General features: G+C 61.2%; 95 protein-coding genes and 9 pseudogenes (2 of these 104 cut by a window edge). 56 read left to right on the forward strand and 48 right to left on the reverse strand.

Annotation, left to right across the window (positions count from 1 at the left end; genetic code table 11):
• Nucleotides 1–688, reverse strand: the 5' portion of a protein-coding gene (locus AB3X95_RS15220) for a winged helix-turn-helix domain-containing tetratricopeptide repeat protein (RefSeq protein WP_368621742.1). The gene continues 1,124 nt to the left of window position 1, outside the view; 688 of the gene's 1,812 nt are visible here — the first part of the coding sequence; the start codon lies at nt 686–688; its stop codon lies beyond the left edge, outside the window.
• A 670-nt stretch (nt 689–1,358) separates the two neighbouring features.
• Between AB3X95_RS15220 and AB3X95_RS15225 the strand changes: the two genes are divergently transcribed.
• Genes AB3X95_RS15225 through AB3X95_RS15235 form a run of 3 tightly spaced genes read left to right on the forward strand, consistent with a single transcriptional unit; the run spans nt 1,359 to nt 5,249 of the window.
• The gene (locus tag AB3X95_RS15225; protein ID WP_368621743.1) at nt 1,359–4,157 is read left to right on the forward strand and encodes a PAS domain S-box protein; all 2,799 of its coding nucleotides are present in this window, start codon (nt 1,359–1,361) and stop codon (nt 4,155–4,157) included.
• Nucleotides 4,157–4,528, forward strand: coding sequence for a response regulator (locus AB3X95_RS15230; protein ID WP_368621826.1), 372 nt, complete (start codon nt 4,157–4,159; stop codon nt 4,526–4,528). Before AB3X95_RS15225 ends, AB3X95_RS15230 begins: the two co-directional genes overlap by 1 nt.
• A gap of 31 nt (nt 4,529–4,559) precedes the next feature.
• Nucleotides 4,560–5,249, forward strand: a complete 690-nt coding sequence (locus AB3X95_RS15235; protein WP_176120360.1) for a response regulator transcription factor — start codon at nt 4,560–4,562, stop codon at nt 5,247–5,249.
• Between the two features lie 249 nt (nt 5,250–5,498).
• Here AB3X95_RS15235 and AB3X95_RS15240 read toward each other — a convergent pair whose 3' ends face one another.
• Nucleotides 5,499–5,987 (reverse strand): hypothetical protein, encoded by a 489-nt coding sequence (locus AB3X95_RS15240; RefSeq protein ID WP_309235090.1) that lies wholly within the window; start codon nt 5,985–5,987, stop codon nt 5,499–5,501.
• Nucleotides 5,988–6,527: 540 nt separating this feature from the next.
• Here AB3X95_RS15240 and cyoA point away from each other — a divergent pair.
• From cyoA to cyoE, 5 genes are read left to right on the forward strand one after another with little or no spacing between them, the layout of a single operon-like run.
• A complete protein-coding gene (cyoA, locus tag AB3X95_RS15245; RefSeq protein ID WP_368621744.1) occupies nt 6,528–7,433 on the forward strand; it encodes a ubiquinol oxidase subunit II in 906 nt (301 codons plus the stop codon).
• A gap of 7 nt (nt 7,434–7,440) precedes the next feature.
• Entirely contained in the window at nt 7,441–9,438 is a 1,998-nt protein-coding gene (gene cyoB, locus AB3X95_RS15250; protein WP_368621827.1) for a cytochrome o ubiquinol oxidase subunit I, read from the forward strand.
• A complete protein-coding gene (cyoC, locus tag AB3X95_RS15255) occupies nt 9,416–10,036 on the forward strand; it encodes a cytochrome o ubiquinol oxidase subunit III (RefSeq protein ID WP_176120363.1) in 621 nt (206 codons plus the stop codon). Before cyoB ends, cyoC begins: the two co-directional genes overlap by 23 nt.
• Nucleotides 10,037–10,038: 2 nt before the next feature.
• The gene (cyoD, locus tag AB3X95_RS15260; RefSeq protein ID WP_176120364.1) at nt 10,039–10,371 is read left to right on the forward strand and encodes a cytochrome o ubiquinol oxidase subunit IV; all 333 of its coding nucleotides are present in this window, start codon (nt 10,039–10,041) and stop codon (nt 10,369–10,371) included.
• Nucleotides 10,372–10,407: 36 nt separating this feature from the next.
• Nucleotides 10,408–11,304: a heme o synthase gene (gene cyoE, locus AB3X95_RS15265; protein ID WP_368621745.1), complete on the forward strand. Its 897-nt coding sequence runs from the start codon at nt 10,408–10,410 to the stop codon at nt 11,302–11,304.
• Here the strand turns inward: cyoE and AB3X95_RS15270 are convergent.
• The 13 genes and pseudogenes from AB3X95_RS15270 to AB3X95_RS15330 form a co-directional block, all read right to left on the reverse strand.
• Nucleotides 11,301–11,918 (reverse strand): SCO family protein, encoded by a 618-nt coding sequence (locus AB3X95_RS15270; protein WP_368621746.1) that lies wholly within the window; start codon nt 11,916–11,918, stop codon nt 11,301–11,303. The genes cyoE and AB3X95_RS15270 overlap by 4 nt on opposite strands.
• An 85-nt stretch (nt 11,919–12,003) precedes the next feature.
• Entirely contained in the window at nt 12,004–12,579 is a 576-nt protein-coding gene (locus tag AB3X95_RS15275; protein WP_368621747.1) for a DUF6436 domain-containing protein, read from the reverse strand.
• 190 nt (nt 12,580–12,769) lie between these two features.
• A complete protein-coding gene (locus AB3X95_RS15280) occupies nt 12,770–13,078 on the reverse strand; it encodes a hypothetical protein (RefSeq protein ID WP_176120367.1) in 309 nt (102 codons plus the stop codon).
• Between the two features lie 78 nt (nt 13,079–13,156).
• A complete protein-coding gene (locus AB3X95_RS15285; protein WP_255215146.1) occupies nt 13,157–13,285 on the reverse strand; it encodes a hypothetical protein in 129 nt (42 codons plus the stop codon).
• Nucleotides 13,286–13,827: 542 nt separating this feature from the next.
• Nucleotides 13,828–14,025: a hypothetical protein gene (locus AB3X95_RS15290; protein ID WP_176120368.1), complete on the reverse strand. Its 198-nt coding sequence runs from the start codon at nt 14,023–14,025 to the stop codon at nt 13,828–13,830.
• A gap of 399 nt (nt 14,026–14,424) precedes the next feature.
• Nucleotides 14,425–14,532 carry a hypothetical protein gene (locus tag AB3X95_RS15295; protein ID WP_309240610.1) on the reverse strand — a complete coding sequence of 36 codons (108 nt, stop codon included), beginning with the start codon at nt 14,530–14,532 and terminating at the stop codon, nt 14,425–14,427.
• A gap of 403 nt (nt 14,533–14,935) precedes the next feature.
• On the reverse strand, nt 14,936–15,736 hold the full coding sequence (locus AB3X95_RS15300; protein WP_368621748.1) for an SDR family NAD(P)-dependent oxidoreductase: 801 nt from the start codon (nt 15,734–15,736) through the stop codon (nt 14,936–14,938).
• 220 nt (nt 15,737–15,956) lie between these two features.
• A complete protein-coding gene (locus AB3X95_RS15305) occupies nt 15,957–17,513 on the reverse strand; it encodes a DHA2 family efflux MFS transporter permease subunit (protein WP_368621749.1) in 1,557 nt (518 codons plus the stop codon).
• A 77-nt stretch (nt 17,514–17,590) separates the two neighbouring features.
• Nucleotides 17,591–18,751 carry an HlyD family efflux transporter periplasmic adaptor subunit gene (locus tag AB3X95_RS15310; RefSeq protein ID WP_176120371.1) on the reverse strand — a complete coding sequence of 387 codons (1,161 nt, stop codon included), beginning with the start codon at nt 18,749–18,751 and terminating at the stop codon, nt 17,591–17,593.
• 64 nt (nt 18,752–18,815) lie between these two features.
• Nucleotides 18,816–20,336 (reverse strand): efflux transporter outer membrane subunit, encoded by a 1,521-nt coding sequence (locus AB3X95_RS15315; protein WP_368621750.1) that lies wholly within the window; start codon nt 20,334–20,336, stop codon nt 18,816–18,818.
• A gap of 117 nt (nt 20,337–20,453) precedes the next feature.
• Nucleotides 20,454–20,888: a MarR family winged helix-turn-helix transcriptional regulator gene (locus AB3X95_RS15320; protein ID WP_176368102.1), complete on the reverse strand. Its 435-nt coding sequence runs from the start codon at nt 20,886–20,888 to the stop codon at nt 20,454–20,456.
• Nucleotides 20,889–20,923: 35 nt separating this feature from the next.
• Nucleotides 20,924–21,109, reverse strand: a pseudogene (locus AB3X95_RS15325) (cytochrome c); the annotation flags it as partial.
• Nucleotides 21,024–21,388: pseudogene (locus AB3X95_RS15330) on the reverse strand ((2Fe-2S)-binding protein). The pseudogenes AB3X95_RS15325 and AB3X95_RS15330, both read right to left, overlap by 86 nt.
• A 636-nt stretch (nt 21,389–22,024) precedes the next feature.
• Here AB3X95_RS15330 and AB3X95_RS15335 point away from each other — a divergent pair.
• The 3 genes and pseudogenes from AB3X95_RS15335 to AB3X95_RS15345 all read left to right on the forward strand — a co-directional run.
• Nucleotides 22,025–22,255: pseudogene (locus AB3X95_RS15335) on the forward strand (IS110 family transposase); the annotation flags it as partial.
• 219 nt (nt 22,256–22,474) lie between these two features.
• A complete protein-coding gene (locus tag AB3X95_RS15340; RefSeq protein WP_368621751.1) occupies nt 22,475–22,813 on the forward strand; it encodes a glutathione binding-like protein in 339 nt (112 codons plus the stop codon).
• Nucleotides 22,814–22,821: 8 nt separating this feature from the next.
• On the forward strand, nt 22,822–23,460 hold the full coding sequence (locus AB3X95_RS15345) for a glutathione S-transferase family protein (RefSeq protein WP_368621752.1): 639 nt from the start codon (nt 22,822–22,824) through the stop codon (nt 23,458–23,460).
• Nucleotides 23,461–23,781: 321 nt separating this feature from the next.
• Here AB3X95_RS15345 and AB3X95_RS15350 read toward each other — a convergent pair whose 3' ends face one another.
• Both AB3X95_RS15350 and AB3X95_RS15355 read right to left on the reverse strand, forming a co-directional pair.
• Nucleotides 23,782–24,081 (reverse strand): hypothetical protein, encoded by a 300-nt coding sequence (locus tag AB3X95_RS15350; RefSeq protein WP_368621753.1) that lies wholly within the window; start codon nt 24,079–24,081, stop codon nt 23,782–23,784.
• A 55-nt stretch (nt 24,082–24,136) separates the two neighbouring features.
• Nucleotides 24,137–25,372, reverse strand: coding sequence for a lactonase family protein (locus AB3X95_RS15355; protein WP_176368103.1), 1,236 nt, complete (start codon nt 25,370–25,372; stop codon nt 24,137–24,139).
• 319 nt (nt 25,373–25,691) lie between these two features.
• On the opposite strand from AB3X95_RS15355, the gene AB3X95_RS15360 reads away from it, so the two are divergent.
• The 7 genes and pseudogenes from AB3X95_RS15360 to AB3X95_RS15390 all read left to right on the forward strand — a co-directional run bounded on the left by AB3X95_RS15360 (nt 25,692) and on the right by AB3X95_RS15390 (nt 33,347).
• Nucleotides 25,692–26,207, forward strand: coding sequence for a sugar dehydrogenase complex small subunit (locus tag AB3X95_RS15360; RefSeq protein WP_309235091.1), 516 nt, complete (start codon nt 25,692–25,694; stop codon nt 26,205–26,207).
• A gap of 2 nt (nt 26,208–26,209) precedes the next feature.
• Nucleotides 26,210–27,820, forward strand: a complete 1,611-nt coding sequence (locus AB3X95_RS15365) for a GMC family oxidoreductase (protein WP_368621754.1) — start codon at nt 26,210–26,212, stop codon at nt 27,818–27,820.
• Between the two features lies 1 nt (nt 27,821).
• Nucleotides 27,822–29,111: a cytochrome c gene (locus AB3X95_RS15370; RefSeq protein WP_176120378.1), complete on the forward strand. Its 1,290-nt coding sequence runs from the start codon at nt 27,822–27,824 to the stop codon at nt 29,109–29,111.
• Between the two features lie 66 nt (nt 29,112–29,177).
• Nucleotides 29,178–29,480, forward strand: a complete 303-nt coding sequence (locus tag AB3X95_RS15375) for a DUF4148 domain-containing protein (RefSeq protein ID WP_255215149.1) — start codon at nt 29,178–29,180, stop codon at nt 29,478–29,480.
• Between the two features lie 599 nt (nt 29,481–30,079).
• Nucleotides 30,080–31,555 carry a group II intron reverse transcriptase/maturase gene (ltrA, locus tag AB3X95_RS15380; RefSeq protein ID WP_368621828.1) on the forward strand — a complete coding sequence of 492 codons (1,476 nt, stop codon included), beginning with the start codon at nt 30,080–30,082 and terminating at the stop codon, nt 31,553–31,555.
• A gap of 198 nt (nt 31,556–31,753) precedes the next feature.
• Nucleotides 31,754–32,104: pseudogene (locus AB3X95_RS15385) on the forward strand (IS30 family transposase); the annotation flags it as partial.
• Between the two features lie 256 nt (nt 32,105–32,360).
• On the forward strand, nt 32,361–33,347 hold the full coding sequence (locus AB3X95_RS15390; protein WP_176120379.1) for a GlxA family transcriptional regulator: 987 nt from the start codon (nt 32,361–32,363) through the stop codon (nt 33,345–33,347).
• Between the two features lie 86 nt (nt 33,348–33,433).
• Here the strand turns inward: AB3X95_RS15390 and AB3X95_RS15395 are convergent, their stop codons facing one another.
• Nucleotides 33,434–33,892 (reverse strand): MarR family winged helix-turn-helix transcriptional regulator, encoded by a 459-nt coding sequence (locus tag AB3X95_RS15395; protein ID WP_368621755.1) that lies wholly within the window; start codon nt 33,890–33,892, stop codon nt 33,434–33,436.
• Between the two features lie 143 nt (nt 33,893–34,035).
• Here AB3X95_RS15395 and AB3X95_RS15400 point away from each other — a divergent pair, with 143 nt between their 5' ends.
• Together AB3X95_RS15400 and AB3X95_RS15405 are read left to right on the forward strand one after the other, a co-directional pair.
• The gene (locus tag AB3X95_RS15400) at nt 34,036–35,376 is read left to right on the forward strand and encodes an MATE family efflux transporter (RefSeq protein WP_368621829.1); all 1,341 of its coding nucleotides are present in this window, start codon (nt 34,036–34,038) and stop codon (nt 35,374–35,376) included.
• 680 nt (nt 35,377–36,056) lie between these two features.
• Complete coding sequence (locus AB3X95_RS15405; protein ID WP_368621830.1) at nt 36,057–37,076, forward strand: IS110 family transposase; 1,020 nt, start codon at nt 36,057–36,059, stop codon at nt 37,074–37,076.
• A gap of 626 nt (nt 37,077–37,702) precedes the next feature.
• On the opposite strand, the gene AB3X95_RS15410 is transcribed toward AB3X95_RS15405, so the two are convergent.
• The 6 genes from AB3X95_RS15410 to AB3X95_RS15435 form a co-directional block, all read right to left on the reverse strand.
• Entirely contained in the window at nt 37,703–38,779 is a 1,077-nt protein-coding gene (locus AB3X95_RS15410; protein ID WP_368621756.1) for a porin, read from the reverse strand.
• Between the two features lie 88 nt (nt 38,780–38,867).
• A complete protein-coding gene (locus AB3X95_RS15415; protein ID WP_368621757.1) occupies nt 38,868–40,028 on the reverse strand; it encodes a branched-chain amino acid ABC transporter permease in 1,161 nt (386 codons plus the stop codon).
• A 183-nt stretch (nt 40,029–40,211) separates the two neighbouring features.
• Complete coding sequence (locus AB3X95_RS15420; RefSeq protein ID WP_368621758.1) at nt 40,212–41,162, reverse strand: branched-chain amino acid ABC transporter permease; 951 nt, start codon at nt 41,160–41,162, stop codon at nt 40,212–40,214.
• Between the two features lie 61 nt (nt 41,163–41,223).
• Nucleotides 41,224–42,363 carry an ABC transporter substrate-binding protein gene (locus AB3X95_RS15425; protein WP_368621759.1) on the reverse strand — a complete coding sequence of 380 codons (1,140 nt, stop codon included), beginning with the start codon at nt 42,361–42,363 and terminating at the stop codon, nt 41,224–41,226.
• A 154-nt stretch (nt 42,364–42,517) separates the two neighbouring features.
• On the reverse strand, nt 42,518–43,291 hold the full coding sequence (locus tag AB3X95_RS15430; protein ID WP_176368112.1) for an ABC transporter ATP-binding protein: 774 nt from the start codon (nt 43,289–43,291) through the stop codon (nt 42,518–42,520).
• 19 nt (nt 43,292–43,310) lie between these two features.
• Nucleotides 43,311–44,114 carry an ABC transporter ATP-binding protein gene (locus AB3X95_RS15435; protein WP_368621760.1) on the reverse strand — a complete coding sequence of 268 codons (804 nt, stop codon included), beginning with the start codon at nt 44,112–44,114 and terminating at the stop codon, nt 43,311–43,313.
• Between the two features lie 331 nt (nt 44,115–44,445).
• Here AB3X95_RS15435 and AB3X95_RS15440 point away from each other — a divergent pair, with 331 nt between their 5' ends.
• The 4 genes from AB3X95_RS15440 to AB3X95_RS15455 all read left to right on the forward strand — a co-directional run bounded on the left by AB3X95_RS15440 (nt 44,446) and on the right by AB3X95_RS15455 (nt 49,095).
• Nucleotides 44,446–45,144, forward strand: coding sequence for a TetR/AcrR family transcriptional regulator (locus AB3X95_RS15440; protein WP_176120388.1), 699 nt, complete (start codon nt 44,446–44,448; stop codon nt 45,142–45,144).
• Nucleotides 45,145–45,463: 319 nt separating this feature from the next.
• Nucleotides 45,464–45,934, forward strand: coding sequence for a MaoC family dehydratase (locus tag AB3X95_RS15445; protein WP_368621761.1), 471 nt, complete (start codon nt 45,464–45,466; stop codon nt 45,932–45,934).
• A gap of 67 nt (nt 45,935–46,001) precedes the next feature.
• Nucleotides 46,002–47,138, forward strand: a complete 1,137-nt coding sequence (locus AB3X95_RS15450) for an acetyl-CoA C-acyltransferase (RefSeq protein WP_368621762.1) — start codon at nt 46,002–46,004, stop codon at nt 47,136–47,138.
• Nucleotides 47,139–47,211: 73 nt separating this feature from the next.
• Nucleotides 47,212–49,095 carry an AMP-binding protein gene (locus AB3X95_RS15455; protein ID WP_368621763.1) on the forward strand — a complete coding sequence of 628 codons (1,884 nt, stop codon included), beginning with the start codon at nt 47,212–47,214 and terminating at the stop codon, nt 49,093–49,095.
• A 141-nt stretch (nt 49,096–49,236) separates the two neighbouring features.
• Here AB3X95_RS15455 and AB3X95_RS15460 read toward each other — a convergent pair whose 3' ends face one another.
• Nucleotides 49,237–50,112, reverse strand: coding sequence for an SDR family oxidoreductase (locus AB3X95_RS15460; RefSeq protein WP_368621764.1), 876 nt, complete (start codon nt 50,110–50,112; stop codon nt 49,237–49,239).
• 270 nt (nt 50,113–50,382) lie between these two features.
• On the opposite strand from AB3X95_RS15460, the gene AB3X95_RS15465 reads away from it, so the two are divergent.
• Genes AB3X95_RS15465 through AB3X95_RS15480 form a run of 4 tightly spaced genes read left to right on the forward strand, consistent with a single transcriptional unit; the run spans nt 50,383 to nt 54,257 of the window.
• The gene (locus tag AB3X95_RS15465) at nt 50,383–51,315 is read left to right on the forward strand and encodes an NAD(P)H-binding protein (RefSeq protein WP_368621765.1); all 933 of its coding nucleotides are present in this window, start codon (nt 50,383–50,385) and stop codon (nt 51,313–51,315) included.
• A gap of 5 nt (nt 51,316–51,320) precedes the next feature.
• Nucleotides 51,321–52,463, forward strand: coding sequence for a Re/Si-specific NAD(P)(+) transhydrogenase subunit alpha (locus AB3X95_RS15470; RefSeq protein ID WP_368621831.1), 1,143 nt, complete (start codon nt 51,321–51,323; stop codon nt 52,461–52,463).
• A 10-nt stretch (nt 52,464–52,473) separates the two neighbouring features.
• Nucleotides 52,474–52,794: an NAD(P) transhydrogenase subunit alpha gene (locus AB3X95_RS15475; protein WP_176368117.1), complete on the forward strand. Its 321-nt coding sequence runs from the start codon at nt 52,474–52,476 to the stop codon at nt 52,792–52,794.
• Between the two features lie 14 nt (nt 52,795–52,808).
• Nucleotides 52,809–54,257, forward strand: a complete 1,449-nt coding sequence (locus AB3X95_RS15480; RefSeq protein WP_368621832.1) for an NAD(P)(+) transhydrogenase (Re/Si-specific) subunit beta — start codon at nt 52,809–52,811, stop codon at nt 54,255–54,257.
• Between the two features lie 183 nt (nt 54,258–54,440).
• Here AB3X95_RS15480 and AB3X95_RS15485 read toward each other — a convergent pair whose 3' ends face one another.
• Both AB3X95_RS15485 and AB3X95_RS15490 read right to left on the reverse strand, forming a co-directional pair.
• Nucleotides 54,441–55,661, reverse strand: coding sequence for a CaiB/BaiF CoA transferase family protein (locus AB3X95_RS15485; RefSeq protein ID WP_368621766.1), 1,221 nt, complete (start codon nt 55,659–55,661; stop codon nt 54,441–54,443).
• A gap of 52 nt (nt 55,662–55,713) precedes the next feature.
• On the reverse strand, nt 55,714–57,519 hold the full coding sequence (locus AB3X95_RS15490) for an acyl-CoA dehydrogenase C-terminal domain-containing protein (RefSeq protein WP_368621767.1): 1,806 nt from the start codon (nt 57,517–57,519) through the stop codon (nt 55,714–55,716).
• A 187-nt stretch (nt 57,520–57,706) separates the two neighbouring features.
• Between AB3X95_RS15490 and AB3X95_RS15495 the strand changes: the two genes are divergently transcribed.
• From AB3X95_RS15495 to AB3X95_RS15515, 5 genes are all read left to right on the forward strand, one after another.
• The gene (locus tag AB3X95_RS15495; RefSeq protein WP_368621768.1) at nt 57,707–58,879 is read left to right on the forward strand and encodes an iron-containing alcohol dehydrogenase; all 1,173 of its coding nucleotides are present in this window, start codon (nt 57,707–57,709) and stop codon (nt 58,877–58,879) included.
• Between the two features lie 91 nt (nt 58,880–58,970).
• Nucleotides 58,971–59,879: an NAD(P)H-binding protein gene (locus AB3X95_RS15500; RefSeq protein WP_368621769.1), complete on the forward strand. Its 909-nt coding sequence runs from the start codon at nt 58,971–58,973 to the stop codon at nt 59,877–59,879.
• Nucleotides 59,880–59,964: 85 nt separating this feature from the next.
• Nucleotides 59,965–62,094 (forward strand): 3-hydroxyacyl-CoA dehydrogenase NAD-binding domain-containing protein, encoded by a 2,130-nt coding sequence (locus AB3X95_RS15505; RefSeq protein ID WP_368621770.1) that lies wholly within the window; start codon nt 59,965–59,967, stop codon nt 62,092–62,094.
• Nucleotides 62,087–62,884 (forward strand): oxepin-CoA hydrolase, alternative type, encoded by a 798-nt coding sequence (locus AB3X95_RS15510; protein WP_368621771.1) that lies wholly within the window; start codon nt 62,087–62,089, stop codon nt 62,882–62,884. The genes AB3X95_RS15505 and AB3X95_RS15510 overlap by 8 nt, the downstream gene beginning before the upstream one ends.
• A 196-nt stretch (nt 62,885–63,080) precedes the next feature.
• Nucleotides 63,081–63,920, forward strand: a complete 840-nt coding sequence (locus AB3X95_RS15515) for a hypothetical protein (protein ID WP_368621772.1) — start codon at nt 63,081–63,083, stop codon at nt 63,918–63,920.
• A gap of 83 nt (nt 63,921–64,003) precedes the next feature.
• Here the strand turns inward: AB3X95_RS15515 and AB3X95_RS15520 are convergent, their stop codons facing one another.
• Nucleotides 64,004–65,479 carry a mechanosensitive ion channel family protein gene (locus AB3X95_RS15520; protein ID WP_368621773.1) on the reverse strand — a complete coding sequence of 492 codons (1,476 nt, stop codon included), beginning with the start codon at nt 65,477–65,479 and terminating at the stop codon, nt 64,004–64,006.
• Between the two features lie 771 nt (nt 65,480–66,250).
• Here AB3X95_RS15520 and AB3X95_RS15525 point away from each other — a divergent pair.
• The 3 genes from AB3X95_RS15525 to AB3X95_RS15535 all read left to right on the forward strand — a co-directional run bounded on the left by AB3X95_RS15525 (nt 66,251) and on the right by AB3X95_RS15535 (nt 69,454).
• Entirely contained in the window at nt 66,251–67,183 is a 933-nt protein-coding gene (locus tag AB3X95_RS15525) for a hypothetical protein (RefSeq protein ID WP_176368126.1), read from the forward strand.
• A gap of 218 nt (nt 67,184–67,401) precedes the next feature.
• The gene (locus tag AB3X95_RS15530) at nt 67,402–68,199 is read left to right on the forward strand and encodes a 3-hydroxybutyrate dehydrogenase (RefSeq protein WP_176120403.1); all 798 of its coding nucleotides are present in this window, start codon (nt 67,402–67,404) and stop codon (nt 68,197–68,199) included.
• A gap of 19 nt (nt 68,200–68,218) precedes the next feature.
• Complete coding sequence (locus AB3X95_RS15535; protein ID WP_368621774.1) at nt 68,219–69,454, forward strand: DUF3734 domain-containing protein; 1,236 nt, start codon at nt 68,219–68,221, stop codon at nt 69,452–69,454.
• 375 nt (nt 69,455–69,829) lie between these two features.
• On the opposite strand, the pseudogene AB3X95_RS15540 reads toward AB3X95_RS15535, so the two are convergent.
• From AB3X95_RS15540 to AB3X95_RS15565, 6 genes and pseudogenes are all read right to left on the reverse strand, one after another.
• A pseudogene (locus AB3X95_RS15540) lies at nt 69,830–70,036 on the reverse strand (DJ-1/PfpI family protein); the annotation flags it as partial.
• A 168-nt stretch (nt 70,037–70,204) separates the two neighbouring features.
• Nucleotides 70,205–70,978 (reverse strand): enoyl-CoA hydratase, encoded by a 774-nt coding sequence (locus AB3X95_RS15545; RefSeq protein WP_368621775.1) that lies wholly within the window; start codon nt 70,976–70,978, stop codon nt 70,205–70,207.
• 30 nt (nt 70,979–71,008) lie between these two features.
• Nucleotides 71,009–72,235 carry a CaiB/BaiF CoA transferase family protein gene (locus AB3X95_RS15550; protein WP_368621776.1) on the reverse strand — a complete coding sequence of 409 codons (1,227 nt, stop codon included), beginning with the start codon at nt 72,233–72,235 and terminating at the stop codon, nt 71,009–71,011.
• A gap of 29 nt (nt 72,236–72,264) precedes the next feature.
• Entirely contained in the window at nt 72,265–73,143 is an 879-nt protein-coding gene (locus tag AB3X95_RS15555) for an enoyl-CoA hydratase-related protein (RefSeq protein ID WP_368621777.1), read from the reverse strand.
• Nucleotides 73,144–73,244: 101 nt separating this feature from the next.
• The gene (locus tag AB3X95_RS15560) at nt 73,245–74,204 is read right to left on the reverse strand and encodes a 3-hydroxyacyl-CoA dehydrogenase NAD-binding domain-containing protein (protein WP_368621778.1); all 960 of its coding nucleotides are present in this window, start codon (nt 74,202–74,204) and stop codon (nt 73,245–73,247) included.
• Between the two features lie 21 nt (nt 74,205–74,225).
• A complete protein-coding gene (locus AB3X95_RS15565; protein WP_368621779.1) occupies nt 74,226–75,143 on the reverse strand; it encodes a 3-hydroxyacyl-CoA dehydrogenase in 918 nt (305 codons plus the stop codon).
• A gap of 409 nt (nt 75,144–75,552) precedes the next feature.
• Here AB3X95_RS15565 and AB3X95_RS15570 point away from each other — a divergent pair, with 409 nt between their 5' ends.
• The gene (locus AB3X95_RS15570) at nt 75,553–76,848 is read left to right on the forward strand and encodes an NAD(P)/FAD-dependent oxidoreductase (RefSeq protein WP_176368132.1); all 1,296 of its coding nucleotides are present in this window, start codon (nt 75,553–75,555) and stop codon (nt 76,846–76,848) included.
• Between the two features lie 125 nt (nt 76,849–76,973).
• Here AB3X95_RS15570 and AB3X95_RS15575 read toward each other — a convergent pair whose 3' ends face one another.
• From AB3X95_RS15575 to AB3X95_RS15585, 3 genes are read right to left on the reverse strand one after another with little or no spacing between them, the layout of a single operon-like run.
• Nucleotides 76,974–77,294 (reverse strand): DUF3331 domain-containing protein, encoded by a 321-nt coding sequence (locus tag AB3X95_RS15575; RefSeq protein ID WP_368621780.1) that lies wholly within the window; start codon nt 77,292–77,294, stop codon nt 76,974–76,976.
• Nucleotides 77,295–77,338: 44 nt separating this feature from the next.
• Complete coding sequence (locus tag AB3X95_RS15580) at nt 77,339–78,322, reverse strand: cytochrome d ubiquinol oxidase subunit II (RefSeq protein ID WP_368621781.1); 984 nt, start codon at nt 78,320–78,322, stop codon at nt 77,339–77,341.
• 33 nt (nt 78,323–78,355) lie between these two features.
• Nucleotides 78,356–79,750: a cytochrome ubiquinol oxidase subunit I gene (locus AB3X95_RS15585; RefSeq protein ID WP_368621782.1), complete on the reverse strand. Its 1,395-nt coding sequence runs from the start codon at nt 79,748–79,750 to the stop codon at nt 78,356–78,358.
• Nucleotides 79,751–80,073: 323 nt separating this feature from the next.
• On the opposite strand from AB3X95_RS15585, the gene AB3X95_RS15590 reads away from it, so the two are divergent.
• Nucleotides 80,074–80,328: a hypothetical protein gene (locus AB3X95_RS15590; RefSeq protein ID WP_176120413.1), complete on the forward strand. Its 255-nt coding sequence runs from the start codon at nt 80,074–80,076 to the stop codon at nt 80,326–80,328.
• A gap of 57 nt (nt 80,329–80,385) precedes the next feature.
• On the opposite strand, the gene AB3X95_RS15595 is transcribed toward AB3X95_RS15590, so the two are convergent.
• The gene (locus tag AB3X95_RS15595) at nt 80,386–80,775 is read right to left on the reverse strand and encodes a potassium channel family protein (protein ID WP_368621783.1); all 390 of its coding nucleotides are present in this window, start codon (nt 80,773–80,775) and stop codon (nt 80,386–80,388) included.
• A gap of 258 nt (nt 80,776–81,033) precedes the next feature.
• Between AB3X95_RS15595 and AB3X95_RS15600 the strand changes: the two genes are divergently transcribed.
• From AB3X95_RS15600 to AB3X95_RS15630, 7 genes are read left to right on the forward strand one after another with little or no spacing between them, the layout of a single operon-like run.
• Nucleotides 81,034–81,564, forward strand: a complete 531-nt coding sequence (locus AB3X95_RS15600) for a lecithin retinol acyltransferase family protein (protein WP_368621784.1) — start codon at nt 81,034–81,036, stop codon at nt 81,562–81,564.
• A 48-nt stretch (nt 81,565–81,612) separates the two neighbouring features.
• The gene (locus tag AB3X95_RS15605) at nt 81,613–81,855 is read left to right on the forward strand and encodes a hypothetical protein (protein ID WP_368621785.1); all 243 of its coding nucleotides are present in this window, start codon (nt 81,613–81,615) and stop codon (nt 81,853–81,855) included.
• Nucleotides 81,855–82,337 (forward strand): hypothetical protein, encoded by a 483-nt coding sequence (locus AB3X95_RS15610; protein ID WP_368621786.1) that lies wholly within the window; start codon nt 81,855–81,857, stop codon nt 82,335–82,337. The genes AB3X95_RS15605 and AB3X95_RS15610 overlap by 1 nt, the downstream gene beginning before the upstream one ends.
• Nucleotides 82,334–82,606 (forward strand): YtcA family lipoprotein, encoded by a 273-nt coding sequence (locus AB3X95_RS15615; protein WP_368621787.1) that lies wholly within the window; start codon nt 82,334–82,336, stop codon nt 82,604–82,606. The genes AB3X95_RS15610 and AB3X95_RS15615 overlap by 4 nt, the downstream gene beginning before the upstream one ends.
• A gap of 11 nt (nt 82,607–82,617) precedes the next feature.
• On the forward strand, nt 82,618–83,673 hold the full coding sequence (mdtN, locus tag AB3X95_RS15620) for a multidrug transporter subunit MdtN (RefSeq protein WP_368621788.1): 1,056 nt from the start codon (nt 82,618–82,620) through the stop codon (nt 83,671–83,673).
• A gap of 10 nt (nt 83,674–83,683) precedes the next feature.
• The gene (locus tag AB3X95_RS15625; RefSeq protein WP_368621789.1) at nt 83,684–85,750 is read left to right on the forward strand and encodes an FUSC family protein; all 2,067 of its coding nucleotides are present in this window, start codon (nt 83,684–83,686) and stop codon (nt 85,748–85,750) included.
• Nucleotides 85,747–87,246, forward strand: coding sequence for an MdtP family multidrug efflux transporter outer membrane subunit (locus AB3X95_RS15630; RefSeq protein WP_368621790.1), 1,500 nt, complete (start codon nt 85,747–85,749; stop codon nt 87,244–87,246). The genes AB3X95_RS15625 and AB3X95_RS15630 overlap by 4 nt, the downstream gene beginning before the upstream one ends.
• A gap of 1 nt (nt 87,247) precedes the next feature.
• Here AB3X95_RS15630 and AB3X95_RS15635 read toward each other — a convergent pair whose 3' ends face one another.
• The 7 genes from AB3X95_RS15635 to AB3X95_RS15665 form a co-directional block, all read right to left on the reverse strand.
• On the reverse strand, nt 87,248–87,922 hold the full coding sequence (locus AB3X95_RS15635; protein ID WP_368621833.1) for a response regulator transcription factor: 675 nt from the start codon (nt 87,920–87,922) through the stop codon (nt 87,248–87,250).
• Nucleotides 87,923–87,953: 31 nt separating this feature from the next.
• A complete protein-coding gene (locus AB3X95_RS15640; protein ID WP_368621791.1) occupies nt 87,954–88,325 on the reverse strand; it encodes a response regulator in 372 nt (123 codons plus the stop codon).
• Nucleotides 88,326–88,336: 11 nt separating this feature from the next.
• Nucleotides 88,337–90,769, reverse strand: coding sequence for a PAS domain-containing protein (locus AB3X95_RS15645; protein WP_368621792.1), 2,433 nt, complete (start codon nt 90,767–90,769; stop codon nt 88,337–88,339).
• Nucleotides 90,770–90,859: 90 nt separating this feature from the next.
• A complete protein-coding gene (locus AB3X95_RS15650; protein WP_368621793.1) occupies nt 90,860–96,244 on the reverse strand; it encodes an AAA family ATPase in 5,385 nt (1,794 codons plus the stop codon).
• A 109-nt stretch (nt 96,245–96,353) separates the two neighbouring features.
• Nucleotides 96,354–96,602, reverse strand: a complete 249-nt coding sequence (locus tag AB3X95_RS15655) for a DUF3331 domain-containing protein (RefSeq protein WP_368621794.1) — start codon at nt 96,600–96,602, stop codon at nt 96,354–96,356.
• 790 nt (nt 96,603–97,392) lie between these two features.
• Nucleotides 97,393–97,623 carry a hypothetical protein gene (locus tag AB3X95_RS15660; RefSeq protein ID WP_368621839.1) on the reverse strand — a complete coding sequence of 77 codons (231 nt, stop codon included), beginning with the start codon at nt 97,621–97,623 and terminating at the stop codon, nt 97,393–97,395.
• 118 nt (nt 97,624–97,741) lie between these two features.
• Nucleotides 97,742–99,316, reverse strand: coding sequence for an MFS transporter (locus AB3X95_RS15665; RefSeq protein WP_368621795.1), 1,575 nt, complete (start codon nt 99,314–99,316; stop codon nt 97,742–97,744).
• Between the two features lie 121 nt (nt 99,317–99,437).
• On the opposite strand from AB3X95_RS15665, the gene AB3X95_RS15670 reads away from it, so the two are divergent.
• Nucleotides 99,438–100,310, forward strand: a complete 873-nt coding sequence (locus tag AB3X95_RS15670) for a LysR family transcriptional regulator (protein WP_368621796.1) — start codon at nt 99,438–99,440, stop codon at nt 100,308–100,310.
• 105 nt (nt 100,311–100,415) lie between these two features.
• Here the strand turns inward: AB3X95_RS15670 and AB3X95_RS15675 are convergent.
• A pseudogene (locus AB3X95_RS15675) lies at nt 100,416–100,553 on the reverse strand (IS6 family transposase); the annotation flags it as partial.
• Nucleotides 100,554–100,556: 3 nt separating this feature from the next.
• Here AB3X95_RS15675 and AB3X95_RS15680 point away from each other — a divergent pair.
• A pseudogene (locus AB3X95_RS15680) lies at nt 100,557–100,790 on the forward strand (DDE-type integrase/transposase/recombinase); the annotation flags it as partial.
• Between the two features lie 665 nt (nt 100,791–101,455).
• Here the strand turns inward: AB3X95_RS15680 and AB3X95_RS15685 are convergent.
• Nucleotides 101,456–101,875 (reverse strand): annotated as a pseudogene (locus AB3X95_RS15685) (PLP-dependent aminotransferase family protein); the annotation flags it as partial.
• A gap of 683 nt (nt 101,876–102,558) precedes the next feature.
• On the opposite strand from AB3X95_RS15685, the gene AB3X95_RS15690 reads away from it, so the two are divergent.
• The 6 genes from AB3X95_RS15690 to AB3X95_RS15715 all read left to right on the forward strand — a co-directional run bounded on the left by AB3X95_RS15690 (nt 102,559) and on the right by AB3X95_RS15715 (nt 109,094).
• Nucleotides 102,559–104,202, forward strand: coding sequence for a fatty acid--CoA ligase (locus tag AB3X95_RS15690; protein ID WP_368621834.1), 1,644 nt, complete (start codon nt 102,559–102,561; stop codon nt 104,200–104,202).
• Nucleotides 104,203–104,224: 22 nt separating this feature from the next.
• Nucleotides 104,225–104,686: a MaoC family dehydratase gene (locus tag AB3X95_RS15695; protein ID WP_368621797.1), complete on the forward strand. Its 462-nt coding sequence runs from the start codon at nt 104,225–104,227 to the stop codon at nt 104,684–104,686.
• Between the two features lie 46 nt (nt 104,687–104,732).
• Complete coding sequence (locus AB3X95_RS15700) at nt 104,733–106,439, forward strand: alpha/beta fold hydrolase (protein WP_368621798.1); 1,707 nt, start codon at nt 104,733–104,735, stop codon at nt 106,437–106,439.
• A gap of 74 nt (nt 106,440–106,513) precedes the next feature.
• A complete protein-coding gene (locus tag AB3X95_RS15705; RefSeq protein ID WP_368621835.1) occupies nt 106,514–106,936 on the forward strand; it encodes a phasin family protein in 423 nt (140 codons plus the stop codon).
• A 59-nt stretch (nt 106,937–106,995) separates the two neighbouring features.
• Nucleotides 106,996–107,829, forward strand: coding sequence for a poly(3-hydroxyalkanoate) depolymerase (gene phaZ / locus AB3X95_RS15710; protein ID WP_368621799.1), 834 nt, complete (start codon nt 106,996–106,998; stop codon nt 107,827–107,829).
• A gap of 35 nt (nt 107,830–107,864) precedes the next feature.
• The gene (locus AB3X95_RS15715) at nt 107,865–109,094 is read left to right on the forward strand and encodes a DUF445 domain-containing protein (protein WP_368621800.1); all 1,230 of its coding nucleotides are present in this window, start codon (nt 107,865–107,867) and stop codon (nt 109,092–109,094) included.
• On the opposite strand, the gene AB3X95_RS15720 is transcribed toward AB3X95_RS15715, so the two are convergent.
• Nucleotides 109,089–111,839 (reverse strand): LuxR C-terminal-related transcriptional regulator, encoded by a 2,751-nt coding sequence (locus AB3X95_RS15720; protein ID WP_368621801.1) that lies wholly within the window; start codon nt 111,837–111,839, stop codon nt 109,089–109,091. The genes AB3X95_RS15715 and AB3X95_RS15720 overlap by 6 nt on opposite strands.
• A 401-nt stretch (nt 111,840–112,240) precedes the next feature.
• Here AB3X95_RS15720 and AB3X95_RS15725 point away from each other — a divergent pair.
• The 3 genes and pseudogenes from AB3X95_RS15725 to AB3X95_RS15735 form a co-directional block, all read left to right on the forward strand.
• Nucleotides 112,241–112,393 (forward strand): annotated as a pseudogene (locus tag AB3X95_RS15725) (acyl-CoA dehydrogenase C-terminal domain-containing protein); the annotation flags it as partial.
• A gap of 86 nt (nt 112,394–112,479) precedes the next feature.
• Nucleotides 112,480–113,856, forward strand: coding sequence for an acetyl-CoA C-acyltransferase (locus tag AB3X95_RS15730; protein WP_368621802.1), 1,377 nt, complete (start codon nt 112,480–112,482; stop codon nt 113,854–113,856).
• 1,080 nt (nt 113,857–114,936) lie between these two features.
• On the forward strand, nt 114,937–115,343 hold the 5' portion of the coding sequence (locus AB3X95_RS15735; protein WP_368621803.1) for an MDR family MFS transporter. Its footprint extends 1,186 nt past the window's final position; only the first 407 of its 1,593 coding nucleotides appear in the window; it begins with the start codon at nt 114,937–114,939; its stop codon lies off the right edge, out of view.

Genomic DNA, 115,343 nt, shown 5'->3' on the forward strand with positions numbered 1-115,343 from the left:
TCTCCTCCTGGATTGCGAACACATCCTTCATCTCACGGTCATAGTGCTCCGACCAGAGATGATATCCGTCTACCGCAGACACGAGCTGTGCCGTGATACGCAGACGATTATCCGCTCTGCGCACACTTCCCTCAAGAACGGTGCGCACGTTAAGTTGCTTGCCAACAATGCGCAGGTCGATGTGTTTACCCTTGAACGAGAAGGCGGAACTTCGTGCCACGACGTGAAGCTCCTGGATCTGGGCTAACGCGTCGATGATTTCTTCAGTGATTCCGTCGGCGAAGTATTCGTGCTCCGGATCTGCGCTCATGTTGACGAACGGCAGCACCGCGATGGAATCGTTTACCACACTCTCGGTGGGGGCTGGCGTGGCGCTGCCTGCGGTTACGGGTGCGACCAGCCGGTAGCCTCGTTTCGAAATGGTCTCGATGACGCGTGGATCGCGGGCATCGTCGTCAAAGGCGCGACGCAACTCGGCGATGCAGCGCTTCAATACATCCTCGGTCACCACGGTCCTGGGCCACACGGCTTGAAAAAGCTGCTCTTTGGAAACCGTGTCTCCTGGGTGCTGGGCCAGGCACACCAGGACTTCCATTACCTTCGGCTCGACGCGAGTGGTCCTGCCCAGAGAAGAGATGCTGTTGAGGCTGGGGGTGACCATCCAGTTCCCCACTCGGAGGTCGTCCATCGGGTCTCTCCAACGGCCGGTCTGTTGTCACGATTATAGCTTTGCTGAATACCGTCCGCACGAGTATCCCCTACGTCGAGGCGCTGTATAGCGAATGTCGACAAACACCGTCAAGACTCCATTGAAATCGTCAAAGGCGAGCCGGATACTACGCGATGTCGAACGCGTTCGGAGTTGCGAGCCGCGTCGCGCGGTACGAGATGATCGTCGTCGGCAAATACCTCAAGTGCGGGATCGACGGCGAGATCCACGCGCATTGGATTCGAGTTACGCCAGCGGGGGCTCCGATCGCCGAAAGCCGTCCTCACCAAAAACCCACCTCGACATCACCGTCTCCTCACGACTTCCGGGCAGCTTCCCACTAACAATGTTTCCATCGGAACGATTTATTCTGAATGGAACACTTAATATTTCTTCGAGCTAGAGGCGTGCGCACCTCTTCGGGGAAGATCCAGAAGCGCAGCACCAGTACGCAGAACGCCGACCCGGCTGTTGGTGCCGACCGAGGCCCGCCACGCCGTCATATTGCGCGCCGAAATTCTGGATGCTTGGGCCGGCTCCCACCCGGTTTGGCTGCGGGAAATCGATGACAGTCAGACGCACCGCGCGCCGTCACGGGCGCAGATTGGAAAAGTTCGCGCTGGTAGCGCGCCTGCAGAGAAGAACCGCGATGGAAAATGAACTTAGTCATACTGTGGATGCGCTTCCAGGCCTGGTATGGACCGCAGTGCCGGACGGCCGCATTGAATTCGTCAATCACCGCTGGTGCGAATATACGGGGCTTTCCGCAGAGCACGCGTGCGGCGAGGGTTGGCATTCGGCATTCCACCCCGAAGACCGGCGCGCGCTGCTTGAAGCTTGGAAAGCCGTCGTTGCTTCTGGCATGCGGGGCGAGGCAGAAGCGCGAATGCGTCGCTTCGACGGCACGTATCGCTGGTTTCTGTGCCGCGTCAGTCCGGTCGTCGACGCTGCAGGCAAGATCGTGAAGTGGTGTGGGATCAATACGGATATCGAGGACCGTAAGCTAGCCGAAGCTTCCCTGCGCGCACACGAAGCGCGCTTTCGGCTAATCGTGGATGGGCTGCCTACGCGTGTGATTCTTTTTACGCCGGAGGGGGAGGTGTTCCACGCCAACCGCCATACGCTCAACTATTCAGGCGCGACGGTTGACGAGCTGAAGCAGTGGACTAGCAGAGATCTTACCCACCCGGATGATCGACACGCGACTATTGCCAGATTTTATGCGTCGATCAAAACCGGCGAGCCATACGATTTTGAGTCGCGCCATCGTCGCTTCGACGGCGTTTATCGATGGTTCCGCGTACAAGGCTTTCCGCTACGGGATGAGGGGGGGCGAATCGCTCTCTGGTACTTCTTGCAGACGGACATCGACGACCGTAAGCGGGCCGAGGCATTGCTTGCGGGCGAGAAGCGCCTGCTCGAAATGGTCGCCATGGGGCTGCCTTTGCACACGGTTCTCGATGACTTATGCCGGCTGGTCGAACAGATCGCGAGCGACTGCTTCTGCAGCATTGCATTGATCGATCCCGGCGAAATGATATTCCAGCGGGTGAATGCGCCAGGCCTCGCCTTGACCTACACCTATCCTTCGAGTGGCAGCCGCATCCACCTGGACATGGGACCCTGCGGATTAGCAGCGTCCCGCAGCGAGCAGATAGTCGTATCAGATATCGCGTCCGAGTCACGCTGGCCACGGGCATGGCGCGACCTGACTCTCGCGCACGGTCTGCGCGCGTGTTGGGCGACGCCGATTCTGTCGCGTACAAACGAAGTGCTGGGAACATTCGCGATATTCCGGTCGGAGCCTGGAATCCCCACTCCGTTTCAAACCGATCTCACAGGACGGCTTACACACCTCGCGAGTATCGCGATCGAGCGTGCACGGAGCGAACTCGCACTGAAGCGAAGCGAGGAGCGTTTCCGTGCGATCGTGGACACGACACCGGAAAGCGTGACGGTCCTCGCAAACGACGGAACAATATTGTGGGTCAATTCGGCTGGACGCCGCGCTTTGGGAGCTGTGCGTGCGGAAGGTCTAATTGGAGCGTGTTACTTCGATTTCGTCGCTCCTGAACATCGCGCGCGGTATGTCGAGTTCAATAGAAACATTTGCTCGGGAAGCGATGGCGTCCTGGAGTTCGACTTAATCTCGCTACACTGCGAGCGCCGGCACCTCGAAACCCATGCCGCGCCGATGCACGACAGCGACGGCGCGATCGTGCAGCTGGGCGTCACACGTGACATCACGGCACGCAAGCAGGCGGAGGAGCAGTTGCGCAAGAGCGCGGCGTTGATGGCCAAAGTGGAGCAGCTCACCTTGAGCGGAAGCTTCAGTTGGCGCCCAGAGACTGGTTCATTCACCTGGTCGGAACAGCTCTATCGGATCTTCGGCTTCGAGCCAAGTGTGAGGATCACGCTGGACACGATCGCCGCGCGAGTCCACCCTGGCGACCTTCATGTACTGCAGGAAATGATCAAGCGGGCGAAAGACGGCCAGCACCTGGAGTTCGAGCACCGCCTGCTGCTGTCCGACGGCTCGGTCAGGTATGTGCGCATACAGGCTCACGCCACGCGTAACGCGCAGGGCCGGCTGGACTACATCGGCGCCGTACATGATGTCACCGAACGCCGCGAGTCCGAAGAAGCGCTCTACGGCCTGCGCGCCGAATTGGCGCACGCAAGCAGGGTCAACAGCCTGGGAGCGCTGACCGCCTCGATTGCGCACGAGATCAACCAGCCGCTGGCCGGCATCATGACCAACGCCAACACAGGCTTGCGCATGCTGAGCGCACAGCCACCGAATGTCGAGGGCGCGCTCGGGACCATGAAGCGCACGATCCGGGACGGACAGCGTGCCTCGGAGATGATGACACGTCTGCGCGCGCTATTCGGGAAGAGGGCGGTAGCGACGGATGCCGTCGATCTCGTCGAAGCCGCGAACGACGTCATCGAACTGCTGCGCGCAGAGCTTCGCAAGAAGCGGATCGTGCTACGACTGGAGACGGCCGACAACCTGCCGCCGGCCACAGGCGACAGGGTCCAGCTCCAGCAGGTGGTGCTGAACCTTCTTCTCAACGCGGTGGAGGCGATGAATAACATCGATGACCGCCCACGGCAGATGCTGGTCAGGATAGAGCGCGACGATGGTGACCACGTGCGACTCGCTGTGACTGATTCCGGCGTGGGCATCGACCCGCAGGATGCGAGCAAGCTCTTCGACGCGTTTTTTACGACCAAGAGGGAAGGGATGGGCATCGGGCTGTCCGTAAGCCGCTGCATAATCGAGCGCCACGGTGGTCGCTTGTGGGCCACCTCGAACGAGCGCTTTGGTGCCACCTTTTCATTCTCGATCCCGTGTCGAGCCGAACCCATGGCGGCCGCGGACGGTTCTGCCGACATGGGCCTGCAGCTGCGCTCGGGCATAGAGCAGATCGTGAGTGACCCGTGATGGTCGAACGCTCGCTTATCGCGGTGGTCGACGACGACGAGTCGGTACGCGAATCTCTACCTGACCTGTTGCGTGAGTTCGGCTTCGCGTCGCGCACCTTTTCTTCGGCGGAGGCGTTCCTGGCCTCCAGCTGTGTTGGCGAGGCGCGCTGCCTGATCCTCGATATGTGCATGCCCGGTATGTCCGGCTGTGATCTGCAGCGCGAACTGCAGCAGCGCCAACAAACCGTTCCGATCATCTTCATCACGGCGCATGGCGACGAAGCCCTCCGCTCACGCGTGTTAGAAAAGGGCGCCGTTGAATGTCTCTTCAAGCCATTCAGCGATACCGCTCTACTCGGGGCGATCCGGGCCGCGCTCTACGCCAAATGATTCATCCAGGTGCCTAAGAATGGAGTTCTCAATGACACCAGCATATGTAGTCGAACGTGAATCGGAACTCTCGCTGGCGCAAGCCATGCCGGTCGTCTTCGTCGTCGACGACGATGTCTCGGTACGTGAGGCGCTCGAAGCCATGATCCACTTTGCTGGTCTTAGGGCGGAGACGTACGCGTGCGCACGGGACTTTCTCGAACGTCCACGCGTCAGGGTCCCGAGTTGTCTGGTGTTGGACGTCATGCTTCCCGATCTCAGTGGCCTCGACCTTCAGAATCTCATTGCCGCCGAGCGTACCGACACACCGATCATCTTCATCACCGGCTACGGCGACGTGCCGATGACGGTGCAGGCCATGAAAGCCGGAGCGCTTGAATTTTTCACCAAACCCTTTGACGACCAGGTCATGCTCGATGCTATTCGGCACGCCATCGGGCGCAGCCGCGTGGCATTGAGCGAGGAAGCCGAGATGCAGTCGATCCGGGATCGCCACGCCTCACTCAGTGGGCGCGAGCGCGAGGTCATGGCGTTGGTCGTGACCGGGCTCCTTAACAAGCAGGTGGGAGCCGAGATGGGCATCGCCGAGATCACTGTCAAGATGCACCGCAGGCAGGTCATGCGAAAGATGAACGCACGGACGCTCGCCGAACTGATCAACATGGCGCGAAGACTTCATCATGACCGCGCGCCCAACGCCGCGCTGCAAAAAGTCGCGTAAAGCGGTGGGCAAATCGCCGGAAGACTACGCGAGCGACCTGACCATGCGCCGGGAAGCCGTGTGCGCGCCAGCTCCCGCTTCTCCCGATCGGCTAGCGACGAATCGAGCATCGATCCGGGGGTGTTGAGCACCGATGCTGCGCCGCGTTCGTATGAGCGATTGCACGTAAGCGCCTTGCGTCTGACCCACAAAGGGTCGGCGCTGGCCGCCTGGCGCTCTGATTTGGCCGATACAATCCGGCTCACAAGCTCATGTTTGCTCGTTGGTGGTGCGTTTTCTTACGCTCAAGTGAACGCCAACGCTGTCTCCCGCCAACGACGCGATGGCGAATGATGCAACGCACGCTGCTTTGGCAATGCACTCAATTGTCGAGAAGATTGCAATCGCGACGTAGCGCGTGTACTCAAGGGGTAGCGCTGGTGCCAAGGCGAATACGCCCACGCCACAGATGAACGTAAAGAACTGACGGGCAAAGCGCAGGTTGGCTACGGCAGCCGTGCCAGTGAGGCCGAGCAGTACCTTCGACGCCACCAAGGCAAGCAGCGCGGTTGGATCAAGCGCGCCACCAAGCTCCAAAGGTGTCTCAATCACTGCCCAGACGCATACCGCGATGACAGATGCGCTGAAAAGCCGGTCCCATTTTTTCGCTAACTCGACGGGTTCTTTGGGAATACGTTCGGATAAGACGTCCTTGTAGTCCATCGGGTCGATCATGTCGGCTGCTTTCTTGGGATGCACGAGAAATCCTCCTCTGAGCGGGACACGTGTCCTCATGGCGCACCCGCCATGAAGAAAAGTCACGTTCAACGCACTAAGCGGGCGTTGCGGTTAAAGGTTGATAGTTCTGCTGCCACGACTCTAGCGGCACTGCACGGTGCATATACATATCGCGTGCATTTACGAGGAATCTTTCGCCGACTAGGGGGTGTCATGCGTGGGCGTGCGGCAGACCTGCGTTTGAAGCGTTGGCCTCTGAACGAATTTAGGCCATGCCCAATGTGGCCGCAATGACACTTTAGGTGAGGAGTGGAAAGAGATTCACTCGCGTCGATGCGGCGATGTTCCTACACCATTGTGCAATTGAGTTGCGCACCGCTTTGCACCTAATCTTCTCTGGAAGGCGACTATCAGGACGACTCGAGGCGTAATCGCGGTGACAAGGCGGCTCGATGATTCGGTAGGACGAGCAGGTACATCGAGGGCTCCATCGAATGAAGTTCCTCTTCCTTCAACCCTTTCCCTGCCGCTTTCAGAGCGGCCATAGAGCAAGGTGCCTGTATGAGAGAAATCTGCCGGAAAGTTCTTCGTCCAACTGCAATAATCGCAGGGCTGTCAAGCCTCGGTGGCTGCAGCTGGGTCCTGTTCAACACGAAGGGCAGTGTCGGCCTTCAGGAGCGCGACCTCATCATCCTGTGCATTGGGTTGATGCTGATCGTGGTCTTGCCGGCCATCGTGCTGACCTTTGTCTTTGCGGGGCAGTACCGGTCGTCGAATCACAACGCCACGTATATGCCCGAGTGGGCGCATTCAACGCGGATCGAAGTTGTGGTGTGGGGTATCCCGATCCTGATCATCGTCACACTGGCAATCATCGTGTGGAAATCGACACACGAGCTGGATCCGTACCGGTCGCTCGACGTGCCCGGCCAGCCCATCAACGTCGAGGTCATCGCAACCGACTGGAAGTGGATCTTCATCTATCCAGAGCTGGGAATCGCCACGATCAATCAACTGGTATTTCCCGCACATCGCGAGGTGACGTTCAGCATCACCTCCAACTCAACAATGGGGACGTTCTTCATTCCCCAGCTCGGCGGCCAGATCTATGCGATGGCAGGCATGCGGACCCAGTTGCACCTCATGGCAAACGAGGAGGGGAAATTTCGTGGCATGTCGGGCAATTTCAATGGACCCGGTTTCTCCGACATGAAGTTCATTGCGACCGCCACCAGCGAGGCTGACTTCCAGCACTGGGTGAAGCAGGTCCAGACGTCGCCTAACAGGCTCGATTTCAACACCTTCCAGAAAGTGGCAAGGCCCAGCCAGGGTACTGCGATCGTGCAATTCTCGCAGGTTCAGCCGGGCCTTTTTAAGGCGGTGATCGACCAATACGTTGGCCCGGGAGAAGACGCCGCGGCGCATGCTGCTCTCGAGCTCAGCGCTTCGTCGAAAAGAGAGGAGTAACACATCCATGTTCGGCAAATTGACATGGGCGGACGTGCCGCTGCACGAGCCCATCATTGCGGTCACCCTGGCGGGCATCGTGCTCGGGGGCGTGGCGGTTCTGGGCGCGATCACCTACTTCAGAAAATGGACGGTGCTCTGGAACGACTGGATCACCTCGGTCGACCACAAGCGCATTGGCATCATGTACATCTTTGTGGCGATCGTGATGCTGATCCGTGGCTTCGCCGACGCCATCATGATGAGAACACAGCTTGCGCTCGCCGGTCCCGGGCACTTGGGCTACCTGCCGCCGCATCACTATGACCAGATCTTCACGGCGCACGGCGTGATCATGATCTTCTTCGCGGCGACGCCGTTCGTCGTGGGCCTGATGAACATCGTCGTGCCGCTTCAGATCGGGGCTCGCGACATGGCGTACCCATACCTGAACGCCTTCAGCTTCTGGCTGTTCGTCGTGGGTGTCGTGCTCGTCATGCTGTCGCTCGGCGTCGGCGAATTCGCGCAGACAGGCTGGGTCGCCTATCCACCATTGTCGGACATAAAGTTCAGTCCCGGCGTGGGGGTGGATTACTACATATGGTCGCTGCAGGCATCGGGTCTCGGAACGCTGTTGACGGGCGTTAACCTCTTCGTGACCATTCTCCGGATGCGCGCGCCGGGCATGACGCTGATGAAGATGCCGATCTTCACGTGGACGGTGTTCGTCACGAGCGTAATCATCATTGCCGCCTTCCCGATCCTGACCGTTGCGCTGGCTGCGCTGGCGCTTGATCGCTACCTGGGCTTCCATTTTTATACGAACGAGTTCGGCGGTAATCCGACGATGTACGTGAACCTCGTATGGGCGTGGGGGCACCCAGAGGTTTACATCCTCGTTCTCCCGTCATTCGGAATATTTTCCGAGGTTACCTCGACGTTCGCCCGAAAGAAGCTGTTCGGCTACAAGTCGATGGTGGGCGCGACGCTGGCAATCGGTATCCTGTCGTTCCTCGTCTGGCTGCACCACTTCTTCACGATGGGTTCGGGCGCGGACGTGAACAGCTTCTTCGGCATTATGACGATGATCATCGCGGTTCCGACTGGCGTGAAGATCTTCACGTGGTTGTTCACGATATACCGCGGGCGCGTCGAGTTCACGACGCCTATGCTCTGGACGCTGGCGTTCCTCGTAACGTTCACGATCGGCGGCATGACCGGCGTTTTGCTCGCCATTCCGGGGGCTGACTTCCTGCTTCACAACAGCCTGTTTCTCGTCGCCCACTTCCACAATACGGTCATCGCAGGCGGGTTGTTTGGCTATTTCGCCGGCTTGAACTACTGGTTCCCAAAGGTCTTCGGCTTCAAGCTTAACGAGCGTCTCGGCAAATATTCGTTCTGGTGCTGGGTGATTGGCTTCTATCTCGCGTTCATGCCGCTTTACATGCTCGGCTTCATGGGCATGACCCGGCGCCTGAATCACTACGACAACCCCGCCTGGACGCCGTATCTCCAGGTCGCGTGGGTGGGCGCGGTCTTCATCCTTGCGGGGATTGGTCTGCTGATCGCGCAGATTCTCGTTAGTATCCGCGAGCGCAAGCAGAATCTCGACGTCACAGGCGATCCGTGGGATGCGCGCACGCTGGAGTGGTCGACGTCGTCGCCGCCGCCGTTCTACAACTTCGCCGTGGTTCCGCGCGTGGATGCCGTCGACGCATTCTACGCAGTGAAGAAACGCGGACTTCCGCCGCGCCCGAAGAAGTACGAGCCGATTCATATGCCGCGCAGCACCGGCGTGCCGTTCGTCCTCGGTGTATTCATCCTGCTGCTGTGCTTCGCGCTGATCTGGCACATCTGGTGGCTGGTGGGGTCCAGCTTCGTTGCCACAATCGCGACGGTGATCGTCCGCTCTTATAACGACGATATCGACTATTACGTTCTGGCCGACGAAATCGCACGGATCGAAAAAGCACCCGTTGCTCTCATGAAACGAGATCTGAACCATGTCTACGCAAACACTGATTGAAACAACCGGGACTGAGGATGCGCACGCGCATGATGGCCACGACACAGGCTCGCGCAAGGTGCTGGGCATGTGGATCTACCTGATGTCCGACTGCATCCTGTTCGGTTCGCTGTTCGCGTCGTACGCCGTATTGAGCGGCGCGTTTGCAGGTGGCCCCGGCCCGAAGGACATCTTCGAGCTACCGTACGTGCTGGCCGAGACGTTCGTGTTGCTGCTCTCCAGCATCACCTGCGGCTACGCGATGCTTGCCGTGCACCGCCGCGATCAGGACACCGTGCTCCGATGGCTGACCCTGACCTTCATTCTGGGCGCCGTCTTCATCGGCATGGAAATACACGAGTTCCATCACCTAGTTTCGCGAGGCTTCGGACCGCAGCGCAGCGGGTTTCTGTCTGGCTTCTTCACGCTCGTCGGCACGCATGGACTGCATGTCGCGTCCGGCCTGCTCTGGATGGCGGTGCTCCTGCATCAGGTGGCGATCAAAGGACTGACACCCACCAATGTGACACGCCTCTCATGCCTGAGCCTTTTCTGGCACTTTCTGGATCTGGTCTGGATCTGCGTGTTCACGATTATCTATCTCATCGGAGCATTCTGACCATGGCAAGCGATGCGACTACCCGCGCCGGCCAAGCCCACGGCAGCGCGAATTCCTACAACACGGGCTTTATTCTCTCGATCGTCCTGACGGCCATCCCGTTCGCGCTGGTCATGCATCCGATGCTGCCTCGTGCGACGACGCTTCTCGTGGCGGTGATATTCGCGGTTCTGCAACTCGTGGCGCACCTCGTGTACTTCCTGCACATGAGCCGTTCCTCGGAGGGCGGCTGGAACCTGATCAGCTTCGTGTTCACGCTGGTGATCCTGTTCATTGTCGTGGCGCTCTCGGTCTGGATCATCTGGAGCATGCACTTCAACATGATGATCCACTGATCCACCGCGCACATCCGACGAAGAACACCCCGGACCATGTATCGACTTTACCTGCAACTGACGAAGCCCGGCATCGTAATCGGCAATCTTATCGCCGTCACGGGCGGTTTTCTGCTGGGTTCGCACGACAGCGTCGACTGGCTCCGGGGCGCTCTGGTGGCCGTCGGCGTCATGCTGGTCGTCGCGTCCGGGTGTGTGGTCAACAACGTGATCGACCGGGATATCGATGGCCTGATGGCCCGGACACGCAATCGCCCAATGGTGACCGGCAGCGTATCAGTGCCATTTGCCTTGCTGTATGGCGTCGTACTCGTCCTCGCGGGCATGAACGTGCTCTACGCGGGCACGCGGTGCGTCCTGCCCCTCGCGCTGATACTCGTCGGCTACGCCGTGTATGTCGGGCTGTATAGCCTTTACATGAAGCGCAATTCGATTTACGGAACGCTGGTCGGCAGCATTGCCGGTGCGATGCCGCCAGTGGCCGGATACTGTGCGGCGAGCACCAGGTTCGACGCCGCCGCCGTCACATTGCTAGTCATGTTCAGTCTCTGGCAGATGCCGCATTCGTATGCGATCGCCATCTTCCGGGCCCAGGATTATCGCGCGGCTTCGATTCCCGTTTTTCCGGTTGTCCGGGGCTTTGCGGCCGCGAAGCGCCACATGTTGGCCTACATTGTCGCCTTTACGGCGGCCACCCTGACACTCGGCTTCCTTGGCTATGCCGGCAAGATCTATATGCTCGCCGCGCTAGTGGCGGGGTTGTACTGGTTCGGGCTGTGCGTTGCGGGATGTACCGCGTCAAACGAAGGCAGATGGGCACGCAAGATCTTCTTTGCGTCGATCATCATCGTGAGCGTATTGAGCGCTGCTATGTCGGTGGACAGTTCCCGGCCCCAACCGCCGACCAATCTCGCGCTGCTTGCGAGAAATTAAAGCAGAAGTTTCAGGTCTTTCGCGATGTCCTCGGCACTTTCCTCATACTGCAGCGCAAAGCGCACCACGCCCGTGGTGTCGATTATGTAATCAAGTGCCGAGTGCTCCATCGTATATGAGTTGCCGGATGAGACTCTGCGGCGATACGCACCAAAGGATCGGGTGGCCTCAGCTGTTTGCTGAGCGTCTCCGTATAGTCCGATGAACGTCGGGTCGAACGCAGCAGTGTAGGCCTCCAGAATCGCCGGCGTGTCCCGCTCCGGATCGACCGTGATAAAGATCACCTTCAGCCTGTTACCCTGATCTCCAAGCAGCCGCTTGGTCTGTGCCGCGCGAGCCAGAGTCGCCGGACACACGTCTGGACACCGGGTGTATCCAAAGAGAAGCAACACCACATTGCCCCGGAAGTCCTCCAGCGTTCGCGGATTGCCGTTGGTATCGCGCAGATGGAACGTCCCCGGCAGCTTCATCGAGGACAGGTCGACAACGTGCAGCTTCGATGAGATTCTTTTGCCGCATGCCGCCAAAGCGAGCAGGAGCGCAGCACCGAGCAGACGGCGGCGACGTAGTGACGGAGCACTTTGGGACGGGCGGCGCTTCATGGTCTCGGACATGCTGAAACTCCATGATAAGGAGGCGGGGGCGAAGCTGGTCGCGTGCGGAGCACAGCGTGTCGTTAGCGCGACCAACGATACCCCTCTATGCGTGTTGGCCGCGGGCGGTATTCCACGGGCAATAGCAGCCGACGGCGACCATCGGAGCAGGCTCGACGTGTGCCCCCGCGACCAGCTTGTCGAGAATCGGCTCCACGAAACTGTTGTTCGAACTACAGACAAGACCGGCGCTGTAGGGTCCCGCGTAGGCGAGCTTTCCATCCGCAGCCCAAATGGCGATAGCGGGACTGGCCGGTATGCGCTCCATTCCTTCGATTCCCGGTAAAGGATTCAGTTTGCCTCGCAGGAAGACCGGTAATTGTCCGTGGGTACCGGGCTTGCGCACGCTGTAGAAGTCGATAACCGCGCCTCTGAACATTGTGATGAGATAGTTCAGGTGGGCGTCGGTATTCTCGTTACAGCTTGCGCAGTCGGGGTCCCAGAAATGCACGACACGAATGCGTCCGGTATTGCCTGCCAAGTCCGGCGGCAAACGCAGGTCGGAATCCCGGAAGAGAACAGCCTGATTCGAGTAGCTGGTTACTCCACTGACGCCGAAGTATCGCCACAGTGCAACGCCGGTCCCGACCAGAATGCATACAGCTGCATAGAGAAACAGCATGACCGGGCGGCGACGCAGCAGGGGAACGGTTGATTGAGGGGGTGTCCCGGTATTGGCTGGAAACATATGCGGCAGGCGAGATATCGGGGCTTGTGATCAGCGGCTGGACCGAGCATAGACGGTGTGACCAGCGAGTCGACTGCCGCTCGCAAAGCGCAACAGGCTAGTGCGGCGGTCGAACAAATATTTCCTAGAGGTCACGATCCCGAGGCTTGCGAACGAGGTCGATAGCCTCCCTCAAAGTCATGGCGGTTACACCATTCTTCTGCGTCTTGATGCGGGGCAGTGTTATGTAGGTGCGGCATATTTCACGGTAAAACTCGTCATGGGCCTGCTCACTTAACCAGTTGAGTCGTTCGCTGTCCGCATTGCTGGTATGGGCCTCGATCAGGTGCTTGCGAAGCAGCTCGATCTCGTTGGCGACTTGTCGAAGGGTATCGGCCACCTCACCCGTCATCAATTCCGCCTGTTTTCTGATCTGTTCAAGATCAACGCGCATGATCAGGTATTTTAAGTATCGCAACAATGTCGCCGGACAACGTCCTCTTCTCACGCGGACTGAGAAGACCAATCTGGTCTACTCACCCAGATCGCGGCTCGGCATGGCAGCCACAATCAACGGTGCACCGATGACCACGCCCTCGAACCCAACAAACATGTTCTGAAGGGGAAGAGACTCCGAGCCGGCTGCTTTGATGAAGTTCACAACAAGGCTTCCGTCTACGAATGAATTTAAAGTAAGCCCCGCGCGGTCGCAATTGCACTTTGGGTTACGTATGAGATGCCACTTCGTGCCACCGGTACGAAGGTTTAGCTAAACCATTGTGCAATGGACTGGTGCACCTGTTGCAACCTAGAGTTTCCGCCTTGTCACGCTGTCCACTGACGGCATCGGATGTGTGACTTTCGCGTTCATGCTGGTCCGGATTGGCCTCTTGCTCCCGGCGATGGCCGGCTACGCTCTGTAGCACCCGCGATTTCCGTGGCGAGGCGAACGGCAGGACCCACGCTTGAGGGACGCGAATCAGTTAAACGGCTTGATTCCTGGAGCAGCCAATGAGGACGAGAGAGTACCCCGCGAGGTAACGGCGGCCCGCAAACACATTCGCCTTCTCCGTAGTGGTGAAACCAAACGTAGTCGCGTAGGCCGCCATCGATAGCGAACAGGCAGCAAGCGACTAGCACATGAGTGGGTTGGAGCAGCACGATATCGGCATTGCTGGGCAGACCTCCCGGAAAGCGACGAGATCAGTTTGTCGGCGAGCTCACATGCATGTGCACGGCCGCGGGGTCGAGATTGCCTGGGTCGCTCGCGAGATGAAAATACAGCAACGCAGTAAGGATCGCGATGCACATTGCGATTCCCGGGTATTTCGCATCGGCGCTGTCGATCGCGCGAATCAGAACACCCCGCCGGCGCGCGGTCGTGTGAAGACCCGGAGTCATGCTCCCGGGAATCCGATTCTTGTCAACGGGCACGAGCGCAGTAACGCGCTGCCGCGCCAAAGCAGCCTTTGCCGCCTTCGGCCGCCCCACCGTCCACACGCCACGTACCCCATAAGTGCGCCGCTCTGCGAAAGATCGCGTTACATACCGCATCCCCACCTCCCTAGGTTCACGTAAATCGGTGCAACAGAACGCGTGGCTATTTCGCCATGCACTGGCGGATCAAATAGGGGCGCTTACCCTGGCGCATGCCGAAGCGCCGCTCAGATCATCGAGTTGACGAATTTTTCGCGCGACTCCTACGTCATGAACAGCATGATGATGTTCTTCGACGGCGCACCGAACTGTGGCAACCCGGCATGGCTGCCACAGACTGGACAAGATGCTCGAGGTAGATATCTACTCGACGAGGCCGAGCGCTTGTGCAATCCCGAGTCCATATGCAGGATCAGCCTTCGTATAATTCGCAATGTGCCGCTCCTTGATATGCCGGGAAACACCCTGCATCGCGCGGGCAGTATTTTCGAATAGTGCCTTAGCTGCTCGGTATTCAACCTCCGAAAAAGAATCCCGGGTTGCTCATAGTGGTCTTCGTCCACACGGTGATCCCAGTGATATGCAGCGCCGGTCAGCGCAAGCGGTGGCTCGCGAAGATCCGGCTGTTCGGCCCACTCGCCATGCGAGTTCGGTGCGTAGCTCGCGGCCGCACCTTAGTTGCCGTATTTGTGCGTCGAAAACACTCCGGAATCTGTTCATGCTTAGGTCCTTGAAAATTATCTGCGCGTTCACACCTGTCGCTGCCGTGTGCCGGGTCCCTCCGACGGGGACTATCCCCCGCGCCGAAGAATTTTCGGGGCGACCGGGTGTTTTCCTGGGAGCGTGAATAAGGTGGAAGTTTGATTTCCGGGACTTACAGTGCCGTTGCATACCGCGGTGCAGGGACATCGTTCGACAGATGCCGCGACATCGTGCGCCGAGCGGCTTCATAGGCCTCCCATTTTTCGCCGGCATGCAATGACGGGATGGTGACGAGTTCGCGGCGGTCGAAGCCCGTCAAAGCCGCGTCCACCATGTCAGAGGCAGACATGACGATTCCTTCTGGCAAGTGCTCGATCGGGAGCCCGCCGGTCTGCCAGAAGTCGGTGGCGGTCGCGCCCGGCAGCACGGCTTGCACCTGTACACCCTTGTCAGCGACTTCGTGGTGCAACGACTGGCTGAAGGCGAGAACAAAGGCCTTGCTGCCGCCGTAGACGCCGTTGAGCGTCTCCGGCGAGAGCGCGACGATCGACGAGATGTTGATCACGGCACCCGTGCCACGCGCAATGAAGCCCGGGACAGCCGCGTACGTGAGGCGGGTGAGGGCGGTGACGTTCAGATCGATCATCCGGGTCATCGCGTCGATATCGCTTTCCAGCAGCGGCGTATGCGTGCCTACACCCGCGTTGTTGACCAGCAGCGTGACGCTTGCGTCCTGTTTCAGTTTCGCTTCAACGCCGGCAAGCGCTGCGCGGTCGTTGAGGTCGGTGTCGACGATTTCGACGCTTTGGTGCGTGTCGTTCGCGATGCGATCGGCGAGGGCGATCAGCCGGTCGCGGTTTCGGGCGACCAGAATCAGGTCGTAGCCACGGCGTGCCAGCCGATCGGCGTAGACTGCACCGAGACCCGACGACGCCCCGGTAATGAGAGCTGTACCTTGGTGTGCCTGAGCCATGATTTCACTCCGTTTCGAAGGTGATTGATGAACGCGTGATTGAATTCTGGCTTTGTTTCGTCGGGACAGAAATGACGGAATTCGGGTGTGTTTAGGACATCGTCCGCTGGAAAACGAACATGCACCGATATGGCTCGCGTCACTTCAAGTTACTTTGCGAGTTGGCTTGCTGATCGCGTGACAGAAGGCGCTTTTTTCCTGCTCAAAGCCCGGGCGGTTGTCAGTGCGCGCCCGCCGCGGCGTCGCTCGAACTGTTGGCCTTGCCCGGCTTGGTGATCCAGATGAGCGGGATAATGACGATCATGATGACCGCTGCGGCATAAAACACGTCGTTCAGCCCTAACATCGCCGCCTGTGTCTGCACCGTATGATCGAACAAGGCATACGATGCGCCTTTTCCCAGACCAAGCAACGAGTGGTAGGCATCGATTTGCGCGTTGAACATCGGGTTGGTCGGACTTGACTGCTGCGTCAGGATTTCATGGTGCATGATCGTCCGGTTGTTCCACACCACACCCGCGATAGATGTGCCGACGCCACCGAAAAACATGCGCGCAAAGGTGGATAGGCCGGCGGCGGCGGGCACTCTTTCAGGTGGTTGCCCCGACAGGATGATCGTGGTCAGCGGGGCGAAGAACAGCGCCATCGGGATGCCTTGCAGCAGGGTCGGCAGGACGATGTGTCCTTCGCTGATATCCGTATAGAAGAACGAACGCATGTAATAGACGATCGCGAAGCTGACGAACGCGCACGTGCCGATGATGCGTGCATCGGAACGCGGCAGTATTTTGCCCATGATCGGTGCGCCGATCACCGCGAAAATGCCCAGTGGCGCCGTCGCGAGCCCCGCATCCAATGACCGGTAGCCCAGATACTCCTGCATCCACTGCGGAAGCAACACCAGCGTTCCGAAGAAGATGGCATATGCGATAGCAATCGAAACCGTGCCGCCGAGGAAATTACGCTGCTTGAAGAGCGTCAGGTCGACAATCGGGTTCTTGTCCGTCAGCTCCCAGACAATGAAAAGCGCCAGCCCCACTGCGGCAACGATAGTCAGAACAATGATCGTGTTCGAAGAGAACCAGTCCAGATCCTTACCCTTGTCCAGCATTATCTGGAGCGACGCCACCCAGACGATCAGCAGCAGCAGTCCGACGACATCGACGGGAAGCTTTCGGGTCGGCGTGTCGCGATGGCGATACAGCGTCCACACCATTGCGGCAGCAAATAGCCCGACCGGGATATTCACATAGAAGATCCATGACCAGCTATAGCTGTCCGTCATCCAACCACCGAGTGTCGGCCCCACGATCGGCCCGGCCACCATGATCATCGAGAACAGCGAGAGTGCCAGTGAGGATTTCGCCCTGGGCCAGGAACTGAGCAGCAGCGCCTGGGACATCGGAATCAGCGGTCCGGCCACGGCGCCCTGCAGCACGCGCGCAAAAAGCAGCATCGGCAGTGACGGCGCAACTCCGCATAGCCACGACGCCATGACGAACAATAGAATCGAACCGACGAACAGGCGAACCTGTCCCAGCCGCTGGGTCAACCAGCCGGTCAAGGGTATCGATACGGAGTTCGCGGCGGCAAACACGGTGATGACCCACGTGCCTTCGTCGACCGATACGCCCAGGTTTCCGGAGATGGTCGGAATGGCGACGTTGGCGATCGATGAGTCAAGCACGGTCATGAAGCCCGCAAGGCCCACGCTGAACGAGCCCAGGGCAAGTGTCGCCCCCGCAAGCGGGGGTGGATTCTGATGGTCGGTCGTCATGCTGAGCGTCCTGCAATTGAGTGTCTGAAGAGAAAGGCACGATATCTGTCACGTGCCCGTGCTCTATGAGAGAAAGCTCATTGGTTTTTGGCGATGATGCGTGCGATCGCCGAGTCCGCTTCGTCGCCGTACTTGGCGAATACGTCGGTCTTGTAGGTCGACGGAGGATCGGTGTCGAGCTGCGGACCGGCAGAGTCCTTGACGTCGACATCCACGTTCATCGACAGCCCCACCCGCAGCGGATGCTTTTCCAGCTCCTCAGGCGGAATCTCGATCCGCACGGGCAGCCGTTGCACCACCTTGATCCAGTTACCCGTGGCGTTCTGCGCCGGCAACAGCGCCAGGGCCGACCCGGTGCCCGGCGTAAAGCCCACCACCTTGCCGTGATAGACGACAGAGGTGCCGTAGACGTCGGCGGTCAGCTCGACAGGTTGTCCAACCCTGATATGACGAAGCTGCCACTCCTTGAAGTTGGCATCGATCCAAACCTGCTCGAGCGGGACCACGGACATCAGTGCCGCGCCAGGGGAAACGCGCTGGCCCACCTGAACTGTTCGTTGTGCGACATATCCTGTGACGGGTGCAGGCAACGTGGTGCGGGCATAAGCCAGGTAGGCGTCGCGAACTCGTGCGGCGCTCGCCAGTACGTCTGGATGGTTTGCGACTGACGTATTGGCCGTCAATGCGCGATTGGCACCGAGCTGTTGCCGGGCAGCGTCTAGCGCCGCCTGTGCCGACCTGACGGCATCGCGGGCGTGCGAGATCTCCTCGTCGGACACGGCCCCCGTCATGCCCGTGGAAAGTCGGCGCTTCAAGTCGTCCTGTGCCTTCGAAAGATCCGTCTGGCGTTCGGCGATATCTGCACGAAATTTGTCATCGTCGACATACAGGCCGTGGACTCTGCGAACGGTTTGGCCCAGATTGGCCTCGGCCTGTTGCAGGGCGATCCTGGCATCAGCGGGGTCAATCTGGACGATCGGCGCGCCCTTCTTGACGATTTGCGTATTGTCCGCATTGACCCCGATCACAGTGCCCGTGATCTGGGGCGTGATTTGCACGACGTTACCGTTCACGTAGGCGTCGTCGGTGTCTACGTGATAGCGCGCGTCAAGGAAATAATAGGCGCCATACGCAGCCCCCGCGATCGCCAGGGAAGCGACAAGCAGTACGAGCAGGAATTTGCGCTTACCGGCTTTTTTTGCCGGCTCGTTGGCCGACGGTGGCTGAGGGGTGTTCATCGATAGCTCCAGCAAAGTTGAACGTAGGCCGTCGGTCACCACGCCCGACGGCCAGGCGGTCGATTCAGTGAGTAGCGGCGTCAACGGATGGCGCGGGAATTGGTGTTTCGGTGTTTGCCGCGAGGCCCTCGCGCGCCGCATTGAAGCCCCCTCCGAGCGCCTTGATCAGACCTATTTGCTCGTCGCGGCGGCCCATCTCGAGGTTGACGACTGCCGTTTCGGCAGCGAGACGGTTGTCGTCCGCATTCAGCACCTGCAACTGCTGATTCAACCCCGCCTTGTAACGAACCAATGCCAACTGATACGCCTTGGTCTGCGCGTCGAGCGCCTGCCGCGCGTCCACCAGCTGACGGTCGTCCGACCGGATCTGCGTGACCTGCGTGGCCACGTCGGACAGAGCGTTGATCAGAGTCTGGTTGTAGGTCGCGACGTCGTAATCGAAATCTGCGTAGCGGCCCTTCAGTTGGGCGCGCAAGGCACCGGCATCGAAGATGGGCAGATGAATCGCGGGTCCCGCCTGAATCTGACGACTACCAGCCGTCAGGAACCGACCCCAGCCGAACGCGACGAGTCCCACAGCTGCGGAAAGATTGACGTCCGGATAGAACTCGGCCTTCGCTTCCTTCACATCGTGCATGGCTGCATCCACCTGCCAGTAGGCCGCCACGATGTCCGGCCGGCGTGAAATGAGGTCGGCCGGAAGATTGTCCGGCAAGGCGAACTCGGCAACGTCTGCTGGCGATGGCTGCGCGATCGTCAAACCACGGTCCGGCCCCTTGCCAAGCAACGCACCTAGTTGGTAGCGCACCGTCGTGATTTGCCCGTCGAGAGCGCTGACGCTCGAACGGCTCGTTGCGGTTTCGCCGTTTGCGGTCTGCTGTTCGACGTTGGTGTCGAGTCCCGCACCAACGCGTCCATGGGTGATTTGCACGATGCCCTCGCGATTCTTCACTTCCCGGACCTGGATATCGCGCAGCGCATAGAGCTGCGCAAGATGGTTGTAGGTGCTTGCCACCGACGCGGCGAGCGAAATGCGCACCTCCTCGGCTTCGGCGTTGGCGACCTTCTCCTGCGAGATGGCCTGACGAAGCCGCTCCCGATTCTTTCCCCACAGATCGAGGTCCCACGACGCACTGGCGAGCACGTTGTTCTCGCTCTGCCACGTGCCGCCGAACGGCGGTGGAACAATGCTGTTGGCGCTATAGCGCTCGCGCGTCCACGAATAGCTGCCGGTCACGTTCGGGTACAGTGCGGAATTGGCCGTGCCGACATAGGAATGCGCTTTCTCGATGCGGGCACGTGCCTGATCGATCGTTGGATTGCCGGCCAGTGCCTCGTCGATCAACGTGGACAGTTGCGGGTCGCCGAATTGGCCGGCCCAGTCCATTGCCGGCCACTGTCCGCCCTCGGCGGGCAAACTCTCCTTCGTCTCGTAGTTCGAAGGTGGTGCAATCTGCTTATCGCTTTTAATGCCGGCGTAGTTGACACATCCGGCCAGACCAAGCGCCGCCACCGCCGCCGCTATCGACGCGGCCCATGTGCTCGCTCGAAGCTGGAATTCGTAGTGATCCGTCATGGTTTCCATTTCCTTTCGCTCGTCCGCATAACCTGGGTTCGCAAGATTTGTTGTGCATATGCACTTCTTAGCCATCGGTGGTTCGCCCATCAATGCTTCGCGATACAAAACGTTTGTTGCTTTTTTTTACTCCTCGGACACGTTGCCAGTCATGCGGAACAGTTCGGTTCGCAGATGAGCAGCCTGTTGCTTCCCAAAGCTTCGCTCGAAGCGGGCCTGTGCAGTGGCCCAGTGAACGACCGCTTCGTCAAGCTTCGTCAAACCTCTCCTTGTAAGTACGACCCGAAGTCGCCGATACCCTTGCCCTTCGCAGGAAGCCACCACAAGTCCACGTTGGAGCAAAGGTTTGAGTGCGCGCACAAGCGTCGTTCTATCCATCACCATCGCCTTGGCGAGCCTGACCATCGTCAAGCCCGGACAGCGGCCCAGCGTCCTGAGAATGCTGAACTGCGTGGGCGTGATGCCGGCCTCGGACAGGTAACGCTCGTAAAGCTTCGAGATGTGTCGAGAAGCCTGACGGAGGGCGAAGCAGTCGTCGTCCTGAAGATCATCTAACCGCATGGACCGTTGCCTCGCGCAATTTCGCCACATCTGACGAGCACGTTCGAAAATTTCGGCATCGGATAGGCAGCCGGTAGCCCGTTGATCACGAGTGCTTGCGCCCCGTTCAAGATGACATTGATCATCGATGTTGGGTTAGGCTCCAGCACGGCCGGATTGCCCGCCAGTGGCGCGAGCAGCGGCGCAAACGCTCTGCCATTCGACCCGTGGCAATGCATGCATCGCCGCGCGAATCCGGTTGTACGTGCCGCAGCGGCAGATATTGCCGGCCATCGCCGCGTCGATGTCGGCGTCGCTCGGGTACGGGTTCGACGCGATGAAGCACGCACGAACGCACCGCGACGCCGTCGAGGTGCACGGTGCATGCGCCGCATTGCGCAATCCCGCAGCCGAACTTTGGTGCCGGTCAATCCGACAATATCGCGAAGGACCCAGAGCAGCGGCATGTCATCAGTTGCGTTGACGGTATGAGCTGTGTCGTTGATGTTCAGGCCAACCACAGAGCACTCCATGAAAGAAGCCGTTGAAATAGCACTATCGTGTACGGCGTATTAGTCGCCGCGACCTTGTTAAAGGAAATTCAGAGCGCCTTTTCGAAGGTGATTGATGAATTCGCAATTGCATTCTGGCTTCATTTCCGCGCGACAGAAATGACGGAATTCGGGATGGTTTAGGACATCGCGCGACGGCGGATTCAACCGGTCGATGCAACACAATGAACGTCGCATGAGCGGCGGGAGTGTTGCAAATGAAACAGAGGCGCCGGATCTATTACAGCGAAAGCCAGAAGGCGTTGATGTGGGAACGCTGGCGTAAAGGCGAGTCGCTGCAGCACATCGCCCAGCTGGTGGGGAATCGGCGTAGCGCAAGTCGCAACGAAGCGCGCAGTCAGCAAAGCCTTGCCATTCCATCGTCCGACATTTCCGAAATCGCATGGCAGGATAAAACGACCCTGCGGTGGCGACTGCGGCCTATAGCTCGCGGACCAAGGCGAGCAGTGCGGGTGCTATGGTGACGCGAAGCTCTTCCTCTGTTTGTCTTAACGAAGCATTCGTCTGAGAGATGCGAAAAACTGGCTGTTGACAACATTACTTCGCTTTTGGTGACACCTTTGCTTCGCTCTACACCTGCACGGTATCAGCCGACGCGGCGACATATACCTACGGACGTTGCTCATTCATGGCGCACGGGCTGTTCTGCGCGATGCACCGAAAAAGACGGATCCTCAGAGCATCTGGCTTCAAGAGTTGATGGCTCGACGCGGGTATAACTGCGCAGCGGTCGCACTGGCCAACAGGAATGCGCGGATTATCCAGGCACTGCTCAGCAGCGATGCGACTTATATGACGAGAGGCGCGGCAACATAACCTCCGAAAACTGCTTGTAAGGAGACGCTACCCCCAACACAGGTTTGCGAAGCTTCTCAAAGCGATGACGAAATAGGTTGAACCAGCATCCTGAAGCCTGTTTTTTGTGCCGCTGCCACTTGTGGCGAGCCGCGATTTTGCTAAGGACCGGGTGCGCGGATCTCATCGAGGCTGCGGGCGTGCTTCGGCAACCGTCCATCTGGTAAGCCGGATACATGCATGCAGACCGTTTCGACATCACGAACAGGAAGCTTGCAAAAGGCGTCGGGTCCATACAGGCACGAAAAGGACGGATACCCCTTCAAGCGGTACGCGGCGGATCAGACCTACGGCCTGACTCGGTACACGAAAGAAGTGCATCGCCTTTATAAGGTTCTCGACGGGCAACTAGAAAAGAATCAATTCGTCGCCGGGGACGAATACAGCTTCGCAGACATCGCAATCTACCCGTGGATCGCGCGGTTCGAATTGCACGATCTTGAATGGTCCGTCCGTGCCGAACGTCAAGCGGTGGTACGAAATGCTGGGGCGCGGGGCGCCGTCAAGCGCGCTATGTAGATTCTGTGATGACACTGGACACGCCGATCACCGTACCAGGGCGCAATACGTCTTCGAACGTGCAGAAAGTGATGTGGCTGCTGGCGGAAATCAATCGCGGATGCGAGCGAATCGATGTCGGTGGGAAATATGGTGGAAAGAAGGAGGGGAGCTACCTTGGCAAGAACCCGAACGGCGTCGTCCCGACGGTCATCCACGGGGATATCGTCATCTGGGAATCAAATACGATCCTCAGATATTTGGCGAACGTCTTCCGGCTATCGGAGCTATATCCGAACGATCCCGCCGAGCGCGCCAATGTAGAGCGCTGGATGGATTGGCAGCTGTCCTCGTTTGGCCCGGCAAATGTCCTGTTGTATCAGAGTATTGTTCGTACTCCGATTGCGGAACGGAACGAAGATGTCATCGAACAGCACCGCGCTCGTAACGCGACGCACCTCGCAATACTCGAGCAAACGCTTTCTAATCATCGATTCATTGCGGGCGACAAATTCACGCTCGCGGATGTTTCGATGGGAGCGCTGGTGCATCGCTGGTTTAAGCTTCCTGTGATGCGGCCGGATCATCCTCATCTAAGGGGCTGTTATGACTCGATGTGTGAAAGAAGGCCTTTTGTCGAGCATGTCGTAAAGATTGAGTTTCCGTGATCTCTTTCGATTTCTGGTACCACTACCGCTTCGGCTGACACCAGTTGGACCGCACATGCGGGCCCCAATCACTTTCGTCGCGTAGGTGTTGCATCGACCGGCTGAATCCGCAGCCGAGTACCGCCGGGTATCCGTGTGATCGTTCCCCGCGGCACGCGGGGATCCGATGACGCTGTGCGACTGGCTACGCCTGAGTTCCTCCAGCGCTGAGAGGCATTGCACATGGATAACAACTTTAGGCGTTCGTCAGTGCGCGACGCAATTGCACGATGATGTAGTCACACCTTCGTATTGGGGGAAAGGACTTTTGTGGGACGCACCCTAACCCAAAAGTGCAATTGCGATTGCGCCGGTCGCACCGTAAATTGGCCCGTAGGCATCGGCTGGAATCAGGCGGTCCACGGCCCCTTGCAGGAACGCCCATTCGCGGGCGTCGAAGAAGCGGGGCTTGTACTCGACCTCAGCTAGAGGAGCCGCGTCCGATGCGGGCTGGCCACCTTGCTGCGCGATTTCCGACGAGGGCTGCTTGCCGCCTTCGCAGCCGGCCAGCCCGTCTGCGGGAAGCAGCGCCGCCGCCGTGCGCAGAAAGCCCCGGCGTGACGTGAGAGGGAACTCGGACATACTCGATCTCTGTATCAATACGGCGCGGCCGGATTCGACTGTGGCTCAGCGCTCGTCAACGCGCGACGAACTTGAAGTCGACCGGCGAGCCGATATCGATGCGCTTCGGATTCGGCTCGAGCAGGCCCGTTTGCCGGTCGCGGCGGAACACGTAGGCGGTGTCGCTGTTCTGATTGCCGACGATCAGCCACTGGCCAGTCGGATCGATCGCGAACTCGCGCGGCGACCCGCCGAGGCTCGACTGCCGCCCCACACGCCTGAGCTTGCCGGAGTCCGCATCGACGGCAAAGATCGAGATGTCGCTGGCGTCGCCGCGATTCGACACATAGAGGAACTTGCCGTCCGGCGAAAGATGCAGCGCCGCCGCGCCCTGCGTGCCCTCGAAGCCCGGCTCGGCAAGCTTCTCGACCTGCTCGAGCTTCAGGCGCCCGTCCTGATAGCGGAACACGCTCACGATTGCGGCCAGCTCGCTCGTGAGATACGCGTGGCGCCCGTCGTTGCCGAAGATCAGATGGCGCGGTCCGCTACCTGTCTTGACATCCGTATAGCGCCACTGGGCAGGGCTCACGGGGCTCCGGCTGCCGTCCGGTGTGTAGCGATAGGTCCAGAGCTTGTCGGTGCCGAGGTCCTGGGCGAAGAGGTAGTGCCCATCCGGCGAGAACACCGTCGAGTGCACGTGAGCGTTGTCCTGGTGTCCCTTCGCGGGGCCGCCGCCCTCGTGATGCACGGTGAGCACCGCGTCGCTGAGCTTGCCGTCCTGCTGCACGGGCAGCACCGCAAAGCTGCCGCCCGGGTCGGCCGCGACTGAGTAGTTGGCGACGAACAGATAACGCCCATCGGGCGATAGGCGCACGTAGCACGGATCGTTGCCCTGCGCCGACACCTTGTTGAGGAACGTGAGCTGGCCGCTCGCGGCGTCGAAGGCGAATGCGCTCACGTCGCCGCGCAGACTCGCGGGGCCGTTATCGCCAGGAAGCTCGTTCACCGCATAGACATAGCGATGGTCGCGGCTCACCTCCAGGAACGACGGATTCACCGTCCTCGCGACGCTCACCTGCTGTGCGTCGCCAGTCTTCGTGTCGAAGCGGAAGACGTAGAGCCCCTCGCTCTTGCCGCTCGTATAGGTGCCGACGATGAGATCGTAGACGCCGTCCGCCGGCGCGGCGGTGGAAGTGGCTTGAGGAAACGCATGCGTCGCGGCGACGCAAGCCATGATGACGAAGCCTTTGATGAGCCGGGTGAAGAGCCGCGCCGACCCGCGTTGCACGCAATACTCGTTCCGATCGTTCATGCGTTTCCTCTGTTACGAAGTTGCCTGACGTTGTGCGACTCGCTTCGTTCGATCTACGCCAGCGTTAGGACGCGTTGCTCATTGGTAGCAACTTTAGGCAGTAAGCGGTGCGCGAGTCAATTGCACAATGGTGTTAGCGGCACTTCCGCATCGACGCTAAGGAATGCCATGTGATCTAACACCAAAGGTCACTTGCGGCTGCCCTCGGCACACCATAGATTGATTCGTAAAGGGACGCCATTAACAGGATGCAGGGAAAGCCGTCTGCTTGATGAACCCCAAGGACTTCATGATGGTTATCAACTCAAAGGACGATCAAGTGACACAACATGAATCCCCAAGCAATGGTTTCGGCGAGACGCCCGCGTCACGCGAGCGCCGCCATTGGCTGCAAGGTGCACTCGCCCTCGCGGCCGTCGGCCTGACTGGTTCCGCCACGCTCAAGGCGCTTGCGCAGAGCACCGCGGGTAGGAGCGACGTCGGCCAGTCATTCGACGCATTCATGACGCTCTCGAAATCGCTCACCGGCAAAAGCTCGCTCGATCGCGCCGTCGGCGAGCGCCTCGTGACAGCCCTGCAAAAGAAGACGTCCGATCTGTCGCAGCGCGTGCCGCAGCTCGCCGGCGCGCTCGCATCGAGCTCGATCAAGCCGGACGACGAAGGACTCGCGTTGAAGATTCTCGCGGGCTGGTACATGGGCATCGTGGACGATGCCGTGATCACGTATGAGCAGGCTCTGATGTTCAGCGTGGTCTCCGACACGCTGATCGTCCCCAGCTATTGTCCCAACCAGCCTGGCTTCTGGGCATCGAAACCTATCGAGAGGCAATCCTGACCATGGCCGATACTCAACAAGCCGATATCGTCGTAGTGGGGTCTGGCGTCGCTGGCGCGCTCGTCGCACATCAGCTTGCCCTCGCGGGCAAGTCGGTGATCATGCTCGAAGCGGGCCCCCGCATGCCGCGCTGGGAGATCGTCGAGCGCTTTCGCAATCAGGTCGACAAGATGGACTTCATGGCGCCGTATCCGTCGAGCGCGTGGGCGCCGCATCCTGAGTACGGCCCGCCTAACAACTATCTCATCCTGAAGGGCGAGCACAAGTTCAACTCGCAGTACATCCGTGCCGTGGGCGGCACCACGTGGCACTGGGCGGCCTCCGCGTGGCGCTTTATCCCGAACGACTTCAAGATGAAGACCGTGTATGGCGTGGCGCGTGACTGGCCGCTGCAATACGAAGACCTGGAGCCGTGGTATTACCGCGCCGAACAGGAACTGGGCGTGTGGGGGCCCAACGACGAAGACCTCCTTTCGCCGCGTAAACAGCCTTATTTCATGACGCCGCCGCCGCTCTCGTACAACGAGGCGACCGTCAAGTCGAAGCTCAACAGCTATAACCCGGCCTTTCACGTGGTAACCGAACCGGTGGCGCGTAACAGCCGGCCGTACGACGGCCGTCCCACGTGCTGCGGCAACAACAACTGCATGCCGATCTGCCCGATCGGCGCCATGTACAACGGCATCGTGCACGTCGAGAAGGCCGAGCAGGCGGGTGCCAGGCTCGTCGAAAACGCGGTGGTGTACAAGCTCGAGGTGGGGCCGGACAAGCGCATTACCGCGGCGCTCTACAAGGACTCGCAGGGCGCCTCCCATCGCGTGGAGGGCAAGTACTTCGTCCTCGGCGCGAACGGCATCGAGACGCCGAAGATCATGCTGATGTCGACGAGCCACGATTTTCCGAACGGCGTCGGCAACAGCTCAGACATGGTCGGCCGCAACCTGATGGACCACCCGGGCACCGGCGTGTCGTTCTACGCGGACGAGAAGCTGTGGCCGGGCCGAGGGCCGCAGGAAATGACATCGCTGATCGGCTTTCGCGACGGCCCGTTCCGTGCGCAGCAGGCGGCCAAGAAGATCCACCTTTCGAATATGTCGCGCGTCGATCAGGAGACGCAGAAAATCTTCGCGCAGGGCAAGCTGCTCAAGCCGGCTGCGCTGGATGCGCAGATCCGTGACCGCTCGGCCCGCTACGTGCAGTACGACTGCTTTCACGAAATCCTGCCGCAACCCGCAAACCGCATCGTGCCGAGCCGCACGCAAACCGATGCCATTGGCATTCCGCGTCCGGAAATCACCTACCGGATCGACGACTACGTGGTGCGCGGCGCGGCGCACACGCGCGAAGTCTATGCGACCGTTGCGACGGTGCTGGGCGGCACGGATGTCGAGTTCCATGACGAGTTCGCACCGAACAACCACATCACCGGCGCGACAATCATGGGCAGCGATCCGCGCGATTCCGTCGTCGACAAGGACTGCCGGACTTTCGACCATCCGAACCTGTTCGTGTCGAGCAGCGCGACGATGCCCACCGTCGCGACGGTCAACGTGACGCTGACCATTGCAGCGCTCGCGCTGCGGATAGCGGACCAGCTCAAAAAGGAAGTCTGACGTGCTCAAAAAGACCCTCTTCCTGACCCTCGCCGGGGCCTTTGCGCTCACCGGTGCTGCCCGCGCCACCAACGTGGCCAAGGTCCCGCAAGCAGACGAGGCCACGCTCGTGAAACGCGGCGAATACCTCGCCGTGGCCGGTGACTGCATGGCGTGCCATACCGCTTCCAAAGGCAAGCCGTTTGCGGGCGGTTTGCCGATGAAGATCCCGATGCTCGGCACGATCTATTCGACCAACATCACGCCGGACAAGGACACTGGTATCGGCACGTGGTCATTCGAGGATTTCGACCGCGCCGTGCGCAAGGGCGTCTCGAAGGACGGCCACAACCTGTACCCGGCGATGCCCTACGTCTCGTTCGCGAAGGTCAGCGACGACGACATGAAGGCACTCTATGCGTACTTCCAGCACGGCGTCGCGCCTGTGAATCAGCTGCAGCGCGCAGGCGATATTCCCTGGCCGCTCAGCATGCGCTGGCCGCTGGCGCTATGGAACCGGGTGTTCCTCGAGACAGGCCCGTACCAGCCCAGGCCCGGGCGCGGTGTGGAGTGGAATCGCGGCGCATACCTCGTTCAGGGGCTCGCGCATTGCAGTACCTGCCATACGCCGCGCGGCTTTGCGATGCAGGAGACGGCGCTCGACGATAGCCGCAGCGGTTTCCTCTCGGGCTCCGTGCTTGCCGGCTGGCAGGGCTACAACATCACGCCGGACGCGAATAGCGGCATTGGCCGCTGGAGCGATGCGCAGCTCAAGCAGTACCTGCGCACGGGCAGCGTGCCAGGCGTCGCGCAAGCGGCGGGTCCGATGGCCGAGGCTGTCGAGCATAGCTTCTCGCATATGACCGACGCCGATCTGACGGCCATTACTACGTACGTCCGCACGGTGCCCGCAGTCAGCGACGGCAGCACGCGCCCGCGCAACGGATGGGGCCGGCCGGCCACGGAAGTGGCGACGCTGCGCGGCGTCGCGTCCGACGATACGCTGGACCCGGCACGGCTCTATCTGGGCAATTGCGCAACCTGCCATCAGGCCCATGGCGAGGGTTCTCCCGACAGCTATTACCCGTCGCTGATGCGCAATTCGACGGTGGGTGCGGCCAACCCGACCAACCTCGTACAGGTGATCCTGCACGGTGTGCAACGCGACGCGGCGGGCAACGACGTGGGCATGCCGGCTTTCTCGCACGAACTGACCGATGCGCAGATTGCGGCGCTCACCGACTATGTGACGGCGCACTTCGGTGATCCGTCGGCGAAGGTCACGGATAAGGACGTGGCGAAGCTGCGCTGAGTCGACACGTTTCAGCGGAACGAACGTCATTTGATCGTTTCGATCGCGTGATATGGAGAACAAAACATGAGCACAGCAATCGTGCGCATGATACCGCTCGCCTTGATGGCGGCAGGTTCGCTGGCCTTTGCATCCCGGCAGCTTACCCCACAGGAGTGCAATAGCTATCCGTTCAAGCCCGCCAAGGGCGCGCTTACGAGGGCGGACGTGGTTCGCGAACTGGCGGAGCTGGAATTGGTTGGCTATCAGCCCCCGACCGACAATTCTTCGACCGACATCCGCGCCTATAGAGAGAGGCTCATAGCCAAGCATGCAACAGACTGTCTGCCTGAGCACTCCACCGCCAGCAACCAGGAGACGAACCGCTAGTTTTGTATTCGCCCACAAGCGTGAAAGTTTCGACAGCACCACCCGCAATGCGCAGCAACACATGACGGCGCGCTTGCGCGACCGTTTTCGTCGGAAAGTTGATGGGACCTGCGTAACGTTCTGGTAGCCTTTGCACATAGCCTGCATGAGCTCGTCTGTGCAGCCGGCTATTCAGAAGCCACCGGCCCATGCGCGTAGCGCGAGGACTGCCGTGGTCGTAGAGCGAAGTAAAGTTGTCAGTGCGCCGGGAGACCGGCAAGGAGTAAAGAGTGCAAGTCTCTTACAACGAAGGTCTAGCAAACCACGTTGTCCCCGAGTCATGCGCAGTATGTCGCGAGACATGCGGCGAAGCGTTGACAGGGGTACGTGCGGGCCAGCCATTGAGCCGCGATAGTTTACTTATTCTGAGTGCCGACGCTGTTGACAAGGCGGAAGGCAACACGACGGAGCGCGATATTGCGAGCACTCCGTTCGGCTCGGCGTGGTCGAAGACCCTGGCACGCACGCACGCTCCTTGTTTGGGAACCGGGAGATCTCCAGTCTGGCCTGTCGCAGCAAGGGCAGGTCCGCATCGGGAAGGCGAGGAGCCGTAGCCGATGATGAACGGACGGGAGAAGTCAGACTCCGCAATAGTAGCGAAGAAGCCCGCGAACAACGCCGGGGAACCGGCCGCGGAGTGGGTGGAGCGAAGGGCGGGGACCAAGGGGAACACGGGTCAGTCCAACACGTGCCGGGCGCAGAACCGGGCAAGCGTGCCACAGGGGCTGGAACGTGTACGGCAAGCTGCATGGCAGCGGAAGAAGGAGCGGTTCACCGCTCTGCTGCACCACGTCACCATCGACCGGCTTCGAGAGTCGTTCCATGCGCTAAAGCGCAATGCGGCTCCTGGGGTGGACGGTATGACATGGCGGTACTTCGAAGCAAATCTGGAGGGCAACCTTCAGCGTCCGCACGCGCAAGTACAAAGTGGAGCGTACCGGGCACTGCCCGTTCGGCGGCAGTACATACCCAAGCCGGATGGGAAACAGCGCCCGTTGGGAATTGCTGCGTTGGAAGACAAGATCGTCCAACGTGCGGTGGTCGAGGTGCTAAACGCGATCTACGAGACAGATTTTCTCGGCTTCTCGTACGGGTTCCGGCCCGGGCGCAGTCAGCATGATGCGATGGATGCGTTGTCGGTGGCCATCGACCGCACCCCAGTGAACTGGATTCTGGACGCAGATATTCGGAGCTTCTTTGACGGATTAAGCCAGGAATGGTTGGTCCGATTTCTGGAGCACCGGATCGGCGACCAGCGCATCATCCGCCTTGTGCGTAAGTGGCTCAAGGCGGGTGTTCTGGAAGATGGAGAACTTAGCGTCAGTGAGACTGGCACACCACAGGGATCAGTGGCCTCACCGCTGTTCGCAAACGTGTACTTGCACTACGTCTTTGATCTCTGGGCCCATCGATGGCGACGGCGGGAAGCCAAAGGCAACGTAATCATCACGCGGTACGCCGATGATATCGTGGTCGGCTTCGAGCACGAAGCTGACGCGCGGCGCTTCTGGGAAGCGATGCAGGCGAGGTTGGAAGAGTTCGCGCTTGCGCTACATCCGGACAAGACGAGGCTGCTGGAGTTTGGCCGCAATGCAGCGGGCAGACGAAAGCGCTACGGCCTTGGCCGGCCGGAGACCTTCACCTTTCTGGGGTTCATCTTTATCTGCGGGCGGTCACGTCGTGGTGCCTTCCAGCTACAGCGGAAGACTCGGGGCGATCGCATGCGGGCGAAGCTCAGGCAGATCAAGGAGGAACTCCGCAGGCGCATGCATGACCCGATTCCAATGCAGGGGCAATGGCTCAGGCAGGTGGTACGCGGGTACTTCGCGTATCACGCGGTGCCTACCAACTCGCGGGCACTGGCCGCATTTCGATCCCACGTCACCGATCTCTGGCGGCGCACGCTCCGGCGACGCAGCCAGAAGGACGCCTTGACGTGGGAGCGAATGGCGCGGATCGCCAATGCCTGGCTCCCGCGACCTCGCATTCTTCATCCGTGGCCAAGCGAGCGGTTTGCCGTCAAACACCCGAGGTAGGAGCCCGGTGCCCGAATTGGGCACGCCGGGATCTGTGCGGGGGGTGCTCAGTAATGAGCATCCCTACCGCGATCTTCGCATCAGTGCGCATTAAAATCGTCAATTCCAGTTCGTCCTAGACCATGAAACCTCAGGCAGGTGGCAAACTGGTCGAGCATCGGATGCTGGCTCATATCGGAGTGGGCGGCCCACCTGGATTCAGCGAGTCGGTTGTCAACGCTCATCAAACACGCTGGCAAACTGCCGCAGGAACTCTATAAATCACTGACCTGGGATCGGGGAACAGAGACGGCCGACCATAAACGATTCACCATCGCCACCGACATTGCCGTGTATTTCTGCGATCCGAAACACCCCTGGCAACGCGGCTCGAACGAAAATACCAACGGCCTGTTGAGACAGTACTTCCCGAAAGGCATCGACCTGTCGGTCTACTCACAGGCCAAGCTTAACGCCGTGGCACGAAGGCTGAACGAGCGCCCGAGGAAGACGCTGGACTATGAAACACCGGCTGAACGATTCCATCGAACTATTGCATCGACCGGTTGAATCCGCCACACAGACCGGACATTCACCGGCTCGGCTTTTCTGATTCGCCTCGACGCTGGCAATACCAGAGCGCTTGTTGATGTCGCGGTTCCGCGCAATCGTGATCAAGCTGCAGATTCGGCAATCCGCCCGTAGTAGTAGCCGTACCATGAAGTGTTTGCGCCAGGGTTTGGTATGTATACCTTGGTTATATTTTCAGACGCCCGGCGCGGCGCTTATGATCATGACTTATGCCACGACGTGATGGAGAACGGACATGTGCCGAATTGGCTTTCTGATTAGCGACGGTTTCCTGTCCATGGATCTCGCGACGCAGTCGGTGTTCGAGTGCGCGAACGTCGTGGTCGGAGAGTCCTTCTACGCGCTCGAAACGTTTTCCGAGGACGGCGGGGAAATGCGCTCGTCACTAGGCCTGACAGTGAGCACACGATCATTGCACGGGCACGTTGACGTGGACACGTGGATCGTCGGCGGGGTCATTGATCCGCTCAGTTCGCCGCCTCCTGACACTATAGTTGCGTTCCTGCGCAAAGCGAGTATCAGCGCGAGGCGCATAGGCGCGATCTGCACCGGCGGATTCGTGCTCGCGGAAGCAGGCTTGCTGGCGCAGCGGCGCGCCACGACGCATTGGGCGTACGGGCGCGCAATGCAGGAACGTTTTCCGGATATTCACGTCGAGGAAGACCAGATCTACATTGTCGATGGTCCGATCTGGACGTCCGCGGGCATGACGGCTGGCCTTGACCTGGCACTCGCGATGGTGGAAAAGGATCTGGGTGTGGAAACCGCCCGTGCAGTGGCGCACAGGCTTGTCATGCCTCAGCGGCGGGCGGGCGGCCAGTCGCAGCATTCAGAAATGCTGAACCTCGCACCGAAATCCGATCGGATCCAGAATGCCCTGAACTATGCGCGCCAGAATCTGAGGCGTTCGCTGACGGTAGATGAGTTGGCCGAAATTGCTCACCTGAGTCCGCGCCAGTTCAGCCGTGTGTTTACGCTCGAAACGGGAGCGTCTCCGGCCAAGGCTATTGAAAGACTTCGACTGGAGGTAGCGCGGCTGATGATCGAACAGAGCCGGCATCCGCTTGATGTTATCGCCAGAGAGGCCGGGTTTCGCGACTGCGAGCATATGCGCGACGCTTTCATGCGCGAGGTTGGCCGTCCGCCCCAGGCAGTCCGGCGCCACAAGCGCATGGGTGTCCGAGGGATTCTGCGGACTGACCCGGTCGATGCAACACCATAGAAGCTGGCGTGCGCAGCGTTTGCGGCTGACGGTCGGCTACAGGTAGAAAAATTCGCCAATAACAATTTCTTTTCAGCCACCAGCCCTCACGGTTGCCCGAAGGCTTCCGCAAATTCATCCGAATAAATCTCCGCGAGCGCAACGCGCAGCGCTGCCGCTCGTTCCTCGCCATATACCTCCTCAAAACGACGCTGAGCTTTCCGCCAAAGGCGATTGGCTTCAGCAAGCTTGGCGCGCCCGGCCGCTGTCAAATCGACGCGCCGGCTTCTGCGATCGTCCTCGTCGGGCCGCAGCGCGAGATATCCATCGCGTTCGAGCGGCTTGACGTTCCGTGCAAGCGCCGATCGGTCAAGCACCATCGCGTAGGCGAGTTCGGTCATGGTTGGACTGCCTGCACGTTCGACTTGAAGAAGGATGGACCGCTGGGCTGCGCTCAGTCCGCATGGCGCCAGAACAGCATCGTAGAGCTGCGACAGTCGCCGGCTGGCCTTGCGCAGTGCGGAGCCGTTGCAGACGAGAGGGGCCTTGGGGTTGGTCGGTGACATTGGTCGTTACTCGAGGAAAGCAAATGGGTACGATCCAACCTCAAGGCCTGGCAGCGCCCGGATTCAATCCGCTCCTTCGAGCGATGCTAGAGACGCCGATAGTGCCATTGCTTGCGCGCATGGGCTGGTCGAACATGCTGATGATGCTCGCTCAGGCATCGACCGGGCTCATCGAAACATGGTTTCTCGCAAAACTCGGCACGTCGATACTCGCGGGTGTCGCGGTGGTCGTGCCGGTATTGATGCTGATGCAGAACATGTCGAAGGGCGCGATGGGCGGCGGCATCTCGTCGGCGGTTGCGCGCTCGCTGGGTTCCGGCGACGCGGAACTGATCGTTCAGCTCGCGCGCCATGCGCTCGCTCTGAACGCGTTGATCTGCATTGCGTTCTCGGTGGTCTTGCTGGCAATCTCGAAGCCTCTATTCCAGATGCTCGGCGCGCACGGCGCCGCACTCGATGCAGCCAGCACTTACGGCCATGTCCTGTTTTTTGGTCTGCCGCTCCTGTGGGCAATGAATGCACTTGCGAGCGTGATTCGCGGTACCGGCAACATGATCGTGCCCGGTGCGGTGATCTGCGGCGGTGCGGCGCTCTTGATCCCACTGTCGCCGTGCCTGATCTTCGGCTTCGGGCCCGTGCCACGAATTGATGTCGCAGGTGGTGCGTGGGCGCTTATTGGGTACTACGCGGCAGGTACGATGATTCTCGGCTGGTATTGCGTAAGCGGGCGTGATCCGGCTCGTTTGGTACGTGGCCCTCTACGTTGGGCGACGATGCGGGGGATACTCGTTGTCGGCGGGCTCGCCTGCCTGAATCCGATACTGACGAACGCCCTGATGGCGTTGACTGGCGCGGCGGTCGGCGCGCATGCCGGCACGGCCGCGCTCGCGGGTTACGCCACAGCCGCGCGGCTCGAATACCTGATCATGCCGATTGCTTTCGGTCTGGGCGCGCCAATGGTCGCGCTCGTGGGAGCCAATATCGGCGCCGGGCAGTACGAACGAGCGCGCAACATTGCGCTGACCGGCGGGGCGATGGCATTTGCCCTTTCCGAACTGGTCGGAGTCGCGGCTTCACTCTGGCCGCACGCGTGGCTGGAACGCTTCGGTACGAATGAGCAGTTATTGCAGACAGGATCGGTCTGCTTGCACATCATCGGGCCGTTCTACGGCTTTTCGGGGCTCGGGTTCTCGCTGTATTTCGCGGCGCAGGGTGCAGGCCGCCTGCAATGGCCGCTCGGGGCGGGAGCACTGCGGCTGGCCCTGTATGCGGGTCTCGGAACACTGTTGTTGCGCCTGACCGGATCGCTCCCGCTGTTTTTCGCGGTGGGCGCGGGGGCGATGGCGGCGTATGGCGCGATCAATCTCTGGTCGGTTGCGTCAGGGCGTTGGTTCGTTGCGAAGCCGGTTCATAGCGGCGCCCAGCAACCGCTTTCGATCGTGAAAATGACAGATGACTGTTCGTGTAACGCTGCCGGTAAGTGACGCCGCTTGGAGAAGGTGGTGTAAAAACATGCGACGTTTATGCTTGGCGCGAAAGATGGCTCGCCTGAATGCTCTATGTCGGCGTTGCGGAAGTTGGCGGAAGGGTACAGTGGCGCCCGAAAATCGGGAGATTTTGAGCTTTGACACACCCTCAGCCGCACGCTGACGTCTCGATGGCGCAGGTGCTCTTGGTGCATTTGCAGTGACGCGTTGAATTGACCTCTTGGCGCGCGATGCGTCCAAAGTCATCGGTTGCCCGTAGCCGAACCAGGTGCGAGGCAGCCCAAGCATCCCGGATTTCGGCGAGCATTACGCCGGCATAGCGTGCTTCAATCGCTACCGACGGCCTGGTCGACGTTCGGCGAGCCAGCGCCCAAACGCTGCGCTTCGAGCAGTTCCCGGAAGATGTGCGCACGCCAAAGGTTCGCGAAAGATTCCATCGGACGATAGTCCCTTCCTCACCAAAGCTCCACCTCGACATCACCGTCTTCTCACGACTTTCAGGCACATCCACCCTGATAATGCTCCCGTGGTAACCATCTTTCTGAAGGAGAATTGAAATGAACGCGTCCCACCCGTGACCGAGTGAGCGAAGAATGAGGGTGGATCCTCACGGGCCAACGGCATCGATGTGCCCAGGTAGAAAATGCACGCATTTTCTGGCAACCGGAGGATCCACGATGAATAGTATGGCCGTAGGTGTCGACATCGCCAAGCGGGTATTCCAGGTGCATTACGTTGACCGGGAAACTGGCGAGATCGTGAACAAGGCAATCAGGCGCGGGAAGTTTTTGGAGCACTTCGCGAACCGTGCGGCCTGCCTGATCGGGATGGAAGCATGTGGTGGAGCCCACCACTGGGCTCGGCAACTCACGCAGATGGGTCATGAGGTCAGGCTGATGCCGGCCGAGTTCGTGAAGGCGTTCAACATCCGGAACAAGAACGACGCGGCGGATGCCCGGGCGATCTGGCTCGCGGTACAGCAGCCGGGCAAGCCGGTGGCAGTGAAGACTGAGATGCAGCAGGCGATGCTGGCGCTGCACCGGATGCGCGAGCAGTTGGTGAAGTTCCGCACGATGCAGATCAATGGGCTGCGTGGCTTGCTGAACGAATACGGCGAGGTGATGAGCAAGGGACGAGCGAAGCTGGACACGGAAATACCAGCTGCGCTCGGCCGAATCGCAGAGCGCTTGCCAGCGGCACTGATCGATACGTTGCGCGAGCAATGGAACGGGTTGGCAAAGCTCGACGAACAGATCGCGGAAATCGAACGTCGGATGCGCGAATGGAAGAAGGAAGACAAGGCAGTGACGGCGATTAGCGAGATACCTGGCGTAGGTTTGCTGACAGCCACGGCCGCGGTAGCAATGATGGGCGACCCGAAGGCGTTCAGTTCGGGGCGGGAGTTCGCGGCGTGGGCCGGGTTAGTGCCGAAGCAGACCGGCTCGGGCGGCAAGGTGAACCTGCACGGGATCAGCAAGAGGGGCGACACGTATCTGCGCACGCTACTGATCCACGGCGCACGAAGCGTGCTGACGCATGCGAAAGAGCCCGGTGAGTGGGTCGAGCAGATGAAAAAGCGCCGACCGCCGAACGTGGTGATCGTCGCATTGGCCAACAGGATGGCGCGGACGATCTGGGCAGTACTGGCCCATGACCGGCCGTACCAAAGGGATTACGTGAGCGTGAAGCCGGCCTGACCGGTGGGTGCCACGTTGAAGATCAACGTTTAACACAGGGTGAACGTCGAAAGGTTGCGCAGCAATCGAGTGTGATGACAAGCCAGGTAGGACCGGGACTCGCTAAACCTGAATACCATCACGAGCTACTAGCTCGCCAGGAGAATGAGGTGCGAGTCAGCGAATTTCATAGGGGCCCGCAGCGGCAATATCGGCTGCAACAAGGCCGGATATAGAGCTGCAGCCCATCCTGTCTGTCGAAGCACACGAATACTGTTGCAAACGGGACGCGTTCATATAGATGGTATGGACGCATCGGGATGATGGACGGCGAGATGGACCGGATTGGGCGCAACTTCAGTTACGAAACGCAGAGGAAATCATGTGCCGGGAATTAAGCAATTGGATTTACATCGGAAGCAACGCATACGACGAATACACGTTTGTTTCGTGGCTGAACAGAAACGTCTATCGCCGTACCGTCGATCTGGGTCGCGTCTGTTTGCTGTAGTGCAACGCCTCGTAAAACGTCCCTAATAATGGCAGATCGGGTTGCGCTATATCCGCCCGGAGAACAATGCTGAGCTGGAGGCGACCCGCGGGCAGGCCGCTGCAAAAACCATCGGTAGCGCCTCCATCCAGAGCTTCTAGAACACGTAGTGCATCCCGACGATCACCCCGAGTTGATTCTTGCCGACCACGCCGACGGGGATTGAGTTCTGGATGCCGAACGTGCCGAGCGAGTTGTTCTTCACATAGCCAATGTCGGCATAGAGCGCGGTCCGTTTCGACAGCAAATAGTTGGAGCCAATCTTGTAGAGGGTTCCGCTCATCTCGCCATTGGTTCGATCATCGAGGCGGATACAGACCGCCGAGAATTCCACGGCCGGACTGAAATGGTAGTCGATTTCGCCCGTATAGAAGTTGACGCTCGTTCCCTTGGCTTCATTCTTGAAATTGGCGAAGTTAAGCGCAAAGCGGAACTGCGCAAGCTTGTAGTTTGCGCCGACTGTATAGGCTTGCGCGACTTCTTTGTTGGTCACGCCGGTCGGATCATTGCCGGAGAAGTACGCGCCGCCGACAAGGAGGTCGCCGACGTGCCAGGTGAGCCCGGCAGACAGCGCACGCTTCGTCTGGAAGTCGCCGGCGGCTCCTCCGAAGCTGTACATTGCCGATCCATGGAATCCGTACGCATCCGGAATCTGATACTCGACCGAATTGTCGACCCAGGAGTATTGCCATCCTGAGTAGCCGGTGAGGTTCTGGTAGAGCAGATTATTCAACGAGCCGAAATTGGAATAGCCGGTAACGTCCAGGTCGACAAGCGTCTTGAGTAGAGGCGATTGGTTCTTACCGAGGAGCAGGGCGCCGAATTGGCCGCTTTTCAGGCCGACCGTTGCACCGCGATCGAACAGCACGGTCGACGTGCTGGTCGGCAGCCCCCCGTTGATGAACGTACCGTTGTTGACGCGAAAGCCGTTCTCCAGTGCGAAAGTCGCTTGCCATCCGCCGCCGAGATCTTCGGCGCCGATAAAGCCGAATCGGCTCGTGTACTCGCCCCCGGAAACGACCTGCCAGGAGTTGCCGCCAGCTCCGGCATGCGTCTTGTACAGAATGCCGCTGTCGACAACGCCGTAGAGCGTCACTGAAGACTGCGCGTGCGCGACGCCGATCCCTGCCGAACCGATGCAAAACCCAAGCGCGAAAACCGAACTTCGCTTCATAAAGATCTCCGAGGATAGTGTCTTGTTTTAATCTAGAGATACTGAATATCGCTACGAATTCTCTGGAACCATGTCATTGTTGATTCCGCTAACGCTGGAGGGAGGGCCTGCGCCTCGAAAAATGCAGTCCGCAGAAGCCGCACAGGAAGATGAATATCGCCGCTATCCAAGGCCAGGAACGGTGGGGATCGGCGACGATCGCGACACTGAATGCCTTCAACAGCGTCACCGAAGTGCTCGTGCTTTCGGAAAGCGCGCTGGTCATCTCGATCATTGCGGCGAAGCCGGCAACGCTCAGTAGGCCGCTTAAGCAAACCAGAGAGAGATGCGCGATCAACCTCGGAGTGCCATGCGCTGCGCGATACGTCCTTGCATACCGTGCCACGATCGCAGGTGTGTCTATTAGCCCCTTGCGCATGAACATGACGACGAGTACGAAGCACGCGCCGAGATAGAGCGGCCACGCATGCGTGAGTGACGCAAGACAGATGGACGCCACCGTGATGAGCGCCGCCCCGACAACGGGCCCAAAGAATGAAGCATAGCCGCCGATGAATGCATGAAGCAGTCCTGCCGTGCTTTGTGGCAGGGACAGCGAATCCATCGTGACGACTTGAAAGCCGAGCGCATAGAGGGCGCCTGCAACGCCTGCGAAACCCGCGGAAAGCGTCGAGGCCATACCGCGGACGAGGGCCGGGCTGAAACCGATGAACTCGACCCGCTCGGGATTATCGCGAGTCGCGAGCATCAGCTGCCCGAGTGCGGAGCGGGTCAGAGCGAACATCAGCACCGTCGACAGCCATGTCCAACCGGCAATCAGCAGATAGATGGCGACCGGCGAGCCGAAATCGATGCCCCATTCGTTGGACTTCGCGGGATCCAGCGAGATGCCCTCGTCGCCACCGGACCAGCCTGTCAGGACGGTGGCGGCGGAGAACGCCAACTGGCCGATCGCCAGCGTGATCATCGCGTAGGTGAGCGCGCCGCTGCGCACGGTGAACGACGCCAGGAAAGCGCCGGCCACGACGGAAACGGCCCAACCGACCAGCGGCGCGAGCACGAGCGGGAAGGCACCGCCGAAGTGATTGAGCGCATGCGCTGTCGCGTAGGCACCGAGGCCGAAGTAAAGCGCGTGGCCGAACGAGAGCAGACCGGTACCGCCGAGCAGCATGTTATAGGCGACTGCGAACGTCACCGCGATGCATATCTGAGTCAGAAGCGATACCGCGAACGGCGAGGAGAACAGCAACGGTAACGCGGCAAGCAGCGCCAGTGCGGCGATCCACGCCGTGGCCTGCAGAGAGAGGCGTCGCTCGGCAGGCAGATAGCGCGAGTAAGCGGTGTGGCCGGCGGTGCTCGCCGACGAGGGTTCGGCGAAATGGCACGCGAGCGTGTTGGGTTGACGTTTCATCGATGACATGATCCGGGTTGTTCAATGACGGGCGCCCATCAGGCCGCGCGGGCGAAGGCCCAGCACCACGACGACGATGACAAAGGGAACCAGTGGCGCAAAACGGCTGATTGGCTGATCCAGTGCGGCGGTGGCCGCGCCCGACCATGAGAACAGCGCGTGAAAGGGTCCGAGAAGACTGCTCCAGGGCGCCTCGGTCGATGTCGCGAGCGTCTGCAGCACGCCGATCAGAAGCGACGAGACGAGCGCGCCGCCCAGCGATCCCAGGCCGCCGACGACGATCACGATCATGAGAATCGCGTCGAGTTCGCCTGCCATCCCGGGCTCCGTGCCGAGCAGATTTCCCGACAGCGCGCCAGCCAGTCCGGCGAGCGCGGCGCCCGCGGCGAACACCATGTTCCGCAATAGCGGCAGGTTGTGGCCGAGCGTGTTCACGATGTCGGGATGTGACAGTGAAGCGCGCACCGTCGTGCCGATGCGAGTGCATTTGAGCGTCACCACGAGCAGCGCCAGCACTGCTAGTGTCATGGCCAGCGTGAACGCGCGATACGCCGAGTAGTCGATGCCATACAGCGAGAACAGCGGAACATTGAGGCTTGCGGGCATCGCATAGGCGACGGGGCTTTTGCCCCAGATCAGGCCGACCAGTTCGATCAGGGCGATATGAATGCCGAACGTGAGCAGGAGTGGACCGAGCAAGCCGTAGCGCAGCACATGCCGGATCCCGAACCGCTCAATGAGCGCGCCAAGCAGTGCGCAGCATGCGGGGGACACCACCAATCCCACCCAGAACCCAAGTCCGAGCAGTTGCGATGCCGTATAGGCGAAGTACGCGCCGAGCGTATAAAAGGCGGTATGCGAGAAGTTGAGCACGCCCAGCATGCTGAATACCAGCGTCAATCCCGAGGCCATCAGGAAGAGCAGCATGCCGTACGTGAGCCCGTTGAAGAGGCCGAGCAGAATCGATTGCATAGCGGTTGGGTTCCGGGCGAAAAGGAGCGATGCGAAAAAGGGCGGCGCTGCAACCTCGGCATCAGGCGCCGGGAGGCCGTTTCATCTGGCAGGTCGTGGGCTCGCTCATCTGCTCGCTGCCGAACGTCTTCAGCACTTTGAAGCCCCAGGGCGTGCCGTCCTGCTTGAACTTGGCGTCCGGGCTCATGACGGACAGGTAGACCGGCATCTGCGCTTGATGGTCGCTCGCGCGGATGGTGGCGCTATAGTTGTCGAACGTCACGGTGGTCGTCTCCATGGCTTTAGCCACGGGGAGTGGCTGCGTGGTGCCGGCTTTGCCGACCGCGTTCGTCAGGAACCGATAGGCCCGGTACATGCGCACGCTTTCGAAGTCACCGTAGCCGTCGGCGCGTGACTGCTCCACCAGTTTGTCGATCGTCGGCAGGTTCATGCTCATGACAGAGTCGGACGCCTGATACACGCGGTTGACACCCTTTGGCCCGATTGCGGGTAGCTGCCCGTGCTGCGACGCGTAGACCGTATACCAGCGCGCGTCGAGCCCCACCTCGTTGCCGGCGCCGATGAGCCGGTTCAGGTCGGTGCCAATGGCCGCGGTGATGACCACATCGGCGTGTGCAGACTTGATCTTCGCCACATAGGGGGTGAAGTCCTGAACGCGATCGGGCGGGAAAAGCTCGCTTCCGATCACCTGAATGTCCGGCCTGAACTGCTTGAGCATCCGCTTCGTGACGGCGTCCGCATCCTGTCCGGACGAGTAGTCCATGTTGATGAGGTAGACCCGCTTCACGCCAGGCTCGAGCGACAGGATCGCGCCTTTCAGCTCCATGCCGAGATGGGCCTGGGTGCGGAACTGCCAGAAAGAGCAGTATTGGTTGGTCGTTTCCTCGTCGAGCCCGGCCCAGTTGATCAGGACCATCTCCTTGCCGGGATTGCGCGCGTTGTATTTGTCGATGGCGTCGAGCAAGGTCATCGTGACGTTGTTGCCGACGCCCTGCAGGATGTAGTGAATGTCGCTGCCGATTGCACGGTCGAGGCAGCTCTTCGCGTCCTTGGGATTGAACTTGCTGTCGCAGGTCGTCAACTCGATCTTCTGACCGAGCAGGCCGCCGGCATCGTTGTCGCGCTTGACCGCGTATTCGAGATTTCGGCTGGTGGCCTGCATCGTCGCCGATTGCGGGCCGGAAAGCGGATCGATGAGCATGATCCGCAGAGGTTGCCCCGCATGCGCGAGAGCGCAGCTCATCAAGGGGGCGGCAATCGCGGCGGCGGCCGCGAGGCGTTTGTATCGGGTAGCTGCCATGTTTGTCTCTCTCCTGCTCGTTGCGCAATCGCGCGTCCTAGGTTTGTTTCGGGCTTCAGACTTCGAGCCATTCGTTGCGAATCGCCGGGTCGCTCCGAAACGCTGGGACGCTGCCGTCGAAAACGATCTGGCCATGCCCCATCACATTGACGCGCTGACAGAGGTCGAGCGCGATAGTGAGCTTCTGTTCGACCAGCAGAATGGCGACGCCTCGTCGCGCCGCTTCGCGAATCAGCGCCGCGACCTGGTCGATCATCGCGAGGCTCAGCCCTTCGGTCGGTTCATCGATCAGCAGCAGGCGGGGCTCGCCCATCAGCGCTCGGCATATCGTCAACATCTGTTGCTCGCCCCCGGACAGCACACCGCCGGCGACGTTCGCGCGTCGCTGCAGATTCGGGAAAAGCTCGAAGAATTCCTGCTCGGTCCAGTGCGGACCGCCTGTACCGGGACGCGATGCGCGATTGCGCTGGGGAAGGCCGACCGCCAGGTTCTCGCGCACCGTCAGATCGGGGAAGATCGCGCGGTTCTCGGGTACATAGCCGATACCCGCACGGGCCACCTCGTGCGGCTTCGCGCGCGTAAGCGCCACGCCGCCCATCGTGATGCTGCCGGTGCCGTCGATAAGCCGCATGATGGTCTTTAGCAGCGTCGAGCGCCCGGAGCCATTGCGACCGAGCAGCGCGACCGTCTCCCCTTCGGCGACGCGCAGCGTGGCGCCGTGGAGCACCCGGCCGTCGCCATATCCCGCGACGATGTCTCGCGCTTCGAACAGCGGCGTGCCCGGCGTGGGGCTGACGATTGTCGTGCTGTGATTCGTGATGGCTGACATGTAATCGGTTCCTTTGCGCTTACTGTGGGATCCCGACGTACGCCGTCTGCACGCGCGCATCCGCGCGCACGCTGGCGGGGTCGCCGCACGCGATGATTTCGCCATACACGAGCACCGAAATCCGGTCGGCAAGCTCGAACACCACGTCCATGTCGTGCTCGATGATGACGATCGTCCGGTTCGGATCGGCGTCCCGCAATCGCCTGAGCATCCGGATGATGCGATGCGTCTCCTCGCGGTTCATGCCAGCCGTGGGTTCGTCGAGGAGCAGTACCTGTTGCCCGCCTGCCAGCGCGAGCGCGATCTCGAGCGCGCGCTGATCGGCGTACGGAAGCAGGCCGGCCGGCTGGTGGCAATGCTCGAGAAGACCGACTTCCTCCAGCACGCCCAGTGCGCGCCTGTCGGCAGCACCGCCGCGCGGCAGGCGCCGCCAGAATGACGGCCCATAGCCCACGGCCCGAAGCGCGCCCATGCGGGCGTTCTCGAAGACGCTCAGACGGTCGAACAGATTGTTGGTCTGGAAGCTGCGGCCGAGTCCGGCCCGGCTGATCCGGCTCGCGCTGTGTTTCGTGATGTCTTTACCGTGCAGACGGATCGTTCCCGAGCTTGCCGTGTAGCGGCCGCTGATCAGGTGGAACAACGTCGACTTGCCCGCGCCGTTCGGCCCGATCAGCACATGGCATTCTCCCCGGTGGATCGACCAGTCGACACCGCGAATGATCTCTGTCGCGCCAAACGCCTTGCGTACTGCCGTCAGACGAAGTACGGCGTCTTCGGCGTGCTCACTGCTCGAGGGGATCGAGGCATTCATGCTGTTGCCCAAAATGTGATCTCAGTGTGAACCCAACGGACTTTCCAGCCCCCGCGACGCCCTCGGCGTATCGGAGCCCGGCCCAGAACTTCAGCGGGTGCCGGTTGCTCTGCTAAAGTTGTCATCGTCAAGATGACGGTGTAAATATTAGGTTTGGCGCATGGTTGCTGGCAACCTGTTTTGAATCAGGGATTTCCCTTTGATGACATCTCGGATGGGGCCGCTTTCTGATCCGTACGGGGGCATACCTTCCAGTCGGAACCCGGCGGCGTAAAATGTGGCTGCTCCGGCCGCTCGCGGATCATGGCCGGGTATCGGCGGATAATTACTACACGGTGACAACATGTCTTCAGTACCTCTCGACCTGAAACCGACGAAGAAGAGCACGTGGCATCACGGCAACCTTCGTGAGGAGATGGTTCGGCGCGGCCTCGAGTTGCTCGAGCTGCGTGGCGCAGCCGAGCTTTCGCTGCGGGAAGTCGCACGTCTGGCGGGCGTCTCGCAGACCGCGCCGACGCATCATTTCGGCGACAAGGAGGGACTCCTTGCCGCGATCGCATCGGAAGGATTCCGGCAGTTGATGGCTGATCGTCTGGCGGCACTCAAGGACGGCATGACGAAGGAAGAGCGCTTGCGCGTGGTGATGCGCGCCTACGTGGGATTCGCGCTGCGGCGCCCCGAGCTGTTTCATTTGATGTTCGGCCCGCGGATTGCGGACAAGACCCGGCACGCCGAGCTGATGGACGCGAGCGCGGCATCGTTCCAGTTCCTCAGCAACTCGATTGCGGAATTTCAGGCGGACCAGAAAAATGATGAACGGCCGCCACGGTATTCAGCGATCGCGGTGTGGTCCGGCATGCATGGACTCGCGACCCTGCTGTCCGATCGTAAGAGCGGACTGTGCCAGGTACCGGACGATCGGATCGACGATGTTTGCCTGTCGGTGACTGGCGTCCTGCTGGGCGGCCTTCTGTCGCCTCACGTCAGCGCATCAGCTCCGGCCCGCAAGACAGTGGGCCGCGCGAAGAAAAGCGCCGCCTGACCCTCCGGCCCGTACGGCACGGGCGCAAACCGCTGACTGCGTGCCGCCTCGCGGCATGCTGATATCAGGCGCCGCATTGTTGGCGTATGCCATGCGTCGCACAGCGGCATTGGTCCCCGCCTTGCGGCGCCTTCCGCGCAAGCATTCCACCTGTTCAACTCGCGGGAAAAGTCGTCACCAGCCTGTTGACGAACAAACTTGACAGTGTAACAATCAGCTCACGGTAACCCTTGCGGGCAGCAGCAGCGGAGCATGCGAGGGCTTGGCAAGTCTGTTCCATGGACGGCAGCGCAAGCTGCGCGTCCCGCGAGTGAGTGCGATGACGAGGCGATATCTGGAAGATCTTGCGATTGGCGAATCGTGGGGCAGTCGGGAAGTCACGATCGAAGAACAGGACATCATCGAGTTCGGCCGAGGCTTCGATCCGCAACCGTTTCACCTCGATGCCGAGGCGGCCAAGGCCAGCCCGTTCGGCGGGCTGATCGCGAGCGGGTGGCATCTGGCGTCGCTGGCGATGCGCCTGTGCGTCGAGGCGCGTTCATACGGAGACACGCCCGTGGTCGGCATCGGTGTCGATGAATTGCGCTGGTATTCGCCGGTGCGTCCTGGCGACCGGGTCCATGTCGAACGTGAGCTCGTCGAGATTCTCGAGGTGCCGGACAAGCCGCGCCGAGGCACGGTGAAGGCACGTGTGGACCTCGTCAATCAGAACGGGGATCTCGTCATGCGCATGTATGCGCTGAGCAGCGTGCCCAAGCGAAAGCCGGCAGACGGTGAGGGCGCACGTTGAATTCATGGAGCGCTTCGAACGTGTCGAATTGCGCTCTTCCCAATGGTTTGAGTTCAGGAGATAGAGGATGGCGGATATTGTCGTGGCAGGGTTTGCCCGTTCACCGTTTCATTTCGCACGCAAGGGCGCGCTGATTGACGTGCGCCCCGACGATCTCGGGGCCGCGGTCGTGTCCGCATTGCTCGAACGCACAGGGTGCAAGCCGGAGCAGATCGAGGACCTCGTCGTGGGCTGTTCCTATCCCGAGGCGGAGCAGGGGCACAATATCGCGCGCATCATCGGTTTTCTGGCCGGCTTCGGCGATCTCGTGCCAGGCGCTACCATCAACCGGTTCTGCGGATCGTCGATGTCGGCGGTCCACTATGCCGCGGGCCAGATTGCGCTCGGCCTGGGCGATGCGTTCATCTGCGCCGGCGTCGAATCGATGACGCGGGTCCCACAGGGCGGCTTCAACAAGTCTCCGAATCCGGCGTTGCTGGGCACCTTTCCGGCGGCCTATCTGCCGATGGGCGTCACGGCGGAGAACGTCGCGAGGCAGTTCGGCGTGAGCCGGGCGGAGCAGGAAGCGCTCGCGGTGCTCTCGCACGAAAAGGCGGCGGCGGCGCGCGAGAACGGTCGCCTGGCCGCGGAAATCGTCCCGATCAAGATGCCGCAGGGCATCGTCTCGCAGGACGGATGCATCCGTCCCGGGACGAACGCCGCGGCGCTTGCGGAGCTCAAGCCGGCCTTCGCCGAAAACGGCAGCGTGACCGCGGCCACGTCCTCGCCGTTGACAGACGGCGCATCGGCGGTGCTGATCTGCAGCGCCGAGTTTGCGCTTCGCAACGGGATGCAGCCGCTCGCCAAAATCCGTAGCGCGGCGGTGGCGTCATGCGACCCCGCCTTGATGGGTATAGGTCCGATTCCAGCGTCCCGCAAAGCGCTCGCGCGCGCTGGCATTTCGGTGGAAGATCTTGACATCGTTGAAATCAATGAGGCGTTCGCGAGCCAGGCGATCGCCTGCGCGCGCGACCTGAAGCTGGATCCGGCGCGCACGAATGTGGACGGCGGCGCCCTCGCGATCGGCCATCCGCTCGGCGCGACGGGAGCTCGTCTCGTTGGCAAAGCGGCGTCGGTGCTCAAGCGCACCGGCGGGCAGTTCGCGCTTGCGACGCAATGCATCGGCGGCGGCCAGGGCATCGCCACGATCCTCGAAGCCGTCTAGGCATGCTCGCGCCGGCTGCGCGCCGGTGCGTAGCAAGATACAGAAGAGTCACGGAGACATTTCAGGAAGGCTTATGTCCATAACGCCCCTCAATATTGCCGACTACCCGTTTCGCGAGACGGGATTCCGCACGCCGTCGGTCGTCGTCGAGCCGCGAACATCTGAGATCCTGTTGCTGCGCTCGGGGCATCCGCTTCCCGCGCAACCCGGGTGTACGGTCGACTGGCTCGAGCACTGGGTCGCGAAGCGGCCGAATGCCCCGATGCTGGTCGAGCGCGACGCGAACGGCGAATGGCGGACCATGACCTGCCAGCAGGTGTGGGATGCCGTCCGTTCGATCGCAAGCATGCTGTTGTCGTCGGGCGCGTCGCGCGAGAAACCGGTTGCGATCCTCTCGGAAAACTCGACCGAACAGGCGCTGCTGACCTGGGGCGCGCTATACGCCGGCGTCCCCGTGTCTCCGGTTTCGCCCGCGTATTCCTTGATGGGCGGCGACTACGCACGGATTCGTGCGGCCTTCGATGTGGTCCGCCCGCATATCGTGTTCGTGCAGGACGCCGAGCGCTTCGCAGGCGCGCTGGCAGCCTTGCGCGTGCCTGCCGAGCGCACGCTGGCGGCCCGTCATCCCGCGCCGCAGATGCTCTCTTTTGCGGACTGGCTCGCGGCTACCCCGAACCTCGAGCTCGCGTCACACCACGCGAGTCTTACGCCGGACATGCCCGCGAAATACATGTTCACTTCGGGCTCGACCGGCATCCCGAAGGCAGTGGTGATCACGCGGCGCATGATGGCGGCGGCGCAGGAGATGGCGGCCCAGGTATTCGAGCGCGATCCCGAGACGCAACCCGCGTATCTGGAGTGGCTGCCCTGGCATCATGTGATGGGTGGCAACATCGTGATGAATCGCGTGCTGCGCTTCGGCGCGACTTTGTACATTGACGAAGGGCGCCCGCTGCCGGGCCGCTTCGACGCGACGCTCAAGAACCTGCGCGATGTCGCGCCCTCGCTTTATTTCAACGTGCCGGCGGGTCTCTCGCTGCTGATCGCCGCGCTCGAACGTGACGAGGCGTTCGCGCAGCATTTCTTTTCGAGGCTCACGTATGCTTACTACGGCGGAGCGGTCCTCTCGCGGGAGCTTTACGACCGCTTCCAGGCCGTATCGATCAGGACGACCGGGCACCGAACGGTATTGACCTCCGTATTCGGTGCGACCGAGACTGCGGGGCCTGCCGTCACCCAGTACTGGGCAGTCGACGACGTCGGCTGCATCGGCTTGCCGCTGCCCGGCGTCGAACTCAAGCTGGTCGAGGACAGCGCGTTGCCGGGGCGGTACGAAATGCGCATCCGCGGCGACAACATCGTTCGCGAGTACCTGAACGCGCCGGCGCAAAGCCGCGATGCGTTCGACGAAGAGGGCTTCTACAAGCTTGGCGATGCGGTGAGGTTCGTCGATCCGAAGTGCCCTGAACGCGGTTTGCGTTTTGCGGGCCGCTTCGCCGAGGACTTCAAGCTGGCGAACGGTACCTGGGTGCGCACGGCCGCGCTGCGCACGCGACTGCTCGACTCGTGCCTCCCGCTGCTGAAGGAGGCGGTGATCGCTCACGACGGTGATAACGCACTCGGTGCGCTCGCCTGGCCCGACCTCGACGCATGCCGCGAATTCCTGGGCGCACCGGCCGGCGCGCAGGTCGAGCAGTTGCGCAGCGATCCGAAATTGATCGCGGAACTCGCGCGCCGTCTCGAACTGGTCAATGCGGGGCAAACCGGCGCATCGATGCGAATCGAGCGCGTGGGGCTGCTATCCGAACCGCCGTCGTTGCAGGCATACGAAGTGACGGACAAAGGCAGCCTCAACCGGCGAGCGGTGATTGAAAGGCGTGCCAGCGACGTGAACGCGCTGTTTCGCGAGCCGTATCCGGCGCATGTAGTCGTGCCTGGGACCGTGCCGAGCCGATAGCTTCATCGATGAGTCATGGATGACTCATCGTCGACAATCAGCGCGCCGGGACTTCGGTCTCAGGCGCGCTTTTTCTTGAGGGGAGCACGAAAGCTGGCGGCCGCGCCGGCGACGTATCGCGGCGCGGACCTTGCAGGCGCTTCAGACAGTGCGAGCGGCGCGGTCGCGGTCGTTCAGTTCGCGGATCGAGTCGCGCGCCTTGACCCAGTCATCGTCGGTCCAGTCCTTGAAGTGATAGAAATTGCCGCCGGTCGCGAGGCTGTTTGCACCATCGATCGTCAGCGTCTGGCCGGTTAGCCATTCGCATCCATCGGCCATCAGGAACGTGGCAAGGTTCTGCAATTCGTGCATCTCGCCACCACGGCCCATCGGACTGCTGCCGTCGGCGCGGCCGGCGTCGGAGCGACCCGGATAGAGCCGTTTGCTCATGCCGTCAGTGGGAAACACACCCGGGGCAATGGCGTTCAGGCGGATGCCGAAGCGTCCCCACTCGATGGCAAGAGACTTCGTCATCACGTTGACCCCGGCCTTGGACATCGACGACGGCACAACGAACGGCCCGCCATTCAGTACCCATGTGACCAGGATCGAGACCACGCTGCCGCGATGGCCGCCCTTGATCCAGCGCTTGCCGATCGACTGGGTGACATAGAACGTCCCATGCAGAACGATATTGGCGATCGCGTCGAAACCGCGCGACGACAGATCTTCCGTGCGGCTAACGAAGTTGCCCGCGGCATTGTTGACGAGACCCGTGAGCGGTCCGTCTTGCCAGATCGACTCGATCATCTCGTCGACCGCCTCTGCGTTGCGTATATCGACGGCGTGACATTTGACGCTGCCGCCGTACTGGCTCATCAACTCGTCGGCGGTCTCTTGCAGCACCGCTTCGCGGCGACCGCAGATGTAGAGATCCGCACCCAGCTGCAGGTATTTGGCGGCGATCTCCTTGCCGAGTCCCGACCCGCCTCCGGTCACGAGAATCCGTTTGCCCTTCAACACGTTGTCTTGAAACATTGCCTCTCCTTTGCCTCTGAAAGGAACACGCTGGCGGTGCGTATTCAGGTGGGGTTTGCGTCCTGCAGGTCGCCGAACGGTCAGGCACGCGAACGATCTGCACGCTCACGTCTTCAAACTTGACAGTGTTATGTTACTTGTGGATACTGGGTCGCGCAACAGGAATTCCACGACCCGGCGCTGGTTCGGGACTCGATGCCTTCATCGGCATGAAACGTGGCGCCGCGCGTGAAGCGTGATTAGCCGTCGGAGAGAGCGAAGGAGATGAACATGGAAGGGAAAACCCCAATTCTCGTTACAGGGGCTGCGGGTCGGATGGGTGCAGTGGGTCGCACGCTGACCCAGTATCTGATCGAGCAGGGTCAGAAGGTCCGCGCGCTGGTGCGCACGGAAGACGAGCGCTCGGATGCGTTGCGTCAGATGGGTGCCGAAGTGCTGGTCGGCGATCTGCTCGATCTGGAGTCGATGCATCGGGCGATCACCGGCTGCGAATCGGTGTATTTCAGCATGTCGGTTTCCGACGCTTATCTCGCGGCGACGGTCAACGCGGCCGCGGTTGCGAAGCATCACGGCGTGAAGGCCTTCGTGAACATATCGCAGATGAGCGTCGCTCAGATGAGCGTCATGGAGACCACGCCAAGCCCGCAGCACAAGCTCCATTGGCTGGCAGAGCAGGCATTGAACTGGTCCGGGCTGCCGGTCGTGCATGTGCGGCCTACGGTGTTCGTCGAAAACTTCTTCCTGCGCTTTGCCGCACCTTCGGTGAAGGCGAACAACGAAATCCGACTGCCTTTCGGTGAGGGCAGGACGTCTCCTGTCGCGGCGGACGACGTCGCGCGTTCGGTCGCAGCGATACTCTCCGATCCGGCACCGCACATCGGCGCCACTTACCATTTGACGGGCCCGGAAGTCGGCGACATGCATTTCTACGCAGCCGAATATTCAGCCGCGCTTGGCCGGACGATCACTTACCGGGACATTCCGGTTGGCCCCTGGCGCGAGACGCTGGTCGAGCGCGGCATGGCCCCGCACTTGATCGCACACCTCACGGCGATGGCCGATTTGCATCGCGCAGGCCGCTATGATCGGATGACGGACGATGTCTTCAAGCTGACGGGCCGGCAACCGGCGAGCGTTCGCGATTTCGTGAAGCAACACGCGGATGCCTTTACCTCCAACCCGGTCCAGGAGTCTCAAGCTTGAATACCCTGCACATTGGAGTGCCAGCCGAGACGCGCCCGTATGAAAGCCGCGTGGCCGCGACGCCGGAGACGACCAGGAAATACGTGTCCCAAGGGCACCGGGTCACGATCCAGGGCGGCGCCGGCACCGGCGCGAGCTTTCCCGACGAGGCTTACGCCGCGGCCGGCGCCGAGGTCGCTGACGCGGCCACCGCGTTCGGCGCCGATCTCGTTCTCAAAGTCCAGCCCCCGACCGAAGCCGAGCTGCCGCTGATGAAGCGCGGGACGGTGCTCGTCGGCATGCTCGATCCGTTCAACACCGCGAACGCCGAGGCCCTTGCCGCCGCGGGGCTCACTGCGTTCGCGCTCGAATCGGCGCCACGCACGACTCGCGCGCAGAGTCTCGACGTGCTGTCGTCGCAGGCGAACATCGCCGGTTACAAGGCGGTACTGCTCGCGGCGACGCTGTATCCGCGCTTCATGCCGATGCTGATGACCGCGGCCGGCACCGTGAAGGCCGCGCGCGTGCTGATTCTCGGCGCGGGCGTCGCGGGCCTGCAGGCGATTGCAACGGCACGGCGGCTGGGCGCTGTCATCGAGGCGTCCGACGTGCGGCCGGCCGTGAGGGAGCAGATTGAATCGCTCGGCGCGAAGTTTCTCGACGTGCCCTACGAAACCGACGAAGAGCGAGAGGCCGCACAGGGTGTCGGCGGCTATGCGAGGCCGATGCCGCCGTCGTGGCTCGCGCGCCAGTCGGCGCTCGTTCACGAGCGCGCGAAGCAGGCCGACGTGGTGATCTCGACCGCGCTGATTCCGGGCCGCGCCGCGCCGACGCTGATTTCGGTCGAGACGGTTCAGGCGATGAAGCCGGGCTCGGTTATCGTCGACCTCGCGGCCGGACGCGGCCCCGAGTATGAAGGCGGGCGCGGCGGTAACTGCCCGCTCACGGAGCCCGACAAGATCGTCCAGAAGCACGGCGTGACAATCGTCGGCTACACGAACCTGGCGGCGCGGGTGTCGGCCGACGCGTCGTCGCTGTACGCGCGCAACCTGCTCGACTTCCTGAAGCTGATCATCACGAAGGAAGGCCAGTTGAACATCGATCTCGCGGACGACATCGTCGCCGCCACGCTCTTGGCCCGCGACGGCGAAGTCGCGCGCAAGTCCTGAGGGGGCGCAGATGGAAGTCCTCAATCACACGGTGATCAACCTGATCATCTTCGTGCTGGCGATCTACGTCGGCTATCACGTGGTCTGGAACGTCACGCCCGCGCTGCATACGCCGCTGATGGCCGTGACCAATGCGATCTCGGCGATCGTGATCGTCGGTGCGATGCTCGCGGCGGGTCTCACGGTCGGCAACGCGGGCAAGTTCTTCGGCACGATCGCGGTGGCGCTCGCGGCCGTCAACGTGTTCGGCGGCTTTCTCGTCACCCGGCGAATGCTGGAGATGTTCAAGAAGAAAGAGCCTAAGAAGCAGATGGCAAAGGAGGGTGCATGATGGGGCTGAACTTCGTGAGCGTGAACGTCGTGACGCTGCTGTACCTCGTGGCGTCGGTATGTTTCATCCAGGCACTCAAGGGTCTGTCGAACCCGAAGACCGCGCGCGCGGGCAACGTGTTCGGTATGGTCGGAATGGCGATTGCAATTCTGACCACGCTGACGCTGATCGTGAAGGAGTCCACCCAGTTCGGCTCGAACCTCGGGCTCGGGCTCGCGTTGCTTTTTGCTGCACTCGTGATGGGCGGCGGGTTGGGCGCCTATGTTGCCGCGCGTGTCGAGATGACAAAGATGCCCGAACTCGTAGCGGCGATGCACTCGCTGATCGGTCTCGCGGCCGTGTGCATTGCGTATGCGGTGGTCTCCGAGCCGGCTGCGTTCGGGCTCATCGAGCCCGGCGCGCCCGAGGGCTTCCTGCCCTATGGCAACCGCATCGAGCTCTTCATCGGCACGTTCGTCGGGGCCATCACGTTCTCGGGCTCGGTGATAGCGTTCGGCAAGCTCTCCGGGAAATACACGTTCCGGCTGTTCCAGGGGGCACCCGTCGTTTATCCGGGGCAGCATCTGATCAACCTGATACTTGCCATCGCGATGATCGGCTTCGGCATCCTGTTCTTCATCACGCAATCGTGGCTGCCGTTCGTCATCATGACGCTGATCGCGTTCGCGCTCGGCGTGCTGATCATCATTCCGATTGGCGGCGCGGACATGCCGGTGGTCGTGTCGATGCTCAATTCGTATTCGGGTTGGGCGGCAGCGGGCATAGGCTTCTCGCTGAACAACCCGATGCTGATCATTGCCGGGTCGCTCGTGGGCTCGTCGGGTGCGATCCTCTCGTACATCATGTGCCGCGCGATGAACCGCTCGTTCTTCAACGTGATCCTGGGCGGTTTCGGCGCTGAGCCGGGCACGGCGGCGGCTGGCGGCGCGGTCGAGCAGCGGCCCGTGAAGTCGGGCTCGGCCGACGATGCGTCGTTCATGCTCGGCAACGCCGAGACGGTGGTGATCGTGCCGGGCTACGGTCTGGCTGTGGCGCGCGCGCAGCATGCGCTCAAAGAGCTGACCGATAAGCTGGTCGAGAAGGGCATCGAGGTGAAGTACGCGATCCACCCCGTCGCGGGCCGGATGCCGGGGCACATGAACGTACTGCTCGCGGAAGCGGAAGTGCCGTACGAAATCGTGTTCGAGATGGACGACATCAACAGCGAGTTCGGCCAGGTCGACGTGGTACTCGTGCTCGGCGCGAACGACGTGGTGAACCCCGCGGCGAAGAACGATCCGAAGTCGCCGATCGCGGGGATGCCGATCATCGAGGCTTACAAGGCGCGCACGGTGATCGTCAATAAACGCTCGATGTCGGCCGGTTATGCGGGCCTCGACAACGACCTGTTCTACATGGACAAGACGATGATGGTGTTCGGCGACGCGAAGAAGGTCATCGAGGACATGGTGAAGGCGGCCTGATCGGGACAATCCGGTTGTCGTGACGGGAAACGCGAATCAGCGCAACGTTGTTGCGCTGATTTGCGTTTGCGGAAGCGGTTCGTGCCGCGGAACATGGAATGGCGCCGTGCCTACTATGCAAAGACTGTCGCTCGTGGCCGAGCCCCGCCTCGACCATCGTCGACGGCAGGGCTCGTGTCTGTTTCAGGCGCGTTCGGCGATGCGGGTGGCGCCGAGGGCAGCCAGGTGCTGGATCTCGTCATCCGTGTATCCCGCCTCGCGCAGCACCGAGGCGCTGTGCTCGCCAAGGCGCGGCGCGGGAGCGGCGCCGCCGGTGGGGGTTGCCGACCAACTCGTCGGCGTGCCGAGGGTCCGTATGCGACCTTCGGTCGGATGCGTCTCTTCGGCAATGAACCCTGTGGCAAGCAGATGCGGGTCGTCCATCAGTTCGTCGATCGAGCGCACCGTTTGATGGGGAATATCGGCTTCATCGAGCAAGACCTGCCACTCGGCGGTGGTGCGCGTCAGCATGATCTCCGCCACCCACGCGTAGACTTCACGAATATTGCGTGAGCGGTTTTGCTGCGTGGAAAAGCGCGGATCGTTTTCGAACTGGTCGGCTCGCCCGATGCCCTTGAAGAACCCGCGCCAGTGCTTGTCGTTGTAAATGAGCACGCACAGATAGCCGTCCGCCGTCTTGTAGGGGCGACGGTGGGGTGAGAGCAGGCGGTCATAGCCGGCAGGACCTTGTTGAGGCTCGAACGTGCGTCCCCCCATGTGATCGGCGAGGATGAAATGCGCGACGCTCTCGAACATCGACACTTCGACATGCTGCCCGCTTCCGCTGCGCTCGCGCGCGAACAGTGCCGCACTGACCGCGTAGACGACATGCAGGCCGGTGAGCCGGTCGGCAATTGTAATCGGCGTATAGCAGGGCTCGGGGGCGCCGTACTGCTGCATGAGCCAGGGAATGCCCGCAGCCCCTTGTATGAGATCGTCATAGGCGGGCAAATCAGCGTAAGGGCCGCTGCTGCTGTAGCCGTTCGCGGTCACATAGATGAGCCGGCGGTTGATTTCGGCGAGCGCCTCGTAATGCAGCCCCAGCCTTTTCATCGCGGCGGCCCGGACGTTCGAAATCAGCACGTCGGCGTCCGCTGCAAGGCGCAAGAGCGCTTCGCGTCCTTCAGGCCGCTTTAGGTCCAGGACGACACTTTTCTTGCCCCGGTTGTTATGGAGAAATACGTGCCCCATGCCGGCATGCTTCATCACACCGGCGTTGCGGGCGTTATCGCCTTCGGGCGCTTCGATCTTGATCACTTCGGCGCCGAGTCCCGCGAGCATCGTGGTGGCGAGCGGCCCCAATACGACCGACGTCAAGTCGAGTATCCGAATCCCCGACAGCGGGCCCTTGTTTGATGTACTCATGAAATGTCTCCAACTGATTCAGTTCAGCTCCGTAGTGGGCTGGCTGAGTCGCTCAAAGCTCCGCCGCCGAGATCGCCAGCACGGAGCTGGAACCCGCCATGATCGCGCTATGGCACACCCAGGCTTCGGGCAGCAGCCGCTCGAAGTAGAAGCGCGCAGTCTTCACCTTGCCGGACAGAAAATCGGCACGCTCGGGTGAGCCCGCAAGCGCTGCATCGGCCGCACCTGCGATGCGCAGCCAGGTCGCGCCGAGCGCCACATATCCGAACATCCGCAAATAGTCGCTTGCGGATGAGGCCGCCTCGAGCGCGTCGTCATTCGCATGGCGGCGCATGGCCGCCGTGGTTTCGCGCAGCAGTTGAAGCCCGTTGTCGAGGGCCGCCGTCATGTCGTCGAGGCGGGAATTCGCACGCTGCTCGACGATCAGTTTCGAGACAGCATCGAAGTAGCGCTCGACGATCGCGCCGTCCTCGAGCGCGAGTTTGCGGTGAACGAGATCGAGCGCCTGGATCGCGTTGGTTCCCTCGTAGAGCGGCACGATGCGCGCGTCGCGATAGAGCTGCTCCATGCCGTTTTCGTGTATATAACCGTGCCCCCCGAAAATGCCGATGCCGATTTCGGTCACGCGCAGCGCGCAATCGCTGATGAACGCCTTGAGCACCGGCGTCAAAAGCGCGAGAGTCCCTTCGGCCGCGTCGCTGACCGCGCGATCAGGATGGCGCGCTTTCACATCGAGCGCGATCGCCGCTTCGATATAAAGCCCGCGCATCCCTTCGACGAACGCCTTCATCGTCAGAAGATTCTTGCGGACATCGGGATGGACGATGATCGGTTCCGGGCCGCCATCCGGCGTTTGCGCCGCCGCGCCTGGGCCGCGCCCCTGGCGGCGATCCTTGGCATAGGCGAGGGCGTTCTGCCAGGCGATTTCAGCAGCGCCGACGCTTTGCACCGCAACGCCCAAACGCGACGAATTCATCATCGTGAACATCGCGCGCATCCCGCCATTCGGGTCGCCGATCAGCCAGCCGCGCGCGCCGTCGAAGTTCAGCACGGCGGTGGCCTGTGCCCGGATGCCCATCTTGTGCTCGATTGAGCCGCAACTCACGGCGTTCGGGACGGTACCGGTGAGCACGCCGTTCTCGACAACCGGTATGCGCTTCGGCACGACGAACAGGCTGATGCCGCGCGTGCCGGACGGCGCGCCCGGCAACCTCGCCAGCACGAGATGAACGATGTTCTCGGTCAGATCGTGGTCACCGCCCGAGATAAAAATCTTGGTGCCCGTAATGCGATACGCGCCATCCTGGTCGGGCTCCGCCCGGGTGCGGACCGACGACAGATCGGAGCCGCTTTGCGGCTCGGTCAGGCACATCGTTCCGGCCCAGCTTCCATCCGCGAGCTTGGGCAGATAGATACGCTTGAGCGCGTCGTCGGCGTGTGCGGATATCGACCGATAAGCGCCTAGCGTCAGGCCGCAGTACATGCCGAACGACAGCGAACCCGAGGCGATGAATTCCCGGACGATCAGCGCGAGCGAGGCCGGCAGCGCCTGGCCGCCGTACTCGGGTTCCGCGGCAAGCGCCGGCCACCCGCCGTTACGGTAGGCGTCGTAGGCTGCCTTGTAGCCCATTGGCGTCGTGACGTTGCCGTTCTCCCATTTGCATCCGGTCAGATCGCCGGGCAAATTGATCGGTACGAGACAGTCCTCGGAGAATTCGGCCGCACCCTTGAGGATGGCGGCGACGATATCGGGCGTGACTTCATCGAACCCCGGCAGGGTCGAAATCTGCGCGTCGTAGTCGAATACATCATTAAGCAGGAACTGAACATCGTGAATCGGCCCTTGATAGGTTGGCATGACGATCGGTCTCGTGAATGACAGTGAATGGGCGCCGAGCCGAACGAGTGCCCAGCTGGCTCGTGAGGGGGAGTGATCGGGTTATAACTTGACACTGTCATCTTAGTCAACGATACTCAGCCTTGCAAGCTGCGGACGGGAGCACGATCCTGGTGGCAGCACGAGACAACCCACTGGAGACAAAGCGATGCATGAATCGGGCACTCATGTTTTTCCGAGCATGGAGCGCGTGGTATTTGGCAAGCCGGCCACGAAGGCACTGATGGGCGAAGTCGAAAGGCTTGGTAGTCAGCGCGTGTTCATCATGGCCAGCCGTTCGTTGAACCACGGCACCGACGAAGTCCGCAAGATCGAAGCCGCACTCGGGCCTCGCTTTGCGGGGTTGATCGACGGGCTCGCACAACACACGTCGCGGCAGGACGTGATCGCGTCGACGCGCGCCGCGCTCGATGTGAAAGCAGACCTGATCGTTGCGATCGGGGGCGGCTCGGTCGTCGATGCGGCGAAGATCACAACCGTTTGCCTTGAGCACCAGATCACGGACACCGCTGGACTCGACGCGTTTGCGGTCAAGCTCAACGAGGCCGGCGTTCCGCAGCCTCCGTCATTCCGCGGTCCGGCCGTGCGCATGATCGCGATTCCGAGCACGCTTTCGGGCGGCGAGTACAACGCCGGGTGTCTCGTGACCGATACGGAGCGCGACCTGAAACAGACGTTTTATCACCCGAAGATGATGCCGGTCTCGATCATTCTCGATCCGTCGATCCTCCAGCACGCGCCGGAAAGTCTCTATCTCGGCTCGGGGACGCGTGCCATGGATCACGCCATCGAGGCGCTTTGCTCGCCCCGCGGCAATCCGCTCGTCGATGCTGTCGTGCTGCAAGGGTTGGAGATGATGGCGCACTGGCTGCCTCTTAGCCGGGCCAACCGTCATGAACTCGAGGCGGCAGGCAAGTGCCAGGTCGCCTCGTGGCTGTGTTCGTACGGACTGCAGTCGCGTGTGCCGATGGGCGCGAGCCACGCCATCGGCCATGTGCTGGGTGGCACCTGTCATGTCCCGCACTATTTGTGCACGCCGGTCATGATGCCTGCTGTACTGCGCTACAACGAGCCGGTGACACAGGAGGCGCAGCGCGCGCTCGCCAAGGCGCTGGGCGCAACGGGCGGGTCCGCTGCCGACGCTTTCAAGTCTTTGTGTGAACGTCTGGGTCTGCCGACATGCCTACGGGATGTCAATGTTGGCCCGGACCAGTTCGAACTGATTGCGCGAAACACAATGACGGAGTTTTTCATCTATAGCAATCCTCGCAAGGTGCAGGCGTCTGGCGAAGTGCTCGACATCCTGGCACTGGCCGTGTGATGGGTCGGCAGGTCGTCGGCGTTGCGGGGGGCGAGGCCCGGGAAACGGCAGCGGCGCACGCCGCACCAATGAGGTATCAACGGAGATAGCGATGCAGAAGCAGCCTATTCTGGTGACGGGCGCAGCAGGGCGCGTAGGCGCGATCGGCAGGACGCTGACGCAGTTGTTGTTGTCGAATGGTCATGCGGTGCGCGCGATGGTACGGCGAGAGGACGAGCGTGCTCAAGCGCTTCGCGAGATGGGGGCAGAGGTCGTGGTGGGCGATCTGTGCGATCTGGAGGCGATGCATCGCGCCATCGCGGGGTGCGGCGCCGTCTATTTCGGCATGTCGGTCTCCGACCGCTATCTCGAGGCAACTGTCAATGCGGCAGCGGTCGCCAAACATCACGGCGTCGGTGCGTTCCTCAACATGTCGCAAATGACCGTGGCGCAGATGAGCATCGACGAAACGACGGCCAGCCCGCAGCACAAGCTGCATTGGCTTGCCGAGCAGGCGCTCGACTGGTCTGGTTTACCCGTCATTCACGTGCGCCCCACCGTGTTCCTCGAGGGCTTCTTCCTGCAGTTGGCCGCGCATGACGTGCGCACGCACAACGAGCTGCGGCTTCCGTTCGGCGACGGCAAGACGTCACCCGTGTCGGCCGATGATGTTGCCCACGTCCTCGCGTGCGTGCTCGACAATCCGGCGCCTCACATAGGCGAGATCCTCCATCTCACCGGACCCGTCTCGGAGAACATGCACTACTACGCCGGCGAGTACTCGAGGGCGCTTGGCCGGACGATCACCTACGTCGACGTGCCGCTCGAAGGCTGGCGCGCGGCGTTGCTCGAGAAGCGCCTCCCCATCCACCTCGTTGACCACCTTTGCGCAATGGCTGACCTGCATCGCGCGAATCGCTACGACCGTCGCTCGGACGTCATTCCCGAACTGACCGGCCGCCCGGCAACGAGCGTATTCGAATTCGCGCAGCGTCATCAGAAAGCGTTGAGCCCGCGCTGAGCCCCGCGCTCCGTCGGCTCGGAGAAGGGGAGGCCCAACTCCGGCTAAAACTTGACAATGTAATAATCGGAACACGAAATCTACCATGAACCTCGAAAGCCAGACCAGCGCCGTGACGTGCGAGCGGCGCGGCAAGATCTTCCTTGTCACGATCGACAATCCCCCTGTCAATGCGCTCAACGCGGCGGTGCGCCGTGGCCTCATGGAGGCCATCGATAAAGCTGAAAGTGACGATCAGGTCGAAGCCGTGATGCTGATCGGAGCGGGGCGCAATTTCATCGGAGGAGCCGACATCCGCGAATTCGGCAAGCCGCCGCTTCCTCCGTCGTTGCCCGATGTCTGCAACCGGATCGAATCGTGCAGCAAGCCTGTCGTTGCGGCCATTCATGGGGCAGCGCTCGGCGGCGGCCTCGAAGTCGCGCTGGCAGCGCATTACCGGCTGGCCGTCGCGGGCGCGAAGCTCGGCTTGCCCGAAGTGGAACTTGGCCTGCTGCCCGGTGCGGGCGGCACGCAGCGCACGCCACGGCTCATCGGTGCACGCGCGGCGCTGGATCTGATATTGAGCGGCCGCCGGGTCGACGCGAAGGAAGCGCGCGACCTGGGACTCGTCGACCGTCTTGGTGCCAGTGAGGAAACGCTGACCGAGGGATTGGCCTACACGCAGGAATTGCTCGCACTGAAGGCGCAGCCCCGCCCGACCCGCGAGGCGAAGGGTCTCGAGGACACCGCGGCAAGTCTCGCAGCGATTGAAGATGCTCGCGCCGCGGTCACCAGGAAGTCGCGTGGACTGCTCTCGCCGTTCAAGATCCTTGAAGCCACGCAAGCTGCGATCGAACAGCCGTTTGCGGAAGGTATGCGCACCGAGCGACGGTTCTTTCTTGAGTGTATGGACAGTCCGCAGCGCGCGGGCCTGGTTCATGCATTCTTTGTCGAACGCGAAGCCGTGAAGCTGCCCGAGACGCGCCAGGCGGCGCCCCGCCGCATCGAGACTGTCGGGATCATCGGCGGCGGCACGATGGGCGCGGGGATCGCCGTCGCCGTGCTCGACGCGGGCTTGCCTGTCGTCATGATCGAGCGCGACGAGGCGTCTCTCTCGCGCGGGCGGGCCCACATCGAAAACGTCTACGATGGCCTGGTCGCGCGGGGGCGCATGAGCGCCGACGCGAAGTCGAGCGTCATGAACCGGTGGAGAGGCAGCACCACCTACGAATCGCTTGCCGATGCTGACGTTATCATCGAGGCCGTCTTCGAAGACATGGCGGTCAAAGAGGCCGTGTTCGCTCAATTGGACAGGGTCGCCAAGCCCGGCGCCATATTGGCGACGAACACCTCGTACCTCGATATCGATGCGATTGCCGCGACGCTTTCCCGTCCACAGGACGTCATCGGGCTGCATTTTTTCTCGCCTGCCAACGTCATGAAGCTTCTCGAAGTCGTCGTGCCGAAGAGGGTCAGTGCCGACGTCGTCGCCACCGCTTTCGAACTCGCGAAGAAGCTTCGGAAGGTTGCTGTACGAGCAGGCGTTTGCGATGGCTTCATCGGCAACCGTGTTCTCGCCGTCTACCGTGCAGCAACGGACCACATGATGGAGGACGGTGCATCCCCCTATCAGATTGACAAGGCCGTACGCGACTTCGGTTTCCCGATGGGCCCGTTTCAGGTGACCGACCTGGCCGGAGGCGATATCGGCTGGGCGACGCGTAAGCGCCGCGCGGCCACGCGCGATCCCAAAGCACGCTACGTGCAAATCCCCGACCGCCTTTGCGAACTCGGCTGGTTCGGCCAGAAGACGGGTCGCGGGTACTACCGGTACACCAACGGCTCGCGTGTCGGCGCGACGGATCCGGACGTCCAGGCCATCATCGATGCCGAGCGCCGGCGGGCCGGAGTCACGCCGCGCAGCTTCTCCGACGAGGAGATCATTCGCCGCTATATGGCCGCGATGATCAATGAAGGCGCGAATGTCGTGCATGAGCGCATCGCGCTGCGTCCGCTCGATGTAGACGTGACGTTCCTACACGGGTATGGCTTTCCGCGTTTCCGTGGCGGCCCGATGAAATACGCCGACACGGTAGGCCTGGCATCGGTGCTCGACGACATTCGCCAATTTGCCAAGGAAGACCCGCAGTTCTGGCGTCCCTCTACGCTCCTCGTCGATCTCGTCGAGCGCGGCGCGGACTTTGCGAGCTTGAACGAGGGCACGCGTGATGAGTGATTCGCTGCTGATTTCGCATGAGGGGGCCGTTCAGCTGCTGACGATCAACAACCCGCAGGCGCGCAACGCATTGACGCCCGAGTTCATGGAGGCGATGCCGCGTGTACTGGCGGATGCGGAGGCGAACGAGGCTGTCGGTGCGATCGTGCTCACCGGCGCGGGCAGCGCATTTTGCGCAGGAGGCGACGTCAACCGGCTAGCCAGGCTGGGCTCGACGCCGGCGCACGAGCGTCGGGAGCAACTCGAACGTCTGCATCGTCTCATCCGCGCGGTGCAGCAATGTGGCAAGCCCGTGATCGCGGCCGTGGAGGGCGCCGCTGCGGGGGCGGGATTCTCGCTAGCGATGGCATGCGATCTTCTCGTCTCGGCACGCAATGCGGCATTTTCGCTTGCTTACGTGAAGATCGGGCTTTCCCCTGACGGTGGTGCAACGAGCTTTCTGTCCGAGTATGTTTCCAGGCAGTTGTTGACCGAGATGTGCCTGACCGGAGAGCGCGTCACGGGCGAGCGAATGCATGCACTGGGTGCGGTGAATCGGCTGACTGAACCGGGCGATGCCGCGGCGACCGCCATTGCCGTAGCGGAAGCAATCGCACGTGGGCCTCAACGTGCAATGGCTCGCATCAAGTCGCTGTGCCGGCAGGCGGGTAACCAGACGTTCGACGCGCAGATGGACCTCGAAGCGCAACTTATGGTCGAATCGCAGGGCGATGAGGAGGCAGTCGAGGGTATCCGGGCGTTCCTCGAGAAGCGCCCGGCGGACTTCCTCGGTTTGCGACAGTCGAGATGAACTGCACACGCGCCACGGGGACTTCGGCGTGAACGTGTCATCCGGCAAGCGGGGGATGTTGCATTGGCGGGTGCAGGATTGCGCCGTGGCGTTCACGGCTCGCGCAGTGCAGCATCGGTAGAAGCATCTTTCGGCAGGGCGAGTACCCGAGGCAACAGCCACAACGGCACGCCAACATCGAGATGAGGAAGACTCCATGGAAGACCTTGGTAGACGTCGCAAATTCTTGCAGGCCGGGATCCTCGGTTCTATTGGTTTCATCTTGGGTTCCGCCGGCATACCGAAGGTTTCAGTTGCTGGCGAATCCAGCTTACAGCAACCATTGCTCGATGAGGCTATTGCTGCCCACGGCGGATTGAACAGATGGCGAGAATTGACGCAGTTTTCGGTGCGCATGTCGCTTTATGGACAACTGTTTGATCGAAAGGGTCATGGCGGTGGTGAACTCGCACATCTTGACTGCGAGGGAACCACCCGCGAACAGTATTTTCGAATGACGGGCTTCCGAGAACCCGACCTACGCCTGACGTACAGGCCTGAGCGCGTAGCTTTGGAGCGGACAGACGGGACGTTGTTACAGGCGCGCATCAATCCGAGTGATGCATTTGCAGGTCACACCGCCATGTCCCAGTGGGATGATCTGCATCTCGCGTATTTCTGCGGATACGCCAATTGGAACTACTTCGTCGTTCCCTTCGTGTTTGCAGATCCGGGTTTCGAATGCGTGGAGGACGGTATCTGGCAGGAAAATGGCGAAACATGGCGTCGACTCCGCGTCACGTACCCGCCCGGATTTGTGACTCATACACGTGTACAGACCTTCTACTTCGACGGTAAAGGCCTTCTGCGACGACTGGACTATGGCCCGACTCTGGCGGGCCCGGGGCACGTCGCCCATTACTGCGATGAGCACAAGATCTTCAACGGCATCGTGATGCCCACGAGGCGCCGCGCTTACCGACTTGAGGCCGACGGCAACGTCGTCAAATCGCTCTTATTGGTAGGCCTTGATATTTCGTCGGCCGAGTTTTCATGATCCGTGAGTAGCGTTCGTCTGCCCCGTGGCGATGATGTGCATCTGCGCGGCTGCCGTGAGTTGAGGACGGGGAAGACGTCAAATCATGCTAACTTGTGATGGATTGCCTCGATACAGCGATGTAGCCACTGCATCAGTCCATTCTCTGCCATGTGGACCTCTGGAGACACTTGCATCAGGGCTTGTCCTTTTCGTTCGCGTGCCTCGAGCTTTGCAGCGAAAGCGTGTGCGACATCGGCATGTTGTTTAAGGAGATTCATAACGGCGTGGTCTGGTAATTCATAGACGATTACATAGGTCCGTGCGACGAACGTAACCATTGAAGCAACACCCGCGATTGGTCCGCTCTCGCCGAAGTATTCTCGAGGACCAAGACGGACGATGTCGTCGTGGCCACCAGAGTCTTCCGTTGTGGATGCCGCGACGACTCCATACCCGACAATTGAAATGGATTGTGAGCACGTTCCGGCGGCAAGCAGCACTTGTCCGGGTGCGCATTCGCGACGAACCAGAGATTTTGCTAGTTGAATCCGTTGGTCTTTAGAAAGCATCCCGAATATACCGATAGCTTCAACTAGTCGATATGCGAGTGTTCCGCCTGGGATGTCGGCGACTTCGTTCCCATGTTCCAGTGGAACGGTAATCGACTCCAGATGGCGATGAGCTGCGTCATAGAATTTGTTCAGCACCTCTACTTCTGATCGCTCACCCGTTCTGAAAAAGGTGACGTCGTACACGGCTGTTCTTCGACCGATGGAGGTCGTAGCCACGCTCGGCTTAGGATCTTGCGAGATGCCAACACAGGTCTGCAGGGCAAGTTCGAGGGCGTGAACAACTTCAGACGGTCGAAGCTGCGTCGTGGTCTCAAACCTTCCGACTGTTGCGTGAGGACCGAGAGGGAAGCTGCGGTTTACGATTCGCGATTTGGCGATGACACTGTTTGGCACAACGACCATGTCGCGGTTTGCTTTGGCTATGTGGGTCGCGCGCCAGGTAACTTCAACAACTTCACCGTCCGCTATCTCATCTAACGTTACGGAATCTCCGACACGATAGGGAGACGTAGCGTTAATCAACAAACCGGAAAAAAGGTCTGAAAGGGTGCTTTGGAGCGCGAGGCCAAGGACGATGGCTAAAGCGCCAGAGGTGGCCAGGACCCCCTTGAGCGGGATGTCGAATACATCGGCGACAATTGCGATCACTGCTCCAAGATAGAGCAGGGCTGCGATTACGTCCAGCGTGAACCGGTTCTGACGCAGTCGATAGCCAACAACGTAGTAGGCTCGCACTACGGCCATAGTCGTCGCGGCTGCTAACAGCCACCATCCCGTTTCAAGGACTCCGTGAAGAAAGTGAACGGATGGGTCCGAAAATCGATGCGCGGCTTGGGTGGGGACGATGCCATATCGAAGCATCGACACTGTCAGAAGCACGAATAGGGCGCATTTTAGTGCCGCATGCAGGATGGGCTGCCGTCGGCCGGGCGACCAAAGCAGGACCAGTACATTAATCCCGGCTGCTCCGCATGGATAGAGTATCTGGTTCAATGGCTCGTTCACGGTAGTGGGCTCTGACTCAATTGCGATGGGCGTTACCACTCGCTACGGCGGAAATGGCTCGTATGGGCCGACGCCAATGAGCGGAATACCGGAGCCCGTATTTCGCATCTCAGGTTTCATCCCCGTAAATCCGAAGCCGAGAGATTCACCGTTGGTTCCGCCGGCCTGCAATTGCTCTCGCTTTGTCTACGCCAGCGCTCAAAGATGTTGCTCTGGACGGGAACTTTAGGTTGCAAGCGGGCGCGATGCAATAGCACGATGGTGTTAGCAACACCATATCGAATGGAATGAGTGTCGTGTAACACCTAATCCAAAGTGTAGTTGTGACTGTCCTCGGCATACCCTAAGCTGTGTTCGAAGGCCGGCGCTCAAAATGAGGCGCCTGCATGGTGTTTCCATGCTATTGAAGGTGCAGATGCAGGTGCAGGTGCACATTAGCGCTCGAAGCTTGTTCAGCAACGAGGACCGGCACCCGAGCGTGTTTCGTATTGCAGAGACGTGCAATGTCTCGGTCAAGCGCAACGTTATATGCTGACTGGCCAGGCAGTCGAGCCGTAGTTCGGCCCTCGTGGTCATCCAGATGTCCCTGGGTTCCGCGCGACGAATGGGTGATTCGGTGCAATGCGTTAGGCAAAAGACGACCCGGTGAAAGCGTTTAACGATCGAATCCGAATGTCCGTTGAACATTGAGAAGCATCCTGCTGTGCGACTAAGGATCTGACTCGGAGCTGTAGGACGACAGCTATTTTGACTAGATGGAGGGTACTTACTGTGGCTACGAAGAATGGCGGTACGCTATATGTCCTGCAGGCACGTCCACCAGCGATCATCGCTCTGTTGCCGGACGGTTCACACGAGGTCGTTATCGCGAATCTTACGCGCACGCCCGACGGCATCAAGGTCGATGCTGAAAACCGGGTGGTGTACTGGACTAACATGGGAACCGGCATCCATCTGGTCGACAGCGATCCGGCTTCCGGCGCAGTTCCCCCCAATGACGGAACTATCGAAAGCGCGAAGCTCGATGGAAGGGAGCATCGTGTACTGGTGCCTTCTGGTCTGGCCGGGACGCCTAAGGAACTGGCGCTGGACAAGGAGGGCGGTCATCTCTATTGGTGCGATCGCGAAGGCATGCGGGTCATGCGCGCGCGGCTGGACGGTACGGAGGTGACGGAACTCGTCCGCACCGGGAGTTTCCCGGAACATACGGGCGATGCGACCCGCCATTGTGTAGGCATCGCATTGGATAAGGCAAACGGCCATGTCTATTGGACTCAAAAGGGATCGCCGGATGCCGGAGAGGGCCGCATCTTCAGGGCTGGGATTGAGCTGCCGCCTGGTGCGACACCCGATCAGCGCCCGGATGTCGAATGTTTGCTGGCCGATCTGCCCGAGCCGATCGATCTCGACATCGATCACCGCGATGGCGTTCTGTACTGGACTGACCGTGGCGACGATACGCATGACGGAAATACACTAAATCGCGCAAAAATCACGGCGTCCGGACTGGTTGATCACCAGGTGCTCGCCCGCGCGCTGGAGGAAGGCATTGGCGTGTCTCTGGACGCACGAGGGCGCCGCGCATTTGTGACCGATCTGGGCGGCAACGTTCGCGAGCTGAACATCGATACGAAGCAAGAGTCGCGATTCACTACAGTTGCTCATCTGGGTGTGCTGACCGGTATCGATTACGCCGACATCTAAGTCCGATCCCGTGGAGCTGCCCGTGCAGATGGATGAAGCTGCTTGGCGCAGTGTTGCCGGGACTTGCGCCGGGCCTTCGAGATCGTGAAGGCGCGCGTCCCGTGGCGGACCCGAGGCTAGGACTTTGGCGAAGTTGTATTCCACTATCTCAACGGGCATTGAGTGCAAAGCGTGAACGCGGAACAGTCGAGCCGTCATAGTCAATTTGGGAGATGCTGATGTCTATATTGAACAAGAGTCTTACCGGAAGAGTTGCACTAGTTACTGGCGCCGCAAGCGGCATCGGCAAACAGATCGCGTTGACGCTCTCGGCTGCGGGCGCGGCGGTTGCCATCGCCGATTTGAATCAGGGCGGGGCGAACGCCGTGGCCGAAGAAATCAAACAGGCTGGCGGCAAAAGCATTGGTGTGGCGATGGACGTCACGAACGAAGATGCCGTCAATCAGGGATTCGACACGGTGGCTGCGGAATTAGGCGCAGTCGACATCCTGATTTCAAACGCCGGCATCCAGATTGTCAATCCGATCGAAAACTATGCATTTTCCGACTGGAAAAATATGCAGGCGATTCACGTCGACGGTGCGTTCCTGACTACCAAGGCCGCATTGAAGCACATGTACAAGGACGACCGCGGCGGTGTCGTGATCTACATGGGGTCCGTGCACTCGCATGAAGCTTCGCCGCTGAAATCCGCTTATGTGACCGCCAAGCACGCATTGCTCGGCCTCGCGCGCGTTCTTGCGAAGGAAGGGGCGAAACATAACGTACGCTCCCATGTCGTTTGCCCAGGGTTCGTGCGCACGCCGCTCGTCGACAAGCAGATTCCCGAGCAGGCCAAGGAACTCGGCATCAGTGAGGAAGAAGTGGTCAAACGCGTGATGCTCGGCAACACCGTAGACGGCATGTTCACCACGGTAGACGACGTCGCACAGACGGTGCTGTTCCTGTCCGCGTTCTCGAGCGCAGCTTTGACCGGCCAATCGTTCATCGTAAGCCATGGCTGGTATATGCAGTAAGCCCGCAAGGAGAGGCGTCATGGTGCAAAGCAACGTCAGGCGGGTCGGCGTCGGCGCCCCCGGGAATGGGGTGGGTGAGCGTGCCCAAGCGTCGGTGGACGTTGTCGCCAGTCCGCGTATCGAGTTGCCCCAGTACGAGACGATCGCGCTGATGTTACAGGGCGGGGGCGCGCTGGGGGCCTATCAGGCAGGCGTCTATCAGGGCCTTGAAGAAGCAGGTATTCGCCCGAATTGGCTGGCCGGCATTTCGATCGGTGCGTTGAACGCGGCGATCATCGCCGGCAATGCGCCCGAGCACCGGGTGGCACGGCTCTCTGAATTCTGGGAGACGATCTGCCAGCCTGCGTTCGGAATACCCATACCGGCCGCGATCGAGGACACGTTGTTCAACTTGTATGACGGTATGCGCAAGAGCTTTACGGCATTTCAGGCTGCGAGTGCGATCGTCAATGGCCAAAATGGATTTTTCGTACCCAGGTTTCCGCCGCCCGCTTTCCACTCAACCGGGAATCCGCAAACGGCAAGCTTTTACGACACGAGGCCGCTCAAGGCCACGCTCGAGCGGTTGTGCGACCTTGACCGAATCAATTCGGCGGAGGTACGGGTTTCAGTGGGCGCCGTGAACGCCCGCACGGGAAACTTCGCCTATTTCGACAATACCCGCATACCGTTGCGTGCCGAGCATTTCATCGCGTCCGGTGCTTTACCGCCGGGCTTCGCGGCGGTGGAGATCGAGAACGAGTATTACTGGGACGGCGGCCTTATGTCGAACACTCCGCTATACGAGGTTTTGCAAGCGACGCCACGTCGCGACACGCTCGCTTTTCAGGTTGATCTGTGGAGTGCGACCGGGCCGGTGCCGAGCGATCTAAGCGAAGTCATGGGACGCGTCAAAGATGTCCAGTATTCCAGCCGCACCCGTCTCGTGACGGACTTGCTGCAACGAACTCAACATTTTCGGCGCGTGGTGCGGGAGTTGCTCGAGAGGTTGCCCGCGGGAAGCGAAAAGGATCGCTGGTACGAGCTCGCACAGGAAGTATCATGCGACAAGCGCTACAACATCATTCATTTGATCTACCGAGACAAGGAGTACGAAGGCCACTACAAGGACTATCAGTTTGGTATTTCGACAATGCGCGAACATTGGCGAACCGGATTGGCCGATACCAGGAGGACCCTGCAGAATCGGGATTGGTTGGATATGCCGATCAACGACCTCAGCTTTGTTACGCACGATATCCATCGGGACGATTGATGCCATCGTCCGGTGCAGATGCCAAGCTTTTCATGAGACAACATGCAACATGTTTTACGGCGACCCGCAGGCCTTACTTACCCAGAAGATGCGGGCGATCAAGGAAGTGGTCGTCTAAATTCAGGAACTCGATCCGTTCTTTCTGAGGAGTTGGGACTTGCCTTGCCCGAAATTGTAAAGTTCGACATGCCACCCTCTGCGGTTACCCGACATGTTGCCTTGCTGGAATCACATCTGACCATACACTTGCTCAATTGGAACATTGCACCCAAAGTGTTATTACGGCTGCGCTGGGCTTCTCTTAACTTGCTGTGTAGGTGAAAGCCTTGCTATGAATTTCGAGGAAAGCAGCCGGCTTAATCAGTTCTAGAGACTCGCCCAATGCGTCGTGGCGCGCCGCTGCGCCAGCAAGCCTGCTTCCGCGAGCACGACTCCGCCGGTGCAGATTGCGCCTATGCGCCTCGCGCTGATGCACGCTTTACGCAGGAACGCAACTATAGTGTCAGCGAGCGGAGAACTCAGCGGATCAATAACCCCGCCGACGATCCACGCCTCTACGTCAACGTGCCCGTGCAATGATCGTGGCGAGCGTGCGGCCGTGTCGCGAGGAGCATATACACAGATATAGGCGCACGCTGTGCCGTTATGAGACGCTGGGGACATCGCCCGGTGGATCATTTGCACGGCAGCAGGTTCACGCTGACTCGGCGGTATTGGTGAGTGGGTTGATTGGCGATGCGAGGCATACCATCAGCCCTTCGGGCTCTTCGTAAAATCGGGCGCACGTTTCTCGAGAAAGGCCGAGAACGCCTCCTTGGCCTCTGCTGAACTCACCTGTGCAAAAAACGTCTGGTTTTCACTCTTCACAGCCTCCTGGAGCTGCTGAAGCGCAGCCTGCTTGATGAGTCGTTTGGTAGCGAGCAACGCGCTGCCCGGTTTTGCCGCGAGCTTATGTGCTGTTGCAGTAGCGGTCTCGAGTAGATCGCCGTCGGGCAGCACGCGAGTCGCGAGGCCCAGTTCCACTGCTCGCGACGCAGTGAAAGGCTCCCCGAGCAGAAACAGGTCCGCTGCCCCTAGATGTCCTACGCGCGCTGGTATCGAAAAGCTCGACCCGAATTCCGGCACCAGCGCAAGGTTGATGAACGGCAACTGGAACTTCGCACTTTCGCCCGCGTAGACGAAATCGCAGTGGGTCAGCATCGTGGTTCCGCCGCCGATCGCCGCGCCTTGCACGGCCGCCACGATGGGTTTTTCGAACCGGATGAGCGCCGAGATCAGGCGGCCCTGCGGAAAGTCACCCAGCCGGGGCGGATGCTTGAGAAAATCTCCGACGTCGTTGCCTGCGCAGAAAGACTCGCCCACGCCTTGCCAGAGCACGACGCGGACTTCTTCGTCTTCGGCAGCCTCGTTGAAGATGTCCGCGAGATTCGTGTACATGGCTCCGGTCATGGCATTCTTCTTCTCGGGGCGATTGAATGCGACCCGCAGGACGCTGCCGGTACGCTCGGTGATGATGTCGCTCATGCTTGCTCCTTTCTCTCTGTGCTTCGTGTGTCAGGCGGCGTGTTCCTTCATGCTCGCCACCGCGCCGCTCGCGCGCAGGCCTTCGACGTCGTTTGCATCGAAGCCCAGCTCGCGGAGGATGTCGTCGGTATGCTCGCCAAGATCGGGTGCGCGTCGCGCCGGCACTTTGTCGACGCCATGAACCCGAATCGGATTGCTGATCGTCGAGGTCAATTTGCCGCCGGCGCCCTCGAGCGGAACGATGACATCGTTAGCGCGCAGCTGCGGGTCGTCGATCACCTCTTGCGGTCCGCGCACGGCGCCGTACGTGACGTGAAGATTGCTGAATGCCTCGTGCCAGTGCGCCATCGGCTGCGCGCCGAAAACCTCGTCCAGGATGGCCGTAAGTTGCGGCATGTTCGCCGCCACCTTCGCCGGATCTGCGAACCTTGCATCAGTCAGCAGATCCGGGCGTCCGATTGCTTTCGCGACGGCCGCCAACTTGTCGTGCATCACCACCAGGACGAACCAGGTGCCGTCTGAGGCGCGGTACACGTTGAGCGCCGCATTCGCGGGATGCGTGCGATCGTGCGGTGCTGGAAACGTCGCGCCGGCCAGGGCGGCCTGGATCGCAACGCTGGCCGACCAGACGCCTGAGGCAAGGAGCGAAGTCGTGACGTAAGAGCCTTTGCCCGTGCGCTCTCGGCGGTAAAGCGCGGTGACGATCGCCGAATAGATTCCAACTGCCGTCGCATTGTCGCCGCTTCCGGCCACCGGCCAGGTTGGTGGCGCGCCGGCGTCACGCGTCATCGACAACAGGCCGCTACGCGCCCAGAACGCAGTAAGATCGAATCCAGGCAGATCGGCATCCGGGCCGCTTTCGCCAAAGCCGGTGATATCCGCATAGATCAGTCGCGGGTTCCAGCGCGCCAGATCGTCGTACTCGAGATTCAACTTCTTGCGCGCCGGATGTGGCGTATTGACGGTGAACACATCAGCCCATGTGACAAGCCGCTGGAGAACTTGCTGGGCGCTGGGCGACCTCAGGTCGAGCGCGATGCCGCGTTTATTACGATTGGCGAGATGCCACTGATACGGCTCATCTGCCATCGGTTGTGACGGGATCTGGTGCCCGTGTCGCCAGGCGTCACCGCTCGGGGGTTCGACCTTGATCACATCGGCGCCGAAGTCCGACAGCATGACGGCGGCGCCGGGCGCCGCGATAAAGCTCGAAAAGTCGACCACCTTCAGTCCGGAAAAAATATTGTCGCTTGCCATTGGGTCACTCCTAAATCGTGTTGTCTGCTTCACCGTCCCACGAACTGCGGGGCCCGCTTTTCGAGGAAGGCGGAAGTGCCTTCCTTCTTGTCATCTGTCCCGGCGCACAGCCCGAAGTAGGAGGCTTCGAGAGCGAGACCTTCGCTCTGGTTCGCGTCCAGGCCCTTGTTCACCGCTTCGAGCGATAGCCTCACCGCGACAGGAGCGTTCGAGGCGATCATCTTCAGAATGGCTTCAGCGCGTCCAATGAGATCGGCCGCGGGAACCACCTCGTTGACGAGCCCGATGCGCCATGCTTCCTGCGCACTGATGAGCTCCGCGGACAGAATGAGCTGCAGCGCGCGGCCTTTCCCGACGAGGCGCGGCAGCCGCTGCGTGCCGCCTCCGCCTGGAAGCAGCCCGAGCTTTACCTCGGGCTGTCCGAGCTTCGCGTGCTCCACGGCGATGCGGAGGGTGCACGCCATTGCCGTCTCGCAGCCGCCGCCGAGCGCAAAGCCATTGATTGCCGCGACCACCGGTTTGCCGAGGTTCTCGATCAGGTCGAGCACGGCTTGCCCAAAACGGCTCGACTGCTCCGCTTCGATCGCGCTCGCGTGCGCAAGCTCACTGATGTCCGCGCCGGCGATGAACGCCTTATCGCCCGCGCCGGTGAGAATGACGCCGCGCACGACGGTGTCCTCGCGTGCATCCTCGAAAGCCGTTCGCAGATCCTTCCATGTCTGCGTGCTCAGGGCATTGAGGACCTTGGGACGGTTGACGGTCACGTATGCGATCCCATTGCGCTTTTCGTACAGAACGTTCGCGAGCGTGACGACTTTCGCCTGCGGATCATCGGGCACTACTACTACGGGTGAAGCTGGGGCTGTCACTGTTGTCGATGACATGCTGTCTGTTGCAGCGCTAGACATTTTGCGACTCCTGTTGCTATGACTAGAAAGCCGGAAGAATGACGTGTCAGTCGGGTGAGCAATCCGGAAGGTTGTGCCTGGGCTCACGCGACCGGAGCGAGTTATTTCGTCTGCTTCGAACCGCCAACCTTGCGGCGTAGCTCGAGCAGACCGAGCAGAACCTCATCACGCTGCGCCTCCAGCTCTTCGATGGAGCGCGATCCGGCCTCAACGTGGACGCTGTGTACGAGCTTCTTTTGAACCTCAGGACTCAGGACCGGCTCGCCGAGCGTCTTCCACCACGCCGTCATCGGGCCGCTGAACTGCTGGAAGAAGTGCTCGATGCCGCCAGGGCCCCCGCCAAGATGGTTGAGCATCATGTTGCCCATCACGCCCCAGCGCAGGCCCGGCCCCCAGCACAGGGCGGTGTCGACGTCGGCAGCGCTTACTACGCCCTCGGCGACGAGGTAGTACACCTCGCGCGCCAATGCGGCCTGCAGCCGATTCGCGACGTGGCCCGGCATCTCCTTGTTGACCCGCACCGTACGCTGCCCGATCGCCGTATAAAAATCCGCTGCGCGCTGGATCGTCGCTTCCGAGGTCTTCGAGCCGCCGACGATCTCGACCAGCGGGATCAGATGGGGCGGGTTGAAGGGATGGGCGATGACGCAGCGTTCGGGATGCGCCGCAGCCCCCTTCTGGATTTCGCTCATGGTGAGCCCCGATGAACTCGAAGCAACGATCACGTCGGCAGGCAACAGCTCGTCGAGTTGCCCATAGAGCTTCTGCTTGAAATCGATCCGCTCGGGTCCGTTTTCCTGGACCAGGTCCGCGCTCACGAGTGCTTGTTCGAGCACGGGCGTGAATGTGAGGTTCGTGAGCGATGCTTCGGGCGAAAGGCCCAATCTCGTGAGCGCTGGCCACGCGGACTCCACGAATTTATTCAATGACGCTTCCGCATTCGGTGCTATGTCCGTCGCCACGACATGCAATCCTTTGGCGAGAAACAGCGCGGCCCAGCTCGCGCCAATCACGCCTGTGCCGATGATGGCGACGCGGCGAATGGGCTTGGTGTCAGTCATGTGATTTCTCCGATGTACGGGTCAGACTTCGGCGTAGGCAACGCCGGTGAGGTTGCCCTGGGCGTAGAGAAAGTTGCGCAGATTGCTGCCATCGAGTTGCGCTGAATAGACCGATCCTCCCAGGTCCGTGACGAACATTCGGCTACCAGCAACGTCGAGCGTGATACCGATCCCTTCCAGCAGATGCGTGATGACGATCTCGGGCGTCGCCGCTTCGTCGGCCGGGGCGCGATTAACTGTGTTTCCGCGCGGGGGATCGCCGCGGTCCGTCCAATAGAGGACGCGGTTCTCCTCGTCGAACTCGAGATCGATCGGTTCCGGCAGATGGTCGAACAGCACTTCGATGTCGGAGCGGGTGGCCGGATCTTCGCCACTCGGGATCTCCAGATCCGCGCGGAGGATGCGGCCCTGGTCGCCGTTGTCAGGGCCCTTTTGTGTCCAATAGAGCTTTTGGTGCACGCGATCGACAGCGACTCCGACGCACCATCGGTTCTGATCGTGGCGGTCGTTGTCGCCGCGCCCGGTCTCGACCAGTGTTTCGATATCAGAGCCGTCGCAGTTGACGCGCATCACGCGCATGCCTTCGCGGTCGCACCAATAAAGTTTTCCACCGTCGCGGTCGAGCTGGAGCTGCTTTGGCGTATGCGTGAGGCCTTGGGGGACGATGACCACGCGGTTGTTGCCGTCGAGGTCGGCGCGCTCGATCGATCCGTCATTGGCGCTCAGAGCGTGACCCATGTTGGTCCAGTAAATGTGGCCGGCGTGCGCGTCCACTGCAATGCCATCGGGGAGGTGGCAGTCCGTGACGATCGTCTTGCGGTCGGATCCATCTGGATTCATCGAGTAAATCGAGTTGCTGCTCAATTCGAGGAGAAACAATCGTCCCGAGCAAACCGTGTCCTGAGAAACGCTGCTTGAATTGGTGTGAGTCGTAGTCATGTGCCATCCTTAACGTTTTGCCGGAGGTGATGTGAACGCAGAACATCGGGCAGAGAGCGAGCGCCACAGGTATCGGTATTTTCGCTCGCCGAGGCGCGCGATGCGCCCGTGACGTTGAGCGACTGGCCGGGGTTTGAACGACGCCGGTGTCGGGGGCGTTGTTCATGGACATCAATCTATGTGGTGATCGGCATCGACTCAATTGCACGATGGTGTAACGACACCATCGTGTCGGTGGGAAGGCTTGTCGTTCGATCCTGCGCCCAAGGTGTAATTGCGGACGTCCTACTGCATATCCTATTTTGCGAAAGTACCGATGAGTCTCATTGGGGGAACCGCTATTGCCAACCAGTGCATTGTCGTCGGCACAGGTTAATCGAAATCGTTCTTCGTTTATTGAGTGATTGCTATGAAAAAGCCAACTCGTATCGTTATCGTAGGTGGCGGAATCGCCGGGATTCTGCTTGCAACCAGGCTCGGCGACCGGTTAGGCCGGTCGGGTGAAGCAGGCGTGACTTTGATCGACAGAAGCCCGACGCATATCTGGAAACCGATGCTGCACACGATTGCGGCAGGTACACGCGATGTGAATCAGCAGCGTGTGATCTATCTTTCCCATGCGCGCGAACACAGCTTCATGTATCAGCCGGGAGAAATGTGCGGACTGGACCGACAGCGACGTGAAGTTCAACTTGCCGCAATCGAGACGCACGACGGCGGCTTGATGCTCGAGCGGAGAACAGTTCCATACGATGTGCTGCTGCTGTCCATAGGCAGCCGCGCGAACGACTTCGGCGTGCCTGGAGTCCTCGAGCATTGCCATCTTATTGACAGTCAACAGCAGGCAGAGACATTCAACGTCGCATTGCGCGAGCATTCTCTTCGTTCCGTGGTCAAGGATGAGGAGCTCAGGATTGCGATCGTGGGCGCTGGTGCTACCGGGGTCGAGTTATCGGCCGAGCTCAGTCATCTTTTCGAGCTCGCGGCCAGCTACGGCGATCCTGCGATTAGAGACAGGCTGCGCTTGACGCTTCTGGAGGCCGGACCACGCGTGCTTCCCGCATTCCCTGCGGAGATCTCGTCAGCCAGCCAGCAACGGCTCGAGAGAATTGGCTTTCGCGTTCTGACCTCGACTGGAGTCTCCGCTGTGAAACCGGGAGGCTTTGTGTACGGAGACGCCAAGCTTGCCGAAGCGGATTTGATGGTATGGGCGGCAGGCGTGAAGGCTCCCGATTTCATGAACCGGCTTGCTGGCCTCGAGACCAACCGGTCGAACCAGATCGTGGTGTCGGGCACGCTGCAGGCCTTAGGCGACGAGAATATTTTCGTGCTCGGCGATTGCGCTTCGCTCACGCCGCAAAGTGCGCAGCGACCGCTGCCTCCCACTGCGCAGGTGGCCACTCAGCAGGCCGAGTACCTGGCGCGCCATTTGCCGGAATGGATCCTTCACGACAAGCCTCTTCCTCGCTTCGTATTCCGGGACTTCGGATCGCTCGTCTCATTGAGCGAGTACGACTCGTTCGGCACGCTGGGTCGTTTTGGATTGTTTCCTGGGGGGATCATTCGGGGCAAGCTTGCCCAGCTCAGTCACGCGATGTTGTACCGACGCCATCAGCAGGCGCTGCACGGTTTTCGCCGGGCAACTCTGCTCTGGACCGCGGAGCAAATCAACGGATTGGCTCAACCGGCGATTCGACTCGCTTGACACGCTTTCGCGGTCCAGCAGCTGTTCATGTTCGCCGCTCTTTGGAGCGGCATGGTACTTTCCGATGCGAGCGACTTGAGAACGACGCTGCAGCGCAGCGTCGCTAATGAGGAAGAGAGTCGGAATTACATGCGACGTGCGGATTCCGTTGAGTTGAAGCCAACGCCGCGACTTGAATAGCCAAACGCTTCAACAGAGATCATCGCCGATGCATTTGCTGGAGCGGGGCGTTCAGCGGGGCGAAAGACGGCATCGCCGCGGCGGATTGCACGCCGCGACACGACGCACACGCCCGGCGCTCTCGCATGGCGAAGACGCCAGCGCTGCTCCCCATAGTGACATCGTCCGGGCTCCACCCAGCGAATGATGAGTGTGGTCTCGGACTGTTCGAGAATTTCGACCTGGACTCGTGCGTCGTCTAACGCAGCGTACTCTGACGTTTTCACTGGCGGCTCCTGGAATGGGGCTTTTTCGCTGGAATCGCGTGCTGTCACGCGTGGGGCGTCTCGATAACCTTGCCGCGGAAGATCGCATACTGGTGCAGGTTGTAGCCGATCATCACCGGGAACACGAGGCCGATTCCGATCAACATGAACGCGAGGGTCAGGGTGTCCGACGCGGCTTGCAAGATCGTGAGCCTGCCCGGAATGAAGTAGGGGTAGAGGCTAATCGCAAGGCCCGCGAACGACACGATGAAAAGCGTTATCGCCGCCCCGAAGGGCCCGCGGGCGCGTCCGCGATAGAGCGACGCCATGAGCCAGCCGTACGAGAGGACGGCGAGTACGCCGAGCACCGCAAGCGGGGCGAACACCCCGGGCTCGGACCAGCGGGCCTGGACCGCCACGCTGTCGAACCAGGTCGCCGCGGTGAGCACGATCGCGGCCGCGACGGTGAACTGTGCGCTCAACAGGGCCAGCCGGCGGGCCCTACGTTCGAGCAGACCCACCGCCTTCCTGGCGAGCCACGTCGCGCCGAGCAGGCTGTAGCCGCTGACGACCCCGATGGCTGTTACCGTGATGAACGCCGTGCTGGACCCGCCAGGCACGAACCCCGTGATCACCTTGCCGAGTACGATGCCCTGCGAGATGGCCGCGACGAGGCTGCCCGCGCCGAACACGACGTCCCATAGGCTTCCGTGCTGCGCACTATGGCGGAATTCGATGGCTGCACCCCGCATGATCAGCCCGGCTATCATCGCCATGACGGGCAGATAGAGGGCTTGCATCAAGGCCGCGTAGGCAGCCGGGAACGCGCCGAACAGGGCGCCCCCGACCACGACCAGCCATGTCTCGTTCGCATCCCACACGTGACCGATGGTTTGAACCATCACGTCCCGGTCTCCGCGATTTCTGCTCAGCAGAGTCAGCATACCGACACCAAGGTCGAATCCATCGGTCACGACGTAGAAGGCCAGCATCAGGCCGATCAGGCCGAACCACGTGAGGGCCAGCAGGGAATGAGTGGTGCTTTCCATCGAACGATCTCCCTTGAGTTTGAGAAGGAAGTTTCAGTATTCGGCCGCCATCGTTTGGGGCGTGATGCTCGTGGTCGTGGGCGGTGTGGCAGCGAGATCGGGACCGTTCTTCAGCCAACGCCGCGCGAGTAAGAAGAAGCTGATGAGTAACACGACGTCGAACACGAAGAACATCGCCATGCTGGCCGTTACCGAGGACGCGGGCACGGCGGACACGGCTTGACTCGTTCGCAGCAGTCCGTAGACGACCCATGGCTGACGTCCCACCTCGCGTACGATCCATCCGGCCTCGACGGCAACGTAAGGCAGCGGGATGCACAGTACCCATGCGAGCAGGAGCTTGCGCTGCGCGAGGAGGCGCTGGAGGTTGCCGCGCGCTTTGTGCAGCGCATACGCGCTCCAGAGCGCGAGCAGCATGAACGCGAAGCCGATGCCGGCCATCACCCGGAACGCGTAGTAGAGGAGCGGCAGCATCGGCGGTTGGTCGGCGCGCGGGAAGTCCGTGAGCCCCGAGACCCGTCCGTGCAGCGAGTGCGTGCCGAGAATGCTCAGGAGTCCCGGCACTTCGATCGACCAGTCATTACGCTGCTTTTGCTGATCGGGCCATGCAACGAGCGACCATGCGGCGCCTGTGCCCGGCTTGTTGGTCTGCCAGTGCCCTTCGATGGCGGCACCTTTCGCGGGTTGAGTCGCGAACACGCTGGTGCCGCTGGAGTCTCCCAGCCAGACCTGAAGCGGTGCAACGACGACGAGCACGCCCAGTGCGATCTTGAAGGAACGCGCAAAGAACTCAGGGTGCCTCCGGCGGAACAGGTGGTATGCCGAGATGCCTGCGATCACAAACATCCCGGTTTCGATCGCGGCTGTCCACATGTGAGAGACGGCCCATACCATGTCGGGGTTGAAGATGGCCGCTGCATAGTCCGTGATGACGAGCTTGCCGTTGACGACGGTGATACCGGCGGGCGTCTGCATCCACGAATTGGCGACCATGATCCAGAATACGGAAATGCTGGATCCGAGCGCGACCATCGCCGTGGCAAAGACGTGGACGCCACGTGACACACGTCCCCAGCCGAGCATCATCACGCCGATGAATCCGGCTTCGAGCATGAACGCCATTGCGCCTTCAAAGCCGAGAATATTGCCGACGAACTGGCCACTGAACCGTGCGAAGCCGGACCAGTTGGTGCCGAACTGAAATTCCAGCGGAATCCCAGTCACCACGCCCACCGCGAAATTGAGCGCGAGCAGCTTGCTCCAGTGGCGGGCGTGCCGGTAGTACATCACGTCGCCGGTGCGAATCCACAGTACTTCGATCAGCAGCAGAAATGCCGACAGACTGACAGTGAGGATAGGCCACACGATGTGGAAGATCGTGGTCATCGCGAACTGCGCGCGCGAGAGTTGGAGTACGTCAGTGAGCATGATGACCGTCCCATTGCGGTGTGTGATTGGCTACGTTCGAGCGACGTCAGCGCTGGGAGACGTTGCCCGTATAGAGCAACTTTAGGCCGTTGATGTTGCGCGGCTCAATTGCACGAAGGTATAACGATACCGAGGCGCCGAGGAAAGAAGGTCACCGAGACCTGCTACCAAAGTGTAGTTGCGACTGTGGCCGGCGAGGCCTAAATTGGTTCGCAGCCTATACTTTCTTCGCGAATGCCAGCGAGATGGCGGTCAGATCGGCTCGCTATACAAGGTCTTTGTCTTGGGACCTGTCTGGATGGTGCTTGCGGCGCCCCTTCATCATGAAAAGCGAAATCTTCACCGCCATTGCAGCGCGCCTTTGTAGCGCTTACATCACAGGCCAGGTGCGACGCATCATCCAGATCGCGACGAGCGCCAGACAGTGGGCTGCCGTTGCCGGCGGCCCTATGACACCGGCCGGTTACGCGATTCTCGCGTTCGTGGTCGGGGCCATGCTTCTGGCCGCGATACTGACGACCTGTTGGGCGCGTGTTGGACTTGGCAGCGTATTCCGGGTGGGCTGCTGGTTTTCGTGAAGCCGGAGCGGCTTCGTGATTTTCGCCAATGTCGGACGTGCCGCGGCCGCATCGGACCTAGGCATCGTCTTGCGTGCGGACGTGGCGCGCTGCCTCCTGAACCGCGTGCACGAACGCGGCTGTGACCATACTCGTCACCAATACGCCCTGCACTCCGATCAGTATCGAATCGATCCGACCCACGATGGTCGTGGGCACCACGTCGCCGTAGCCGATCGTGAGCGCCGTGATTATGCAAAAGTAGAGGACTTTCCCAAACGAGGATGGCGTTTCGCTTGCCGTTTCGATTGGACCGCCGGCGTAGTACATCACCGCCGAAAGCACAAGAAACAACACAAATAACGCTGCAAGCGGCGCATGGAGGTACCACAGAGTCCTCGCAAATTCTTCGAACACATGGCCAGCCTTCAGTGGGGCGGGCGGGGAACGCCCACGATTCTTATCCATGGATCATCTCCAACAGTCTTCGTACACCAGGCGAGGTTAGGCCCGCGGCGGAGCGGGGAGCCATTGCACGATGGTGTTAGTCACACCTTCGGATCCCAGCAAATACGTGTCTTGCACCCCAAGGTGTAATTGCGGCTGCGTTGGGGACGCCCTAGATTGGTTCGCAAGCCGCCACTCCAAACGAGCCCGCTTTTTCATGCACTGGCATGGCTCGTTTGTAGCATCGGCCGTTTGCCCCCGAGGACCTGGAGCTGAGCAATGAATCGTAACCGCCACCAATCAGGCACTGAATACTGCGCACAACGTGCAGCCGCCTATACATCGACCGACGTCGCGCTCGGCGACTCGAATGACGAACCCGCTCTCGGTGCCCACCTGATCACGAAACGCCACGGCTACGAACATCACGGCATTTATGTCGGTAGCGGCAGGGTCATTCACTACGCGGGTTTCGTGAAGTCCGTGCGTCGCGGCCCCATTGAGGAAGTCCCGCTCGATCAGTTCGCCGATGGTCACGCCGTTGATGTGCGCCAGTGTCCGTTGCCGAAGTATTCCGGCGTCCAAACCGTGCTGCGCGCCCGCTCGCGGCTCGGCGAAGATCGGTATCGCCTGCTGACGAACAATTGCGAGCACTTCTGCGCATGGTGTCTGGATGGTGAAAGCCGCAGCGAACAGGTCCATGCCTTCCTCAAACATCCGGGCGCAGGCGTCCACGCGCTGCTGTGTCTAGTGAGCGCCCTCATCGGCATCCGGATCAAAGCCGGTCACGCAGCGGTTACCGCGGCATGAATTCCTTGAGTTGAGTTTGATACAGACAATGGCGCGAAGGAGGCCACCATGAGCCGGACCAAAATGACTCTGCACTGGGCCGTCGAGAAATGGCTCGCGCCTACGCTCGCGATGCGCGCGCATGTCGTGCGGGTTCGCGGCACTGGCATGCATCGGCGCTGCGTGTGCGTCGAAACGGTGCTTTCCGGCGGTCTGCTGTCGATTTTCTTCTTCCGTCACGACGATGGATCGTGGAATGTATATCCGCCAGCGCCAGCGCGGCCTGCCATGTCCGGGTGGAGGGCTGTGTGATGAACCACGGCTTTGGCAATTTGACGAAGCGCGTTCCCGGCGCGCACTACGTGTCGGGAGTCTCGGTGGATGCCGACGATCTCGCGCCCAGATCGGAGCGCCTGCTCAAGGTATCAATCATTGTGGTCTGTTGCTGGACACTGATTGAGGCACCGCTCGAACTGAGTGGGTCGATTGATTCAATCTCACTGCTCGCTGTGGTGGCGTCGAAGGTACTGGTTTGCCTCATTGGTTTCGCTGCCATTGTCGACCTGCTCTGGACCCGTCACGTCTTCGCATTCATTTGCGCCGCAAGTGTATTTGCCGTAGCACCGGCGTTACCTCTCGAGTACACGCACAGCATTGCCCTTGCTCTCGTCTCGACGGTCGAATGCCTCGGTAAAGGCGCATGTGTTGTCGCGTTCGCTCTGGCGGCGTGGAACGGAGACAGTGTCAGCGAACGTTTGAGCGAAGGCCGCCCTACGGCCAACGACCCGCAATGAGCCGCTCGAGTGTCGTTAGTCTGGCATTGCTGACAATGCCCGCTGTGTTGCTCAGCGGTTGCGCATTTGCGCCATCGATTCCGCTGTTGGGTGCAGCCTTTCCGGACTGGTTGTTCTGCATTCTCGGCGGCATCACGGGGACTATTCTCGTCCACCTCGCATTGAGCCGGAGCGGTGCGATCCTGGCGCTCGCACCGCTCGCCGTCAGCTATCCGGCGCTGAGTGCGCTGCTCGCGATGGCCGCCTGGTTGGCGTTTTTTCACCGTTGACGTGGGCCAAAATGACTGACGACGCTCGCGCCGCGCGGCACATGAAGAAGCTTCCTGCCGCTGCGATTGTGCTGATTGCCATCGGCTTGCTGGTCGTGGTTCTGTGGCGGCTCGATCACGCACCGTCCACCGACGACGCGTATGTGTACGCGGACACGATCAGCGTCGTTCCTGAAGTCAGCGGCCGGATCATCGAGCTCCCCGTACGCGACAATCAGGCCGTCAAGCAAGGCGATCTGCTACTGCGTATCGACCCGCGCCCCTATCAGGCTGCGCTGGATCAGGCGCGCGCACGGCTCGACACGCTCAACAACCAGATCGTTTTGACGCAGCGTTCGGTCCATGCGCAGGAATACAACGCGGATTCCGTGCAGGCGGCCGTCGAGCGGGCCCGCGCAGTGGCAAACCAGGCCGCGGACACACTGCGCCGCACTGAACCCTTGCTCGCGCAGGGCTATGTATCCGCCGAGGAAGTCGATCGCGCACGTACCGCGCAGCGCTCCGCGCAGGCGGAGCTCAATGCCGCGATGCGCGAGGCGCAGCAGGCTAGTGCCGCGGTTAGCGGCGTCGATGCGCTGGTCGCGCAGCGCGCGGAAGTCCGGGCGCAGATTGCCATTGCCGAACTGAATCTCGAGTTCACGGAGGTGCACGCGCCTTTCGACGGTCGGGTCGTCTCGCTGCGCACGACGGTCGGGCAATTCGCATCGGCACTGAAGCCTGTTTTTACGTTGATCGATACGCGGCATTGGTATGTCGTCGCCAACTTTCGGGAAACTGAGTTGAAGGGCGTCCATGCAGGGACGCCTTCGACCGTGTACCTGATGAGCGACACCGCCAGACGTTTCACTGGCGTGGTCGATTCGGTCGGCTATGGCGTGCTGCCAGACGATGGCGGCGTAGTGGAACAGGGTCTTCCGAGCGTGCAGCGCACCATCAACTGGGTGCATGTATCGCAGCGCTTCCCGGTCAAGATCGCCGTGCGCAATCCCGATCCCGAGCTGTTCCGCATCGGTACTTCGGCGGTCGCAACGCTCAACCGCGGCGACGCGGCGACATCCAGGCGTTGAGGGCCACGTGATGGCGACAGCCGACGTACATTCATCGGGCTTGCGGCAATTCTCCCGCTTTCTCGTCGATGAGAACCGCGCTCAACCGGGGCGTGCAAACGTGATGCTGCGCTGCGTATTCGCGTGCGCGATCGTCATTACGATATCCATGACGTTACAGGTGCCGTTTCTCGCGCTGTCGTTGCTCGTCGTGTTTTATGTCACACAGTCGAACGTGGTGATGACGCGTCTGGTCGGCGTCGTGTTCGTGGTCGGTGTGACCGTGGCCATCGGTAGTGCGATTCTTGTGCTGAAGCTGACGTTCGATTACCCGTTGCTGAGAATCCTGCTGTCGGCAGGACTGTTCTTCGTTAGCGCTTATCTGATGCGGGTGGCAAAAATCGGTGCTGCTTTCTTTGTCGTCGGCATCGTGGTGATCTATGTCCAGTCGTTCGTGGACCTGACCGATCACGCCGAGGCGCTCATACGGATTGTGCTATGGGTGTGGGTCGCTGTGAACTACGCGATTGCGATCACGCTGCTGATCAACACGTTATGTCTGCCTGCGGAGCCTGTAGAGCAACTCGAAGACGCCATGCTTGGGCAACTTGCGGTAACGCGCTCGGCTCTCGCGCACCTCGAGCGTGGCGAGCGCGGTGTTGTAGAACTCAACGCGCGAGCAATACAAGACGGAACTCTGACGCTGCAACGTCTGCTGCGGTTCGCGACGATGCGGGACGCCAATTACCGGCGCCGGCAGGCGTTTCATCTGGCGCGTGTCGCAACGGTGTCGCGGTTGTATGCGGCGGCGGCTCATTTGCCCGAAAGCATGGCGAATATCCCGGCTGGCGTCCTGCATGCACTGGGCGGCGCATGCGAGCGTTTCGCCCACGCCATTCGCACGGGGGAGCGCTTCACCGTGCCGGAGCGGCTCACGAACATTGTGGACCTCGGCATGCCAGGTGCGGTTGAGGAGATGCGGGAAGCGTTTCTCGCATTTGCCAGCAGATCGGCGGCGCCCGATTCGATGGAAACGGAACAGGAAAAACAGCGCTTTCTTGTCCCTGATGCGTTCTCGAACCCGGTCTATCTGCAGTTCGCGTTGAAAACACTACTAGCGGCGATGGTCGGCTACCTCTTTTACCTGGCGACCGGTTGGCAGGGCATACACACGATCATGCTGTCGTCGCTGATCGTCGCGCAGCCAAGTCTCGGCGCGACGAGTCAGCGCGGGAACCTGCGGATTGGCGGTGCGGCGCTCGGCAGCGCGATCGCGCTCGCGATGGTGGTATGGGTGGTGCCGCGCCTCGACGGCATTGTCGGCCTGCTGCTGATGTCGTTGCCGGTGATTGCGCTGGGTGCATGGATCAGCGCGGGATCGGAGCGGATCAGCTATGCGGGCACCCAAGTCATGTTCACGTTCGGGCTGGCCTTGCTCGGTCAGTTCGCACCGACGACGAATCTCACCGAGATCAGGGACCGGATAGTCGGCATTCTGCTGGGGGTGGCGATATCGACCGTCGTGCATGCATCGATATGGCCCGAAGCGGAAGGCGAGGCGCTGCGTCAACGTGTCGGCGCTCTGCTGCGCAAGCTTGCCGCCAGTTTGCGACAGCAGGAAGACGCAATCTCGGCGCCCAATGCGCTTTGGGCTGAACTTGCAGATTGTGAGGCGATGGCCGCTCGCGTCGCGCTGGAGCCTGGCTGGCAAATGGGCGAAGGGCAGCGGGAAGGTTTTCAGCACCATGTCCAGACGGTGCTTGCGCAGACCCGCGAAATCCTGCTTGCGGCGGGCGCTTTCGAAGCGGAGCGCCGGTCGCAGCCGAATGGGGAGGGTAGTGCGCAGCGCGCCGCAGCGATCTGGGCAACGACGGTCGCGGTAGCGCTGGAAGGCTACGCAAGCAACTTGACCGGGGGCCAGCAGTCAGTGCACGCACCGGCTCCGGTTTTCTCCGATGACGAAGCGTTGTTGCTCACGGATGCAGCGAAGCGTGCGTACGATCGATTGACTGCACGGGCGACGCGTCTGATGGGACTGGTGTCGACCCTGCCGGCATGGCGCGATCATCAGTTCTTCGACAACGGAATCGCGACATGAACACAGCAATCGCGACCGGCTCTTCTGATCCGCTAGCGTATCGTTTGCTGCGCAAAGGCGTAGTGGCCGTATTGGCGTGCACATTGTCGGCCTGCGCGCTGATCCGGCACGATACAAAACCTTATGCCGTAATCGCCCCGGAACAAATCCGCATTAGCGGCGACATTCATCTCGAACCAGGCGATTGGCCAGCCAGGCAATGGTGGAGCGCTTACGGCGATCCGCAACTCAATTCGCTGATCGCGCGGGCACTTACCAGCTCGCCGACGATCGTGATCGCGCATACGCGCGTCGCGCAGGCGAAATCGGATATCGATCTGGTGCGCGCGGGGACGAATCTGCAGGTTACGGCGCTCGCTGCGCTCGACCGTCAGCGGGTGTCGTCGAACGGCTTCCTCGGGGCCTATTCGACGAACGAACCTGCGATCGGTGCGACGGGGCCGTGGTACACGGAGGGCATCGTTGGGCTCGGCGCGAGCCTGGACATCGACATCTGGGGCGAGCAGCGCGCGCAAGTTGAAGCTGCGATCGGCGTGCACAACGCGCGGCTGGCGGAACTCGCCGCCATTGAACTTGAGATGTCGACCGACGTCGCGCAGATTTACTACGGCATCCAGACGACGTATCGACTGATCGATCTGCTCTCGCACCTGCAGGATGTCGCGGCGTTCGATGTGGATGCACACGCGACACGTGCCGCACGAGGCCTGGAGCCCGTCACCCAGACCGAGCTGGCGCGTGCGCAACTGTTGGCGACGCAAAGGCAGCTTGTGGCGGCGCGCGCCAGCGTCACGCAATTGCGCGAATCGCTGCGTGCGTTGCTTGGCGCAGGTCCGGACGATCTTTCCGACATCAGGCCCGTCGCGTTGCCGCTGCAGCAGTCCGCATTGCCGCCGACACTGTCATACGAACTGCTTGCTCGTCGTCCGGACCTGCAAGCGCTGCGTTGGTATGTGCAGTCTTCGTTCGACCGTATCGACGCCGCGAAGGCCGCGTTTTATCCGCGCTTCGACATCAAGGCGTTTTTTGGCCTCAATGCGCTGCACCTTGCGGACCTCTTTACACATGCCAGTCAGCAGATCAATCTGATTCCCGGTCTGTATCTGCCGATCTTCGACGGCGGCCGGCTCAACGCCAACCTGAGCGGCGCGCGCACGGCGAGCAACACACTCATCGCGCATTACAACGAGGCCGTGCTGAACGCCGTGCGCGACGTAGCCGCAACGGGTAGCAGACTTCAGGACCTCGATCAGGAAGCCGTGCTGCAGGCAGAGAAAATCGACGCGGTGTCGTTCGCCGAGGCCAGTGCGCAGGCTCAGTATGAAAGGGGCGTTGCGAGCCGACTGACGGCAATGGACGCTCGCCAGGCAGTGTTGCTCGAACGCATCTCCATGCTGGAGCTCGACGGGCAGCGCCTGAGTCAGGCGATTGCGCTGTCGAAAGCGCTCGGAGGAGGCTATCGCGACGACGCACCTGTTGAATTGCGGGTAAGGTGACTTAGCCTTCACGCCCGTGCGTGCTCTGGGTTAGTCGTCCCGCGATGTTGACGAGTTCGGGGAGCGAGCGCGCGTCCATCTTTCGCATCACGTGTCGGCGGTGCACCTTCACTGTGATCTCGCTGATGCCCAGTTCGGCTCCGACCTGTTTGTTCAGCAGGCCGGATACCACTAACGCCATGACCTCCCGCTCGCGTCGACTGAGTGAGGCGTAGCGATCACGGATCGACTGCATCCCGGCTTCTTCGGTCAACGCCACGCGGCTGCGCTCGAGCGCGTGCCGGATGGCGTCGAGCAGCACCTGGTCGTCGAACGGCTTGGTGAGAAATTCGGCCGCTCCCGCTTTCATCGCTCGCACCGTCATCGGCACGTCGCCGTAGCCGGTGATGAAGATGATCGGCATATCGGTACGTTCGGAAGCAATCAGATTTTGCAGGTCGAGGCCGCTGAGATCGGGCAGGCTGACATCCAGCACCAGACAGTTCGGGACCATCGCGCGCGTGCGTCCGAGAAAGTCCTGGGCGCAAGCAAAGGTCTCTGCCCTTAGACCAGCAAAGCGAATCATGGCTTCGAGCGACTCACGCACCGAGACATCGTCATCGACGACGAGGACGACCGGCGTGGCTTGCGCCGACGACGATTTCGAGGCGGCTTCAACTGCACGAGCGGGTATCATTTTGAACTCCATTCACAGGCCCCGGGGTGAATCATTCGACCTTGAGCGCGGCCTTGATCGCCCCCAGAAGGGCGGTGTCGCTGAAGGGTTTGAGCAGACAATCGACGGCACCTTGTTCGAGCATGCGCGGGCGCAGCACTTCGTCCCCATGCGCCGTGATGAAGACGATCGGAATGGCTTCCCGGCGCCGCTTGAGCTCGTGCTGCAGCTCGTCGCCGGACATGCCTGGCATGGCGACGTCGACGATCAGGCAGCGCACTTCGCCGGCGCATCCGGAGGCCAGAAATTCTTCTGCCGAGCCAAATGCCCGGGTTGCGAAGCCGAACATATGCAGCAGGTCGGGCAGCGATTCGCGCACCGACTCGTCATCGTCGACCACCGCGATAAGCGGGCGCTCTGTCATCACAGATTCCTTTAGGGTCGCTCCGCGTCCGCGCGCGCGGACTGTCCTGTGGGCGCGGACCGCTCGGCGGCGGACACGCTGTCCGCCCGACACGGAATGGAGAAAGTAAATGTGGCGCCGCGGTCTTTGTTCGGGGAGGCCCACAAGCGGCCGTCGAGGCTTTCGATGATGCAACGGCTCACGAACAGGCCGATGCCCATGCCTTCCCGCTTGGTCGTAAAAAGCGGATCGAAAAGCTTACCGGCAAGCTGCGGGTCGATGCCTACACCCGAATCGGTCACAGAGAGCCGCACATGGTCGCTATCGTCGGGCTCGATGCTCACCAATATCTGCCGTGGCCGGTCGTCGACGCCATTCATCGCCTCCACGGCGTTGACAAGCAGGTTGAGCACCACCTGCTGGAGCTGGATCTTTTCCCCGGTGACAGGCGGCAGATCGTCGGCCGTCTTCAGATGCAGCACGATCCGCTTGTTGCGAATCTCGCCTTGCAGCAGATCAATCACCTCCCGAGTCGCTTCGACCAGATCGACTGTATCGATCGTGATGGTTTTGTTGCTGAACAGCGCGCGCAGGCGTTTCATCACCTCGGATGCGCGGTGCCCGTCGCGGATCGTGCGTCGTACCGTCTCGAGCGCGCCTTCCACATTGGGCGGTTCGGCACTCAGCATGCGCAGACCGGTGTTTGCGTTGGTCACGATGCCAGTCAGCGGCTGGTTGATCTCGTGCGCGATCGAGGCCGTCAACGCGCCTTGACTGTTGACCCGGCTCAGATGGGCCAATTCGGCGCGCAACGCGAGAAGCGCATCTTCGGACGCCCGACGCTCCGTCATGTCCTGCGCGGCGCCGATGTAGTCCAGCGAGCCTTGCGGGTCGCGCGTGGCGTGCGCCTGTATGTGAATGTGCCTGACCGGGCCGTTGGACAGCAGCAGGCGGATTTCGAACTCCAGATCTTTGCCATCTCGCGCCCGCTCGATCATTTCGTCAAGTAGATGGCGGTCGCCAGGGTGGAAGCGGGAGGCGATCGTGTCTATCGTAATCGGCACCCCCGGTTCGATCCCGAAGATGCGATAAAGCTGATCTGACCATGTGAACGCGCCGGTTTCAAGGTGCCAGCAGAAGCTTCCGCTCGAACTGAGCTGCTCCACTTTGGCCATCAGCGCCGCGCTTTGGCGTAAGCGCTCATCCGCCTCCTGACGCGCAGCGATGCTATGTGCCCGCTCGATGGCGATGCTCGCGATGTGCGTGAACTGTGCGATCAGTTCGCGCTGGATAGGCGTGGGATCGCCGGGAGCGGACCGAAACACCGTGAACGTTCCCAGCACTTCGTCGGTACGCGACAGGATCGGCGTCGCCCAGCAGGAACGCAATCCATGTGCGAGGCTGCGCTCGCGCCACGCCTTGGTCCAGCGCGCGTCCGACGCGACATCGGGCACGATCACCTGCGCCTTGAGGGACACCGCCATGCCCAGCGGGCCGGAGTCATAGAAGGTGGCACGCGCACCGGCACGAGGGAGGAAACGCTTCGGCAGACCGGGAGACCCCAGATGAATGCACCCGGTGTCGTGTGTCTCCCGAAAGGTGACCATGCAGACGCAGTCGGTCGCGATCTCTTCGACCAGTCGGCATAGGTCGTAGAGAACGTTCGGCAAAGGCTGCCCTGTCGCGACCATCTCCAGCAGGCGATTTTCGCCCTCGAGCAGCGCCTCGGCACGCTTGCGATCATCGATATCTGTCTGAAGGAAATACCAGAGAGCGATTCGGCCCTCGTTATCGCGCAATGGAAAGCCTTGCACGCGGAACCATCGGTAGACGCCATCGGCACGGCGATGGCGCGACTCCGCATCATAGGGCTCGCCGGTGACGATCGACGCACGGAATCGGGCGATCACCGCCGCCCGGTCATCGGGGTGGGTCAGGCCGTTGGTCTTCCACCCCCGCAACTCTTCGAGGGTCGAGCCGGAAGATTCCAGCGTATGACGGTTGGCATGGAAAACGTCACCGTCGGGCGAAAAAAGAATGACGCGGGTGGGGAGGCCATCGACGATCAGCTCGAAGCGCTGTTCTTGCGCGCGCAGCGCAGCTTCGGTTTGCTTACGGTCCTCTATGTCCGAGTTGATTCCGCACCACTTTACGGCTTGACCGCCAGCATCGGTAATCGGACCGGCTCGGCATGCGAACCAGCGATACGTGCCATCGAAGCGACGCATGCGCGCTTCCGCCTCGCCCGGTTCGCCGGAGGCGAGGACGGCTCGCCAGGCTTCGATTAGCCCCGGCTGATCATCCGGATGGAACGCCGTCTGCCAGCCTTCGCCCGACGCTTGCTCGACGGAAAGCCCCGTATATTCGCACCAGCGTCGATTGACGAACTCGATGCGGCCGTCAGGAAAGGCCGTCCAGACCAACCCAGGGAGCGCATCCACAGTACGACTGAGTTCGTTTTCCATCGCGACCCCGTTCTACGGCGTGCCTCACGATACAACGATCGGCTTTTGGGAACCGGGAGTCAATATACCTTGGTGTCGGTTTGGGCCGGGTTATGTTGAAACGGCGGCTGAAACGGCCGGATCGATGGGCAACGTGAATTGAAAGATCGCACCGCGGTCGGCGTCGTTGCTCGCCCACAGGCGGCCGCCATGTGCCTCGACGATCGAATTGCAGATCGGCAGACCCATGCCCATTCCGCTGGCCTTGGTCGTATAAAACGGCTCGAAGAGGCGCTCGATGTTCTCCGGGGCGATACCCGGGCCGGAGTCGCGCACGGCCACACGGACGACGCCCGGCTCGATCATCGCGGTGTCGATCGACAATTCCCGCGGCCCATCGTCAACCGCACTCATTGCATCGATGGCGTTGATAATGAGGTTCAGGATCACCTGCTGGATTTGCACGCGGTCGCCCTTGACGGGCGGCAAATCCTCCGCAAGCCGCGGCCGCACAGAAACGCCGTTCCGGTTCGCCTCGCCGGACGTGAGCGCCATCACCTCGCGAATCGCCTCGTTGATCTGCAAGATCTCGTTGCTCATCGGGGCCTTGATGACGAGGCCATGAATACGCTTTATTACCTCGCCTGCACGCCTCGCGTCACGGACGATACGATCGAACGCCCGGCGGGCCTCCTCGACATTGGGTGGGTCGAGACCCAGGCAGCGCAGACCTGTCGACGCATTGACAGTCGTCGCAGCGATCGGCTGCTTCATTTCGTGGCTGATCGACGCTGCGAGTTGCCCAATGGCAGTGACGCGGTTCGCATGGGCGAGCTCGAGCTGCATCTGGCGCGCCTCCGCTTCCGCGCGTTTGCGCTCGCTCAGATCGAGCACAAACGCGATACCTTGGGTCCCGCGCTCTTCCAGCATCGCAACACCGATCAGCACGGGCACTCGGCTGCCGTCCTTCCTGAAGTACTCCTTTTCGAAGGGGTGCAATGTACCCGTGATCTTGAGCTCCGGCATCCATTCTTTTCTGTCGCGCTCAAGCCACTCGGGTGGCGTAAGGTCGGTCCAGCGCAGACGCCCAGCGAGGAGATCGTCACGGTCGTACCCCACGATACGAAGAAACGCGTCATTGGCTTCGAGAATCCGACCTTCAAGATCGCAAATGAAGATCCCGACGATGTTGGCGTCGACGAGGCGCCGGATTTTCGCTTCACGTTCTGCAAGGTCGCGGTACAGGCGCGCGTTTTCCAATGCGATCGCCGCCTGCGAGGCGAGCAGCTTCAGCAGGGCGATGCGCTTCGGAGCGAATACGCCGGGCGCGAGGTTGTTCTCGAGGTAGAGCACACCGATCAGCCCGGCCTGCTTGAGCAACGGCAGACAAAGGACGGAGCGAGCGCATTTCTGGCGGATATAGGGGTCGCCGGAGAATCGGTTTTCGGCTGAGGCATCGTCAATGATGACGGGTTCGTGCGTGCTTGCGACAAAGCGCAAGAGCGAGTCCGGCAAGGCCACCGGTCTCGGTGGTTGCTGCAATTGCACGATGACCCGGCCACCTTGAATGGTGGCTTCGGCCTCGACGTGCTGCAGGGCGCCCTGTGGAAGGATCAACAGACCGCGTTCGGCGCCGGCATGCTCGATTGCAGTCGTCATCAAGGACTTGAGCAGGTTTTCGAGCACCATTTCGCCTGAGATCGCCTGAGCCGTCTTCACAATGGTCGCGAGATCGAGTTGCTCGCCACGTTCCTCGATGGTCACGCGTGAGACAGGCGCAGTTTCGGGTTCGCTCAAGGAGTAGAGCCGATCCAGTTGTTCGATCTTGCCGTGCGCACCCCATTGGGAATAGCAGTCCCGCGCCTCACGCAAATAAGCGTACGCGGCGCGTTCGAGGCCAGCGGCGAAGCAGCATTGCGCAGCGAGCTCGTTGGCCAGTGCCTGATCCTGGACGAATCCTTGCTCGCCTGCCGAGCGGGCGGCATGCTCATAGAACCGCATGGCCTGCATTGCGTGTCCGTTCAGACGGGCCAGTTCGGCGCGCAGCAGCAGATGCTTGTGTGCAAACGTGATCGGGCAGCTTTTCGCCCATCTTGCGAACGCCTCGATATTTGCTGTGATCTCGGCCTTGATCTCGGCTTGTCGATCAGCTGATGCGGAGCCGTGAACCGCGGCGAGCGCGAGCGAATGATAGAGGCAGTAGTTCGCGAACTGGATGTGGCAGCGTCCGGACCAAAGCAGTGGTCTGGCCTTGGCGGCGCACGCGAGCGCCTTCTCAGGGTCGCCCATCAGGTAGTGGCGCTGGATCTGCAAAATCCAGTGGAAGCAGTTGACCACGGCAATGCCGCCTTCCGTGATCTGCGCATCGATCGCGGCGTCCTCCATCACCGTCGGGTCGCGGGTGCGCCCGCGAAGCCTCTGGATGAAATGTTGGATGCTGGACAGAATATCGTGCACGTGACGGAAGTGGATTCGTTTCACGAACTCGATTGCGTTGATCGAATCGAGCCACGCCTCACCGAGGCGATAGCCGCGTGCCAGAAGGTCCGTCAGCCGATGTTCGAGGCTGAAGCTGGCATAGATGACTTCGCCTGTTTCTTGCGCATATCGCATGGCAGTATCGACGCACCCTAATGCGACCTCGATCGGTTGCGTCCAGAGAACCGCCATTTGCAAGAAAAAGTGCGCGGCCACTTGTTGAGCGGCGAAACTATGCTTCTCCGCCACGGCGACCGACAACCGGGCGAACGCCTCGCCGTCCCGGTATCGGTGGAAGAATGGACCTAGAAGAATGGAGATGAACGCATAGGCGATGACAGCCGATTCGGTCGTGCCGTATTTCAGCGTCACGACGACCATTCGGCAGGCGATCGTCTGGGCGAGGTTCATATCGGTGAAATAGGCGGTCTGCCCTAGCATATGGTAGATCTGCATGACCTCCCGCATCTCGGGGTCTTCCATCATCGGGAGGTCAAGGAGGCTTTCGATCGGGCGCGCGCCGAGGCGCATGAAGACGGCATCGTACTCTGCGGATAATTCGTCATCCGTAGGATGATCTGGCAAGTCGATGCCGAACATTTCCAGACATTCGCGAGCGGTTCTGACTGCGGACGCATTGTCGGCATTCACCAGCTGCAGGACCATCCTGAGCCGGTAGGCCTCGGCGCGGTGGATTTTCGATCGCGCTCGAAGCAAGATGTCATCGATCCATCGGGTGGCTTCGCTGAAATGGGAGAGTAGAAACTCGCATTCGGCCCGTTCGAACCAGACGCTGAAGGTCAACTCGTAGCAGTCGTCCCACCCTTGCTGCGAAAGCAGCGACGCAGCGGCCGCGAGATAATTGCAAGCCGAACGATACGCGGTCGAGGCCTTCGCCTTCTTCGCGGCATTGAGGTTGAGGGTCGCTGAGCGATGTTGTTCGGACCGTTCGATCATCAGCTGGGACCCATGATTCAATTGGTTCACGAGATCGAATATCCTGGTCGCAATGTCCGCGTCATCGAGCTTCGACAAAAGCAGTCGGCCAATGCGCAAGTGATGCTCTGCGCGCGATTCGGCAGGGATCAGTGCGTATGCGGCCTCTTGCACGCGGTCATGGAGAAACTTGAAGCTGCGGTCCATGGAAACGATCGCGCCGGCCCTGACGGCATCGAGGAAATCCGCATGGACTGTGGCCTCGGAGCCACCCGAGACTTTCGCCAGGGTGCTGAAGTCGGCCTGGTTGCCGAGGCACGCCAGCATCTTCAACGCGTCCTGTGCACGAGGCGAGAGCCTCTGCAGTCTGCGGATCATCAGCTCTACGACGTTTTCGGTGAAGCCCTTCGCGTCGATGTGTTCGAGATTCCACCGCCACGAGGCTGTATCCGGCTCGAACTCGAGAAGACCTTCCTCAACGAGATTGGTCAATAGCTGGCCGGCGAAGAATGGGTTGCCGCCAGTTTTGCGGTGTACCAGTCTGGCTAGAGGCAAAGCCTTCTCGCGCGTGCATCGGAAAGCGTCGCAAAGCAGTTCGCCGAAGTCCTCCGGCGATAGCGGGCCGAGTACGATCTCATGCACCTTCGTCCCGGCCTCGCGAATCGAACGGAGCATATCCATCAGCGAATGCCCAGGCGCGACTTCGTTGTCGCGATACGCGCCGATCAATAGCAAGTGATGCGTGTCAGTATGCGTGATCAGATATTCGACCACCGTTAATGTCGCCGGATCGAGCCACTGTAGATCGTCCAGGAAAATCACAAGCGGATGCTCGGCGCGCGCGAACACACCAACAAACTTTTGAAAGACGGATTGAAATCTCAACTGGGTTTCCAGTGGCGAGAGTACGGGAACGGGAGGCTGCAGCCCGATCAAGCTCGCGAGTTCGGGAATCAGATCCGTCAGCAGTCGCCCGTGCTGGCCAACGGCTTCTTCGATCGCGTCGCGCCAGCGAGCAATTTCGGCATCCTGGCCGTTCAGGATTTGTCGGATCAGTTCGGCAAATGCCTGTGCCAATGTGGAGTATGGGACGTCTTTCAGGCGCAGGTCGAATTTTCCCGAGATAAAGATACCCCGGGGCAGCACGATCACCTTGTGCAGCTCATTGACGACGGAGGATTTTCCAATTCCCGAGTAGCCGGATACGAGGACCAGCTCCCGCGTGCCTTGCCCGGCGACGCGCTCGAACGCATCCAGAAGCGTCGCGATTTCACTGCGGCGCCCATAGAGCTTCTCGGGGATCAAAAGCTGTCGCGTCGTATCGTGCGTTCCGAGCGGGAAAGGATCGATCCGATGAGCGGCTTCCCATTCAGCCAGGCATTTTCGGAGATCCCACTCCAGACCGGCTGCGGTTTGATAGCGATCCTCGGCGGGTTTCGACAGCAGTTTCATCACGATGGCCGAGAGCGGGGCAGGGATGCCTGAGACGCGCTCATGCGGCGCAGCGGGCTGTCGCGCGATGTGGCAGTGCACCCATTCCAGAGGATCCAGCGCAGTGAAAGGAAGGGTCCCGGTCAACATCTCGTACAACGTGACCCCAAGCGCGTAGAGATCGCTGCGTGAGTCGATCGACCGGTTCATTCGTCCGGTTTGCTCGGGCGCCATGTACGCGAGGGTTCCCGCGATCAATTCAGGATGTTCCGGGCTCTGGCGTTCGCGCGGAAGACGGGAGGCGATGCCGAAGCCGGTGAGCCTAACCTCGCCCGTTGCGTCGTTCACCAGGATATGCGCCGGCTTGATGTCCTTGTGGATGAGGCCGCGCTGATGGGCCTTGCCCAAAGCAGTGACGATGTCAATGGCGAGCTGCAGGAAGCGTTCCAGTGGAATGGGAGTGCCTATCAGCCGGTCGAGCGGAACGGCGCCCGAATCCTCGAGCACCAGCACGGTCTGACTGCCCTCAGACACGAGTTCGAGCGGCCGTACGGCCCAATCGCCGGAAAGCTCTTCCTTCAGATGGTATTCGTGCGCGAGGCGTTCGAGGCTCGCGGGTGTGCAGCCTGTAGCTAAAGGCCGCAACTCCATGACCGAAGTCGGCGCGCCATCCGGGCTCAGGCGCGATGCGCGCGAAAAGATTCGCTCGCCATCCTCCCATAAGACCTGGCTGCTATCTGCAATCGAGTGGGACCGAGGCTCAGATGACATGCTCTGGAGGAATCGCTTTCATGACGGAGGCGAAAGTCATGGCTTCCGTGTTGTGCAGCGCGGGTACCGCAATACGAGGGCGATAGACGGCATCGCCTGCGCGAGTGACTTGCCCGCTCAGTGTTCGAATAGATTCCGCTTTTTTTGGCAGCGCAACGTCGCCAGAACGGTTCGCCTTAGCGGCACGCTGCCGCATCGTTCCATGCGACAGTGGTCCGCAGACATTTGTTCGGGTCATGCCGTATGACCGATGATTCGAATGGTAGCAGAAGCGCAAAGGCACTTCCGCGCGAGAGAACACGTGGCATAGCGCCTCCGCGTCTCGCGACTTCCGCAGTCATTCCAAATGATTCATCGATCGTATCAGAGGTGAGCTATCTCGGGCAGTGGATGCTCGGTCACATAGGGAGACTGTGATTGTTTGCAACGCAGCGAAAAGCTTGCCAGGTCGGAGCGCGGTTTCTTTGGCGCGGGCGCCATGTGCTTTCACCGCATTCTCGGACACTGTCGGGTCTGTCTGCATGCGGGGCTTGCAATGGCAGGTCCACTCGCGGATTCGCAACGCTTCCGAGCGGCCAGAAGCGCTCGCGAGCATTTGGAAGACGTATTCGCGTGTTAGCCGGATTGATCACGCGCCCTGTGCTTGTCGCTTTGTCGTACCGAGCTTTGAATGAAGGATGAGAGAGACAATTTCCATGGAAGTGGACGGAGTCGAATTCACGTAAGCCCAAGCTGCACGACGGTGCTCAGGATAGGTCTTTCCTGCCCGGATTCATCTGGATTATTTTCTTGTATGCGAATTGGTGCAGTGACAATTTACATAATTGAGTTAAGCGACGGTTTGACATTGACGTCTCCGGGCCAAATTCCAGAAGTCCGGTCCAGCCCCGACTGCGAAAACACGGCAGTGATAACACTCGATTATTGCGTCAACTTGGGGGTCAGTTCTAGCCTGCACGTCCCGTCGGATTCCCTCGTCGGCAAGCAGACCGGGGGCGGCCGCCTGGCTCCAGCCGCCCGTCGAGCCACTAAGGCATCTGACGGGGCGGTCCGGAGGCAAAGGTTCGGCCCAAGCCGGCTTGCAGTGCGCCGGGAAATCTGGCGGGCAGGCGTTCCAGCGGACTGGTGACTTCGTGCAACAGGTCGGTGGCCACCTGCGCGTAAAGCGCGGTGGTTTCGAGCCTATTGACTGCAGTCAATAATGCAGGGATTTTTTGGCTATAGGGACTGCCTCCCGACCACACGATGGAGATTCTCATCTGCCGATCCTGCAAAGCTGTCCGCTTTGCAAAACGACTTTGCAGACCAGGATCTTCGTCAGGCTGTGTGCCGTTTGCATCGTCGACTATTCCCTCTGCGTTTGCCCGGAATTGCGCTTCATGCGGGCCGACGCCGACCGGCGAGTAACCAGATTGCGACCGAAATCGAGAGAGCAAGAACGCCTGCAACACTCAGTGCCGATGCAAACCCGCTCGCGAAACCGGCCGGGGCGATGGATCTCATCGCTGGTTGGAGGTCCGGCGCGAGACGGGCGAGGGCGTGGCTAATATCGCCGGCGAGCAGGTCCGACATGAATTGAGCGTCCACGCAGGCTTTGCCCGATGTATGACACGTCATTGCCGCGTCGATTGCGGATCGGGCGCGCGATGCGAGCACGGCTCCAAGGACGCCGATGGATGTGACGATCGCCGTGAAGCGGGTGGTCGTACTGATCCCGGAAGCCATCCCGCTCCGATTTGGCGGAACGCACGCCATGATCGCCTTCTGTGTGTCGCCGTTCAACACGCCGGCACCCAGGCCGGTCACGATCATCCCGAACGCCACCCAGCTGTACGCGCCCGATTTCACGGCGATGGCGGTCAGCAGATTGCCGGCACCGACAAGGGCAAGCCCGGCAGACAGTATCGAGGTCGGACCCGTCGCGTGCCGTCCAATTCGTGCGCCGAGCCAGGGGCCGACGATCATCGACAGCGCGAAGGGCAGCATTCCCAATCCCGCACAAATCGGCGTCCATCCGAACGCATTCTGCAGATAGAGCGGCAGGAACGTCATCATCACCTGAGCGCACGCGGCGTAGCCAAACATCCCGAGCACCGCTGCCACGAAGCGTGCTTGCCTGAACAGCGCGAGATCGATGACCGCATTCCCGACACGCCGCTCAATCGCGACAAAACCGGCAAGCAGCAATACGCATCCGGCAAGGCGCGCTCCGGTCGCCGCGCTACGCCAGCCATCGTCCTGGGCGCCGATCAGCGCCCAGATTCCACACGCGAGGCCAATGCCGAAGAACAGGCTACCGGCAAAGTCGATGCGTCCTGCTTGCGGATTGCGCGAGTTGGTCACCACGCGCCGTGTGCAGAAGATCAGCACGACACACACCGGCAGGTTTAGCAGGAAGATCCAGCGCCAGCCGACCCATTGGGCGATCAAGCCACCGATGAGCGGTGCGACAGTCGTCGCGATCCCCATCGTCATCCCCCAGATCGCCCACGCTCGCACCCGTTCCCGCGGGGCGGGGAATGCGTGCGCGATCACGGCCAGCGCCGACGTCAGCAGCATCGCCGCCCCGAAGCCCTTCGCGACGCGAGAGAAGTTAAGGAACATGACGCTGGGTGCGAGTCCGCAGCCAAGCGACGCGATCGCGAACATGAGTAGGCCGAGCAGCATCGTGTTCTTTCGGCCATAGCGGTCCGCAAGCCCGCCCATCGGCAGCAGGCACGACGCGAACGACACCATGTACCCACTGACGACCCATTCGACGTCCGCGAATCCCGCGTGGAATGAACGGGCGATCGAGGGCAGCGACACCGCGACGACATTCGTGTCGAGCACGATCAACGCACACGTCGCAGCGGCCGTCGCGAGCACGGACCCGGCCGAACGGGGCGGCACGACGGAGCCCTTCGCTGCGATAGCCGCTGCCGCGGCCGTCACGATTACAGTCGTGCTCATACCAGCTTCGTTCGACATAAACGCTTGTTTCATAGTTGAGACGAAACGACATGTTAGCGCCGGCCACGTTGCTAATCGATAGCAGATAGAATCATATTCATTCATTTCTGGATGAATAAAAGTGGAACTCGAATTGCGTCATCTGCGCTGTATTCTCGCCGTCGCGAAGCGTCAGCATTTCGCACGGGCCGCCGACGATTTGGGGCTCGCGCCGCCGTCCCTGACGAAGCAGATCCAGGATGCGGAGCGCCTGCTGCAGTTCCGACTGTTTCACCGGACCCGGCGCTCTGTGTCGCTGACCGCTGCTGGCGAAGCTTATGTTCCGGAAGCCGCCGCGGTACTAGAGCAACTCGAACAAGCCCGCAAACTTGGGGTACTCGCCGAGCGCGGGCAGTTGGGAGAGGTGCGGATCGGGTACGTCGCATCGGCTGCCTACGCCGGGGTGATGCGCAAGACAGTGACGGAATTCCGGCGATTGCATCCACGAATCCAGGTGCGGTTGCAGGAGGCGCCGATGGATGAGATCCCGATGCGGCTCGTCGACCGTCAGCTCGACGCCGCCTATGTCAGGCCGCCAATGGCTTACCCGGAAGAGTTGCAAGCCACTGGCGTGTATCAGGACGAGTTCGTGGTCGCGCTGCCGGAGGATTCCGCGCTCGCTGCGCAGAGTGCGATCACACCGAAACAACTGCGCGATGCGCAGTTCGTGGTGCCCGAGCAGGAGTTCGGCACGATGGAGGTCGCGAGACGTGGGCGTTTTTCTCCGCTAATTGTGCAGCGACCCGGCCCGCTGGTCGCGGTGCTCGCGAGCGTTTCGCTTGGCGGCACAGTAGCCATCGTGCCAGGTACGCTGTGCGATTGCGTTTCGCTGCCTGGCGTGATCTACCGTCCGCTGGCAGGCAAGCCGATCCCGTCGGAGATCGCGCTGCTGCACCGCCGGCACGAGCGCTCGCGTGTGGTGAGCGCGTTCCTGCAGTACGCCCGCCAGGAGTAAAACGGCCTCCTGGATCGGCATAACAGCCGGCCGGCTGTGGGCAAGTGGAAACGTATTCCATGGCGCGATCTTTCAGTTCACGGGGCCTGTCCATCCTTCGCAGATGCGCTTACGCAGCCGAAACGCTTCCTCGAGTACCGGCAGCAGCTTGATGGCCCAGCGGTGCAAGGTCGAATGCTCGACCGAGACGCCGCGCCCAGCCATCATCTCCTCACGATCACGCAGGCTCAGCGGATAGGCTAAGGTCGTGAAGTTCCCATCAAGATCCGCGAGTCCAAACATCTCAACAACGTGGTCGAGCAGGACCATCGGGCAATCAAGCGACGCACGCGGCCCACGCAGGGGCTCCAGACTTTTCGCTGTGCGCGGATCTTTCTGGCCGGATTCGAGCTGATGAATATGATAGCCAAAGGGCAGATGCAGTGTTCTCGCGGAACCCTCTCGTCGGTCGCCGCTCGAACCTACGATCTCGCAAGTTGAGCATTACTCTGCATATCGACCTCTCTCGCCTTCGATTCTCAACGCGACAAAACCGCGACGGCCCCGTGCGGAGCGACGTTTGTATTGGTGTTCGTGGTTGCGGCAGAGCCGTGGTCCGCCGATGTGGGCGCGGCTGACTCCGAGTGTGCGTAGGCCGGAGCGGTGATGTTGGTGCCCAGCGCCACCAACAGCGATGCGGCGGCGCAGGCTGGCTTAGGCGTGAGGTCGGAGCGAGGAGACATCGGCTGTCAATGCTGTGATCGTTCTTATACTCACGCTCAATGGATCCGTTGTGGAGTGCATAACAAAAAGGGGATGCGAATGAATTGCGTCTAATGGAAGTAACGGATTCGAAAGAAAAATCTTTGAAATGGTCGTTGACTCGGCTCGCGCGTCGTCGCCAGAATTCGCCTGTTTCCACGAAAGGGGCAGATGCCTTGGACAGTTGCAGTAGTCGACCTTCGAATAGCTTTTGCCTGACCGGCACGACGCCCGCCTGGATCCTTCCTTAGCCGCCGTCCTGCCAGCAGGCAGACGGTGCGCGCCGCAGTAGCTTCCGCAGTTCTCCCCGCGCATCACTTCGATTGGCAGCCGCCGCAGGCGATACGTCGTAATGCGCGCTCGGCCGCGCTAGGGTGAGGCGCACGGCGTCGCACCGTCTTCGCTCAGTAGTTCTGGTCGCCAATGACGCGGGCAACCGTCTGCAGCGACTGTTCGAGCGTCGTCAAGCTGACCGAGCCGAGTGCGAGCCGGATTGCGTGCGGCACGTGCGCCGACGCGGCGAACGGGTGCGCGGTCGAAACCGCGATCTTCTCCCGCCTCAAGGCCATGGCGATCGCGTCTGCGCGCACTTCCTGGGCCAGCGGAAGCCACAGAAAGTACGAAACCGGATGGCCGATCCGCTTCACGCCGCCCAGCAAACGACCGGCGATCGCCTGGCGCACCGCTGCGTCGCGGCGTTTATCGGCCGCTAGCAGGTCGACCGTGCCATCTTCGATCCGGCCGCATGCGATCGCTGTGAGGGTTGCCGGCGTGTTCCAGGTGGTTGCCGGGATGGTTCGTTCGAGCTTCGGAATGAAGCTTGCAGAGACAGGTCTCGGCACGGGCGCGATATTCTGATTGAGGCGGGAGATCGCGCCCGACGGCACCACCTTACCTCTGCAAACGAGCGCCCGATCGAGGTCGCGCAACAGGGCTCCGCCGCCAACGTCTACCGTCCCGGCCTTTTCATTCATAACGACCGAATTGAGATCAAGCACGAGCCCATCGTTACAGGTGGGAATACCTGAGGATGTCGTCATCTGGACCTCGCCGTCGAATGCATTGCTTGGGACCGCGCTACCGCGGAGGCGCCAAAAGCCCGAAGGCGTGGGCTCAGTGCCATACCCATTGCTTTCTATTTCGTTTCAGCAATAAGTCAAGGCGCTTTCAGTGGACGAGACCGGTCGCGCCGCTGGGCGCGCCTGCATGCACAGGCAGCGGGTCCCTTCGCTGAGCGGCAAGTGATGTCGCCGCAGAATCAATCTCCTTTTGCCGTCCAGACGCTAAAGGCCATTGCTGACCCGAAATCCGGCCATGCCCCGCAAGCGCACGCGCGCAAGCACAGCGCTCCGAAACACACCACCTTCCCCCGGCGGTCCCCTCTTCAGGGGATGTTTCTCCCCCGCAAACGATCCGAAGATATCGTCACTCGGGAAGCCACCGTGTGCGAACTGCAACGACGGACCTGCGCCATCCCGATCCCTTTTTCGACTTTCAGGAGATCTCGATGCAGGACGCCGCGCACGAGCCGACGCTTTTCCCCTATGCCTATCCGCTGCTGATCAAGCATCTGCTGCATACGCCGTTCGTCCAGGCGCCGGACCAGGAAATCGTCTACCGCGGCCAGTTGCGGATGACCTATACGACGCTGCGCGAACGAATCGCGCGGCTCGCCAACGGCCTTCGGACGCTGGGCGTCACGCACGGAACCACGGTAGCGGTGATGGACTGGGACAGCCACCGCTATCTGGAATCGTATTTTGCGGTCCCGATGATGGGTGCCGTGCTTCAGACGGTCAACGTGCGGCTGTCGCAGGCCGAGATCGCGTACACGATCAATCACGCAGGCGCCGAAGTGCTGTTCGTCCACACCGATTTTCTGCCCGTCGTCGAAGCGATCAAGGACAAGCTGGAAACGGTTCGCACGTTCGTGTGGATCGACGAGCCAGGCAGCGATGCCTGCGCGCACGCCATTCCATTCACGACCGAATACGAGGCGATGCTCGCGGCGAGCGCGACGACCTACGCGTTCCCCGACCTTGACGAGAATACCCGTGCCACGACGTTCTATACGACGGGAACCACCGGTCTGCCGAAGGGCGTGTATTTCTCACATCGTCAGCTGGTGCTGCACACGATCACCGTGATGGCCGCGCTGTCGAGCCCGGTGTCGGGCCAGCGCTTTCATCGCGGCGACGTGTATATGCCGCTCACGCCGATGTTCCATGTCCACGCGTGGGGCATGCCGTACATCGCGACGATGCTCGGCGTGAAGCAGGTCTATCCGGGCCGCTATGCGCCCGACCGTCTGGTGCAACTGGTGCGCGATGAAGGCGTCACGTTTTCCCACTGCGTCAGCACGATCCTGCACATGCTGCTCGCGTGCGATGAAGCGAAGCACGTCGACCTCGGAAAATGGAAGGTCGTGATTGGTGGCAGCGCGTTGCCGCACGGCCTCGCGCGCGCTGCGCTCGATCGCGGCATCGACGTGTTCGCCGGCTATGGCATGTCGGAGACCTGTCCGGTACTGAGCCTCGCGCAGCTTCCTCATCGAACAGGTCCGCTCGATCTCGACGAAGAAGTGCGCCTGCGTTGCAGGACGGGTTTTCCGGTGCCGCTGGTCGATCTGCGCATCGTCGACGAAGACATGCGGCACCTCCCGCACGACGGCAAGGCTTATGGCGAGATCGTCGTACGCACGCCGTGGCTCACGCAGGGCTATCTGAACGATCCGGAAGCATCGGGCCAACTGTGGGAGGGCGGCTATCTGCATACGCAGGACATCGCGAATATCGACGCGACCGGCAACATCCAGATCACCGACCGCATCAAGGATGTCATCAAGTCGGGCGGCGAGTGGATCTCGTCGCTCGAAATCGAGAGCCTGATTTCGCTGCTTCCGGATGTCGCGGAAGCCGCGGTGATCGGCATCAAGGACGACAAATGGGGCGAGCGCCCCGTCGCGCTCGTGGTGCTCAAGGCCGATGCTCAGATCACCGAAGACGACGTCAAGGCGCACGTGACGGGTTTCACGAAAAGCGGGCGAATTTCAAAGTACGCGGTCCCGCAAATCGTGAAGTTCATCGAGTCGCTGGAGAAGACGAGCGTCGGCAAGACCAACAAGAAGTGGTTGCGCGAGCAATTCGCTTGACCACTCGCTAGGAGCAAACACGATGAGCATCAAGGAATACAGCATCGCCACGATCGATAGCCTCGTTGGCCACGAGTTAGGTGTGTCGGAGTGGGTGGTGGTCGATCAGGCGCGTATCGACGCATTCGCGGCATGTACTGGGGACCGGCAGTGGATTCACGTCGATGTCGAGCGCGCGAAACGCCAGAGTCCGTTCGGCGGACCGATTGCGCACGGTTATCTGACGCTTTCGTTGCTGGCGGCGCTCGCAATCGAAATCGGCGTTATTCCCAAGGACGCGGCCGCAGGTCTGAACTACGGGCTCGACAAGGTGCGCTTCATGACACCGGTCAAAGCCGGCGCGCGAGTGCGAAGCCGCGTGACGCTGACGTCGGTGGAGAAGAAGGGCGGCCGGCTCATCGTCAAGACGATGAACGAATTGCAGATAGACGGCGAAGAGAAGCCGGCGCTCGTGGCCGAAGCGTTGGCGATGCTGGTCGAGTAAGCAGCGGCACGGTACCGAATCACAGAGAGGCTGGAGGAGCAGCAACATGGCGGCGACTAACGAAAGCATCGCGCACAGCGAACAACCGGGCGACATCGCAACATCAGCTGCGGAAGGCAGGTTGGGACCGAACCCGTTCGTGGGACTGCGCCCGCGCGACATTCTCGCGACGGTGCAGCAGATGGGCGCGCAGGCGCTGAGGCAACCCGCGCTGGTCGTCGAGTACCAGACGGCGCTCGCATCCGATCTGCTCGCGGTGCTGGGTGGAAGCGCGCAGGGCGACTCGCCGCAGAGCGACAAGCGTTTCGCCGATCCGGCGTGGCAGGACAACTCGATTTATCGGATGGCGCGGCAAAGCTACGTTGCGTGGCGAAATGCGCTGACGGGTTTTGTCGACCGCTCGGCGCTCGACTCGAAGACCAAGGAACGCGCGCAGTTCGTGCTGTCGCTCGTCACCGATGCGCTGTCGCCGACCAATACGCTGCTAGGCAACCCGGCTGCATTGAAGAAAGTGATCGACTCGGGCGGCGCGAACCTGCTCGGCGGGATGCGCAATCTCGTGACGGACATGCTGCACAACCAGGGCATGCCCGCGCAGGTGGACAAGGCCGCGTTCGAGGTGGGAAAGAATCTCGGCACGTCGCCGGGCGTCGTGGTGTTTCGCAACGACGTGCTCGAACTGATTCAGTACGCGCCGGCCACAGAGCACGTGTACGGACGTCCGCAACTGATCGTGCCGCCGCAGATCAACAAGTTCTATGTGTTCGACCTGTCCGAGGGCAAGAGCATGGTCGACTATCTGGTAAAGAACGAGTTCCAGGTGTTCGCGGTGAGTTGGCGCAATCCGACCGCGGCGCAAAGTCATTGGGATCTCGATACTTACGTGGGCGCGCTGCTCGAAGCGATCGAGGCGGTGCGCGAGATCACGGCCAGCGGCGACGTGAATCTGCATGGCGCGTGCTCGGGTGCGATGACCATCGCAGCGCTGCTAGGGCACCTCGCAAGCCGCGGCGACACGCGCGTGAATGCTGCGACGCTGATGGTCGCCGTGCTGGACAACACGGCCGACTCGCAACTGGGTCTCTTTACGACACCGGAAGCGATCGCGGCCGCGAAGCAGAGCAGCACGTCGAAGGGCGTACTCGCGGGCGAGGAGATGGGCCGGCTGTTCGCATGGATGCGACCCAACGATCTGGTCTGGAACTACTGGGTCAACAACTATCTGCTCGGCAAGACGCCGCCCGCTTTCGACGTTCTGTACTGGAACAACGATGCGACCCGGCTGCCTGCGCGTCTTCACGGCCAGTTGCTCGACATCTTCGCCGACAATCTGTTCAGCCGGCCGCGCGCGTTGACGGTGCTGGGTACACCAATCGATCTGTCCGAAGTCACCTGCGACAAGTACGTCGTGGCGGGCATGACGGATCACATCACGCCTTGGAAGGGCGTCTATAACTCGGCGCGCATGTTCGGCGGCTCGACGCGCTTCGTGTTGAGTTCGAGCGGCCATATCCAGAGTCTGATCAATCCGCCGGGCAATCCGAAGGCGAAGTTTTTTCTCAATCCTGACTTGCCGGCCAATGCGGATACGTGGCTCGCCAACGGGCGGCCCGAGAAGGATTCGTGGTGGGACAACTGGCGCGCGTGGCTCGCAGATCGTTCGGGCGAGCGGCGATCCGCGCCAGCGACGCTCGGCAGCGTGCGGCACCCCGCCGGCCTCAAGGCCCCTGGCACCTACGTCATGCAGGCATGACGACTACCGTTGGCCGCATTAGCAGATCGCGCGGGCCATCTTTTTCTCAACGCAGTTTCTTTGGAGTATCGATGATGGATTCAACCAAGCCGAATAGCATGTTCGCCGAGTACACGAAAGTGATCGGGCAGTTCAGACTGCCGGGCATCGATGTCGCGGCGATCCTCGAATCGCGCCGCAAAGACTTCGCGGCGATCGTCGAAGCCAACACGACCGCGCTTGCAGGCGTGCAGTCGCTGGCGCTGAAGCAGGCCGACATGTTCCGTTCGACGCTGAGCGAATTGCAGGCGCTCGTCACGCGTGGCGCGCGGTCGGGCGACCAAGCTCCGCCCAACGCGGGCGAGGCGGTACGGCAAGCCCAGCACAAGGCAATGGTCGACATGCAGCAACTGGCGGACGCCGCGTATCGCGCGCAGTCGGACAGCGTCGCTGTGATCACGAAGCGCGTCGCCGAACGCGTCGAGGAATTGAAGTCGCTGTACGTGCCGAAGATGTAATGCGGGCCGCCGACAACTCGAATGAATTGTCCTTCCAGAAGATCGGCCGGAACCGTGAAATGCAAACGAGCCCTCAGACTGCTTGCCGCATGCAAATCCAGATGATCGATCTGGACGGACAGAGGCTGCGTGTCGCAACCTGGCGAGGCAGCGATGCTTCGCCGCCGCTTTTGATCTTCAACGGCATCGGCGCGAACCTCGAACTCGTGGAGCCGTTCGTCGCGGCGCTGGAAGACGTGAGCGCGATCATCTTCGACGTGCCCGGTGTCGGCGGTTCGCCCGCGCCGGTCGTGCCGTATCGCTTTTCGACGTTGTCGGTGCTGGCCGACCGCCTGCTCACGCGGCTCGGCTTCGACGGTGCCGTCGATGTGCTCGGGGTGTCGTGGGGCGGCGCGCTGGCGCAGCAGTTCGCGCGACTTTATCCGCGCCGCTGCCGCAGGCTGGTTCTTGCGTCCACGTCGCCGGGCGTGATCATGGTGCCGGCCAAACTGTCGGTGCTGTCAAAGATGGTTTGGCCGCGCCGCTATACCGATCCCGATTATCTGCAAGAGGTTGGGGCGCAACTCTACGGTGGCGCCTACCGACGCGATCCATCGCTGCTGAAGGAGCACAGCCGGCACATTCAGCCGCCGCGTGGACGCGGTTATCTGTATCAACTGCTCGCGGCTTCGGGCTGGACGAGCCTGCCGTGGCTCGGCGCATTGCGGCAGAAAACGCTGGTCATGCACGGCAACGACGACCCGATCGTGCCTCTGACCAACGCGAAAATCCTCGCCGCGCGCATTCGCAATGCGACGCTGTATGTGATCGACGACGGTCACCTGTTCCTGATCGCACGCGCGAGCGAAGTGGCGCCTGTCGTGCGCAAGTTCCTGCGGCAGGAGGCGAATTGAGCGTGTTCGGCGATGGCTGCGCGTGCACTGGCGATATGAGCAAGTCGGAAAGCTTGCAGCGCATGCGGCGCACCGCGCTGGGCCTGCTTCTGGTGATGATTGCGTTGCTCGCGGCGTGCGGCGCGTGGCAGGGCGATCATGCGTGGCTCGCGTGGCCGCGTGCCTTTGCGGCGGCCGGCATGGCGGGCGCGATCGCGGACTGGTATGCGGTCGTTGCGCTGTTTCGTCATCCGCTGGGATTGCGCATTCCGCACACGGCGATCATTGCGCGAAACCAGCAGCGTATCGCCCAGAGCCTCGGCAATTTCGTCGAAGAAAACTTTTTGACGCCGGAGTTGATCATTGGCAGGTTGCGCGAGCATCGTGCGTCGCAAGCGCTTGCGCGATGGCTGACGGAGCCGGCGAACAGCCGTGGCGTCGCGGATGTCATCGCGGATTCCATCGCAGGCTTGCTCGAAGACAATAACGACACAGACGTAGCGTGGTTTTTCGATCGTCTGCTGATACCGCAATTGCGCACGCTCGATATATCCCGTGTAGCCGGAGACGCACTCAAGGTCTTGACGGAAGGTGAGCGGCACCAGCCGCTGCTGGATCACGGGCTCGTCTCGTTGGAAAAGTGGCTGACGTGCAACGCGAATATCATCAAGGCGAAGTTCAGCGAGGCATCGAAGTACACGCCTGCACCGCTCGATGGCTACATCGTGCGGAAATTCATCGAAGGCATCATTGCGCTGCTCCATGAGGTGGCGGCAAGCCCCGAGCACGAGTTGCGCCGCCAGTTCGATGAGGCCTTGCAGGATCTCATCGTGCGCTTGCGGACTTCGGCCACGCACCGTCGTTTCGGCAAGTCGTTGATGCGCGACTGCATTCGACATTTCAGGGAGGAGAACTACCAACGCGTGCTGATCGCGCATTTGCGATCAGGTGTGATCGACGATCTCGCGCGCGAGCAATCCAGCCTGCGTGACGCGTTGGCGCGCGTACTCGCTTCGCTCGGCAAGCGCATCGCCCGTGAGCCCGCGATTCAACGCAAGCTCGACGCATGGTGGCTTGCGCTCGCGCGCGAACTCGTCGTGCGCTACCGGCATCAGTTCTCCGCATTGGTTACGGAGGTCGTGCAAAGCTGGAATGCCGACGAAGTGAGCCGCAAGATCGAAATGGAAATCGGCCGGGACCTGCAATATGTGCGAATCAACGGCACGTTGGTTGGCGGGATGGTTGGCGTGTTGCTACATGCGGCCACGCTCGTCTTCGCACTATGAACCTTCGTTGCGCCAGGCGTCGGCGATCAACCCCAGCGTCTGCGCGCGAGCCACAGCCTGCGCGCGCTTGTCAACTTCGAGTTTGATGAAGATGTTCTTGACGTGCGTCTTGACGGTTTCAGGTCCGATGCCCAGCGTGCGCGCGATTTCCTTGTTCGACTGCCCCTGAGCGATCAGTTCGACGATGCCGCGCTCGCGTGCGCTCAACGGCTCGCGCTCGGCGTCTCGCTCGGGTTTCGCGTCGGGCTCATAGAGGGCGCGCCAGCCATCCAGAAGCCGATCGATGTAGGCAATAGCGTCCTTCGTTTGCGGCGTGGAGCGCGTGTCGTCGCGAACCGCTTGCAGGAGCCGGCCGATTTCCGGGCCTTGATCGAGAATCGATCGATAGATCTCATGATTCGCGCTCAACGCCTGGCGGAAAATCCCGATGGCGCGGGTCTCTTCGTTTGCGCGCATCCAGACGAGCGCGAGCGTGGTCCGCAGGCGCAGCGCCAAATAATCGTTATGCCGGCTTTCGACGCTGCGCAACGCGGACATCAGCGATTCAATCGCGTTTTCCGTGCGGTTCTGCGCCATGGCCAGCCATGCGACCGCGATCGCGCGGAAGGTCTCGATCTCGGGGGAGACCGGTTTCGAAGCGGCGGCGAGCGCGCTCACCAACTGATCCAGTTGCGCGACGCCTGCCGCGGCTTCGTCCATTCTCCCTTCCCTGAGATTGAGCCGTGTACGCTCGACGAGGACGCCGGCAGTCAGCCGATCCCAACCGCGCGTATAGCCGAGCGCCTGTGCGTGATCGAGCAGCGCATACGCCTGCTTGACGTTACTACGCGCGGTGGCAATCCGCATCAGCACACGATAAGCGATCAACGTGCTGTCGAGCGGCACCGCGAGATCGATCACCGGTATCAGGTCGACCAGCAGCACCTCCGCTTCATCGAGCCGTCCTTGTTCGTACCAGATCTGCGCGATCATCGGCTTGCATAGCGCCGCCGCGATCGACTTGGGACCCGCCTGGCGCTCGGCCAACTCGATCGACTCGTTGAAATAGCGCTCGGCGAGCGTGAAGTGCATCTGCTGCATTTCCGCGTGACCGAGCAGACACAGGCGATAGACCGACGCGAACACGTTGCGCTGGTCTTCGTCGATCGAATCCGGAATCCACGGTGTGGCGTACAGCGCGCCGAGGTTGCCCGCTTTCCAGTGCGCGAAACGCACGACGTTGGATGCGACGTTCAGGGTCCAGCTATCGGTCGACGGCCGTTCGAGACACGGTTGCGCAAGCGCGAACGCGCGCGGCGGATCGTCTTGTAGCGCGGCGATCACCGAGCGGATCGCCTGGCATTCCCAGCGGATGTCGTCAGCGGCGGCGCTCGTGTTCGTGCTGGCGTCCTGCTCGATCTGATCGACCATCGTGAGCGCTTCGTCGAAACGCATCGCGAGCGCCATGCCCCACGCAATCGCGAGCGTGACGTGGGTCTGCCCGCGCATCAGGCGCGCCGGGAACTGCCGTTGCCATCCGAGCAGCGTGAGCAGGTCGCCTTTCGTGACGAGCGCCATCGCGCAGTGGCCCATCAGCGAGACGGCGTGGTCTATATCGCCCGCGGCGATCGCATGCTTGACCGCGTCGGTCCATAACGTCTGGTCGGCGTACCACTGGCATGCACGCCGATGCAGTTCGACCACTTCATCGCGATGCTGGGTTTCCAGCCTGCGACGCAAGTACTCGCCCATCAGATGGTGATAGCGGAACCAGCAGCCGTCGATGTCGAGCGGCGACAGCAGCAACTGGCGAGCGGCGATCGTCTCCAGCATGCGTTGCTCCGCAGGGACGCCAGTGACCGCTTCGCACAGTGGCGCGCTCAGGCGTTCGAGAATCGACGTGCGCAGCATGAAGCCGACCAGATCGGCGGGCAGACGCTCGAGAATCTCTTCGAGGTAGACGGCGAATGGCCGCGATGCGCCCGACGGCGCATCCAGATCGCGCTCGGGACGGCTCTCATCGCGCGCGAGCACCGACGCCGAGATGCGCAGTGCCGCGGCCCAGCCTTCGGTGCGCGTGTACAGACACTTGATGCTCGACGTGTGCAATCTGCCTGGGCACTCGTGTTCGACGAAGCGGCGTGTTTCGTCGAAGTCGAAGCGCAGAGTCGACGCGTCGATCTGCAGCAGATCGTTTCGCGCGCTCAGTTTGCCGAGCGGCAGCGGCGGGTCACTCCGCGTGCAAATCACGACATGCACGTTCGACGACAGGTTCGCGACGAAGTACGCCATCGCGTCGTGAATGGCGGGCAGGCTGATCAGGTGGTAGTCGTCGATGAACAGATAGACCTCATCGTCGACTTCGATCAGTTCGTTGATCAGCGTCGCGACGACTGCATGCGCGGGCACGAGCGACGCCTCGGTGGTCAGGCTGATCGCGGCCGCACCGACGCCTGGACACGCGTTGCGCAATGCCTGCCCCAGATGATGGAAGAAGCGCGCGGGCTCGTCGTCTTCGGTGTCGAGCGAAAGCCACGCGACGCATGCGCTGCCCGCCGCGGCCCGCGCGAGCCACGAAAGCGCCAGCGACGTCTTGCCGAAGCCGGCTGGCGCCTTGATCACCGTGAGTCGCTTGTTCTCGGCCTGGTCCACGAGGGACACGAGGCGCGGGCGCGCGATCAGCCCTGCGGGCAGGCGCGGCGGAAGAACTTTCGTCGCAAGGAAGAGAGGCGGGCTCTTCGGGGGGGGCGCTTGAATGACTTGCATCGGCTGCTCCAGGCGTTCGGCTTAACCCTGACTGCCATTCCCCATCTGCGCGATTGCGCTCCCCTGTTAGGGGGATATTGCGGCGCACCACGCTGGGTGACCATACACCCCAACAAGACGACGGAAGCGACCAGACGGGCGCACGATGCTGCACGCCAACTGGTCCGCGGTGATTGCCCTCGGCGGCCGGATTCGACCGGCACTAGCTGAAGAAATCATACGCCGAAGCACCCTTCGAAGGAGGAGGCATGCGCGCCGCTTTGAATCGAAGCTCGGCGCCCAAGCAACCCGTCCATTGAGCTCGATTTACTACAGGGATTGACGCAGCAATCGATGATGAGCATTTAATTTGCACCGCTGCGCGACATGCGCTTTGTGATGACCGAACTGCCGCGCAAAAATCCGCCGCGAAAGAAGACCCGGACTTCCATGACGTGAAGCTCGCCACCGCACGCTTCTATGCCGACAAGATATTGCCGAAAGGATTCGCGCTTCTGGAGACGATCCGCAGCGGCGCGTCAGGCGCGGCGAGCCTTTCGATCGAGCAATTCTGAGCAGCGGCCGCGGCAGCAAAGCGGGACTAAAAGAAAGACCGGCGGCGCATGGGAGTTGATGCGCCCGCTGAACTAATCAATAGATCATGAACCGACACGCAATTCTCGCGCTCCTTCTGGGCGCGACATGTTCGAGCGCGATGGCGCAAAGCGCAGGCAGTCTGATCACCAGCGTAGGCGGAACATGGCTCAACTTCGGCGGCTCGTCCGCAACGCCGTTGCAAAGCAGTTCGGCGGCTGGTACGTTCACGTCGCCGGGCACAGGTGGTCAGATACACAACACGTTCACCGCGGAACTCTCGCTGACGTATTTCGTCACGGACAACATCGGGCTGGATCTCGCAACCGGCATCCCGCCGCAGCTCAAGCTTTACGCACAAGGCAGCGTCGCGCCGTTCGGTCCGCCCGGGCCATCGCTCGCGCTCGGCAATTTGCAGCCGCTTGCGACGACTCGTTCATGGCCGCCGATTCTCTTTTTCAAATACTTCTTCGCCATCGGCGGCGGCGTGCCCGTGTCGGTGCCGGCGCTCACCGTCAACCGCGTCTGTGGCTCGGGCGCGCAGGCGATCGTCTCGGCGGCTCAGGAAATCGCGCTTGGCTATGGTGACGTCGCGGTTGCCGGTGGGATGGAAAGCATGGAGCGCGCGCCGTATCTGCTCGACACTGCTCGGTGGGGCACTCGCATGGGTAACGCACAAGTGCATGACAGCATGCTGCGCGACGGTCTTGTGGATGCCTTCTCGGGTGAGCAATCAGGCTGGCACACGGAAGATCTCGCGACGAAGACTGACCTGACGCGGCGTGTTCAGGACGAGTGGGCCGCGCGTTCGCAGCAGCGTTTCGCGGCTGCGCAGGAACGCGGCGCATTCGATGCCGAACTCGTCGCCGTCGAAATTGCAGGGCGTAAGGGGAGCGTTCAGTTCGCGCGCGACGAGCAGCCGCGCCCGGAAACGACCGTGGAAACACTGGCAAAGCTGCGTCCCGCGTTCCGTCCTGATGGCACGATCACCGCGGGCAACGCGCCCGGCCTGAACAGCGGTGCGGCGGCGATGATCGTGGCCGAGCGCGGTTATGCCGACGCCATGGGCATCGAAGTGAGTGCGCGTCTTGCCGCATTCGGTATCGCCGCCGTCGAGCCCGGCATGTTCGGTCTCGGTCCCGTGCCGGCGGTGCATATCGCATTGGAGCGGGCGGGCTGGAAGCTCGCCGACGTCGAACGCGTCGAGATCAATGAGGCATTTGCCGCCGTGCCGCTCGCGGTTGCCCAGCAGCTTGGACTCCCGCACGACATCGTCAATGTCGAAGGCGGCGCGATTGCGCACGGTCATCCGATCGGAGCGACGGGCGCGGTCCTGACCACGCGTCTCGTCCATTCGATGCGTCGCGATGGCCTGAAGCGCGGCATCGTCACGCTGTGCATCGGTGGTGGTCAGGGTATCGCGCTCGCGCTGGAGATGCTGTAACTGCGGGCTGAGGTTGCGCGGAAGCGGTGAGTCGAATGGTTTTGTCCAGCAGGGGGCAATCCACGTTGCCCCTACGCGCGCTTGAGCAATCCGGCGATCTGCCGGGGCGACCACGACGGTTGCAGGTTGTCTGCCGCGATGCGTGCCAACATCCGGTGTTCGATCTGCTCCAGCCTTTGAAGGCCATGAACGGTTTCGGTCCCGGGAAATCGGCGTCGGCGTCGCCGTCGGCTGGGAACTAGTGTCGCAATCATTCGACGGTTGCCGGCCTACCGCGTCGGGGACGAGCGCGACCCGTGCTTCGGAATCTCCATGGACGACGTAGGATCGAAACCGCGGAAAACGCGCGTGCCATGTCTCGACCAGGTCGGCCAACGCATGCACTAGCGCATTGATGTCCGCCGAGTACCCGGCCATGAAGGCTGGTGTGGGACAATCGGAGTCGTCCACCACTCGTCTGGAGAGCGAACGCCATGGATTCGTCATACATTAATGTGACAGCCCCGTCGTCGCCAGCCAGTCAACACTGTGGTTCTCTGCATACGGCTTCGGCTGGGGATACCGCGCCTTCGAACTCAGGCCAGAAGTTGTTTGCGAATACCTCGGAGCGGCAGACGACAGCCAGAAGCAGTTGCTGCTCGCGTTTCAGTTGGCAAGGCAAAGGCTAGCGGAAGTTGCGGAACGCAAAATGCCGCCATCTAATGGAGAGCGTATCGAGATTACTGGCCAGGATCTTTAAAGTGCACCGCGGCAGTGCACATATCCGGCAGGTTCGGCCTGTGCAACGGACGTTCACCGTTTAAGCTGACCGGACACACAGAAGCCGCATGCGCTCACATCAACGCCGTTGACCACCGCCGTCGCGAGGGCGCTCCGATCGCGCAATCGCCCCAGCCTTGCGACTTGCTTGCGCGCATGCAGGCCTCTCACGGAACAGCCGAGACTCAGCCGTGACGTTCGCGTTTGCAGGCGTACCATCACTGCACAACGCATGAAGGTTGCACACCCGGGGCCGACCGGTTCGACGAAGGCGGGCGCCGCGCAGCAGATCAGCCGCTTCTCAGCGGCGAGGAGCGCTTCATGGCCACTGGCATCGAACTTCACGATAAACGACGGCAACTGCTGCCATTTCGCGAGTCGATATTGGCGATGCTAGGAGTCGCGTCGGTTTCGATGCTGATCGCGCTCGACCAGACCATCGTTGGCACCGCGATGCCGCGCATCGTCGCGGAGCTGAAGGGTTTCGAACTCTATGCATGGGTCGCGACGGCCTACATGCTCACGTCGGTCATCACAATTCCGATCTTCGGGCGTCTGGGCGATCTGTTCGGTCGCAAGCCCTTCATGCTGTCCGCCATCCTTGTCTTCACCCTCGCATCGGTGCTCTGCGGGATGGCGACCAACATGCTGTTTCTGGTGCTCGCGCGTGGACTTCAGGGCATCGGTGGCGGCATCATGCTGGGGACGGTGTTCGCGACCGTCGCCGA

It is taken from the genome of Paraburkholderia sp. BR13444, from assembly GCF_040948755.1.
GTDB lineage: Bacteria > Pseudomonadota > Gammaproteobacteria > Burkholderiales > Burkholderiaceae > Paraburkholderia > Paraburkholderia youngii.

What these genes read in the sequence shown, in the direction of transcription:
- AB3X95_RS15460 (WP_368621764.1), bottom strand. Translation starts at nt 50,112, where the DNA reads ATGTTTCAAGACAACGTGTTGAAGGGCAAACGGATTCTCGTGACCGGA.
- AB3X95_RS15635 (WP_368621833.1), bottom strand. Translation starts at nt 87,922, where the DNA reads ATGATACCCGCTCGTGCAGTTGAAGCCGCCTCGAAATCGTCGTCGGCG.
- AB3X95_RS15350 (WP_368621753.1), bottom strand. Translation starts at nt 24,081, where the DNA reads ATGTCCGAGTTCCCTCTCACGTCACGCCGGGGCTTTCTGCGCACGGCG.
- AB3X95_RS15645 (WP_368621792.1), bottom strand. Translation starts at nt 90,769, where the DNA reads ATGGAAAACGAACTCAGTCGTACTGTGGATGCGCTCCCTGGGTTGGTC.
- AB3X95_RS15340 (WP_368621751.1), top strand. Translation starts at nt 22,475, where the DNA reads ATGCAGACCGTTTCGACATCACGAACAGGAAGCTTGCAAAAGGCGTCG.
- AB3X95_RS15455 (WP_368621763.1), top strand. Translation starts at nt 47,212, where the DNA reads ATGTCCATAACGCCCCTCAATATTGCCGACTACCCGTTTCGCGAGACG.
- AB3X95_RS15600 (WP_368621784.1), top strand. Translation starts at nt 81,034, where the DNA reads ATGAATCGTAACCGCCACCAATCAGGCACTGAATACTGCGCACAACGT.
- AB3X95_RS15550 (WP_368621776.1), bottom strand. Translation starts at nt 72,235, where the DNA reads ATGGCAAGCGACAATATTTTTTCCGGACTGAAGGTGGTCGACTTTTCG.
- AB3X95_RS15660 (WP_368621839.1), bottom strand. Translation starts at nt 97,623, where the DNA reads ATGAGAATCTCCATCGTGTGGTCGGGAGGCAGTCCCTATAGCCAAAAA.
- cyoB (WP_368621827.1), top strand. Translation starts at nt 7,441, where the DNA reads ATGTTCGGCAAATTGACATGGGCGGACGTGCCGCTGCACGAGCCCATC.
- AB3X95_RS15615 (WP_368621787.1), top strand. Translation starts at nt 82,334, where the DNA reads ATGAGCCGCTCGAGTGTCGTTAGTCTGGCATTGCTGACAATGCCCGCT.
- AB3X95_RS15355 (WP_176368103.1), bottom strand. Translation starts at nt 25,372, where the DNA reads ATGAACGATCGGAACGAGTATTGCGTGCAACGCGGGTCGGCGCGGCTC.
- AB3X95_RS15505 (WP_368621770.1), top strand. Translation starts at nt 59,965, where the DNA reads ATGAACCTCGAAAGCCAGACCAGCGCCGTGACGTGCGAGCGGCGCGGC.
- AB3X95_RS15555 (WP_368621777.1), bottom strand. Translation starts at nt 73,143, where the DNA reads ATGTCTAGCGCTGCAACAGACAGCATGTCATCGACAACAGTGACAGCC.
- AB3X95_RS15290 (WP_176120368.1), bottom strand. Translation starts at nt 14,025, where the DNA reads ATGACTCCGGGTCTTCACACGACCGCGCGCCGGCGGGGTGTTCTGATT.
- AB3X95_RS15275 (WP_368621747.1), bottom strand. Translation starts at nt 12,579, where the DNA reads ATGCTGTTTCTCTATGCAGCTGTATGCATTCTGGTCGGGACCGGCGTT.
- AB3X95_RS15405 (WP_368621830.1), top strand. Translation starts at nt 36,057, where the DNA reads ATGAATAGTATGGCCGTAGGTGTCGACATCGCCAAGCGGGTATTCCAG.
- AB3X95_RS15705 (WP_368621835.1), top strand. Translation starts at nt 106,514, where the DNA reads ATGGATTCAACCAAGCCGAATAGCATGTTCGCCGAGTACACGAAAGTG.
- AB3X95_RS15625 (WP_368621789.1), top strand. Translation starts at nt 83,684, where the DNA reads ATGGCGACAGCCGACGTACATTCATCGGGCTTGCGGCAATTCTCCCGC.
- AB3X95_RS15570 (WP_176368132.1), top strand. Translation starts at nt 75,553, where the DNA reads ATGAAAAAGCCAACTCGTATCGTTATCGTAGGTGGCGGAATCGCCGGG.
- AB3X95_RS15690 (WP_368621834.1), top strand. Translation starts at nt 102,559, where the DNA reads ATGCAGGACGCCGCGCACGAGCCGACGCTTTTCCCCTATGCCTATCCG.
- AB3X95_RS15700 (WP_368621798.1), top strand. Translation starts at nt 104,733, where the DNA reads ATGGCGGCGACTAACGAAAGCATCGCGCACAGCGAACAACCGGGCGAC.
- AB3X95_RS15450 (WP_368621762.1), top strand. Translation starts at nt 46,002, where the DNA reads ATGGCGGATATTGTCGTGGCAGGGTTTGCCCGTTCACCGTTTCATTTC.
- AB3X95_RS15650 (WP_368621793.1), bottom strand. Translation starts at nt 96,244, where the DNA reads ATGGAGTTGCGGCCTTTAGCTACAGGCTGCACACCCGCGAGCCTCGAA.
- AB3X95_RS15295 (WP_309240610.1), bottom strand. Translation starts at nt 14,532, where the DNA reads ATGCAGGGTGTTTCCCGGCATATCAAGGAGCGGCACATTGCGAATTAT.
- AB3X95_RS15595 (WP_368621783.1), bottom strand. Translation starts at nt 80,775, where the DNA reads ATGGATAAGAATCGTGGGCGTTCCCCGCCCGCCCCACTGAAGGCTGGC.
- AB3X95_RS15610 (WP_368621786.1), top strand. Translation starts at nt 81,855, where the DNA reads ATGAACCACGGCTTTGGCAATTTGACGAAGCGCGTTCCCGGCGCGCAC.
- AB3X95_RS15545 (WP_368621775.1), bottom strand. Translation starts at nt 70,978, where the DNA reads ATGAGCGACATCATCACCGAGCGTACCGGCAGCGTCCTGCGGGTCGCA.
- AB3X95_RS15430 (WP_176368112.1), bottom strand. Translation starts at nt 43,291, where the DNA reads ATGTCAGCCATCACGAATCACAGCACGACAATCGTCAGCCCCACGCCG.
- AB3X95_RS15665 (WP_368621795.1), bottom strand. Translation starts at nt 99,316, where the DNA reads ATGAGCACGACTGTAATCGTGACGGCCGCGGCAGCGGCTATCGCAGCG.
- AB3X95_RS15395 (WP_368621755.1), bottom strand. Translation starts at nt 33,892, where the DNA reads ATGTCACCGACCAACCCCAAGGCCCCTCTCGTCTGCAACGGCTCCGCA.
- cyoA (WP_368621744.1), top strand. Translation starts at nt 6,528, where the DNA reads ATGAGAGAAATCTGCCGGAAAGTTCTTCGTCCAACTGCAATAATCGCA.
- AB3X95_RS15235 (WP_176120360.1), top strand. Translation starts at nt 4,560, where the DNA reads ATGACACCAGCATATGTAGTCGAACGTGAATCGGAACTCTCGCTGGCG.
- AB3X95_RS15280 (WP_176120367.1), bottom strand. Translation starts at nt 13,078, where the DNA reads ATGCGCGTTGATCTTGAACAGATCAGAAAACAGGCGGAATTGATGACG.
- AB3X95_RS15310 (WP_176120371.1), bottom strand. Translation starts at nt 18,751, where the DNA reads ATGAACACCCCTCAGCCACCGTCGGCCAACGAGCCGGCAAAAAAAGCC.
- AB3X95_RS15655 (WP_368621794.1), bottom strand. Translation starts at nt 96,602, where the DNA reads ATGACCCGAACAAATGTCTGCGGACCACTGTCGCATGGAACGATGCGG.
- AB3X95_RS15630 (WP_368621790.1), top strand. Translation starts at nt 85,747, where the DNA reads ATGAACACAGCAATCGCGACCGGCTCTTCTGATCCGCTAGCGTATCGT.
- AB3X95_RS15410 (WP_368621756.1), bottom strand. Translation starts at nt 38,779, where the DNA reads ATGAAGCGAAGTTCGGTTTTCGCGCTTGGGTTTTGCATCGGTTCGGCA.
- cyoD (WP_176120364.1), top strand. Translation starts at nt 10,039, where the DNA reads ATGGCAAGCGATGCGACTACCCGCGCCGGCCAAGCCCACGGCAGCGCG.
- AB3X95_RS15270 (WP_368621746.1), bottom strand. Translation starts at nt 11,918, where the DNA reads ATGTCCGAGACCATGAAGCGCCGCCCGTCCCAAAGTGCTCCGTCACTA.
- AB3X95_RS15515 (WP_368621772.1), top strand. Translation starts at nt 63,081, where the DNA reads ATGGAAGACCTTGGTAGACGTCGCAAATTCTTGCAGGCCGGGATCCTC.
- AB3X95_RS15530 (WP_176120403.1), top strand. Translation starts at nt 67,402, where the DNA reads ATGTCTATATTGAACAAGAGTCTTACCGGAAGAGTTGCACTAGTTACT.
- AB3X95_RS15580 (WP_368621781.1), bottom strand. Translation starts at nt 78,322, where the DNA reads ATGGAAAGCACCACTCATTCCCTGCTGGCCCTCACGTGGTTCGGCCTG.
- AB3X95_RS15495 (WP_368621768.1), top strand. Translation starts at nt 57,707, where the DNA reads ATGCATGAATCGGGCACTCATGTTTTTCCGAGCATGGAGCGCGTGGTA.
- cyoC (WP_176120363.1), top strand. Translation starts at nt 9,416, where the DNA reads ATGTCTACGCAAACACTGATTGAAACAACCGGGACTGAGGATGCGCAC.
- AB3X95_RS15565 (WP_368621779.1), bottom strand. Translation starts at nt 75,143, where the DNA reads ATGACTACGACTCACACCAATTCAAGCAGCGTTTCTCAGGACACGGTT.
- AB3X95_RS15730 (WP_368621802.1), top strand. Translation starts at nt 112,480, where the DNA reads ATGAACCGACACGCAATTCTCGCGCTCCTTCTGGGCGCGACATGTTCG.
- AB3X95_RS15305 (WP_368621749.1), bottom strand. Translation starts at nt 17,513, where the DNA reads ATGACGACCGACCATCAGAATCCACCCCCGCTTGCGGGGGCGACACTT.
- AB3X95_RS15560 (WP_368621778.1), bottom strand. Translation starts at nt 74,204, where the DNA reads ATGACTGACACCAAGCCCATTCGCCGCGTCGCCATCATCGGCACAGGC.
- AB3X95_RS15440 (WP_176120388.1), top strand. Translation starts at nt 44,446, where the DNA reads ATGTCTTCAGTACCTCTCGACCTGAAACCGACGAAGAAGAGCACGTGG.
- AB3X95_RS15230 (WP_368621826.1), top strand. Translation starts at nt 4,157, where the DNA reads ATGGTCGAACGCTCGCTTATCGCGGTGGTCGACGACGACGAGTCGGTA.
- AB3X95_RS15320 (WP_176368102.1), bottom strand. Translation starts at nt 20,888, where the DNA reads ATGCGGTTAGATGATCTTCAGGACGACGACTGCTTCGCCCTCCGTCAG.
- AB3X95_RS15225 (WP_368621743.1), top strand. Translation starts at nt 1,359, where the DNA reads ATGGAAAATGAACTTAGTCATACTGTGGATGCGCTTCCAGGCCTGGTA.
- AB3X95_RS15510 (WP_368621771.1), top strand. Translation starts at nt 62,087, where the DNA reads ATGAGTGATTCGCTGCTGATTTCGCATGAGGGGGCCGTTCAGCTGCTG.
- AB3X95_RS15640 (WP_368621791.1), bottom strand. Translation starts at nt 88,325, where the DNA reads ATGACAGAGCGCCCGCTTATCGCGGTGGTCGACGATGACGAGTCGGTG.
- AB3X95_RS15420 (WP_368621758.1), bottom strand. Translation starts at nt 41,162, where the DNA reads ATGCAATCGATTCTGCTCGGCCTCTTCAACGGGCTCACGTACGGCATG.
- ltrA (WP_368621828.1), top strand. Translation starts at nt 30,080, where the DNA reads ATGAACGGACGGGAGAAGTCAGACTCCGCAATAGTAGCGAAGAAGCCC.
- AB3X95_RS15315 (WP_368621750.1), bottom strand. Translation starts at nt 20,336, where the DNA reads ATGGAAACCATGACGGATCACTACGAATTCCAGCTTCGAGCGAGCACA.
- AB3X95_RS15300 (WP_368621748.1), bottom strand. Translation starts at nt 15,736, where the DNA reads ATGGCTCAGGCACACCAAGGTACAGCTCTCATTACCGGGGCGTCGTCG.
- AB3X95_RS15535 (WP_368621774.1), top strand. Translation starts at nt 68,219, where the DNA reads ATGGTGCAAAGCAACGTCAGGCGGGTCGGCGTCGGCGCCCCCGGGAAT.
- AB3X95_RS15425 (WP_368621759.1), bottom strand. Translation starts at nt 42,363, where the DNA reads ATGCTCATCGATCCGCTTTCCGGCCCGCAATCGGCGACGATGCAGGCC.
- AB3X95_RS15400 (WP_368621829.1), top strand. Translation starts at nt 34,036, where the DNA reads ATGCTCGCTCAGGCATCGACCGGGCTCATCGAAACATGGTTTCTCGCA.
- cyoE (WP_368621745.1), top strand. Translation starts at nt 10,408, where the DNA reads ATGTATCGACTTTACCTGCAACTGACGAAGCCCGGCATCGTAATCGGC.
- AB3X95_RS15485 (WP_368621766.1), bottom strand. Translation starts at nt 55,661, where the DNA reads ATGAGTACATCAAACAAGGGCCCGCTGTCGGGGATTCGGATACTCGAC.
- AB3X95_RS15715 (WP_368621800.1), top strand. Translation starts at nt 107,865, where the DNA reads ATGAGCAAGTCGGAAAGCTTGCAGCGCATGCGGCGCACCGCGCTGGGC.
- AB3X95_RS15345 (WP_368621752.1), top strand. Translation starts at nt 22,822, where the DNA reads ATGACACTGGACACGCCGATCACCGTACCAGGGCGCAATACGTCTTCG.
- AB3X95_RS15490 (WP_368621767.1), bottom strand. Translation starts at nt 57,519, where the DNA reads ATGCCAACCTATCAAGGGCCGATTCACGATGTTCAGTTCCTGCTTAAT.
- AB3X95_RS15390 (WP_176120379.1), top strand. Translation starts at nt 32,361, where the DNA reads ATGTGCCGAATTGGCTTTCTGATTAGCGACGGTTTCCTGTCCATGGAT.
- AB3X95_RS15720 (WP_368621801.1), bottom strand. Translation starts at nt 111,839, where the DNA reads ATGCAAGTCATTCAAGCGCCCCCCCCGAAGAGCCCGCCTCTCTTCCTT.
- phaZ (WP_368621799.1), top strand. Translation starts at nt 106,996, where the DNA reads ATGCAAACGAGCCCTCAGACTGCTTGCCGCATGCAAATCCAGATGATC.
- AB3X95_RS15365 (WP_368621754.1), top strand. Translation starts at nt 26,210, where the DNA reads ATGGCCGATACTCAACAAGCCGATATCGTCGTAGTGGGGTCTGGCGTC.
- AB3X95_RS15585 (WP_368621782.1), bottom strand. Translation starts at nt 79,750, where the DNA reads ATGCTCACTGACGTACTCCAACTCTCGCGCGCGCAGTTCGCGATGACC.
- AB3X95_RS15695 (WP_368621797.1), top strand. Translation starts at nt 104,225, where the DNA reads ATGAGCATCAAGGAATACAGCATCGCCACGATCGATAGCCTCGTTGGC.
- AB3X95_RS15605 (WP_368621785.1), top strand. Translation starts at nt 81,613, where the DNA reads ATGAGCCGGACCAAAATGACTCTGCACTGGGCCGTCGAGAAATGGCTC.
- AB3X95_RS15375 (WP_255215149.1), top strand. Translation starts at nt 29,178, where the DNA reads ATGAGCACAGCAATCGTGCGCATGATACCGCTCGCCTTGATGGCGGCA.
- mdtN (WP_368621788.1), top strand. Translation starts at nt 82,618, where the DNA reads ATGACTGACGACGCTCGCGCCGCGCGGCACATGAAGAAGCTTCCTGCC.
- AB3X95_RS15500 (WP_368621769.1), top strand. Translation starts at nt 58,971, where the DNA reads ATGCAGAAGCAGCCTATTCTGGTGACGGGCGCAGCAGGGCGCGTAGGC.
- AB3X95_RS15445 (WP_368621761.1), top strand. Translation starts at nt 45,464, where the DNA reads ATGACGAGGCGATATCTGGAAGATCTTGCGATTGGCGAATCGTGGGGC.
- AB3X95_RS15590 (WP_176120413.1), top strand. Translation starts at nt 80,074, where the DNA reads ATGAAAAGCGAAATCTTCACCGCCATTGCAGCGCGCCTTTGTAGCGCT.
- AB3X95_RS15465 (WP_368621765.1), top strand. Translation starts at nt 50,383, where the DNA reads ATGGAAGGGAAAACCCCAATTCTCGTTACAGGGGCTGCGGGTCGGATG.
- AB3X95_RS15475 (WP_176368117.1), top strand. Translation starts at nt 52,474, where the DNA reads ATGGAAGTCCTCAATCACACGGTGATCAACCTGATCATCTTCGTGCTG.